The following is a 112,011-nucleotide window of genomic DNA, read 5'->3' on the forward strand; positions in this document are numbered from 1 at the left end:
TGGCGCGCCGCTGCTCCTCGGGCAGGCCCGCCAGGACGGCCCGTACGCCCGCGGCGAGCTTCTCCCAGACCCGGGGCACCCCGAAGAACTGCACGGGACGCAGTTCGCGCACCGCGGCCGCCACGGCGGTGGGGTCGGCGACCAGCCGGACGTGGGCGGCGCGCAGCAGGGGGAGGTAGATGCCGAGGATCCGCTCGGCGATGTGCGCGAAGGGCAGGTAGCAGAGGTGCTCGGCGTGCTCGGGCAGCTGGACGTTGCGGTCGAGGCGGACGGACTGGAGCAGGATGTTGCGGTGGGTCAGGCGGACGCCCTTGGGGTCGCCGGTGGTGCCGGAGGTGTAGACGACGGTGAGGGGGTCCTCGGGGCGCAGCTCCCGCCAGGCCTTCTCGAATGCGTCGGCCCGGTGCAGCCGGGCGCCGCTCGCGCAGAGGGAGGCGTAGGCGGTGTGCGGGCCGGCGTCGGCGGCCTCGGCGATGACGAGCCGTTCCAGCGGGATGGCGGGGTCGTCCAGCAGAGGCGCCCACCGGTCGCGTTCGCCGGCGCCTTCGACGACGGCCAGCCGGGCCCGGCTGTGGCGGGCGATGTGGGCTATCTGCTCGGGCGCGGAGGTTCCGTAGACGGTGACGGGGACGGCGCCGAGGTGGACCAGGGCGAGGTCGGTGAGCCAGTGTTCGGGGCGGTTGCCCATCATCAGCAGGACGTGTTCGCCGCGCTCGACGCCGAGGGCGGCGTACCCGGCGGCCAGGACGGCGGTCCTGCGGCGGACCTCGCCCCAGGTGAGGGTCGTCCAGCCGTCCCCCTCGCGCCAGGAGAGGGCGGGCAGGTCCGCGTGGTCCGCCGCGTTGCGGGCCAGCAGGGCGGGGAGGGTGAGGTCCGCGGGGTGTCCGGGCAGTCGCAGGTTCGTGGTCATGGGCAGCTCCTGGCCGTTTCACATCGTTGGTGCGACAGCAATACTGTTGAACCCAAACCGTGCAGCAGAGAGCGAGGCGCAGACGATGGCCGACCAGCCGACCGAGCCGATGCTCACCGTGGACGAACTGGCGTCCAGGGCCGGTGTCACCGTCCGCACCGTACGGTTCTACAGCACGCGCGGGCTTTTGCCCCCTCCCGTGATCGGACCGCGTCGGGTGGGGCATTACGGCCCGGAGCACCTGTCGCGGCTCGCGCTGATCGAGGAGCTCCAGCACCAGGGCATGACCCTGTCGGCGATCCAGCGCTATCTGGACGCCCTGCCCGACGACCTGAGCGCACACGACCTGGCGATCCACCGGGCGCTGGTGGCGACCTGGGCGCCGGACGCGGCGCAGGAGGTGTCGCGGGAGGAGCTGGAGAGGCGGGCGGGGCGGGTCCTGTCGGACGGGGACCTGCGCCGGCTGGCCGCGATGAACGTGGTGTCGGCCTGCCGGGAGGGTTTCCGGGTGGACGTGGGCCTGCTACGGCTGGGGGTCGCGCTGCTCGACGTGCCGATCGCCCACGAGACGCTCCTGGTGGCGCGGGGGATCCTGCTGGAACACGCGCGCACGGCGGCGCACCAGCTCACGGCGCTGTTCCGGGACGAGGTGTGGGGGCCGTTCACGCGGGGCGAGGACGACCCGGAGCGCGTGGAGTCGATGAAGGCGCTGTCGGCGCACATGCAGCCGATGGTGGTGCAGGCCCTGGTGACGGCCTTCCAGCGATCGCTGAAGGAGGAATTGCGGGCCGCTTTCGTCTCCGAGGGGTAGGTTCGCGTCCATGGCGATCATCCACCACACCACGCTGAGCCCGACCAAGCTCGAACTCCTCACCGGCTGGCTCCCCTTGAGGCCCTGGTACCGGGGCGCGGAGGGGTCCGCGCAGCTCGAGAAGGCGGGCGGCTTCCGGCTCGACGACCCCGAGGGCGAGGTGGGCGTCGAGTTCATGGTGGCCGCCGACACCTCCGGGGAGGAGCCGGTGGCCTACCTGGTGCCGCTCACCTACCGGGGCGCCCCGCTGGAGGGCGCGGAGGCGGGCCTGATCGGCACGCTCGAGCACGGCGTGCTGGGCACGCGCTGGGTCTACGACGGCGCCCACGACCCGGTCATGGTCGAGCAGTTGCTCGCGCTGCTGGCGGGCCGGACGTCCGCCCAGGCGCAGGGCGAGACCGACACCCCCGACCCGACGGTCGAGGTCCGTGCGGAGGGGGCCGGAGTCCGGCCGGGCCTGACCGGCCCTGGGAAGGTCGGCGACACCGGCGCGGGCACCGAGATCCTGGTGGGCCCGCCCGGTCAGGACGGAGCCCTGACCTTGACCCTGACCCGGGTGCTGCGCCCCGGGGCCGCCGCCGGGAAGGGCCTGCTCGGACAGGTCCTGGCCGGGTGGTCCACCCCCGGCGGCGCCGAGCAGCGCGGGGTGTTCGCGTCCCTGCGCGGCTGAGGCGCCGCGGCGGCCGATGACGGCCGGTCCCGGGCCCGCCCCCGCGGGCGGGCCCGGGACGGCGGGGCCAGGTCGCGTCGTCGACGTTCCTCCTGGCCGGTGGGGCCGGGCACGCACCTCGTACGCACCAGGCCCCCGCGAGCCCGGCCCCTCGGGCAGCCGGAGCTGTCTGACGACACTCCCTAGTCGGCGTACGTCTCGCCGCGCTCGGCCTTCTCGACCAGGGAGGCGGGCGGGGTGAAGCGCTCACCGTACTGCGCGGCCAGCTCGCGGGCGCGGGCGACGAAGCCGGGCAGGCCGCCCTCGTAGCCGTTGACGTACTGGATCACGCCGCCGGTCCAGGCCGGGAAGCCGATGCCCATGATGGACCCGATGTTGGCGTCGGCGATGGAGGTGAGCACGCCCTCGTCGAGGCAGCGGACGGTGTCCAGCGCCTCGGAGAAGAGCATCCGCTCCTTCATGTCCTCGAAGGGGATCTGCGCGTCGGGCTTGGCGAAGTGCTCGCGCAGGCCGGGCCAGATGCGGCCCCGCTTGCCGCTCTCGTCGTACTCGTAGAAGCCGGCGCCGCCGCTGCGCCCGGGGCGGCCGAACTCGTCGACCATCCGGTCGATGACCCGGTCGGCGGGGTGCTCGGTCCACTCCCGGCCCTCCGCCTCGAAGGCCTTGCGGGTCTCGTTGCGGATCTTGCGCGGGAGGGTGAGCGTGAGCTCGTCCATCAGCGAGAGCACCTTCGCCGGGTAGCCGGCCTGGGCGGCGGCCTGCTCGACGGAGGCGGGCTCGACGCCCTCGCCGACCATCGCCACGCCCTCGTTGATGAACTGGCCGATGACGCGGGAGGTGAAGAAGCCGCGCGAGTCGTTGACCACGATCGGGGTCTTGTTGATCTGGCGGACCAGGTCGAAGGCGCGGGCGATGGCCTCGTCGCCCGTGCGCTGCCCCTTGATGATCTCCACCAGCGGCATCTTGTCGACGGGCGAGAAGAAGTGCAGGCCGATGAAGTCGGCGGGACGCGCGACCCCTTCCGCGAGCCCGGTGATGGGGAGGGTGGAGGTGTTGGAGCAGAGCAGCGCGTCGGGCGCGATGACGTCCTGGATCTCCTGGAACACCTTGTGCTTGAGGGCGGTGTCCTCGAAGACCGCCTCGATGACGGCGTCGCAGCCGGCCAGGTCGGCGGCTTCGGCGGTCGGGGTGATGCGGGCGAGCAGCTCGGCGCGCTTGGCCTCGGTCGTGCGGCCCTTGGCGAGCGCCTTGTCCAGCAGCTTCTCGGAGTACGCCTTGCCCTTGGCCGCGGCCTCGGGGGTGACGTCCTTGAGGACGACCTCGATGCCGGCGCGGGCACAGGAGTACGCGATGCCCGCGCCCATCATCCCGGCGCCGAGGACGGCGACCTTGCGGACCCGGCGCGGCTCGACGCCCTGGGGGCGGCTGCGGCCGGCGTTGACGGCCTGGAGGTCGAAGAAGAACGCCTGGATCATGTTCTTGGCGGTCTGGCCGGTGACCAGCTCGGTGAAGTACCGGGCCTCGATGGTCAGCGCGGTCTCGAAGTCCACCTGGGAGCCCTCGACGGCGCAGGCCAGAATGTTGCGCGGCGCCGGGTACGGGGCCCCGTTCAGCTGCTTCTTGAGGTTCGCCGGGAACGCCGGGAGGTTGGCGGCGAACCGGGGATTGGACGGCGTACCGCCGGGGATCTTGTAGCCGGGGACGTCCCAGGGCTGCTTGGACTCGGGGTTGGCGTCGATGAAGGCGCGGGCCTTGGCCAGCATCTCCTCGGGGGTGGCGGCCAGTTCGTGGACCAGGCCGTTCTCCAGGGCGCGCTGCGGGGTGTACTGGGTGCCCTGGAGGAGGACCTTGAGCAGCGCGTCGGCGATGCCCATGAGGCGCACGGTGCGGGTGACGCCGCCGCCGGCCGGGAGCAGGCCGAGGGTGACCTCGGGCAGACCGATCTTGGAGCCGGGGGCGTCGAGGGCGACGCGGTGGTGGGAGGCGAGACAGATCTCGTAACCGCCGCCGAGGGCGGCGCCGTTGATGGCGGCGACGACGGGCTTGCCCAGGGTCTCGATGCGGCGCAGCGAGCGCTTGATCTCGGTGCCGGTCTCGAAGGCGAGCTGCGCGTGCTCGGGGCGCAGCCTGATCATGTCCTTGAGGTCGCCGCCGGCGAAGAAGGTCTTCTTGGCGGAGGTGTAGATGATGCCGCGGATGGAGTCCTTCTCGGCCTCGGCGCGGTCGGCGACGGCCGCGATGGAGTCCTTGAAGGCCTGGTTCATCGTGTTGGCGGACTGGTCGGGGTCGTCGAGGACCAGGGTGACGACGCCGGTCTCGTCCTGTTCCCAGCGGATCGTGGTGGACTCGCTCATGTTCGCTACTTCCGTGTCAGAGGTGGGATCAGGGATCAGGACGGATCAGACGCGTTCGACGATGGTGGCGACGCCCATGCCGCCGCCGACGCACAGGGTGACGAGGCCGTAGCGCTTGTCCTGGCGCTCGAGCTCGTCGACGACGGTGCCGAGGAGCATCGCGCCGGTGGCCCCGAGGGGGTGGCCGAGCGCGATGGCGCCGCCGTTGACGTTGACCTTGTCCAGGGAGACGCCCATGTCCTTGACGAAGCGCAGGACGACGCCGGCGAAGGCCTCGTTCATCTCGATCAGGTCGATGTCGTCGATGGTCAGGCCGGCCTTGGCGAGGGCCTTGCGGGTGGCCGGGGCGGGGCCGGTGAGCATGATGGTGGGCTCGGATCCGGAGACGGCGGCCGAGACGATCCGCGCGCGCGGGCGCAGGCCGTTGCGTTCGCCGGCCTCGCGGGTGCCGATGGCGACGAGGGAGGCGCCGTCGACGATGCCGGAGGAGTTGCCGGCGTGGTGGACGTGGTCGATCTTCTCGATCCAGTGGTACTTCTGGAGCGCGACGGCGTCGAAGCCTCCGAGGTCGCCAATGTCGGCGAAGGAGGGCTTGAGCCCGGCGAGGGTGTCGGCGGTGGTGCCCGGGCGGACGAACTCCTCGTGGTCCAGGACGACCAGGCCGTTGCGGTCGGTGACGGGGACCACGGACCGGGCGAAGCGGCCCTCCTTGACGGCGGTGGCGGCCCGCTCCTGGGAGAGGGCGGCGTACTCGTCCACGTCGCGCCGGGAGAATCCCTCGATCGTGGCGATCAGGTCGGCGCCGATGCCCTGCGGGACGAAACCGGTGTCCCAGTTGGTCATGGGGTCGGCGAACCAGGCGCCGCCGTCGGAGGCCATCGGGACGCGCGACATGGACTCCACGCCGCCCGCGAGGACCAGGTCCTCCCAGCCGGAGCGGACCTTGGCGGCGGCCAGGTTGACGGCTTCCAGGCCGGAGGCGCAGAAGCGGTTCTCCTGTACGCCGGCCACCGTGTCGGGCAGGCCCGCGGCGATGGCCGCGATGCGGGCGATGTCGGAGCCCTGGTCGCCGACCGGGCCGACGACGCCGAGCACGATGTCGTCGATGGTCGCGGGGTCCAGGCCCGGGTTGCGCTCGCGCAGGGCCTTGATGAGGCCGACGACCAGGTCGATCGGCTTGGTGCCGTGCAGGGCGCCGTTGGCCTTGCCGCGGCCGCGCGGGGTGCGGATCGCGTCGTATACGTAAGCTTCGGTGCTCACTGGTCAAGCCTTTCGCAGGTGTCCGGGGGCAGATCGGGAGGGTCGGGGAGGCCGGGGGCCGGGGAGGTCGGGAAGCCCGGGGCCGGGGAGTCGGGCGGGTCAGCCGAGGAGGGAGCGTCCGATGATCTCCTTCATGATCTCGGTCGTGCCGCCGTAGATGGTCTGGATGCGGCCGTCGGTGAAGGCCCGCGCGACCCGGTATTCGGTCATGTACCCGTAGCCGCCGTGCAGCTGGAGGCAGCGGTCGGCGACCCGCTTCTGGAGTTCGGTGGCCCACCACTTCGCCATCGAGGCGTGCACGTGGTCCAGTTCGCCGTTCGCGTGGTCGGTGATGCAGCGGTCGAGGAAGGTCCGGGTGACCGCGCACTCGGTGGCCATCTCGGCGATCTCGAAGCGGATGTGCTGGAGCTTGGCGAGCGGCCGGCCGAAGGCCTCGCGCTCCTTCACGTACCGGGTGGTGATCTCCAGCAGGTGTTCGGCGGCGGCGATGGCGGCCATCGCGATGCCCATCCGCTCCTGCGCGAGGTTGTTCATCAGGTGGACGAAGGCGCCGTTCAGCTCGCCGAGCAGGTTCTCCTTGGGGACGCGCACGTCGTTGAAGAAGAGCTCCGCGGTGTCCTGGGCCTTCTGGCCGATCTTGTCGAGGTTGCGGCCGCGCTCGAAGCCCTCGGCGCCCCGCTCGACCACCAGCAGGGACAGCCCGTGCGCCCCGCCCTCGGGGGTGGTCTTCGCGACGACGACCACCAGGTCGGCGAGGATGCCGTTGGAGATGAAGGTCTTGGAGCCGTTGAGCAGCCAGTGGTCGCCCCGGTCCTCGGCGCTGGTGCGGATGCCCTGGAGGTCGGAGCCAGCGCCCGGCTCGGTCATCGCGATGGCGGTGATCGTCTCGCCCGAGCAGAAGCCGGGCAGCCAGCGGCGCTTCTGCTCCTCGGTGCCCAGCGAGGTCAGGTAGGGCCCGATGATGTCGTTGTGGAGGCCGATCGCCAGCCCCGGGGCTCCGGCCCGGGTGAACTCCTCGGCGAGCACCGCCGCATAGCGGAAGTCGGGGTTGCCCCCGCCTCCGTACTCCTCGGGGACGGCCAGGCCCAGCAGGCCCTGCCGGCCGGCGGCCCGCCAGGCGTCGCGGCTGACGATGCCGTCCTTCTCCCACTGCTCGTAGTGCGGCAGCACCTCCTTGTGCAGGAAGGTGCGTACGGTCTCGCGGAACGCCTCGTGGTCGGCGTCGTAGATGCGGCGTTGCATCGGGGCCCCCTAAAGCCGGCTCTTGACGGTTTCGATCAGCCGGGCCGGCTCCGGGCCGGCCGGCTCCGGCGCGGCCGCCGCGTCGGCGGCCCGGCGCGGGTCGCCCGCGTGGTCGAGCGGCACGGACAGGTCCATCAGGCCTCCTTCGGGAGCAGCGCTGGTACGTCCCAGTCGGCGGCCACCGAGGCGGTGTCCGCGCCCGGCCGGGCGGGGCCGGAGGCGACGCCGGTCGGGGTCGCGGAGAAGCGCGGGGCGGGGGCGGGCTGGGTGATCCCGCCGTGCTCGGTGAAGGTGCCCCGGGAGGCGAGGTGGGGGTGGTGCGGGGCCTCGCGCAGCGAGAGGACGGGCGCCACGCAGGCGTCGGTGCCCTCGAAGACGGCCGTCCACTCCTCGCGCGTACGGGACTTGAAGCGGGCGGCGACGGCCTCGCGCAGCTCGCCCCAGCGGGCGAGGTCCTTGCGGGCGGGCGCCCGGTCCTCGATGCCGAGGAGTTCGACGAAGGTGTCGTAGAACTGCTGCTCGAGCGCGCCGACGGCCATGTAGCGGCCGTCGGAGGTCTCGTAGGTGCCGTAGAACGGGCAGCCGCCGTCGAGGAGGTTGGCCCCGCGCCGGTCCTGCCAGCCGCCGGCCGCGACCATGCCGTGGATCATGGCGGTGAGGTGGGCGGTGCCGTCGACGATCGCGGCGTCCACGACCTGGCCGGCGCCGTGCGGGGTGCGGGCGTGCTGGAGGGCGGCGAGGATGCCGATGACGAGGTAGAGGGAGCCGCCCGCGTAGTCGCCGACGAGGTTGGCGGGGACGGCCGGCGGCTCGCCGGGGTTGCCGATCATGCCGAGCGCGCCGGTGACGGCGATGTACGCGATGTCGTGCCCGGCGGTGTGGGCGAGCGGGCCCTCCTGGCCCCAGCCGGTCATCCGGCCGTAGACCAGCTCGGGATTGCGGGCGAGGCAGTGCTCGGGGCCGACGCCGAGCCGCTCGGCGACCCCCGGGCGGAAGCCCTCGATCAGTACGTCGGCCCGCTCGGCCAGGTCCAGCACGCGGGCGGGGCCCTCGGCGGACTTCAGGTCGAGCAGCACGGAGCGCTTGTTGCGGTTGGTGACGTCGTAGGCCGGGTCGATCGCCAGTCCGCCGCCGCCGGGCCGGTCCACGCGGACGACGTCGGCGCCGAGGTCGGCGAGGAGCATGGCGGCGAACGGGCCGGGGCCGATGCCCGCCAGTTCGACGACGCGTACTCCCGCGAGCGGCCCTGCTGTCACTGCCATCGAGCCCCCAGCGTCCTGGTGTACGGGTGTACGGGTGTGTGACACAACCGATGTAACACCAGTGATGCTAGGAAGGCGCTCCACGGAGCACAAGAGCAAGCGCTTAGCCGGTTTCCCCGGTGGCCCGTTCCCGTCAGGCCCCCTCCGCGGTCCGGGCGTCGAGGAGCGCGACGTGCCGCTTGAGCGCGACGGTCCGGTAGCTCTCCTCCACCCACTCGCACAGCACCTCCACCGGTGGCGCGCCCTTCTCCCCCAGCGGCACGGAGACCCAGCCCGCCTTGCCGAGGCCGTACCCGGTGGGCTCCACGCCGGGGGCGGCCATCGCGTGGCCGTGCAGGTCCTCGTCCTTGAGCTTGACGGAGAGACCCGGCGGCTGGGGGCCGTCGGCGCTGCCCAGGAAGAGGAAGATCTTCTTGTTGACCTTCACCACGCCGTCCTCCGGCCCCCACGGGTGCTCCTCCACGGCCTCCGGCAGCCCCAGCGTGAACTCCCGCACCGCCTCCCACTTGCGCACCGCAGCCTTCATCGACGCCTCCCACTTACCGCAGGTCACACCTGCTCGCACGGACAGCCGGTTCCAACGCTAACCTCAGCCACCGACACCAGCTGGGAGGAGCGGTTCATGACCGAGCACGTCCGCAGGGAGCCCATCCACGGCGAGGCCCCGCCCGGCGGGTCCGCCGACAGCGAGTCCGTCCCCGCCGAGTCCGGCCGCGGCGACTCCGCCGACGGCCGCCGTCCGGGGCGGGACCTCGACGTCGTGCTCTTCGGCGCCACCGGCTTCGTCGGGGCGCTGACCGCCGCGTACCTCGCCGAGCACGCGCCCGCCGGCTGCCGCTGGGCGCTGGCCGGACGCGACCGCGCCAAGCTGGAGCGGCTGCGCGAGCGCCTGGCCGAGCTGAATCCGGCCTGCGCGGACCTGCCGCTGCTGCGCGCCGACGCGGGCGACGCGCGGGCGCTGCGCGAACTGGCCGCCCGTACGCGGGTGCTGGCCACCACCGTGGGGCCCTACGTCCTGTACGGGGCGGAGCTGGTCGCCGCCTGCGCCGAGGCGGGCACCGACTACGTGGACCTCACCGGCGAGCCGGAGTTCGTCGACCGGATGTACGTCGAGCACGACGCGCGGGCCCGGGAGACCGGGGCCCGGCTGGTGCACGCGTGCGGCTTCGACACGATCCCGGCCGACCTCGGGGCGTACTTCACGGTCGGGCTGCTGCCCGCCGGTGTGCCGCTGCGGGTGGACGGCTTCGTGCGCTCCAGCGCGCTCGCCTCCGGCGGCACCCTGGCCTCGGCCCTGACCGCCCTGGGCCGCGGGCCGCAGACCCTGGCCGCCGCGCACGCCCGCCGGCTGCACGAGCCCCGCAGGCCCGGGCGCCGGGTACGCGGGCCGGTGGGCGCCCCGCGCTTCAGCCGGGAGACCGGCACCTGGGCGCTGCCGCTGCCGGTGCTGGACCCCCGGGTCGTGACCCGGTCGGCAGCGGCGCTGGAGCGGTACGGGCCGGACTTCCGCTACCGGCACTACGCCTCGGTGCGGCACCTGCCGGTGGCCGTGGGACTGACGGCGGCGGTGGGCGCGACGGCGGCACTGGCGCAGGTCCCGGTGGCCCGGCGGTGGCTGATGAGCCGCTGGGAGCCGGGCAGCGGCCCGGACGCGGAGCGGCGCGCCCGCAGCTGGTTCACGGTCCGCTTCGTCGGCGAGGGCGGCGGCCGCCGCGTGTTCACCGAGGTGTCGGGCGGCGACCCGGGGTACGGGGAGACCGCGAAGATGCTGGCGGAGTCCGCGCTGTGCCTGGCCCACGACGCCCTGCCGGACCGCGCCGGCCAGCTGACCACGGCGGTGGCGATGGGCGACGCCCTGCTGACCCGCCTCCAGAAGGCGGGCATCCGCATCCGCGTGGCGGCACAGGACTAGGCCGCCCGGGGGGGGCCGCCGCGTCCACGTTTCCCTGGGCGGCGGCGAGTGCGCCGCGGCACCCCCGCGCGCTACTCACCCCTCTGGTGCTCCGAACGGCCCCCGGTCGGAGGCTCACCGTAGGTGATCACGACCGGCGCGTTGGCTTCCGCCCGTGCGCGGTCCGACGCCGTCGCGATCTCCTCGTAGGTCCATTCCCGGTACAGGCGCTCCCCGTGGGCATCGGTGATGTCGATGACCAGGCCGGTCCACTCCTCGGCGGGCTGTTCGGGGACGAGTCCCAGCTGGTACGCAGCGTCCTGGAGGAGGGATTCGGTCACAGGTACGCCGGTGAGTCTCTCGGCCAGGGCGAGGACCGCCGCCTTCCTGTCGACGTCCGGCGCGCTCTCGTCGTGCTCGCCCTCGGGGGTCAGAGGGAAGCCGACCTCCCGCAGCAGGGGGACCAGGTCGTCGGGGGTGTTGCCGTCGCGCGACGAGGGGCCCTCGAACGTCGTGCGGAGTTGGCCGTCCTCGAACCAGTGGAAGAGGTGGATGGGCTTGCCGCCGTTGGTCGAGTGCGCCACAACCCGGCCGCCCTGCGACAGCAGTTCCGCGCACGCGCCCGCGATCCCCAGGCCGCCGTCGAAGCCCAGGACGAGGGTCCAGTCGCCGTTCTCACCCGGGACGCCGAAGGCGCCCGCGACGTAGGACTCGTCCCAGTAGTCGTAGCCCCCTTCGGCGCGGTGGGCGTCGTCCGCCTCCATCAGCCCGGCCGTTCCCTGCCCGGTACCCCGCGGCTGCGCCCCCATCGCGCGCAGCACCTCCCGCGGGGCACGCCCCCGTATCAGTGTCAGGGTGTATCCGTTTTCCAGCATGTGGCGGAAGAGCGGAGACGTGCGGATCCAGGCGTAGTCGTGTGCGGTCACCAAGGTCATACGGCGCAGTGTCCCTGATGCCTCTGACAACGCCCCGGCGCAAGCAGGCCGTTGCATCAATGGCCCGCCCTCACGTCGCGCCGCCGTAGCCACCCCCCGTCGCTGGTTCGGCCCGGCCGTTCCTCCCCGAGCTGCGTCAGCTCTTCCCGGCTCAGTGTCAGTTCCGCGGCCCGGGCGGAGTCGGTGATGGAGGCCGGGCGGCTGGCTCCCGGCACCGGGATCACCGAGGGGGAACGGCTGAGCAGCCAGGCCAGGGCGACCTGTTGCGGGCTGACGCCGTGCTCGGCCGCCACGCGATGGAAGGCGGTGCCGGTGGACGTCGGGCCGGAGGGGCCGTCGAGGGAACTGCGGGAGATGCCACCGAGAGGGCTCCAGGGCAGGAACGCCAGGCCCAGCCGTGCGCTCAGCCGCAGCTCGGGCTCGCTGTCCCGGACGGCGGGCGAGTACTGGTTCTGTACCGAGACGAGCCCGTCGCCGAGGATCTGGTGTGCCTGAAGGATCTGGGCGGTGGTCACGTTCGAGATTCCGGCGGCACGGATCGTGCCGGCGTCGAGCAGATCGCGCAGGGCACCGACGGACTCCGCCCAGGGCACGGCCGGGTCCGGCTTGTGCAGTTGGTAGAGGCCGATGGCGCCCCCGAGTCGCCTGGCGGAAGCTTCCGCGGCGCGCTTGAGGTGTTCCGGGGTGGCGATGACGGTCCAGCTCCCGTCTCCGACCCGCCCGCGACCGCCCTTGGTCGCGACCAGGACCTCGGAGGTGTCGCCGCCGTAGCGGGCCAGTGCGCGGGCGATCAGCAGCTCGTTGTGGCCCGCCTCGCCGGCGTGCCAGTGGTAGCTGTCGGCCGTGTCGATGAGCGTGACGCCGGCGTCGAGGGCGGCGTGGACGGTGGCGACGGCCCGCCTCTCGTCGGGGCGGTCCTCGATGGACAGCGGCATGGCGCCCAGGCCGATGGCGCTGACGGTGGTGCCGGCGATGGTGCGGTACTGCATGGCGGTTCGCACTCCTCAGGAGGCGGGGGCGGCGGGCGTGGTGAGGGTTTCGGCGATGGCTCCGGGGAGCCAGTCGGCCGTACGGGAGAAGGAGAAGCCCAGCTGCTTCGCTCGGGCGTTGCTCATGGCGTAGTGGCGGTCGAAGGAGAACGGGGAAGCGGTCCCGCCCGTGGCGACGGTGCGGTGGACGGGCTCACGGCCGGTCTGCGCGGCGACGGCCGCGGCCAGGTCGCGCACGTCGAGCAGGCCGTCGGAGCAGGCGTTGACCGGACCGGCGAAGTCGGTGGCGGTGGCTGCCCACAGCAGCAGGTCCGCCAGCTCCGCGTGGTGGACGAACACCGTCGGCAGCGGTGCGGCGTGCACGGCGATCTCGTCGCCCCGGGCGATGCGCTCGGTGTAGTGCGCGAGCCGGCCGGTGAACTCCCGCGCGCCGCCGCCCAGCACGTGCGCACTGCGCACGGAGGCGAACGCGAAGCCGCCGTCCCGGGTGAGGACGGCCTCCGCCTGGCGCTTGCCCTCGGCGTAGTGCGCCTCCAGGTACGCCTCGTCGTGCCAGGGCAGGTGCGGGGCCACCGGCCAGGCACGCGGGTCCACGTTCTCCTCCGTCACCAGGACGCCCTCCGGCACGGCCGGGAGCGCGGCGGTCGCCGGGTCGTAGACCTCGATCGTGGAGGTCATGACGTAGCGCCGGGTACGACCCGTGAAGGCGCGGGCGGCGATCGCGGCCTGCACGGGGGTGTAGCAGACCTGATCGACGACCGTGTCGAAGGCGCGCGAGCCGAGCGCGGCGACGAGAGCGGCCTCGTCGTCGCGGTCGACCACGAGGTGCTCGCCACCGGCGGGCGGGCGGGTGGAGCCGCGATTGAGCACAGTGACCCGATGGCCGGCCGCCAGCAGGCGCTCGACCAGGAGCTTTCCGAAGTAGCGGCTTCCGCCGATGACGCAGATCCTTTGCATGCCCCCACCCTGGACTCCTACGATCAACAGCAGAAGTAGCGGCTTGCTGGAATGGCGTTAAGGAATACTGTTGATCGATGTGCAGCGGCTCCGCGTCCTGCGGGCGGTGGCGGACCACGGGAGCTTCAGCAGGGCGGCCGCGGCCCTCCGTCTCACCCCCTCCGCGGTCTCCCAGCACGTAGCGGTGCTCGAACGCAGCCTCGGTGCGCAGGTCGTGACCCGCAGCACGCGCGGGGTCTCCCTGACCCCGGCCGGCCAGATCATGGTCGGGGCCGCCGAGTCCGTCGCGGCCGAGCTCGAACAGGCCAGGCAGCAGGTGGAGCGGCTGCATACGGGCCGTGTACAACTCACCGTCGCCACCTTCACCAGCGGCGGCAGGCACCTGCTGCCCGGCGCACTCCCCCGGTTCATGGCCGCCCATCCCCACACCCTGCTCCACGTGAGGGAGGGCGAGCCCGAGGACACCCTGCCCCTCCTCCGCCATGGCGCCGTCGACCTCGCCCTCGCCTACCACTTCGACGGCCCGCTGCCCGTCGGGCCGGGCCCGGGCTCCAGCCTGCGGTGGACCGCGCTCCTGGAAGATCCCCTGTACGCCGTCATGCCCGAGGAGCATCGCCTCGCCGACCGCGAGTCACTCGACCTCGCCGAGCTGGCAGCCGAACCCTGGGTACTCGGCTGCCTCAAGACCGAGGCGTACCTGCGCCGCTACGCCGCGCGTGCCGGCTTCGCGCCGGATGTGCGTGCCACCACCACCGACTACTTCTTCGCCCGCTCGCTCGTCGCCGCGGGAATGGGCGTCTCCCTGATCCCGTCCCTCGCGCTCGCGCCGGCAGTGCCGGGGCTGTGCGCCGTCCCGGTCGGTCCGCCGGCTCCGTCCCGGCACATCGGCGTCGCCACGATCGACCGCCGCCGCGACCGCCCGCACGTCACGTCGTTCATCGAGGCCCTCCTCGAACAGGCGGCCCCGACACCGTGAGCCACCCGCCGAGCCCCGCCAGGAGGCCCGTAACGGACTGCTACGACGCCGTCTCGGTGGCCTCGTGCAGGGCGCGGCGGCAGAGGGAGTCGGCGTGGCGGGTGGTTTCGGGGATGCGGAAGCGGGGGCTCAGGGCGAGGGCGTGGGCGCAGGCGTTGTCCAGGGAGACGCGGTGGCCGACGGAGACGTACACCGGCTTGATCCCGTCCTGGGTGCGCAACGCCCGTCCGACGACGGCGCCGTCGGGCGCGAGCAGCGGGGAGGCGTCGCCGCGCCGGGCGCCGGGCTCCTCGTAGGAGAAGGTGAAGGGGTTCTTCGCGACTCCCATGCTGGGAAGACCTGTCACCACCCCCAGGTGGCAGGCCAGGCCGAAGCCGCGCGGGTGGGCGAGGCCGTAGCCGTCGCAGACGACGAGGCCGGGGGTGACGGGGAGCGCCTCCAGGGCGGCGAGTACGGCCGGCAGCTCGCGGAAGGCGAGCAGGCCGGGAACATACGGGAAGCTGACCGGCCCGGCGGCCGTGGCCTCGGCCACGACCTCGAGGGTGGCGGCGTCCAGGACGACGGCGGCGGCCGCGACCAGGTCGCGTTCGTCGTCGTAGGCGACGTCCACCCCGGCGACCAGCCCCTGGCCGGGCTGCGGGCCGGCCTCACCGAGCACGACACGGTTGCGCAGTTCGTCCTGTATCGCCCGGGCCTCGGCCTCGTTGGCGGGGGTCTTCACAGTCGTCATGATGGTGCGAGAGTAGCCTGGCGATCATGTTCGTCATGGAGCTCACCTACACCGCGCCCATCGAAGCCGTCGAAGCGCAGATGGACGCGCACATCGCCTGGCTGGACGGTTACTACGCGTCCGGCGTCTTCCTAGCCTCGGGCCGCAAGGTCCCGCGCGACGGCGGGGTCATCCTGGCCCGCGGGGTTTCGCGCGCCGAGATCGAGAAGATAGCGGAGGGGGACCCCTTCCAGGTGGCGGGCGTCTGCGCCTACCGCATAACGGAGTTCGTCGCCACGAAGACCTCGGCCGGCCTGGCTCCGCTCCGCGAGACCCTCCCGTCCTGACCCCTCGGCCCCGCCCCGCGTCCGCTTCCGTGTCCCAGGCCCGGTACGGCCCGGGCTGCGGGGCGGCGTCCCCTGGAGGAACCGTGCAGCCCCGCCCCGCCGTACCCGCCGACGTCCCCGAGCTGATACGGCTGCGCGCCGTCGCCCTCGCCTCCCTCGGGATGGACCCCGGGAGCTCCGACCACCCCTGGCGGGCCACCGCCGACGGCTGGTTCCGCGAGCGCCTCACCGGACGGTCCGACGTGCACTGCCTGGTCGTCGGCGGCGCCCCCGGCGAACCCCTGGTGGCCACCGGCATGGCCTGGGTGACGTACCACCTGCCCAGCCCCCGCTGGACGGACGGCCGCCGCGGGTACCTCGACGGCATCGTCACCGACGAGGCCGCCCGCGGCCGGGGCCACGGCCGCCGGATCGTCGACGGGCTGGTCGCCTGGCTGAACGGGATCGGCATCCACTACGTCCAGCTGCACGCCAGCGCCGACGGCGAAGGCGTCTACCGGGCCGCCGGGTTCACCGCAGGCGCCTACCCGGGCATGGACCTGTTCACCCGGCCGGCCCCGGGCACTGCGCCCACCGCCTGATCAGCGCCGCTCCAGGCGCGCCACCCGCCCCTTCTCCCCCGCCGCCCAGCAGCCGCCGTCGGCCGCGCAGTCGACGGTGTCGAAGGACCCCGCGTCCAGCGGCCGCCAGGTGCGCCCCGCGTCCGTGGTGACGTCCGTTCCGGTCGGGCCCACCGCCAGGGCGGTGGGCCGCCCGTACGGGTACCAGGCCGCGCCCGAGCGGTAGGCGGGCGGCGGGGTCACCGCCTGGCTCCAGGTCCCGCCCGCGTCGGCGGAGCGGGCGGCGGCTCTGGGCGAGGCCTGGCCCGTACGGTAGTCACCGCCGGCCGCGAGGCCCGTCGTACGGTCGCGGAAGGCCAGGGCGAACACCCCGCGCGCCGGGTCGCCGGCGGGGACGGTGGAGTCGGCGGCCCGCCAGGTCAGGCCCCGGTCGGCGGAGTGCAGGACCCGCGCGACGGGACCGCCGCCCGTGGCCAGCCACACGTCCCGGGGCCCGGAGGCCGTCAGGCACTGGCCGCTGGCAGCGAAGCCGGCTTCGCCGGGCAGGGCCTGCGGCATCCCGGAGTCCGGCAGCACCCGCCAGCTGCGCCCGCCGTCGTCGGTGGCCAGGAGGCGGAACCTGCCGTCCACCGGGTCGCTCACGGTCAGCCCGTGGCGGGGGTCGAAGAAGGTCAGGCAGTCGTAGAAGGCCCGCGGGTCGGGGTTGCGGAAGGCCTCGGTCCAGGTCGCGCCGCCGTCCTCGGTGCGCAGGATCCGGGAGGCCTCGCCCTCCCCGATGGACAGGGCCACCGCCCGGCGGGCGTCGAAGGCCTCGATGTCGCGCAGTTCCAGCCCTTCGGCCACCGCCCCCGGCGGGGACACGTCCCGCCAGCTGCGGCCGCCGTCGCCGGTGCGCAGGACCCGGCCCTTGGAGCCCGCCAGCCAGGCCGTACTGCGGCTGACCGCCGCGAGGCCGCGGAAGCGGACCTCCGCGGCGCCTTCCCGACCGGTCTCCTTGACAGCCCAGCCGGCGCCGCGTAAGCCCGGGCCGACGGCCTCCGCGGCCGGGTCGGCGCCGACGGCGTCCGCCTGCGCGGGGGCCACGGCAACCGCGACCAGCACGGCTGCCGCGCACATGCCAACTCCCAGAATTCTCATGGCGCCGGAAGCTAACGCACCCCCCATGTCCCGTCCAGGGCGCCTCCCCCGCGACCGCCTCACCCGTTCGGCCCCATCCGGCACCGGCTTACGCCTGTGGAGCGAGCGAATACCGGACGTCTTGAGTTCGCCGCCGGCCGCACCGTGCGCCTTGGGCCCCTTGGCCCGCACCCACCGACCGCTCACTCTGTGCGATCCCACGGGTGAGATTGCGCCAATCGGTGACACAGCTCACGTCATCCGCCATGCACGGATTTGCCGATTCCGGCGTCTATCCGGTTGCCGGGCTCCACCCCAAGCCCGACAGCAGATCCGCCGCAAGGGAGCGAGCCTTGATCACTGTCATCGAGCAGGCCGTGCAGGCCCGACTGATCGCCACCGCACCGAAGGTCGAGACCGTCCCCGTCACCCTCTGCTACGACCGCTCGGATCCCTTCGCCGTCCGCATGGCCTTCCCCGCGCTGGCCACGCTGGAGGGCGTCGAGGTCTCGTGGACCTTCGCCCGCGAGCTGCTGATGTCCGGGATCCGCCACCCGGCCGGCTGCGGCGACGTGCGGGTGCGGCCCTACGACGGGGACCGCACCACGGTCGAGTTCCACGCGCCGGAAGGGGTGGCGATCGTACTGATGACCACGGCCGAGCTCCAGCGGTTCCTCGAACGCACCTCCGCGCTCGTACCGCCCGGGCTGGAACACCGCTACCTCGACATGGACCACAGCCTCGACGAGTTGATGCGCGGCTCCTGCTGATTAATTCGTTTGCGGGCGGCTCCGGGCCGCCCGTAGCTTCGTAGACGCCCCACTGCCGTCGAAACGGAGCAGGACGTTGCTCTTCTGAGGTCCGAGACACCGACCACCACCGCATCCACGCGATCCTCGTGACAGTCGGCTGTCTCCCCGCGTTGCACGCACCATTCACGCAACCTGGAGGCCTCCATGAGTCATGGCCCTGCTTTCGTCACCTGCTCCGACCTCTCCTTCGACTGGCCCGACGGCACCCCCGTCTTCGACGGGTTCCAGCTGGCCGTCGGGCCCGGCAGGACGGGCCTGATCGGACTCAACGGCTGTGGGAAATCCACCCTGTTGAAGCTCCTCGCGGGCGACCTGTCCCCCTCCTCGGGACAGGTCTCCGTCGCCGGAACCATCGGCTACCTCCCGCAGAACGCCACCCTCGACACCGCCCTGCGGGTGGACGAGGTACTCGGCATCAGCACCGCCCGCGCGGCCCTGCACGCCATCGAGGCGGGCGAGGCCACCGAGGCCAACTTCGCGGCCGTCGGCGACGACTGGGACGTGGAGGAGCGGGCCCTGGCCATGCTCGACCAGCTCGGCCTCGCCGGCATCGGCCTGGACCGCACCGTCGGCGAGCTGTCCGGCGGCGAGTGCGTCCTGCTGCGGCTGGCGGCCCTGCTGCTCGCCCGGCCGGACGTCCTGCTCCTCGACGAGCCCACCAACAACCTGGACCTGCGCGCCCGACGCCGCCTGTACGCGGCCGTCGAGGCCTGGTCCGGGGTGATGGTCCTGGTCAGCCACGACCGGGAGCTCCTCGAGCGGGTCGACCAGATCGCCGACCTGCGCGAGGGCGAAGTCCGCTGGTACGGCGGCAACTTCTCGGACTACGAGCGGCTGCTCGCGGCCGAGCAGGAGTCGGCCGAGCGGATGGTCCGGGTCGCCGAGGCCGACGTACAGCGACAGAAGCGCGAACTGGCCGACGCGCAGGTCAAACTGGCCCGGCGCAAGCGGTACGGCCAGAAGATGAACGACAACAAGCGCGAGCCGAAGATCGTCATGGGCGCCCGCAAACGCGCCGCCCAGGAATCGGCGGGCAAGCACCGCATCATGCACGCCGAGAAACTGGCGGACGCGCGGGAGCGGCTGGACCAGGCCGTCGAGGCGGTCCGCGACGACGCCGAGATCCGGATCGAGCTGCCCGCCACCCAGGTCCCGCCGGGCCGGCGGGTGCTCACCCTGAGCGATCTGCACCTGGCCCACGGGGCGCGGGCGGCGGGGGAATGGGAGGTGCGCGGTCCGGAGCGGATCGCCCTGGTCGGCGCGAACGGCTCGGGCAAGACGACCCTGCTGCGGACCATCGCCGGGCTCCTGCCGCCCGTGTCCGGAGAGGCGGTCACCCACGTCCCGGCCCGCTTCCTGCCGCAGCGGCTCGACGTGCTGGACGACGAGCGCTCGGTGGTGGAGAACGTGGCGCGCTTCGCGCCGCAGGCCTCGAACAACGTGGTCCGGGCGCGGCTCGCGCACTTCCTGTTCCGGGGCGCCCGGGCGGACCGGGCGGCCGGCACCCTTTCGGGTGGCGAACGGTTCCGGGCGACGCTCGCGGCGCTGCTGCTGGCCGAGCCGGCCCCGCAGCTGCTGATGCTGGACGAGCCGACGAACAACCTGGACCTCGCGAGCGTACGGCAGCTCGGCGAGGCCCTGGAGTCCTACCGGGGTGCGCTGCTGGTGGCCAGCCACGACGTGCCGTTCCTGGAGTCGGTCGGCATCACGCGGTGGCTGGTGCTCGACGGCGGGCTGCGGCCGACCACGGCCGAGGAGGTCCGGGGCTCCATGGAGTGGGGGCGGTAGCGTCCCGGCCCCGGCCCCGCCCGCTGGGCGGGGCCGGGGCGGGGTGAGCCTCAGGTCCGCCGTTCCCGGACGTCAAGACGGGAGCGGCGGACCACCTTCTGGCGTGATTCTGACCCCTCCGGGGGCGTCCGGCACGCCCTCAAACTGCATAGATAACCGGACGTAGCCGGACAAGACGATGGCTGGGGCTTGGCGCTCCTTGATGTCGCGCTTAACCTACGACTCCGTAGGCTACGGAACCGTAGGTAATTCGCTTTGTCCCCAGGAGTACCCGTGACGATCACCTCTCCCCACCTCGGCAGCTCGGAGGCGTGGACCGACGCCAAGCTGCTGTACGCGCTGGAAGAGGTGGTGGAGAAGGAACTCAACCGCCATCTGCAGGTCACCAAGGACTGGATGCCCCACGAGTACGTGCCGTGGAGCGACGGCCGGAACTTCCCCGCCTTCTTCGAGGACGGCGAAGCCTGGGACCCCCAGCAGTCCAAGGTCACCGACATCGGCAAGATCGCCCTGGTCGTGAACCTGCTGACCGAGGACAACCTGCCCAGCTACCACCACGAGATCGCGACCCTTTTCGGCCGCAACGGCGCCTGGGGCACCTGGGTGCACCGCTGGACCGCCGAGGAGGGCCGCCACGGCATCGTGATGCGCGACTACCTGCTGGCCTCGCGCGCCGTGGACCCGGACAAGCTGGAAGCGTTCCGGATGCAGCACATGTCGGAGGGCTTCGAGTCCGACAACAGCCACTCGATGCTGCACTCGGTGGCGTACGTCGCCTTCCAGGAGCTCGCGACCCGCATCTCGCACCGCAACACCGGCCACCAGTCCGGCGACCCGGTCTGCGACCGGATGCTGGCCCGCATCGCGCAGGACGAGAACCTGCACATGATCTTCTACCGCAACCTGCTGGGCGCGGCCTTCGAGATCGCCCCGGACCTGACGATGCAGGCCGTGCGGGACGTCGTCGTCAACTTCCGGATGCCCGGCCACGGCATGCCCGGCTTCGAGCGGATGGCCGCCCAGATGGCCATCGGCGGGGTCTACAACCTGCGGATCCACCACGACGACGTACTGAGCCCGGTGATCCGCTTCCTCAAGATCATGGACATCGATGGTCTGGGTCCGGAGGGGCAGAAGGCCCAGGAGGAGCTCGGGCTCTTCATGAACGGCCTCGACGCCGAGGCCCGCAAGTTCGACGAGCGCCTGGCCGCGCGTGCCGCGCGGCTGGCCGCCCGCAAGGGCTGAACGCCAGGCTGAACGCCACCACCGCCACGGCCCCCGGCCCCGCCGGGGGCCGTACGCGGCTGCGGGTGCTCAGCCGCGCCGGCGCAGGGCGAGCCGCTCCGACTCCGAGAGCCCGCCCCAGACGCCGAACCGCTCGTCGTTCGCCAGGGCGTACTGCAGGCACGCCGCCCTGCCCTCGCACGCCCCGCAGAGCCGCTTCGCGTCCGCGAGCGAGGAGCCGGGCTCCGGGAAGAAGAAGCTCGGCCCGGTCTGGGCGCACAGGGCCTGGTCGTACCAGGCGGGGGTGACGGTGGAGTTCATCGACATGCGCCGATCGTGAACCCGCCTGATGGACGTCCGATCAACACCTGATCAACACCATGCCACGGCCGTTGCCGTCTACGCGCCCGCGGCCACGGAACCGGGCTGGGCGAGCCAGTCGCCGAGAGCGGCGAAGTCCGTGTCCGTGAGCCCGGCACGCGGGTCCACCCGATGCAGCAGGACCGGGGCGGGGTGATGCGCTGCGGCCCAGCTGCTGTCGGCGGGGGTGATCTCGTCGTCGGCCCAGGCGAAGGGGCGCCCGGCCGCCCAGGCCAGGAGCGTGCGCGTCTTCCAGTGGAGGCCGTCCCGGCCCTCGTCGTCGGAGGGGTCCGGCCAGTCGACCACCGGCAGGGGCGGCAGGCCGAGCCGCGGCGCGAGCGCGTCGTTCGCCTCGGCCGACCAGGTGGTGGCCCACACCAGATCGCACGGCAGGGCCAGCAGCCGGGGGCCGAGGGCAGGGTCGAGCCTGGCCAGCAGGGGGTTGCCGGTCTCCTCCCAGGGGTCGGGGGCCGTGCGGTAGCCCGTTCCGCCGAAGGGGATCAGCGGGCCGTCGACGTCGAGGAAGAGGAGGGGGCGCGGGGCGTGAGCGGGCATGTCGCCAGCGTAGGGCGTGTCGTTCGGGGTGTGGCGGGGGTGCTCGGTGGGGAGCGGGGCGGGTTTCAGGCCTGGGGTTTCGCGCGGCTCGGCTGGACGCGCTTCGGTTCGCCCGGCATCTTCGGGTAGTCCGGGGGGTAGGGCAGGTCGCCCAGGTCGTGGTCGTGTTCGTCGCGGGCCGCGAGTTCCAGGACGGTGTCCAGGCTGAAGGCGTGCTCGTCCATGTCGGCGTGCAGGTCGCCCAGCTCCGCGAAGCGCGCCGGCATCGTCACGATGTCGAAGTCGCGCGGCTCCGCGTCGTCCACCTCGTCCCAGCGCAGCGGCGCCGAGACCGGGGCGTGCGGGCGGGGGCGGACGGAGTACGCCGAGGCGATCGTCCGGTCGCGTGCCGTCTGGTTGTAGTCCACGAAGATCCGCTCGCCCCGCTCCTCCTTCCACCAGGCCGTGGTGACCTTGCCCGGCATCCGCCGCTCCAGCTCCCGGCCCAGGGCGATCGCGCACCGGCGGACCTCGGTGAAGGTCCAGCGCGGTGCGATCGGGACGAAGACGTGCAGGCCGCGGCCGCCCGAGGTCTTGGGCCAGCCGCGCAGCCCCAGCTCGTCCAGGAGGGCCCGCAATTCGTGCGCGGCGGCCACCGCGTGGTGGTAGTCGGTGCCGGGCTGCGGGTCGAGGTCGATGCGCAGCTCGTCCGGCCGGTCGGTGTCCCCGCGCCGCACCGGCCAGGGGTGGAAGGTCAGGCAGCCCAGGTTGGCGGCCCACAGGACGGCGGCCGGCTCGGTCGGGCAGATCTCGTCGGCCGTACGGCCGCTGGGGAAGGCGATGTGCGCGGTCGGGATCCAGTCGGGCAGGTTCTTCGGGGCCCGTTTCTGGAAGAAGGACTCCCCCTCCACCCCCTCCGGGTACCGCTCCAGGGTGGTGGGGCGGTCGCGCAGGGCGCGCGTGATCCCGTCGGCGACGGCCAGGTAGTACTCGGCGACGTGCCGCTTGGTGAGGCCACGCTCCGGGAAGTACACCTTGTCCGGACTGGACAGCCGTACCGTCCGGCCGCCCGCCTCCAGCTCGATCGCATCACCCGCAGCACCCATGCGTGCCACGGTAGGCGCGCGCGGCCGGGCCCGCATACCGGGCGAACCCGGTCGTACCACCGCAGAATCGATGGCATGGATCTGCCGGTGATGCCGCCCGTGAAACCGATGCTCGCCAAGTCCGTGGGGGCGATCCCGCCGGGCATGCAGTACGAGGCCAAGTGGGATGGCTTCCGGGCGATCGTGCACCGCGACGGGGAGGAGGTGGAGGTCGGCAGCCGCACCGGCAAGAGCCTGAACAGGTACTTCCCCGAGCTGGTGGCCGCACTCAAGGAGAATCTGCCGCCGCGCTGCGTGGTGGACGGCGAGATCGTGATCGTCCACGGCGGCCGGCTCGACTTTGACCGGCTGACCGAGCGGATCCACCCCGCCGCCTCCCGCGTGAAGCTGCTCGCCGAGACCACCCCGGCGAGCTTCGTCGCCTTCGACCTGCTCGCGCTCGGCGACGACTCGCTCCTCGACAGCCCGCTCGTCGAGCGCCGCAACGCCCTGGTCCACGCCCTTTCCACCACCCGGCCCCCCGTCCACCTCGCGCCCGCCACCACCGATTCCGCGCTCGCGCGGGAGTGGTTCGAGCGGTTCGAGGGCGCCGGGCTCGACGGGGTCGTCGCGAAACCCCTCGATCTTCCCTACCGGCCCGACGCCCGCCTCATGTTCAAGATCAAGCACGAGCGTACGGCGGACGTCGTCATCGCGGGTTTCCGCTTCCACAAGAGCGGTCCGATCATCGGATCACTCTTGCTCGGCCTGTACGACGACCAGGGCGCGCTCCAACACGTCGGCGTCTGCGCGGCCTTCCCCATGAGGCGCCGCGCCGAGCTGGTCGAGGAGCTCGCCCCCTTGCGGATGCCGGACGCCGCCGGGCACCCGTGGGCCTCCTGGACGGAGGAGTCCGCGCACGAGAGCGCCCGGCTTCCCGGCGCCCAGAGCCGCTGGACGGGGAAGAAGGACCTGTCCTGGGTGCCGCTCCGGCCTGAGCGGGTCTGCGAGGTGCGGTACGACCACATGGAGGGCGACCGCTTCCGGCACACCGCGCAGTTCGCCCGCTGGCGCCCCGACCGCACCCCGGAGAGCTGTACGTACGCGCAGCTGGAGGAGGTCGTCGGCTACGAACTGGCCGAGGTGCTGGGCACCCCCGGCTGACGGCCGACGCCCGCGCCGGACCCCACGCCGGCCCCCGCCCCCGCGGAGGTGAGCCGCTCCCACTCCGCCCGGTCCGGACCCACCGCGTGGGGCGCCCACCCGGGCCGGGCCCCGAGCCAGCGTGCCACCCGCGCCCGGACCGCGGGGTCGGCGTAGGCCCGGTCGGGCGGTTGCACGAGGTGGCGGACCCTGGCCCGCGCCCGCATCACCTCCGGATCCTCCAGGGCGCACTCGAACAGCGCGGCCGCCTCGCGCACCCGGTCCGCCCCACCGGGCGGAGCCGCCCCCGCCGCCCCGTTCCCGGCCCCGAGCCCCGCCCCCGCCGCGAGGCGCTCCCCCACCACCGCGTCGGCGCACACCTGGAGGCCGAACCACGGCTTCAGCGTGCGCAGCGCCCAGCCGTGGTAGCCGGCGGCGAAGCCGAAGGAGCCGGGGTCCTGATGGGCCGTCCGGGCCACCCGGTCGGCGGCCCACAGGGCGAGCGCGGTCCCCTGCCCCAGGGTCGGGTTGGTGTGGGTGAGCGCGTCACCGACCGGGACCACCCCGGTCGCCACCGGGCCCCGCTCGTCGGCCAGGGGGCTCCACCGGTTGTCCAGGCCCGCCATGGCCAGGACCCCCGATAACGGTTCGGCGCCCAGGTCCAGCCAGGCCGCGCCGGGCGGGAAGGCCCGCGCCGCCGCCTCGAAGACGGCCGGATCGCGCAGGGCGGCGCGGGTCGGGTCCGCCGTGTGGGCGAAGACGGTCACGGCGAAGACCCGGTTGTCGGACGGGAAGACCGCGCAGCCCGCGAAGGCGCCGCCGGTCACCGTCCACGGCCGGCGCGGCCCCTCGTCCGTGCCGTCGGGCAGCCGGTACCAGCGGCAGAAGTACGCGAGGCCCGTGCGGTGCCGCTCCACGGCGGCGGGGCGGCAGCCGGCCGCGGCGGGCAGCCCGGTGGAGCCGCCGCGCCGCCCGCCCGCGTCCACCACCAGGTCACCCCGGTACGCGCCGCCCGGCGTGGTCACCCCGGTGACCCGCACCCACGGCTCCGACCGAGGTTGCCCGGCCGTGGTCAGCGCGGCGACCGGCTCCCCGTACCGCACCACCACGCCCGGCTGCGCCCGCAGGGCGGTGGACAGCGCGCTCTCCAACACGATGCGGCGGCACTGGAGCATGACCAGGTCCTCGTCGCCCGGCCGCGCGGCCGGCCGTACGTCGAACCAGTCCAGCTCGTTCCGCTCCCGGGCGCCGAGCCGGAGCATCTCGACGTGGACGTCGGGCAGTTCGGTGCGCAGCAGGTTGCGGGCGGCGCCGAGCAGGACGTGGGGCTGGGCCGCCTGCGGTACGGACGGGCGGTGCCAGCCGAAGAAGTCCTGGTCGAGGGCGGTGCCGGCGGTCCGGGTGTCGCGTTCGAAGAGGTCCGCGGTGTGTCCGCGGCGGGCCGCGAGGAGGGCGGTCGCGAGCCCCGCGATGCCTGCGCCGATGACCAGCAGATGTGCCAATGCGTCCCCCGAACCGGCGTACCGTACGACGATCAGACCGCACAGAGCCTGCACGAGCGGAGCCCGGCCGAAACTCGTACAGGCGTCCTAGGGGCCCGCCCGGCCCCGCCGGGCGAACCCGCCTGCCCTGCGAAGATGGGGCCCATGGCCACCGAACGCGACACCCCCCGAGCCGGCTCCGGAGCCACCTCCCCGGCCGGCTCCCGCCCCGCCCGGAACACCCCCCAGCCCAACGCGGTCGTCGGCGTCGGGCTGATCGTCCTCGGCCCCGACGGCCGCATCCTGCTCGGCGAGGCGCACGACGGCCGCTGGGAGCTGCCCGGCGGCAAGGTCGACCCCGGGGAGGGCTTCGAGCAGGCCGCCGCCCGGGAGCTGGCCGAGGAGACCTCCCTGCGGGCCGACCCCGCCGGCATCGAGGTGCTGGCCGTGCAGATCTCCGCGCTCGCCGGGCCCACCCGCCTGACGGCGGCCGCCGTCACCCGCTCCGCCGAGGGCAGCCCGGCCGTCACCGAGCCCGACAAGATCGCCCGCTGGCGCTGGTTCGCCCCCGAGGAGATCCCCGGCGCCCTGTACGCGCCCTCGGCGGCCGTCCTGCGCGCCTGGCGCCCGGACCTCCCGTCCCTGCCGCACGTGCCCTCGTACGACTACCCCACCCGCACCGACGCCTCGTAGGCGCGTCCTGCCGATCCGCACGACAGGGCCCGGACGAGCGACAACCCAGGGGGTGTCCGCACAGTCCCGCCTGCCCTTCGGGCGGCCGGCGCTACTGCACCGACGCCCCCTAGGACCCCCGCACCGCCAGCCGGGGGGCGAAGTTGCCCTCGCCCAGGTCCTCCGCCAGCAGCCGCTTGGCGATCGCGTCCGCCGCCGCCCGCAGCTCCTCGCTGCGCGGCCGGCCGCGGTCCTGCTCCAGCCGGTCGCCCAGCCAGTCGGCCCAGGCCCGCGCGATCACCCCGGCTTCCCGCTCCCCCGCCGGGGTGTGTGCGAAGAAACCGTTCTGCCGCGTCAGGAAGCCCTCCTCCACCATCCGGTCGAAGACCGGCAGCAGCACCTCCGGCGGCAGCGACAGCCGCGAGGCGATCAGCCCCAGCCGAGCGTGCCCCACGGTCCGGGTCATCAGGTCCACCTGCATCACCGCCCACGCACCCGCCATGTCCAGCCGCGTGTCGGAGGCGTGGACGATCGCCCGCGCCGTCTCGGGCCCCATGTTCCGTACGAGCTTGCCGACCGCCAGCTCCAGCAGCTTGGCCGAGTCCCCGGAGGCCGTGGCCGGGGAGGCGAAGCCGTCGCCGATGTCCCTCGACCCGGCCCGGGCGCTGTCGCGCAGCCGGACCTGTTTGAGGAAGAGGGCGACGACGAAGCCGACGGCCGCCACCGGCACCGTCCACAGGAACACCGTGTGGAGGGCGCCGGCGTACGCGCCGATGACCGGGCCCGCCCCGGCCGGTTCGAGGGCGTGCACCCCCTGCGGGCTCTGCGCGGCGGCGCCGACGCGGGCCGGGTCGGCGCCGGTCGCCCGGGCCGCCTCCGCGACCGCGGCCTCCAGCCGGGGCGCCAGGCTGTTGGCGTAGATCGTCCCGAAGACGGCGGCCCCGAAGGAACTGCCGAGCGTACGGAAGAAGGTGACCCCGGAGGTGGCCGTGCCGAGGTCGGCGTAGTCCACGGTGTTCTGCACCGCGATGGTGAGCACCTGCATGCACAGGCCGATGCCGGTGCCGAGGACGAACATGTACAGGGATTCCAGCCAGCCGCCGGTGCCCGGCCCCATCAGCGACAGCAGGTACAGCCCGGCGCCCATCACCGCGCAGCCCGCGATCGGGAAGACGCGGTAGCGCCCGGTCTTGCCGGTGGCGTTGCCGCTGTAGACGGACGCGATCAGCAGGCCGATGACCAGCGGCAGGGTCCGTACGCCGGAGAGGGTGGCCGAGTCGCCGTCGACGTACTGGAGGTAGGTGGGCAGGAAGGTCATCGCGCCGAGCATGGCGAAGCCGACGACGAAGCTGAGCACCGAGCACACCGTGAAGACGGGATTGCGGAAGAGCCGCATGGGCAGCATCGGTTCCGCCGCCCGGGTCTCCGCCAGGCAGAACAGCGCGAGGGCCAGGGCGCCGCCCGCGAAGAGCCCGATGATCAGCGGGGAGCCCCAGGCGTACTCGTTCCCGCCCCAGCTGGTGGCCAGGATCAGCGCGCTCGCCCCGGCCGCCACCAGGGCGATGCCCAGGTAGTCGATGGCGGGCCGGCCGGCGGCGCGTACGGCGGGGATCGTCCGGGCGGCCGCCACGACCACGAGGACGGCGATCGGGACGTTGACGTAGAAGGCCCAGCGCCAGCTGAGGTGGTCGGTGAACAGCCCGCCCAGCAGCGGCCCGATGACGGTGGCGACGCCGAAGACGGCGCCGATCGCGCCCTGGTACTTGCCGCGTTCGCGCAGCGGCACCACGTCGGCGATCAGCGCCATGGAGGTGACCATCAGGCCTCCGGCGCCGATGCCCTGGAGGCCCCGCCACAGGATGAGGAGGGTCATGGTGCCGGAGAGGCCGCACAGGAAGGAGCCGGTGATGAAGATGACGGCGGAGATCTGGAAGATGACCTTCCGGCCGAACAGGTCGCCGACCTTCCCGACCAAAACCGTCGCGACGGTTTCCGCGAGCAGGTACGCGGTCACCACCCAGGCCATGTGGGCCGCGCCGCCGAGGTCCGCCACGATGGTGGGCAGGGCGGTGCCCACGATCGTCTGGTCGAGCGCGGCCAGCAGCACGCCCAGCATGATCGTGCCGAAGACGACGCCCCGCCGCCGCCGGTCGAGCACGGGCGGGGGCGCGGCGACGGCGGGGGCGGTGGTCACACCCCGCACTCTCGCAGCACCCCCGCCGCACCGCATGCCGCGGGCCGCCGCAGGAGTGAAGCGGCTGGAACGGGCCGGTCAGCGCAGGTAGGACAGGCCCGGGTGCTCCGCCGCGTACCCCTCCAGCAGCCTGCGGGCCACCCCCACCGAGTCCACCAGCGGGTGCAGCGCGAAGGCCTTCACCGCGTCCGCGCGCGAGCCGCTCGCCGCGGCGGCCAGCACCGCCCGCTCGGCCGCCTTCACCGAGGTGACCAGCCCCACCGCGTGCAGCGGCAGCGGCGCCACGGACACCGGGTGGGCGCCGTTCGCGTCGACCAGGCAGGGGACCTCGACGACCGCCTCCGCGTCGAGCACGGACAGCGTCGAGCCGTTGCGGACGTTGAGGATCAGCGTGGCCCGCTCGTCCCGGGCGATGGCCCGCATCAGGGCGAGGGCCACCTTCTCGTAGCCGCCGGACTCCAGGTCGCTCTCCTCGCGCTCCCCCACGCCCGCCACCTCGCGGTTCTCGGACATGTACGTGGCCTCGCGCTCGGCCCGGGTCCGGTCCCAGGCGGCCAGCGCCGCTCCGGGGCCCTGCCCCGGCCGGCCGGCCTCGGCGTAGAAACCGCGCTGCTGGTCCCGCAGGAAGGCGCCGCGCGTCTGCTTCGCCTCCTGGTAGGCCCGTACCGTGTCGCGGTTGAAGTAGTAGTAGTGCAGGTACTCGTTCGGGACCGCGCCGAGCGAGCGCAGCCATTCGGCGCCGAAGAGCCGTCCCTCCTCGAAGGACTCCAGCGCCTCGGTGTCGGCCAGCAGCCGGGGCAGCTCGTCGCGGCCGCCGATCCGCAGGCCGCGCACCCAGCCCAGGTGGTTCAGGCCGACGTAGTCGATCCACGCCTCGCCGGGCCGGGCGCCGAGCAGCCGGGCGATCCGGCGGCCGAGGCCCACGGGCGAGTCGCAGATGCCGATGACCCGTTCGCCCAGCTCCTCGGCCATGGCCTCGGTGACCACGCCCGCCGGGTTGGTGAAGTTGATGACCCACGCCCCGGGGGCGGTACGGGCGATCCTGCGCGCGATCTCCCGGGCCACCGGCACGGTCCGCAGGCCGTACGCGATGCCGCCCGCGCCGACCGTCTCCTGGCCCAGCACCCCCTCGGCCAGGGCGATCCGCTCGTCGGCCGCGCGCCCCTCCAGGCCGCCGACGCGGATGGCCGAGAAGACGAAGTCGGCTCCGCGCAGGGCCTCGTCCAGGTCCCCGGTGGCGGTGACGGCCGGGGCGTCCGGGACGCCGGCAACCGCGGCCTGGTCCGCGAGGACCCGGGCCATGGCGGTGAGCCGGCCGGGGTCCTCGTCGTAGAGCGTCACCCGGGACACCCGGCCCTCGCCGCGGTCCCCGAGCAGTGCCCCGTAGACGAGCGGGACGCGGAATCCGCCCCCGCCGAGGATGGTCAACCTCATGCCTTGTTCCGCCCTTCCGCCGTCGTGGCCGCGGCCACGGCCCGGGGCCGCCCCGGGCACGGGCGAAGCCACGACCCCGGCGGCGCCGCAGCGATGCCACGATCGGTGGCATCCGCGCGGTGTCGCGGATCGTGGCATCGCACGGGCATCCCACGCGGGCCGGCGCGGCCGGACGCCGCGGGACCCGCCGTGGCATGCGCCGCGGCACACGCTTCAGGGCACCAGTCTCCCCCGCGGCGTCACTCGCCCAGCGGCGGCACGGCCCGCAGACGGGCCCCCGGCTGCTGCGGGAAGCCGGTGCCGCCGCGTACGGGACCGGCGGGCACGCCCTGCGGCGCCGAGAGCACCAGGGTGATCCGGGTCAGGCCCATGCCCTCCAGCATGCGGCTGGATTCCGCTACCATCCGGCACCGCACCAGGCCCCAGCCCGGGTCGGGGTGACGCACCGTCCGCACCGCGCCGTCCTGCTCGGCGGCCAGTTCCCCGTGCGTGGTCAGCCAGTGCGGGACCCCGTACCGGTAGGCCGCCTCCATGAACGGGTCGCGGGCCACCTCCTGACGGATGCTCCGCAGGCCCTCGTCGTCCGGGGCCGCGGCCAGGGCGGTCGCGAACTGGGCCAACAGCGGTACGCACCAGGCCGGTTCGTGGTCCTCCAGCACGGCCGCGGCGTCCGGGTGGAACAGCACGAAGCGCAGGAAGTTGTCGTCCGGCAGGGCCGTCGGGTGCGGGCGCACCGACTGGAACAGCCGGTCGAAGGCCGAGTTGGTGAGCGCCACGTCCCACCGGTGGTCCACCAGGAAGCTCGGGTAGGGCACGGCCTCCATCAGGGCCGCGTAGTCGACCAGGTAGTCGCGCTGGGCCGGGTCCTGGGGCAGCCGGTTCTCCTCGGCCGCGCGCCAGGTGGGCGGCGGGTCCCGGTCGACCATGACCCGGAACAGCCAGAAGCACTGCCGCTCGCTCATCTCCAAGGCCTCGGCCAGGGCGAGGAGTTTGCGGTCCGTCCACTCCTTGACGAGCCCGCGTTCCCAGTTCCCGTACGCGCGCACGCTGATGCGCAGCCGGGACGCGACGTCCTCTTGGCTCAGGCCCAGTTCTTCGCGGCGCTGGCGCAAAATCTCCTTGCGCCGCTCCGACCGCACTGCGCCGCGGGCGGATTCCTCGCCCGCCAGGCGCTCCTCACCGGCTCGGACGAGGCCATCAGACGGGCCCACCGCTGCGAGATGTGGCACCGAGAGCTCCCCCTCCTCAACGGTCTGGATCTTCATTTCCGTGTGGCGATCCTGCTACCGACTTCATTCGAGTGTCAACTATTGTGGCAATTCCAGCCGGGCGACAGCTCATTCCCGCCACAGCTGTGGCAAGTTCTGGCTCTCCCAAAACAAACCGGATAGATTCCCTGAGGCCGACCACGTGCCCACTGACCTCGCGCGATCTAGGAGAACCACTGGTGACAGACGGCTTCCCGGCTCCCGTCGCGGTGGCCAACGCGCCCCTGGCAGCGACCGTCACGCGGGTCGCCGAACTGGCGAACAAAATGGGCCGCGACCCGAAAGAGGTCTTCGACCTCCGCCGGCTCTCGGAGGCGTCCGGGGTCCCCACTGATGTGATCAGGACCCTGCTGGACGGCCGGCGGGCCGGCGAACCAGACCTCCAGGCCCGTTTCCTCCAGCGCCTTGACCTGCTGCGACGCACCCGGGTCAAACCCAACGGCCGCCGCTACACGCAGCAGGAGATCGCCGACGGCGCCGGGATGTCCCGGCAGCAGGCGGGCGCGCTGATCAACGGCGACCGGCGGCCCACGATGGAGCACTGCGACGCCATCCAGCGGTTCTTCGGGGTGCACGCGGGCTTCCTCACCGCCCATGACGCCGACGCCCTCACGGACGCCCTCCAGCGCACCGAGCAGCAGCTGCTCCAGGACTTCGCGGGCCGGGAGCGGCAGACCGTACCGGCCGAGGCCGCTTCGGCGGGCGATCCGCTGGCAAGACTCCTGCAGAACCACGGTGTGCGGGGCATCGCCTGGCGCGCCGCCCAACTGCCCAGCGACAAGCACCGGGACAAGGTGACCGAATGGCTGGACATGCTTCTCGAAAGTGTCAAACCGAACGAATCATGACCCAGTCGAAAGTCTGGATCTGATCCTTGAGTCCTGATCCGGATCCGCGCCGACGGGGAGAACGGTGAGCATAGGCAGAGCGCAGCGGCGGTTGTGCGCGGAGCTGGTGTCCGGCATCAAGCTGGCCGCCCCCGTGGAACCCGTGGACCTCTACGCCGCCCTCTGCGAGGGCATGAGCCGCCACCGCGGCCGTCCGGTGGAGTTCCGGATGGCCGCGTTCCCGCAAGGGACCGCCAGCGGCCTGTGGCTCGACATGGCGGACCGCGACCTGGTGGTCATCGAGGAGCGCACCGCGCCCGACCACCAGCTGGTGATCCTGGGCCACGAGCTGTGGCACATGAAGGCCGGCCACTGCAGCCACCACGTCGACGGGGCCGCGGTCGCCGCCCGGTTGCTGACCGACGGGGCCGACCTCGGCGAGACGGTCCGCCGGGTCGCCGCCCGCACCCGGGCCGACGTCCAGGAGGAGACGGAGGCCGAGAGCTTCGGCCTCCTGCTGGGCAGCCGGTGCCGCACCTGGCTGGCCGGGTCCTCCGGCCACCGCCCACCGGCCCAGCGGGACGAGCTGGCGGGGCGGATCGAGACCTCTCTCGGCTACCGGGGGCACAGGAACGACCGTTGAACGGACCGGACTACTACATCCCGGCGGCCGCGATGGCGGTGTCCCTCGTGTGCAAGCTGCCGGCGCTGCGCACCAACTGGCGCGATCCGCTCCTGCGGTCGGTCTGTGTCCTGCTCGTCCTCGCCGGCGCGGTGTTCACCTTCGCCGCCCCGCCCACCATCGCGGCCGTCAACCGGTGGACCGGCGTCCCCAACTTCTCCGCCCCGCTCGTCTACTGCCTGATGACCGCCTTCAGCGCCTCCTGCCTCGTCCTGGTGTTCAACTGGCGCGGCGGCCCGGCGCGGGAGATCCGGCGCACCTCCCAGCGCTGGATCGCGGGCTACTGCGTGGTCGTCGTGGCGATCGTCGTCCTGTTCGCGCTCGGCGAGGCTCCGGTCGAGCGGCTGCGCGACTTCGACACGTACTACGCGAACACCCCCTACATCCGGCTGATGATCGCCGCCTACCTGCTGGCGCACAACGCCGCCGTGCTGATGATGGTGTCGATGTGCTGGCGCTGGTCCCTGCGGGTCCGCGGCTGGCTCCGGGCGGGCCTGGTGATCATCGTCGCCGGGTACACCATCAGCCTGGCCTACGACGCGGCCAAGATGTCCGCGGTCGCCGCCCGCTGGCTGGGCCGCGACCTGGACGACCTCAGCACCTACCTCGCCCCGCCGCTGGCCTCCTTCGCCGCCCTCGTCAGCTCGGTGGGGTTCGTGCTGCCCCTGGTGTGCCAGCGCCTGTCGGACAGCTGGCGCACCTGGAGCACCTACCGGCGCCTCGGCACGCTGTGGCACGAGGTGCACGGCAGCGCGCCCGGCGGCACGCCCTGCGTGCGGATGTCCTGGTGGTCCCCGGCCGAGATCCGGGTGATCCAGCGGGAGTCCGACATCCACGACGGCTTCCTGCGGCTCGGCCCGTCCTTCGACCGGCGCCAGCGCGACAGCGCCTACGAACGGGCCCGGGCGGGCGGGGCGGACGAGGAGACGGCCCGCGCCGTCGCCGACGCCGCGATGGTGGCGGCCGCCGTACGGGCCGGCGCCGCCGGCCCGGAGGGCGCCGGGGGCGACGGGGAGCGGGTGCTGGTGCTGGCCGACGGGCCGCGCGACCTCGTGCGGATCTCCCACGCCCTGCGGCATTCGCCGCTCGTGGCCGCCGTACGGCGGCAGGCGGCGGCCCCGGCGGGAGGCTGACCCGGCCGGGACCGTCCGTCCGCCCCGGCCGGCGCCGCGGTCGCGGACGCCTGCGCGGGGATCAGCGGGAGGCCGTCACCGTCAGGGCCGGGAACAGGTCCTGGAAGGGCCCGGCGGAGTCGGCCCCTTCCCGCCCGAACGGGGCGTCGAAGCTCCACACCATGAACAGCAGGAACACGATCAGCGCGCTGAAGAGCCCGGCCAGCAGCAGCTCCCGTCCCGAACGCCGGATCTGGAGCGTGAAGATCAGCCCGATGGTGACGATGCCGCCGACCACCAGCCCGAACCACACCACGCCCGGCAGGGTGGACTCGTCGCTCTGCGTGCGCGAGTGCCGGGCGTCGTCGGCGGCCGCGATGTGGTCGAGCAGCGGCTGGTAGGCCTGCGCCTGGAGCTCGTTGGCGGGGCTCTGGTGGGTGACGTCGGTGCGCAGCCTGCCGAGCAGCTGCGCGCCCTCGGCCGAGGCGTCCTGGCCGGAGACCAGCCGCGGCCAGTCCACGCTGACGGTGTGGGAGACGTACGCGTCCACCTCGCCGCGGATCCGGTCGCGGACGGGCGCCGGGTAGACGTCGGCCCGCTGGGTGACCTCGTACAGCGACTGGGCCTCGCGGCGCACGCTGTCCTCGGCGGCGCCGCGCGCCTCCCAGACGCCCGCGATGGCCAGGCCCAGGACGATCGCGTAGACCACGCCGACCATCATCGTCATGTACTCGATGACGTCGGGGGTTTCGCTGGTGTCCTCGTCGGCCGCGACCCGGCGGTGCCGGACCACGGTCATGGCGAGGACGAGGGCGCAGACGAGCGCCATGGCAATGGCCAGGACCAGCCATTCGGACACGAGGGGTCTCCCGTTCGTGGGTGTGTGGATGCGTGGCTGAGCGGGCGGGCGGGTGCCCGGGGGCCGCGGGCGTCAGCCGCGGCTCTTGGAGCGGGGGCGCAGGGCGGCGGCGGCCAGCACGGCCGGGGTGGTCACGACCACCATCAGCATCATGGTGCTCAGTCCGTCCGGGCCGCGCCGCTCCAGGGCCGCGGAGTGGTACGGGCGCACGTGGAAGGTCCTCGCCCGCCGGGCGGCCGCTCCGGCCCCGGGCGGGGCGGAGGCCCCGGCCGGGGCCGGCTCCGGGGCCGCGGCGGTCGCCGGCGGAGCCGGCGGCGGCTGCGCCGGCCCGCCCGCCGCCGCCGGGGCTCGGGGCGGGGGCGGCGGACCCGGCAGCCCCGGTGCGTCACCGGGGTGGCGCACGGTGGGCCGGGCGGCGCCGGGCTCCGGCACCCGTACGGCCGGCGGAGCCGCCGAGGGCCTCCCCGGGCGCGCCACCGGCGGGGGCGGGAGGGCGGGCCGGCCGGCCGGCGGCTTCGGCGGCCCTCCCGGCACGCACACGTCGACCCGCGCCCCGTTCCCGTGGCCGTCGCCCGCGACCGCCACGTGGCCGTGCAGCGGGCAGAGCGCGGCCACCAGCCCCGCTCCGGCGAAGTACTGCCAAGCCGTCACCGCGGTCCTCCCGATTCGGCAGCCGTATGAGGGTTACGGCTGAAGAAACGATCAAGGCCCGGCTTCGGACACGCGCCGGACAGGGGCGATGTCCCTGTGCGAGCGCCCGCTCCGGCCCGCGCGGAGGACCGGCGCGCCCCCACCGTCCGTCATGGAGCGGCGGGAGGGAGCGGGAGCGCGGCTGGGAGCGGCCCCTACGCGGGCCTGTCGGTGCGCGCGGCGGGCCGGGGCGCCGGGGCGGGGGCGGCGCCGGAAGCGTCACGAGCGCCGGAGCCGTCGACGGCCCCGGCGCCCCGGGCGGCTTCGGAGGCGAGGATGCGCAGGGCCGCCTCGGAGGGGGAGCCGGCCTCCGCCGTGTAGGTGACGAGGGTCTGGTCGGGGTCGTCCGGCAGGCTGAGGCTCTCGTAGGCGAGGGTGAACTCCCCGGCCAGCGGGTGGCGCAGGTGGTAGCCGCCGTGGGTCTTGCCCGCCACTTCCTGCGCCCGCCACAACGGGCCGAACTCCGGGCTGTGCTCGGTCAGTTCGGCGATCAGCGCGGCGGCGCGGGCGTCGTGCGGGTGGCGGGCGAGGTCGAACCGCAGGAAGGCGACGAGGTCGCGGGCCTTGGTCTCCCAGTTGACGAACCGGCCGCGCGTCACCGGGTCCAGGAAGACCAGCCAGGCCTTGTTGCGCCGCTGCGGCGGCAGGGCGGCGAAGTCCGTGACGAGGGCCGCGAACAGCGGGTTCCAGGCGAGGATGTCGGTCCGCCGGCCCAGGACGAAGGCGGGGGTCCCGGGCATGGACTCCAGCAGCCTGCGCAGGCCCGGCCGCACCAGCTGCTCCGCTTCGGCCGCGGCCCCGGCCGCCGGGACGGAGCCCGCGCGCCCGGCGTTGCGTACCAGCCGGGTCAGGTGGGCCGTCTCGACGGCGTCGAGCCGCAGGGCGGCGGCCACGGCTCCCACGACGGACTCGGAGGCGTTCTCGGCGCGGCCCTGTTCGAAGCGGGTGTAGTAGTCCGCGCTGACGCCCGCGAGCTGGGCCAGTTCCTCACGGCGCAGGCCCGGCACCCGGCGGCGGCCGCCGAAGACGGGCAGGCCCGCGTCCTCGGGGCGGATCCGCGCACGGCGGGAGCGCAGGAAGTCACCGAGTTCGCCTTTGGGGCCCGTCTGCTGCATGATCCGCATCCTAAGGCCCGGCGCCCGGACGGCGGTCCCGGCGAACACGCAGGTCAACGGGCGGTCCCGGGGCCGGCCGACGGGCACGGGCCGGTACCCTCCGGCGTCCCCGTGCGCTCCGCCCGCCCGCGGGCGCCCGTCCGGCCGCACGCGCGCACCGGCCGGCCCGTCCCCCGGGGAGCGCCCGCCGCCGACGGCGTGACGACCCGTCGGAGGAACACCTCTAGGCTTGCCGCATGCCCCTCCCCCTCCCCTCCTCCCCCGCCCCGCCCGCGGCCGTGTGGCGGGCGCTGCGCCGGCCGGTGCGGTTCCTCGGGTCGTGGTGGCCCTGGCGGTGCTGGGCGTACCTCGCCGGCGGGTGCCCGCTCGGGTACGGGGTGCTGCTGGCGCTGGTGCTGCTCGTCGGGCTCGGGGTGGTGCTGGCGGTGGCCGGGATCGGGCTGCTGCTGCTGGCCGCGGCCCTGGCGGGCGCGGTGCCGCTCGGGGAGCTGGAGCGGCGCCGGCTGCGGTGGGTGGAGCCGGAGCCGGTGGCGGATCCGCACACCTCGCTCGCCGGGGCCGGCCCGGCCGCCTGGCTGCGCACGCGGCTGCGCGAGCGGGCCACCTGGCGGGAGTTCGGGTACGCGGCCCTGCTGGCCACGGTGTTCGCGGCGGCCGGCTGCGGCGTGCTCCTGCTGCTGGCGTTCTCCCTGCTGCTGGTGGCGTCCCCGGTCATCGTGTGGGCCCTCGCCCCGGAACCGGTGATGCTGATACCCGGCGAGGCGGTGGCCGGCCCCCTGGAGGCCCTCGGCGGTACCGCCGCCGGGCTGGCCGGGCTGGTGCTGACCGCGTACGCGGGTGCGCTGATCGCCGCGGCGCAGGTGGAGACCGCCCGGCTGCTGCTGGGGCCGCGCGAGGAGGACGACCGGGTGCTGGAGCTGACCCGCTCGCGGTTCCGGCTGGTGGAGGCCTTCGAAGCCGAACGGCGCCGTATCGAACGGGACCTGCACGACGGCGCCCAGCAGCAGCTGGTAGCCCTCAGCATGACCCTGGGCCTGGCCGAACTGCGGCTGCGCGAGCACCCGGAGGCGGCCGGCGCCGCCGCGCTCGTGAGCCGGGGCCGGGAGGAGGCCCGCCTCGCCCTGGCCCAACTGCGGGACCTGGTACGGGGCATCCATCCGCAGGTGCTGACCGACCACGGGCTGGCCGCGGCGGTGGCGGAGGTGGCGCTGCGCCATCCCGTACCGGTCACGGTGGACCTGGAGCTGCCCCGGCTGCCCGAACCGGTGGAGGTCACCGCCTACTTCACCGTCGCCGAGGCGCTGGCGAACGCCGCCAAGCACAGCGGCGCCTCGCGGGTCGGCGTCGCCGGTAGGGTCGAGGGCGACCGGCTCACCCTCACCATCACCGACGACGGCCGCGGCGGGGCCGATCCCGGCGCGGGGGCGGGCCTGGCGGGTCTCGCGGACAGGGTGGCGATGTTGCAGGGCAGGCTGACGGTGTCCAGTCCGGTGGGCGGGCCGACCGAGCTGAGGGTGGAGGTCCCGTGCTCCGGGTGATCCTGGCCGAGGACTCCGTGCTGCTGCGCGCCGGGCTCACGGAACTGCTGGCCCTCGGCGGCCACCGGGTCCTCGCCTCCGTCGCGGACGCCCCCGCCCTTCTGCGGGCCGTGGCGGCCGAGCGGCCCGACGTGGTCGTCACGGACGTGCGGATGCCGCCAGGGCTGCGGGACGAAGGGCTGCGGGCCGCGCTCGAACTGCGCTCCCGGGACCCGGAGCTGCCGGTCCTGGTGCTCTCGCAGTACGTGGCCACGGCGTACGCGACCCAGCTGTTCACCGGCGGCTCGGCGGCCGGGCTGGGCTACCTGCTCAAGGACCGGGTCGGGGAGGTGACGGAGTTCCTCGACGCGCTCCGGCGGGTCCACGAGGGCCAGACGGTCATCGATCCGGAGGTGGTCCGGGTGCTGCTCGCACCGCGGCCGGCGAACGAGCCGCTGGCCCGCCTCACCCCGCGCGAGCGGGAGGTGCTCGCGCTGATGTCGGAGGGGCTCAACAACCAGGCCCTGGCGGCGCGGCTGTTCATCACGGAGGCCTCCGTGGTCAAGCACGCGAGCAGCATCTTCGCGAAGCTGGACCTCGACCCGACGGTGGGCAACCGGCGGGTCCTGGCCGTCCTGGCCCACCTGCGCGGCGCCAGGGAGTCGGCAGAGTGACAAGGAGGTGACCTGCGGCCGCCGGGTACGGCCGGGCCATGGCGGTGTCGCTCGGGCAGTGGTCCGACGGCCGCGTCGGCGACTTCCGGAAGCCGGTCGACGGGATGCAGCCGCCGCAGAGGGGCGTCACCGACCGGGTGATCCGGTACGAGGGCGCCCGCTGACCCACCCCCGGGACCGCGCCACGACCCGGGAGGCGACCGGTCCGGCGGCCGGGGCGGCCGAACGCGCCCACACCGCCAGCAGCAGCGGCAGCGCCAGGTAGCCGAAGCGGCCCGCCGGCGCCAGCAGGAAGGCCAGGGTCAGCCCCAGCGCGAGCCGGTCGGCCGCGGCCGCCAGCGTGCGTGGCGGGCGCACCAGCAGCGAGGACGCCACCCCCAGCCCGCCCAACAGCAGCAGGCCGGTCGTCAGGTACCACCCCCACAGCCCGAGTTGCGCCAGCAGGTGCCCCGGCAGGGGGCTGCTCGCCGGGGTCGGCACCTGCCCCCGCCCCGTCGGGAAGGCGAACACCTGCTGCCACAGCTGCGCCGGCTGGAGCAGCAGCGCCGGCAGCACCAGGGCGGTCGTGCCCAGCAGCGTCACCAGCGCGCAGCGCAGGGCCGCCCGCCCGCCGGCGCGGGCCGCGAGGAGGGCCGCCGCCACCGCCACCGCGGGCACCGCCGTCCACTTGAGGGCGCACGCCGCGGCCAGGGCCGCCCCGGACGCCGCCGGACGGCCGGACGAGGCCGCCGCGAGGGCCAGGCAGCACAGCCCCGCCAGCGGCAGGTCCACCCCGCTCACCGCCAGCGGGAGCGCCACGACCGGCGAAGCCACCAGCAGCGGGAGCAGCGGGGAGGGGGCGGCCCCGAGGAGGCGGCGGCCGGCCCACGTCGCGCCGAAGAAGGAGGCCGCGCACCACATCCGGGCGTCGCCCAGCAGCCGTACCGTCCAGTGGTGCCCGTCGGCGGAGCCGCCGCCGAGCAGGGCGCGGGGGACGCGGAGGAGGGCCGTCGCGGGGAGGTAGGGGGTGTACTCCCCGACTCCGGCGGGCTGGTCGACGTACGGCCTTCCGGTCTCGAGCAGGAGCCGCCCGGACCGTTCGATCACGCCGACCTCGGACTGCCCCCGTCCCGTCAGAACGAGGTACAGCAGCGGTATGGCCACCGCCCCCAGCAGCGCGGCGGCGAGCGCCTCCCGGCGCCGGCCGAGGGCGGTGGCCGCCGCGGCGGCGAGGTAGCCCGCGGCCGCGCACCAGCCCCACAGCCGGTGCGCGGGCTGCGAGGACAGCAGCGGGAAGGACAGGGCCCAGGCGGCGGCGAGCAGCCAGCCGGCGGTCCACCGGGCGGTGTGGGAAGGGGTCATGGGCCCATTCCAGCCGCGCGGCCCCGGCCGGGTCTGCACGTCCAGGCGGAGCCTTCGTGGTGGGGTTTTCCCTACCGGGGCGGCGGACGCGGACGCGCCGAAGGGCGCGGCCTCGGGGAGGTCGCGCCCTTCGGGAAGCGGCCGGCAGCCGCGGGCGGGCGGCTACCGCGGCGGTCAGGCCTCCGGGGAGCCGCCGAAGCGCTCGCGGTAGGACTCCAGGTCCTCCTCGGTGATCCGCGCGAAGAGCACCGGCGGGACGGTGAAGGGCGTCCCGGCCGGGACCGCGTCCAGTGCCTTGGCCTGCTCCGGGGTCACCCAGGTCGCGGTGTCGCCGGCGAGGTCGAACGAGGAGCGCATGGCACGCGCGGAGGCCGGGATGAACGGCTCGGAGACCACCGAGTAGAGGTGGATGAGGTTCATCGCGGTGCGCAGCGTGAGCGCGGCGCCCTCCAGGTCGGTCTTGACCTCCAGCCAGGGGGCCTTCTCGTCCAGGTAGGAGTTGCCGGCCGACCACAGGGCGCGCAGCGCGGCCGCGGCCTTGCGGTACTGGAGGGTCTCCATGTGGCCCTCGTACTCGGCGAGCAGCTCGGCGATCTGCTCGCCCAGCTTGGCCTCGGCCTCGCCGGCGGGGCTGCCGGCGGGGACCTCGTCGCCGAACTTCTTGCGGGAGAAGGTCAGCACGCGGTTGACGAAGTTGCCGAGGGTGCCGCCGAGGTCCTTGTTGACGGTGGCGGCGAAGTGCTCCCACGTGAAGGACGAGTCGTCCGACTCGGGCGCGTTGGCGATCAGGAAGTAGCGCCAGAAGTCGGCCGGGAGGATCTCCAGCGCCTGGTCGGTGAAGACGCCGCGCTTCTGCGAAGTGGAGAACTTGCCGCCGTAGTACGTCAGCCAGTTGAAGGCCTTGACGTAGTCGACCATCTTCCACGGCTCGCGGGTGCCCAGCTCGGTGGCGGGGAACATCACCGTGTGGAACGGGACGTTGTCCTTGGCCATGAACTGGGTGTAGCGGACGTCCTCGGCCTCGTACCACCAGGTCCTGTGGTCGCGGTTCGCCGGGTCGGCGTCGGCCCACTCCTTGGTGGAGGCGATGTACTCGATCGGCGCGTCGAACCAGACGTAGAAGACCTTGCCCTCGGCGGCCAGCTCGGGCCAGGTGTCGGCCGGGACCGGGACGCCCCAGTCGAGGTCACGGGTGATCGCGCGGTCGTGCAGGCCCTCCGTCAGCCACTTGCGGGCGATGGAGGAGGCCAGCTGCGGCCACTCCTCCTCGTGCCGGGCGACCCAGGCCTCGACCTCGTGCTGGAGCTTGGACTGGAGGAGGAAGAGGTGCTTGGTCTCGCGGACCTCGAGCTCCGTGGAGCCCGAGATGGCCGAGCGGGGCTCGATCAGGTCCGTGGGGTCCAGGACGCGGGTGCAGTTCTCGCACTGGTCGCCGCGGGCCTTGTCGTAGCCGCAGTGCGGGCAGGTGCCCTCGACGTAGCGGTCCGGCAGGAAGCGGCCGTCGGCGGGCGAGTAGACCTGCCGGATCGCGCGCTCCTCGATGAAGCCGTTCTCCTGGAGCCGCCGCGCGAAGTGCTGGGTGATCTCGGCGTTCTGCGCCGAGGAGCTGCGGCCGAAGTAGTCGAAGGACAGCTCGAAGCCGTCGTAGACCGCCTTCTGGGCGTCGTGGGCCTGCGCGCAGAACTCGGAGACCGAGACGCCGGCCTCCTTGGCGGCGAGCTCGGCGGGGGTGCCGTGCTCGTCGGTGGCGCAGATGTACAGGACGTCGTGGCCGCGCTGGCGGAGGTACCGGGAGTACACATCCGCCGGAAGCATCGACCCGACCATGTTGCCCAGGTGCTTGATCCCGTTGATGTAGGGAAGCGCGCTGGTGATCAGGTGTCGAGCCATCCTCGGATGCTCCATTCGTTTCATTTGTTACGGATCTACGCGTGACAACGCGCGGTTCATCGTATCGAACCGCTCAAACGCCCCGCGTCGGCTTTTCCCGGGAGTCCCGGGGGGACGCAACGCAAAAGCGAGGACAGTGACCTCTGCGTCACGGCCCTCGCGCTCGGCCCATGCTACAGCCGGACGGCCGGGGCCCCGACCGGCGTCCGCACCCCGGACCGGGGCCCGGCATATGCGTTCGGGCTCGCGGCCCTCCCGTGTGATCGACATCAATCACGAACCGATCACCACCGGACGTAATCCCCTCATGTTGCTCCTCCTCCCCCTCAGGAGGCGTGCTCACTGCTCTCATGGACGCGCACAGGGGATGAGGTGGGGAACGGTGAACGATGGCGGACCGGAGGAGTCCGGCGGGGCCGTGGGACTGCCCAGCCGACGGCGGCAGCCGACGCCCATGAGTCGGTGGGACCCGACCGCGCGCCTGTCGTACTGGGCGTTCCACGCGAACCGGCGGCCCGCGTACATGCGTTTCGCGTACCTCCAGCTCGGCTCGGACGGGGCCGCCGAGGACGCGGTGGACGCCACCTTCGACTCGATCATGAACGAGTGGCTCCGCATGCTCCACATGGACCGCCTGGACGCGTACGCCTGGACCGTGCTCAAGCAGCGGATCGTCGACTGGCAGCAGCGCCGCGATCCGCGCCTGCGCAGCCCGGAGCCGATGGACACCACCGCCTTCGAGGCGGCCCTCAAAGAGGCGCACGCCGATCAGTACGAGGTGCTGACCGACACCATCCGCTTCTATTCGGCCGTTTCCCGCCTCGCCGAACGGCAGCGGGACACCGTGCTGCTGCGCTACGGGCTCCAGTGCTCCCCCGGCGAGGCCGCCGCCGTGATGGGCGTCGACGAGGCCACCGTCCGCTCGCAGCTCGGCCAGGCCCACCGGCGCCTCGCGCGGCTGCTCGACGCGTCCGCCGAATCATGAGGGCCGGCGAGGACCCCGGCTCCGGGGGCGGCCGCGCACCGTTCCCGCGCTCCCTGGCGGAGTTCCTGGCCAGGGCCGGCGTGCGCGACCGCTACCGGCACTACGACCTGGGCGCGGCCGAGGCCCGCCTGCTGCGCGTCCCGCGCGCTCCGGGCGTCCCCGCGGCCGGCTCGGCCCGCGGCCGGCGCCGGCCCTTCGGCTGGAGCGACCCCGCCCGGGACCGCCCGCTGGAGTCGGAGCGGGCCCGCCGGGACCTCAAGGCCGCCTGCCTGGCCGTGGTCGGGGACCCGCGCGCCCGGGCCGACCTCGAGCGGTTCGTGGAGGACCACCACAGCGACCTGCCGGGGGCGGTGGTCTTCGGCTGCCTCCTGCACCTGGCCGGGCTGCGCGAGGGGTCCCGCTTCTGGTGGCAGTTCGCCGCCGGTTCCGGCAGCCCCCGCACCGCGGTGGCCGGGTACTGCCTCTTCCTGGACCACTCCCGGCGCGGGGAGCACCACGACGCCCGCTTCTGGGCGCGGGAGCTGGGCCTGCGGGGCTTCCGGCCCGGCGGCCGCCGCGAGCTGCGCGAGGTCCGGCTGTGCGCCCAGGCGGCCGTCCTGCGGTACGTCGACCAGTGCGACGACCCCGATCTGGGCCCGGTACCGCTGCCCGGGCCGGGGCTGCCCGCGGTGCTGGCCGCCTTCCTGCCGCCGTCCGCGCCGCGGCCCGCGCGGCCGCGCCCGGGGACGGGCCCGCTGCGCCACCCCGCGCTGACGTCGGCCGCGCGGGGGACGGCCGCCCGGGCCGACACCGGCGGGGCCCTCGCCCAGGCGCGCCGGGCGCTGGCCGTCGTACGGGTCCTGGAGCGCCATCCGCTCGGGGTGCGGGCCGCCCAGCTCGCCCGGCAGTCGGGCCTGGCCGGGGCGGAGCTGCGCCCGCTGCTGTCGATGCTGCGCGAGGAGGAGTACGCGTACTGCCCCGCCGCGGGGGTGTACGCGCCCGGCCCGGCCCTGGACCGGCTCGCGGCACCGGGCGGCACCGGACTGGCCGGCCAGCTCCAGCGCACCCTGGCGCTGGCCCGCGACAGCGCGGGCGCCGCCGTGTACCTCAGCCGGTACGCGGACGGCGAGGTCCGGATCACCCAGATGGCGGACGGCCCGGGGGCCCCGCCGGTGCGGGAGTGGGTGGACTTCCGGGCGGCCGCGCACGCCAGCGCGGTCGGCAAGTGCCTGCTGACCCAGCTCGACCACGACGGCCGGGCCGACCACGTGGCCCGGCACCGCCCGACCAGGCTCACCGCGCGGACCATCACCGACAGCCGGGCCCTGTTCAGCGCCCTGGACGCGGTGGCACCGGGCGCCCCCGTCTTCGACCTGCGCGAGTACTCCCCCGGGGTCGTCTGCTCGGCGGTGCCCATCGCGGCGGGCGACGCCGCCGGGAGCCTCGCGCTCTCCCTGCCGGCCGCGCACGCCGACCGGCTGCACTCGGCGACCGAGGCCCTGCGCCGCAAGGCGGTCCCGGTGCTGCTGGCGCTGCTGCTGTCCGGGGCCATCCCGCCGGACGCCCCGCCGCAGGCGCCGGCCCCGGCGCCCGCCGCGACCCCGGAGACCCTGCGCCGGCTGGGCCGGCTCTTCCGCACCCCGCTGACCCGGTTCGCGGCGTCCGCCACCGGCCCGCACCTGGTCAGCGACTCCGCGTCGGGGGCGGCGTACCTGTTCGACGCCCATCCGGACGGCGACGGGCCGCGCCTCGCGCTCCCGCAGACCCTGGGCCCCCTCGCGCCGGGCAGCCTCCCGGCCCCGGACGGCCTGGTGGTGCTGGGCACCTGACGGCCCGCGGGGTCCCCGGGCCCGGCCGCCGCGGGTCAGCCGACCGGGACGAAGGAGTCCAGGGCCGCGTCGAAGTGGCCCCTGGCCTGGGTGAGGCGGCCGACGGGGGCCGACACCCAGACGTCGTACATCCGGCCGTTCTGGCCCCAGCACAGGTCGAAGGTGTGCCGGGGGCCTTCGGCGGCGGTGAAGCCGTTCCAGGTGAACTCCCAGAGGGCGGCGGGCAGCCCGTCGTGCGTCGTCGGGACGATCGAGCTGTCGCGGTAGCCCGGGTTGTTGGACGGGCCGTTCGCGTCGGACTGGCGCATCGCGGCGAGCGGGCCGCCCGGCGGCGCGGCCGTGACCTTGATGCCGATCCGGATCGCGCCGTCCGCGGAGACGTAGAAGACCCGCTGGTCGTCGGTGGTGCGCCGGTAGCCCTGGGGTACGGCGAGGCCGAAGCCGTCGGGGTCGGCGACGAACCGGTACCCGGCGGGTGCGGGCTTGCCGGACACCGGGTGCGCGGGAGCCACGGGAGCCGGGGCGGTCACCGTGGTGGTCGCCGTCGCCGTGGCGCCGCCGGAGGGCGGGGCCGCCGGGAACTGCGGGGCGGACGTGCTCGGGCCGGGGGAAGGCCCGGTGCTCCGGCCGCCCTGGGCGGACACCTGTCCCCCGCCCCCCGTCCGCTCCGGGAGCAGGGCGGTGGCGGCGACGGCGCCGACGACGGCCGCCACGGCCAGCGCGGCGACCAGCCCGGCGCGCAGGCGCGTGCGGGACCCGGGCCCCCGCGCCGTCCCGGCGGCGGCGGTGACGTGCTCGGTGGGCGAGTACCCGGCCGGGGCGGGGGCCGTCGGCGCGGGTCCCGCCGGCCGGGTCGGGCCGGGGGCCCGGTCGACGAGGGGCAGGCTCCCGGTGGTCACGTACGCGGACAGCAGCCGCTGGGCCTGCGCCACGCCCAGCCGGCGTCCGGGGTCGCGTTCCAGCAGGCCCCGGATGAGCGGGGTCAGCGGGCCGGCCTGCACCGGCGGGCGGATCTCGTCGTAGACGACGGCGTGCAGCACCCCGCCGAGCGAATCCCGGTGGAAGGGCGACTCGCCGGTCAGCGCGGCGCACAGCAGGGCGCCCAGGGACCACAGGTCGGAGGCGGGGCCGGCGGTGGCTCCCTGCATCCGCTCGGGGGAGGTGTACTCGGGCGAGCCGACGAACGCGCCGGTCTCGCTGATGGTGGTGGAGCCCGCGAGGCGGGCGATGCCGAAGTCGGTGAGCACCACCCGGCCGGTGCCCGCCTCCATGAGGACGTTGGCGGGCTTGACGTCCCGGTGGAGCACCCCGCGGTCGTGTGCCGCGCTCAGGGCGCCGAGCAGCGCCAGCCCGACGCGGGCGGTCTCGCCCGCGTCGAGGGGACCATCGGCGCCGAGGCGGTCGGCCAGCGAACCGCCCTCGACGAGTTCCATCACGATGTACGGGCGGCCGTCGTCCTCGACGACGTCGTGCACGACGACCACGTGCGGGTGCTTGATCTGCGCGACCGTGCGCGCCTCGCGCAGGGCTCCCGTGGCCTCCCTGCCCTCGCCGACGTGGAGTTCCTTGACGGCGACCGCGCGCCCCAGGAGTTCGTCGGCGGCCTGCCAGACGGTCCCCATGCCGCCCCTGCCCAGCCGCTTCCCCAGGCGGTACCGCCCGGCGATCACGACGTCGTTGCGCGGTTCGTCCTGCGACACGCTGCCCCCCTCGACCCGGTCACGCCCATGATGCCGCACCGGCGCAGCCGGCTCCCCGCTTCTGCGGCGACCTCACCCGGGCCCCGCCCCGGAACCGGCCCGGCTTCCCCCGGAACGCAAAAGAACCCCACCGGAGTGGGGTTCTTTCTCTGTGTCCGAGGGGGGACTTGAACCCCCACGCCCGATAAAGGGCACTAGCACCTCAAGCTAGCGCGTCTGCCATTCCGCCACCCGGACAGGTGGTCGGCCCCGGTTTCCCGCGGCGACATGGACAACCATAGCAAAGGTTCGACGGGCTTCCGACCACATATCCGGGCGGCCGCTGGTCCGCCACGCCGCGCTGACCTGCGGGCATGCCGGGAGGTGGGCGGCGGGCCGGGCCGGCTCGGGCCGCCCGGGACCGGCCCGGGGCGCGGCCGCGGGCAGCGGCCGCGCAGCGGTCACGGGCAGCTGATGACCTGGCCGGCGTACGAGAGGTTGCCGCCGAAGCCGAAGAGCAGGACCGGGGCGCCGGAGGGGATCTCGCCGCGCTCGACGAGCTTGGACAGGGCCATGGGGATGCTCGCGGCGGAGGTGTTGCCGGAGTCCACGACGTCGCGGGCGACGACGGCGTTGACGGCGCCGATCCTGGCGGCCAGCGGCTCGATGATCCGCAGGTTCGCCTGGTGCAGCACGACGCCGGCCAGTTCCTCGGGGGTCACGCCGGCCTTCTCGCAGACCTTGCGGGCGAGCGGCGGGAGCTGGCTGGTGGTCCAGCGATAGACGGACTGGCCCTCCTGCGCGAAGACGGGGGGCGTGCCCTCGATGCGCACCGCGTGGCCCATCTCCGGGACGGAGCCCCACAGGACGGGGCCGATGCCCGGCTCCGCGCAGGCCTCGACGACGGCCGCGCCCGCGCCGTCACCGGTGAGCACGCAGGTGGTGCGGTCCGTCCAGTCGGTGATCTCGGTCATCTTGTCGGCGCCGATGACCAGGGCCCGGGTGGCGGAGCCGGCCCGGATGGCGTGGTCGGCGGTGGCCAGGGCGTGGGTGAAGCCCGAGCAGACGACGTTGATGTCCATCACGGCGGGGGCCCCGCCCATGCCCAGCTTGGCGGCGACGCGGGCGGCCATGTTGGGGGAACGGTCGATGGCGGTGGAGGTGGCCACCAGGACGAGGTCGATGTCGTCGGGGCTCAGCCCGGCGTGCGCGAGGGCCTTGCCGGCGGCCTGGTAGGCGAGCTCGTCCACGGGCTCGTCGGGGCCCGCGACGTGCCGGGTGCGGATGCCGACGCGGGAGCGGATCCACTCGTCGTTCGTCTCGACCATGGCCGCGAGGTCCTCGTTGGTGAGCACTTTCGCGGGCTGGTAGTGCCCTAGCGCCACCACGCGTGAACCGGTCATGGGCGGGGTCCCCCTCTGTACAGCAGGCAGTCGGTTCACCCAGCTTTGCCTGCTACCGACGGGTACGGGTGCGCGTGACCCGACAGGATTCCTCCACTGGAATTTGGAGCATTCCGAGCAACTTCCTGCGGGGAAGGCGCTCGCCCGCGGATCCGGGAGAATGTCCTCGTCAGGTGGGTACGAGGACGGAACAGGCGGGCTGATCGCGATGGGACGGGTCACCGAGCGGCGCCGTGTCGTACGCATCCGGGGAGGGGCGGCCGGGGTCCGGCCGGACACCCTGGTCGCGGAGGAGCCGCTGGAGATACGGCTGAACGGCAAGCCGCTGGCCATCACGATGCGCACGCCGGGGGACGACTTCGCGTTGGCGGCGGGCTTCCTGGTCAGCGAGGGCGTGATCGCGCGCACGTCGGACGTCCAGGCCGTGACCTACTGCGAGGGCGCGGCCGAGGACGGCTCCAACACATACAACGTGGTCAACGTCCAGCTGGCGCCCTCGGTGCCGCTTCCGGACATCACGCTGGAGCGGAACGTCTACACCACCTCCTCCTGCGGGCTGTGCGGCAAGGCCAGCCTGGACGCGGTCCGTACGGCGACCCGTTTCCCGGGGCTCGCCGCCGATCCGGTACGGATCCCCGCGGAGCTCCTCGCCGAGCTGCCGGGCCGGCTGCGGGCGGCGCAGAAGGTCTTCGACCGCACGGGCGGCCTGCACGCGGCCGGGCTGTTCTCGGCGGAGGGCGAGCTGCTCGACGTACGGGAGGACGTGGGGCGGCACAACGCCGTGGACAAGATCGTCGGCCGGGCGCTCCAGGCGGGGCGGCTGCCGCTGGCCGGGGCGGTGCTGCTGGTGTCGGGGCGGGCGTCGTTCGAGCTGGCGCAGAAGGCGGTCATGGCAGGGATCCCGGTGCTGGCAGCGGTCTCGGCGCCGTCCTCGCTGGCGGTGGACCTGGCCCTGGAATCGGGGCTGACCCTGGTGGGCTTCCTGCGGGGCCCGGACATGAACGTGTACGCGGGCGAGGAGCGGATCCTCCTGCCCGCCGGGGGGTAGAGACCAGCCCGGACCGTCTCCGGGCGGATGCGGTCGGCCGGTGCGGCCGTCTCCGGGCGCCCGGACCTGTCGCCGGCCGCCCGTCAGGGCCCGTCGGCGCGCGGTCGCCCCTTCCCCCGCCCGGCCCACCGGACTCAGCGGCGCCGGCCCCGGCGGGGGGAGGCGGCCGGCTTCGGGTCCGGGGGGTCGATGCGGTGGAGGTCGAGGGTGGCGGGGAGCGGGGTGGCGCCCGGGCCGCCGGATTCGGCCCAGGCGATGATCTCGTCCGTCGCGGTGTCGTCCAGCGCCCAGCCGAACCAGACGGCCCGGGCGCCCCTGCGGCGGGCCTCGGTGGTGGGCTGGACGACGATCACGTTGGCCTGCGCGCAGGGCCCGAGGCAGTCGCTCGTACGGACCGCCAGGCGCCCCTCGGACGCGGCCGCGGCCTCCCGCAGCCGGGCCAGCTGCCCGGCGTGGTCGGAGCCGGGGTTCTTGCGGGGGTCCCCGCAGCAGCAGCCGCGGCAGACCACGAGGGTGCAGGGGCGCGGGGCGGTGGCGGCGAGCGGGCGTATCCAGGTCACCGCCGCACGTTACCGGCCCTGCGCGGCGGGGGGTTGGGCCGGGGGCGAGACCTCCGCCACACGCCCGGCGGCGAGTTGGTCCGGCAGGACCGCCTCGGGGTCCCGGGCACGGCGGCGGGCCAGGACCGCGCAGACCATCAGCTGCATCTGGTGGAAGAGCATCAGCGGCAGCACCGCCAGGGAGGCCTGGGCCCCGAACAGGACGCTGGCCATGGGCAGTCCGGCGGCGAGGCTCTTCTTCGACCCGGCGAACTGGATGGCGATGCGGTCCTCGCGGCCGAAGCCGAGCCGGGCGGACCCGTACCAGGTGGCGAGGAGCATGACGGCGAGGAGTACGGCCTCCACCGCCATCAGGGCGCCCAGGCGCGGGAGGCTGACCCGGTGCCAGACCCCGGCGGCCATGCCCGCGCTGAAGGCGGTGTAGACGACGAGCAGGATCGAGCCCCGGTCGACGTAGCCGAGCACCTTCTTGTTGCGGACCAGGAAACCGCCGACCCAGCGGCGCAGGCTCTGGCCGAGGAGGAAGGGCAGCAGCAGCTGGAGGACGATCTTCAGGAGGGAGTGGGGGGAGAAGCCGCCGGCGTCGCTGCCGAGGAGGGCGGCGGCGAGCAGGGGGGTGAGGAGGATGCCGGCGAGGGAGGAGAAGGAGCCGGCGCAGATCGCGGCGGGCACGTTGCCCCGGGCGATCGAGGTGAAGGCGATGGAGGACTGGATGGTCGAGGGGACCAGGCAGAGGAAGAGCAGGCCGCCGTAGAGGGGCTGGGTGAGCAGCCCGGGCACGAGGAGGCGGGCCGCCAGGCCCAGCAGCGGGAAGAGGACGAAGGTGCAGGCGAGCACGGTGAGGTGGAGCCGCCAGTGGCGCAGGCCGTCGAGGGCCTCGCGGGTGGAGAGCCGGGCCCCGTAGAGGAAGAAGAGCAGGGCCACGGCGGCGGTCGAGGCACCGCCGGCGACGGTGGCGCCGGCGCCCCGGGCGGGGAGCAGCGCGGCGATTCCCACGGTGGCGAGGAGGGCCAGTACGTACGGGTCCAGGGGCAGCCAGGCGGGGAGGCGGGGGCGTCGCATGGAGGTGCTCGCTTGCTGTCGTGCGGGGGAAGGGGCGTACGACTCATCGTCCCCGGTCGGCGGTCATCGGGAAACACGCTCACCGCACTGACTGTCATCACGGAACACAATAGGCTGGGGGCCATGTACGACCCGGTCCAGCTGCGCACGTTCCTCACGGTGGCCCAGACGCTCAGCTTCACGCAGGCGGCGGCCCGGCTCGGGGTGCGGCAGTCCACGGTCAGCCAGCACGTGCGGCGGCTGGAGGAGGCCACGGGCCGCCCGCTGTTCGTCCGGGACACGCACAGCGTCGGCCTGACGGAGGACGGCGAGGCGCTGCTGGGCTTCGCGCGGACCATCCTGGAGGCGCACGAGCGGGCCGCGGCCTTCTTCGCCGGGACCCGGCTGCGGGGGCGGCTGCGGTTCGGGGCCTCGGAGGACTTCGTGCTGACCCGGCTGCCGGAGATCCTGGAGGGGTTCCGGCACGAGCACCCCGAGGTGGACCTGGAGCTGTCGGTGGAGCTGTCGGGGACGCTGCACGAGCGGCTGGACGCGGGGCGCCTCGACCTGGTGCTGGCCAAGCGGCGCGGGCCGGGGGACGAGCGGGGGCGGCTGGTGTGGCGGGACCGGATGGTGTGGATCGGCGCGGAGGGGCTGCGGGTGGATCCGGAGCGTCCGGTGCCGCTGATCGTCTTCCCGCCGCCGGGGATCACCCGGGCGCGGGCCCTGGAGGTGCTGGAGCGGGACGGGCGGCCCTGGCGGATCGCCTGTACGAGCGGCAGCCTCAGCGGTCTGATCGCGGCGGCCCGTGCCGGGCTCGGGGTGATGGCGCACACCCGGGGGCTGATCCCGCCCGGGCTGGTCCGGGTGGGCGGGCTGCCGGAGCTGGGTCCGGTGGAGTTCGCGCTGCTCCAGGGGCGGCGTCCGGCGCCGGCCGCGGAGGCGCTGGCGGCGGCGGTCCTGGCGGGCGGCGACCGACTGAGCCGGCCCGCGTAGCCATCGGGGGCGGGCGGGGCGGAGACGGCCAGTACAGTCTCCGGCATGTACACGTCACAGCGCGCAGCCGAAGTGCGCCGGTGTCGGTGGGCCCCGGGCGCCGCGGTGTTCGCGCCTGCGGCGGGTCCGGTCCGGCAACGCCCTTCCCGACGGGCGGGTGACCGGCGCCGACCGGTCCCGGCGCGCTGCGCCGCAGGTGGCGGGGCTCGCGGGGGCGGGGGGATCTTGTGGAGGTTTTCGCGGGGGTGCCGGGCAGGGGTACGGGTGAGGTAGCGTCGCGGCGCACCGCACGCAGAGGAGCGGAACTTGCGTGAGTTCACCGTGCCACCCGTGGTCGCCGGCGCGCCGGCCGGAGGCCTGGCCGACACCGTCTTCCAGCGCGCCGGGCAGGACCCGGACCATGTGGCGCTCGGGCGCAGCACGGGGGGCGTCTGGCGGGACGTGACCGCCCGCGAGCTGGCCGGGGAGGTGCTCGCGCTCGCCAAGGGACTGCTGGCGCAGGGGGTCCGCTTCGGGGACCGGATCGCCGTGATGGCGCGCACCCGCTACGAGTGGACGCTGTTCGACTTCGCGCTGTGGGCGATCGGGGCGCAGCCCGTGCCCGTCTACCCGACGTCCTCGGCGGAGCAGGTGCACTGGATCCTGCACGACTCCGCCTGCACCGGCTGCGTGGTGGAGGACGAAGACCAGGCGATGACCGTCGGTTCGGTGATCGAGCGGCTGCCGGGGCTGCGGCTGCTGTGGCAGCTGGACGCGGGGGCCGTCCAGGAGCTGGTGGCGGCCGGGCGGGGGGTGGACGAGGACGTGGTGCACCGCCACCGCCGGGCCGTGACCCCCGACGCGGTGGCGACCGTCATCTACACCTCGGGGACCACGGGCCGGCCCAAGGGGTGCGTGCTCACCCACGCCCACTTCATGTACGAGGCCGACACCCTGGCGGCCCGGTGGGAGCCGGTCTTCCGGGCGGGGCCGGGCGGGCAGCCGTCGACGCTGCTGTTCCTGCCGCTGGCGCACGTGTTCGGGCGGATGGTGGAGGTGGCCGCCGTCCGGGCCGGGGTCAAGCTCGGGCACCAGCCGGCGGTCGCCGCCGCCGAGCTGCTGCCGGACCTCGCCGCCTTCAAGCCGACCTTCGTGCTGGGCGTCCCGTACGTCTTCGAGAAGATCTTCGCGGCGGCCCGCCGCACGGCGGAGGCGGAGGGGCGCAGGGGCCCCTTCGACCGGGCGGTGGAGACGGCCGTGCGGTACGCGGAGGCGCGCGAGCAGAAGGCGTTCGGGACCGGGCCGGGGCCCTCGGCGGCGCTGCGGATGGAGCACCAGGTCTTCGAGAGGCTGGTGTACGGGAAGGTGCGCGAAGCCCTGGGCGGTCGGGTGCGGTACGCGATGTCGGGCGGGTCGGCGATGTCGCGGCGGCTCGGGCTGTTCTTCGACGGGGCCGGGATCACCGTGTTCGAGGGGTACGGGCTGACGGAGTCCTGCGCGGCCGCCACCGCGAATCCGCCGGGGGCGGTCAAGTACGGGACGGTGGGGCCGCCGATCCCGGGCAGCACGGTCCACATCGCGGACGACGGGGAGGTGTGGCTGCACGGGGCCCACGTCTTCTCCGGGTACCTCGGGGATCCGGGGGGCACGGAGGAGGTGCTGCGCGGGGGCTGGCTGGCGACCGGGGACCTGGGCCGGCTGGACGCGGACGGGTACCTGACCATCACGGGGCGCAAGAAGGAGATCCTGGTGACCTCCAACGGCAAGAGCGTGGCCCCGACGGCGCTGGAGGAGCGGGTGCGTTCGCATCCGCTGGTGTCGCAGTGCGTACTGGTGGGCAACGACCGGCCGTTCATCGCCGCGCTGGTGACCTTGGACATGGAAGGGGTCGCGCACTGGCTGTCCATGCGCAAGCTGCCGCAGCGGACGGCCGATCAGGTGGTGGGCGATCCGGATCTGACGGCGGAGGTGCGGCGGGCGGTGGTGGCCGCGAACACCCTCGTCTCGCAGGCGGAGGGGATCCGCGCCTTCCGGGTGCTGGCCGAGCAGTTCACGGAGGAGCGCGGGCTGCTGACGCCCTCGCTGAAGCTGAAGCGGCGGGCCATCGAGAAGCTGTACGCGCGGGAGGTCGCGGACCTGTACCCGGCGTAGTGCGCCCGCCCCTGCCTGGCGCCGCGCGCGGAGCGGAGGGGTGGCGGGAATAGGGTGGGCGCGGGGCCGGTTGCCGGTCCCCGTACGCCGTGGTGCGGCGCTGCCGCACCGCCACCGACCCGAGGGAACGACCGACGTGAACCAGGTGCCCGCCGTCCGGCTCAACAACGGCACGTCCATGCCCCAGCTCGGCTACGGAGTCTGGCAGGTGCCGGACTCCGAGGCGCAGAAGGCCGTCGCGACCGCGCTGGAGGCCGGCTACCGCAGCGTCGACACGGCGGCGGCGTACGGGAACGAGCGGGGCACCGGCAAGGCGCTGGCCGCCTCGGGGATCCCCCGCGACGAACTGTTCGTCACCACCAAGCTGTGGAACAGCCCGAAGCACCGGTGGGGCCGGGACGAGGTGCTGCGCGCCTTCGACGACTCGCTCGGCAAGCTCCGCCTCGACCACCTCGACCTGTACCTGATCCACTGGCCGCGTCCGATGCGCGACGACTTCGTGACCATCTGGAAGACCTTCGAGGAGATCGCGGCGAGCGGCCGGGCCCGCGCGGTCGGCGTGTCGAACTTCCGCCCCGAGGACTTGGAGCGGCTGCGCGCGGAGAGCCCGCTGGTGCCGGCGGTGAACCAGATCGAGCTGCACCCGCTGTTCCCGCAGGCGGAGCTGCGCGCCCTGCACGCCTCCCTGGGCATCGCCACCGAGGCCTGGTCGCCGCTCGGCCAGGGCGGGGAGCTGCTCGGTCTCCCGGCGGTGGCGTCGGTCGCCGCCAGGCACGGCCGCAGCGCCGCGCAGGTGGTGCTGCGCTGGCACCTCCAGCTGGGCACCATCGTGATCCCGAAGTCGGTGACCCCGTCCCGCATCCGCGAGAACATCGACGTCTTCGGCTTCGAGCTGGACGCCGAAGACCTGGCGGCCCTCGGCGCACTGGGCGCGGGCGGGCAACGGCTCGGGCCGGACCCGGCCGTCTTCGACAACTGAGGGCCCGCATGGAAGCGAGGGACGGGACCTACCGGATCCGCAACGTCGACAGCGGGCTGGTGCTCCAGCTGGAGGGCGCCTCCCGGGTGCGGGTCGGCCCCGACGGGCCGCCCGCCCCGGCGGCCGCCCGGCGGTGGCGGATCTCCCCGGTGCACAGCGGCGGCGGGGTCTTCCACCTGGTGAGCGAGGACAACGGCCGGCGCCTGGACGTGGCGAACGCCTCGACGGAGAGCGGCGCGCGGGTGCAGGTGTGGCGTGCCAACGCCTTCGGCGCGCAGGAGTGGCTCGTGGAGGAGCACCTGGACGCTCCGGGGGTGGTGTCCCTGGTGGCGTGCATCAGCGGGCTGCTGCTGGAGGCCGACGGCGAGGGCCGGGCCCGGCAGGGCGAGGACACCGACTCGCCCTCCCAGTGGTGGCGGCTGGAACCCGCCTGAGCCGCCCTCGGCGTACCGGCCGCCGCAGGTCAGTTCGCCCCGTGCGCCGGGGCCAGGGCCTCGACGCGTTCGGCGAGGTCGAAGTCCTTCGCGGTGACGACACCTCCGGCGTCGTGGCTGTTCACGCGGAGGCGGACGGTGTCGTAGCCCAGGGTGAGCTCCGAGTGGTGGTTCAGCTCGTCCTGGACGGCGGCGATGTGGGCCACCAGGGCGCTCGCCGCCCGGTGGGTGCCCACCCGGTACGTGCGCTCGATCCGGTCGTCCTCGAAGGCCCAGCCGGGGAGTTCCCGGAGCCGGTCCTCGATCTCCTTCTGCGAAAGCGGGTCGCTCGGCATCCGCTGTCTCCCTTGCCCGTCGCCTCGTGATGTGCAGTCAGTTTTCCACGGCGCGCACCGTGGTGAACCTTTCCCGCCATAGTGCGCCCGAGTGCTTCCCGGCGATGGCCGCCCGCCCTATGCTCCTGCGCCGGAACGGGTGTTACCACCGGTAACAAGGAGGTGCGGCATGGCCGGCACGCGGGGTACGGGCAGTTCGAGGCGGACGTTCATCGCGGGTGCGGCGGCCGCTGCGGGCGCCCTCCCCGCCCTGGAGGCCGTCACGGCCCCGGCCGCGGCGGCGGCCGGAGCGCCGGCGCCGCAGGGGCGGGCGGTCGCCGTGCTCGGCGGCGGGGTGGCCGGGCTGACGGCCGCGCACGAGCTCGCCGAACGCGGCTACGCCGTCACGGTGTACGAGCGCCGGGCGCTCGGCGGCAAGGCGCGCAGCATGGACGTACCCGGCAGCGCCCGGGGCGGCCGCAGACCCCTGCCGGCCGAGCACGGGTTCCGCTTCATCCCGGGCATCTACCACAACCTGCCGGACACCATGCGGCGCATCCCCTTCCCCGACAACGCGCACGGCGTGTGGGACAACCTCGTGGCCCCGCCCGAGATGATGTTCGCCCGGGCGGCCGGCCGGGAGGACCTGCGGGCGCCCATCCCCTGGCCCGGCCACTCCCCCGCCGAGCTGACGCCCGAGGAGCTGCGCCGCGCCCTGACCGGCATCCTGGAGTCCCTGGTCCGCCTCCCGGCGCACGAGACGGCGTACTTCGTCAACCGGGTGCTGGTCTTCCTCACCAGCTGCGACGAGCGCCGCGACGAGGTGTGGGAGCACACCCCCTGGTGGGAGTTCACCCGCGCCGCGCGGATGTCGGCCGAGTACCAGCGCATCCTGGCCGTGGGCATCACCCGCAACATCGTCGCCACCAAGGCCGAGGAGGCCTCGACGCGCACCGTCGGCACCCTCGGCGAGGCCTTCGTCTGCAACGCCCTCGGCCGCGGCGCGGACGGCCCGCCGGACCGGATCCTGAACCTGCCGACGAACGAGGCGTGGATCGACCCCTGGGAGCGCCACCTGCGCTCCCTCGGCGTGGAGTTCCGGATCGGCTGGACGGTCCAGGAGGTGCGGTACGGCGACGGCCGCGTGAGCGGGGTCGCGGTCCTGGACCCGGACGGGATCCGGCGGACCGTCACCGCCGACCACTACGTCAGCGCCCTGCCCGTGGAGCACGCCCGCCGCACCTGGAGCCCGGCGCTGCGGGCCGCCGACCCCATGCTCGGGCGCTGCGACCGGCTGCGGACGGACTGGATGACCGGCATCCAGTTCTACCTGACCGAGCGTGCCCCCCTGGTGCACGGCCACCTCAACTGCATCGACTCGCCCTGGTCGTTGACGGCCATCCAGCAGGCCGGCCACTGGCCGGCCCGCGACTTCCCGGCCGACTACGGCGACGGCACGGTCGTGGACTGCCTGTCGGTGGACGTCTCGGAGTGGGACAAGCCCGGGATCCTGTACGGGAAGACGGCCAAGCAGTGCACCCGGGAGGAGGTGGCGCGCGAGGTGTGGGCGCAGCTGAAGGCCTCCCTCAACGACACCGGGAAGGTCCTGCTGGCCGACCGCACCCTGCACTCGTGGTTCCTGGACCCCGGCGTGGACGGCCTGGGCACCCCGGAGCCCACCAACCAGGACGAGCTCCTGATCCACCCGACCGGCACCTTCCACGACCGGCCGAGCGCGGCCACCCGTATCCCGAACTTCTTCCTCAGCGGGGACTACGTGGCCGTCGACATCGACCTGGCGACGATGGAGGGCGCCAACGCCTCGGCCCGTGCGGCGGTCAACGCCCTGCTGGAGCGCGACGGTTCGACGGCGGCGCGGTGCGCGGTCATCCCCCGCTACCGGCCGCCGGAGCTGGAGCCCGCCCGGCGGCACGACCTGTGGCGCCACCGCCTCGGTCTGCGGAACGTCTTCGACCTCGGCTGATCGGGGCGGGGCCGCTCGGCTACCGTCGGGGCCATGACCACCAGGACCTCCACGACGCCCACGGTCGGCTCCCTGCTGCGGACCTGGCGGGAGCGGCGCGGGATCAGCCAGCTGGAGCTGGCGGGGCGCGCCGACTCCTCGTCCCGCCACATCAGCTTCATCGAGACCGGGCGGTCCCGGCCGAGCGAGGAGATGGTGCTGCGGCTCGCCGACCGGCTCGACGTGCCGGTGCGGGAGCGCAACGCGCTGCTGCTGGCGGCGGGTTACGCCCCGCACTACGCGCACACCCCGCTCGACGACCCGGCCATGGAGACGCTCCGCGAGGGCATCCAACGGCTGCTGACCGGCTACGAGCCCTACCCGGCGCTGGTCGTCGACGCCGTGTACGACGTCGTCGCCGCCAACCGGGGCATCGCGATGCTGCTGGACGGGCTGCCGGAGCACCTGCTGGCCCCGCCGCTGAACGCGATGCGGATCACCCTGCACCCCGAGGGCCTGGCCCCGAGGATCCGCAACCTCGCGGAGTGGCGCGGGCACCTGCTGGCGCAGATGGAGCGGCAGATCGCGCTGGCCCGCTCCGCGCCGCTGCGGGCGCTGTACGAGGAGGTGTCCGCCTATCCGGTGCCGGAGCGCCCCGGCGACGGCGAACCGGCGGAGCCGGTCCCGTACATCGCGCTCCCGCTGGTGATCGAGCACGAGGGCCAGGTGCTCTCCTTCGTGTCCTCGATCGCCACCTTCAACACGCCGATGGACGTGACCGTCGCGGAGCTGGCCGTCGAGACCCTGCTGCCGGCCGACCCGGCGACGGTGAAGTACCTGCGCTCACTGGGCCCCTGAGCCGGCCGCGCGCAGCGCCAGCTGCTGGGAGAGCGCGAAGGAGGCGACGGTGAGGGCCTGCGCCGGGATCCACACCGCGCCCGCCGCGGTCGGCTGGAACCAGGCGGCGAGCGAGACCAGGCTGAGGGCGGCCCAGACGTAGTTGGCCTCGACGACGAACCTCACCGGGAAGACCGGCGGACGCCGGCGTGAGGCAAGGAGGCCGACGCCGGCTCCGAAGGCCGTCAGGAACAGGCCGAGTGCGAGGAGGGTGGTCTGGCCGATGCCGAGCAGCCGGCCGAGCGGGGCGGAGAAGGCCGCGTACGCGAGGCCGTTGCCGGTGGTGACCACCGCGTCGAGGGCGAGGAAGCGGCGCAGCGCGGTCTGCGGGTCGGTGGTGCGGGCGATGCTGACGAGCAGGGTCGCGGACATGGCGGATCAGCCTCCAGGAGGGTCGTACGGGCTGGTGGGGCGGGTTCCGGAGCCGAGTGCGCGGCCCCGGAACCCGATGCCCCCACTGTGCCGCCCGGCCGGCGGCGCGGTCGATTACCTCCGGGGTCATGGCGGTGTCCGGGCCGGTCCGGGGCAGGCTTCGGTGGCGGGGAGTGCGGGGATGCGGTGGTTGGGGGCGGGGCCGGCGGCTAGGCTTCACCGCACCGAGCCACCGGCCCGAACGCCTTGTCGGCATACGGACATCGTCACGGTGCGAGCCGCCGCCGCCCGGCCCGACCCCGCCGCCGGGCCGTGACCACCGCCGAGGGGGAAGCGCCATGAGGACCACACGGACCATGCGGAAGCTCGGCGCCGAGCTGCTGGCGGACGCCCGGCTCACGCCCCCGGCCGGGGCCGCCGAGATCATCGGGGGCCTGTGCGCGGCCTTCGGGCGCCGCCGCGGCGGCCGGCGGGTGGACTTCCGCTTCGCCCCGTTCCCGCCGGAGACCGCCAGCGGGCTGTGGCTCCAGCTGGAAGACCGCGACCTGGTCGTCGTCGAGGCCCGTACCCGGCCCGAGCACCAGCTGGTCATCGCCGGCCACGAGCTGTGGCACGTCGCGGAGGGCTCCTGCGGCGGCCACGGCCCCGGCCCCGGCATGGCCGTGGCCGCACGGCTGACGGGGCCCCGCGGCGGCCTCGCCGACCTGCTGCGCCGGGACGGCGAACTGGAAGCGGTGGTCCGGTGGGCGGCCGCCCGGGCCGACCGCGAAGACCCGGCCGAGATCCGGGCCGAGACCTTCGGCCTGCACCTCGGCAAGATCCTCAAGGCCTTCCTGCCCCCACCCCGGCAGGAGTCCGTCCCGGAGGAGATCGAGCGGATCAAGTCCTCGCTCGGCTGGAGCCGTTGAGCGCGTCCCACCCGACGCCCGGCCGCCCCGCGACCCCTCCGCCCTTCCGACGCCTTCACCGCCGCCCGCACCCGACCGCGCCGCCGCCGCGCCGCCGCCCGGGTCCGCGCGGCCCGACAGAGAGCACCGCACGATGACCCAGCCCACCCCGCAGCGCCATGCCGTCGTCATCGGCGGCAGCATGGCAGGCCTGCTCGCGGCCGCCGTCCTCGCCGAGCACGCGACGGTCACGATCATCGACGCCGACGACCTGCCCGAAGGCCCCGAGCCCCGGCGCGGCCTGCCCCAGGCCCGCCACGTACACGTCATGTGGTCGGCCGGGGCGCGCGCCGTCGAGGAGATCCTGCCCGGCATCACCGGCGCGTGGACGGCGGCCGGCGCGCTGCGCCGCAGCCTGCCCACCGACCTGGTGTCGATGACCGCCCGGGGCTGGCTCCCCCGGGGCGGCGAGACGCAGTTCAACATCTCGTGCAGCCGCGACCTGCTCGACTCGGTGGTCCGCCGCCGGGTGACCGCGCTCCCCGGGGTCACGGTCCTCCAGCGGAGCCGGGTGCGCGCCCTGGAGGGCACCGCCGCCCGGATCACCGGCGTCCGCGCCGACACCCCGCAGGAGGAGGGCCGGCTGCTGCCGGCCGACCTCGTCGTCGACGCCGGCGGGCGCGGGTCCCGGGCCCGCGCCTGGCTGGAGGCGCTCGGCGTGCGCGGGCTGCGCCAGGCCGAGGTCGACTCCGGGCTGGTCTACGCCACCCGCATCTTCAAGGCTCCCGAAGGCGCCCACGAGATGGGGTTCCCCATCGTCAACGTCCAGTCCGACCCGCGGATGCCCGTACCGGGCCGCACCGCCACGATCGTCCCGATCGAGAACGGCCTGTGGCAGGCCACCCTGTCCGGCACCCGCGGCGGCCGGCCCACCGACGACCCCGAGGCCTTCGTCCCCTTCGCCAAGAGCGTCCGGGACCCGGTGGTCGGCCTGCTGCTGGAGGGCCGCGAGCCGGTCACCGACGTCGCCGTCACCCAGGGCACCGCGAACCGCCGGGTCCGCTTCGAGAAGGCGGACCTGCCCGACGGCTTCTTCGCCGTCGGCGACTCCGTCGCCACCTTCAACCCGCTCTACGGCCAGGGCATGACCGTCGCCGCCCAGGGGCTGCTCGCCGTACGCGCCCTGCTGCGCGCCGGAGGCCTGGCCCGGCCCGGCTTCGGCAACGCCGCGCAGCGCGCCCTCGCCCCGCAGGTGGCCGCCGCCTGGGAGCTGGCCACCTCGCAGGACATCCGCTACCCGGGCGCCACCGGCATGCGGCCGAAACCGGGCGCGGGGCTGCTCGACGCCTACGTCGGCCGGCTCGTCGCGGGGGCCGGCACCGAGGAGCGGCTCACGACCGCCTTCTTCGAGGTGGTCACGATGTCGAGCCCGCCCGCCGCCTGGTTCCGGCCGGAGGTGGCCTGGCGGGTGCTGCGCGCCTCCGGCAGGGGCGCGCTGAAGGCGGCGCCGCTGACGGCGGCCGAGCGGACCGTGGCGGGCCTCGACGGGGCCGGCGCGGCCGGCCGCTCCCGGTGAAGCAGGGCCTGCCGCTCTACCTGGCGGGATCCGTGATGGTGCTGGCCCTGCTGATCAAGGCCCCGGCGCTGCGCCGGGGCTGGGACCAGCCGCTGATGCGGGCCGTGTGCGCGCTGCTGGTGGTGGGCTGCCTGCTCACCTTCCTGGCGGCCCCGCCGTCCCTCGCGGCGGTCAACGAGCTCACCGGCGTCGTCAACTTCGCCGCCCCGCTGGTGTACGGCGTGCTGACCGCCTTCTCGGGCGCCTCGATCGTGCTGATCCTGCACTGGGCGGGCGGTCCGGCGGCGCAGCTGCGGCGGGCGACCTGGGTGACGGTGGGGGTGTTCGGCGCGGTCACCGTGCTGATCGTGGCGCTGTTCGTGATCGGCGACGCGCCGGTGGAGCGGCTGCGGGACCTGGACACGTACTACGCGAACACGCCGTGGCTGCGCGAGATGATCGTCTGCTACCTGCTGGCGCACACCGCGGGCAGCGCCGCGATGAGCCTGCTGTGCCTGAAGTGGATGCTGCGGGTCGATCCCGCGCTGCGGCCGCTGCGCACCGGGCTGGCGCTCCTCATGCTCGGCGGGGTGATGGACCTCGGCTACCTCGTCGCGAAGTGGCTGGCGGTCGGAGCGCGCTGGGCGGGCCACGACTGGGACGGCCTGTCCACCTACGTCGCCCCGCCGCTGGCCTCGGCAGCGGCGCTGCTGGTGGGCACCGGGTTCATCGTCCCGATGGTCGGCGGCTCGGCGGCCTGGCGGGACTTCAGCCAGTACCGGCGGCTGCGCCCGCTGTGGAAGGCGCTGCGCGGCTTCGCCCACCGCAGCGTGGCGACGGTCCCGCTGACCTGGTGGTCGCCGGTGGGGATCCGGCTGATCCACCGCGAGTCGGTGATCGACGACGGGCTGCTGGCGCTGGCGGGCTGGTTCGACCCGGCCGTCCGGTCGGCGGCGTACGGGGCCGCGCGCCGCCAGGGCCTGAGCGAGCGGGGCGCCGCCGTCGTGGCGGACGCGGCCATGCTCGCGGACGCCTGCCGGGTACGGGCCGCGGCGGAGGGGGCGGGCGCCCCCGCCGCGTTCCCCGCGGACCCCTCCCCGTGCCGTCCCGACGGGCATCCGCTGGCCGCGCTCGCCCGGGAGTTCCGCAGCTCCCCGATCGTGGCGGCGGCCCGCCGGGGGGTCCTGGCGGGCCGCCCCCGGGGAGCGTGCGTGCCGGGCCCCGCCGGCCGGGAGGGCCTGTGACGGCACGGCCTGGCGGCGGTCGCCCGCTCAGAGCTCCGCGAGGTCCAGTCCGGCCTGGGCCGCGGCGGCCTGCACGGTCTGCTCCAGCAGCACCGCGATGGTCATCGGGCCGACGCCGCCGGGCACCGGGGTGATCAGGGAGGCGCGGGCGGCGGCCGACTCGAAGTGGACGTCGCCGACGTTGCCCTCGTTGTAGCCGGCGTCCAGGACGACCGCGCCGGGCTTGATGTCCTCGCCGCGGATGAACTCGGCCTTGCCGACGGCGGCGACCAGCACGTCCGCCTGGCGCACGATCGAGGGCAGGTCCTGGGTGCGGGAGTGGCAGTAGGTGACGGTGGCGTTCTGCTCCAGCAGCAGCATCCCGGCGGGCTTGCCCAGGATCGCGCTGCGGCCGACCACGACGGCGTGCTTGCCGGTGAGGTCCACCTCGTACTCGGCGAGCAGGCGCATGATGCCGCCGGGGGTGCAGGAGACGAAGCCGGGCAGGCCGAAGCCCATGGCGGCGAAGGAGTGCATGGTCACACCGTCGACGTCCTTGCCCGGGGCGATGGCCTCGAAGGCGGCGCGCTCGTCGATGTGGTGCGGGACGGGGTGCTGGAGCAGGATGCCGCTGATCTCCGGGTCCTCCGAGAGGGCGGTGATGGCGGCGACGAGCTCCTCGGTGGTGGTCGCGGCCGGCAGCTCCACGTGGCGGGAGGTGATCCCGGCCTTGGCGCAGCGGTTCTGCTTCATCCGTACGTAGGTGACGGACGCGGGGTCCTCGCCGACGAGGACGGTGGCGAGGCAGGGCGCGGTGCCGGTGCGCTCGGTGATCTTCGCCGCGAGGGCGGCGGTCCGCTCCGAGACGCGGCGGGCGAGGGCGGTGCCGTCCATCAGCTGGGCGGTGGCGGTGGGGGCAGTCGTCACGGGGTCTCCTGAACGTCGCTGCGGATCGCGGTTCGCCCAGGCGCGCGGCAGACGACGTACGGACCGTACGGACGTACGCCGGGCCGCTCCCCGGTGGTGATCCACCCGAACGCCAGTCACGGCCCGGGGTCCACTGTAGTCGACATAACCGGTGGTCGACCGGGGCCCGGCCTGGGACGATCGGGACATGACACGCACTTTCGACCATCTCGTCGCGGAGGCGGAGTCCGTCTCCGTGGACGGCTGGGACTTCTCCTGGCTCGACGGCCGGGCCACCGAGCAGCGGCCCTCCTGGGGCTACCAGCGCCTGCTGGGCGAGCGCCTCGCCCGCGTCGGTTCCGTCCTGGACGTCCAGACCGGCGGGGGCGAGGTGCTCGCCGGGGCCGGCCCGCTGCCCGCCCTGACGGCCGCCACGGAGTCCTGGCCGCCGAACGTCCGGCGGGCGACCCGGCTGCTGCACCCGCTGGGCGCGGTCGTGGTCACGGACTCCGACGAGCCGCCGCTGCCCTTCGGCGACGAGGCCTTCGAGCTGGTGGCCAGCCGGCACCCGGTGACCATCTGGTGGGACGAGATCGCCCGGGTGCTGTCACCGGGCGGCACCTACCTGTCACAGCAGGTGGGTCCGGCCAGCGTCTTCGAGCTCGTCGAGTACTTCCTCGGCCCGCAGCCGCAGGAGGTCCGGCGCGCCCGGCACCCCGACGACGCGGTCGCCGACGCCGCCCGGGCCGGCCTGGAGGTCGTCGACCTGCGCTCCGAACGGCTGCGGACCGAGTTCCACGACATCAGAGCCGTGGTCTACTTCCTCCGGAAGGTGATCTGGATGGTGCCCGGCTTCACGGTCGGGCAGTACCGGGACCGGCTGCGGGAGCTCCACGAACGGATCGAACGCGAAGGTCCGTTCGTCGCGCACACCGCCCGCTTCCTCATCGAGGCCCGCAAGAAGGCCTGCTGAAGGGGCGGACGGATCCCAGCCGGATCGGTTGCGCGGCCACAGCGTGGCGCAGGTCACTCAATTCAGCGCGTAACGAATCGACTCGGGCATGCGATGAACCGACAGGTGTCCTCGCGCGGCCCCGGAATACAGACCCCCCTCGGTCTGTTTCCCGAGTCCGCGCGATGATGTCCCGCCCACTCCTTATCTGTTCGCAACGAGAGGCTCCTTGTGTCGCTCAGCCCGTCCCGTACGTTCCCTCCGGAGATCGCCGAATCCGAGGCCCTGGTCGCGCTCGTCGAGCGCGGCCGCGAGCAGGGTCACATCAACGGTGACGATGTCCGCCAGGCCTTCGAGGCCGGCCGCATCCCGGTGGACCAGTGGAAGCGGGTCCTGCGCAGCCTGAACCAGGTCCTGGACGAGGAGGGCGTCGCCCTCCACGTCAGCGCCGCCCCCGCCACCAAGGCTGCTGCCAAGAAGCCCCGCAAGGCAGCTGCCGCCCCGGCCCGCACCGTGACGAAGAAGGCGGTCGCCCCGCCGCGCCCCATCGGCGCGCGCAAGGCCTCGGCCACCGCCCCGGCGGCCGCCGCCGCGGCGATATCCGCTCCGTCGGCCGCCGCCGGGCAGGAGGTGACGGCCGAGGCCGCCGCCGAGCCCAAGAAGCGCGCGGTCAAGAAGACCGCCGCCAAGAAGGCCACAGCGGCCAAGAAGACCGCCACCTCGAAGAAGGCCGGCGCCAAGGACGCCGACGACGCCGAGACCCCGGTCGTCGAGGGCGAGGACTGGGCCGTCGAGGACCTCGCCGAGGAGGCCGAGGAGGAGGCGCCCAAGGCCGGCGGCGCCCAGGGCTTCGTGCTGTCCGACGACGACGAGGACGACGCCCCGGCCCAGACGGTCATGGTGGCCGGCGCCACCGCCGACCCCGTCAAGGACTACCTGAAGCTGATCGGCAAGGTGCCGCTCCTCAACGCCGAGCAGGAGGTCGAGCTCGCCAAGCGCATCGAGGCGGGCCTGTTCTCCGAGTACAAGCTCGAGGAGGAGGAGGACCACAAGCCCGCCTTCAAGCGCGAGCTGGAGATCCTCGTCGAGGACGGCCGCCGTGCCAAGAACCACCTGCTGGAGGCCAACCTCCGCCTCGTGGTCTCCCTGGCCAAGCGCTACACCGGCCGCGGCATGCTCTTCCTGGACCTGATCCAGGAGGGCAACGTCGGCCTGATCCGCGCGGTGGAGAAGTTCGACTACACCAAGGGCTTCAAGTTCTCCACGTACGCGACCTGGTGGATCCGGCAGGCGATCACGCGTGCCATGGCCGACCAGTCGCGCACCATCCGCATCCCCGTGCACATGGTCGAGATCATCAACAAGCTCGCCCGCGTGCAGCGCCAGATGCTCCAGGACCTGGGCCGCGAGCCCACCCCGGAGGAGCTGGGCAAGGAACTCGACATGACCCCGGAGAAGGTCATCGAGGTCCAGAAGTACGGCCGCGAGCCGATCTCCCTGCACACCCCGCTGGGTGAGGAGGGCGACAGCGAGTTCGGTGACCTCATCGAGGACTCCGAGGCGGTCGTCCCGGCCGACGCCGTGTCCTTCACCTTCCTCCAGGAGCAGCTGCAGTCGATCCTGGGCACGCTCTCCGAGCGTGAGGCGGGCGTGGTCTCCATGCGCTACGGCCTCAACGACGGCCAGCCGAAGACCCTGGACGAGATCGGCCGCGTGTACGGGGTCACCCGTGAGCGCATCCGCCAGATCGAGTCCAAGACCATGTCGAAGCTGCGCCACCCGTCGCGTTCGCAGGTGCTGCGCGACTACCTGGACTGATCCCGCCCGGTACCGCGAGACCCGCGGGCCCGCGCCGTACGGTGCGGGCCCGCGGGTCTCGCGGTATCCCGGGGCCCTCAGTGTTCGAGCAGGTGCTTGAGCTTCTCCTCGCTGCGGGGCATCTCCTTGCGGACCAGGGACTTGACCACGAGGGGCACGAGGCCCCTGCCCAGGCCGTGGCCCTCGAAGTCGACGGAGAGCGTGACGCGCGAGCGGGTCCCGTCGTCCAGGGGCTCGATCCGGCCCCGTACGTCCGGGCGGACCGGCCCGTCGACGCCGTGCAGGTGCCAGCTCCGCGGCGGGTCGACCTCGGTGTACTCCACGGTGGCCGGGACCCTGCGCCTGCCGATCCGGCGGGTGACGAGGACCCGCGAGCCGGCATGGACCGGCAGGTCGCCCAGGGGCAGGGCGGACAGGGCGCTGTCCTGCCACTCCGGCAGGTGCCGGGGGTCCGTCACGTAGGCGAAGACGTCCTCGGGCCTGCGGTCGATGTCGATGCTCTTGCTGATCGCGGACATGGCGACCCCCAGCGCCCCCCTGGCCGGCCTTTCCCTCCAAACTACTCCGCGGGCGGTACGGCCGCGCGGCGCTTGCGGGCGGCCATCACGGCGTACACCGGGACGCCCGCGAAGAGGAACAGCACGCCCTGGTAGACGGCCGCGTAGCCCGATCCGGCGACCAGCCACATCGAGAACGCGAAGGCCAGCCCGGCGATGACGGCGTCGCGCACCAGCCGCCCGCGCCGCACCCGCTCCGGCCGGCCCGAGGCCAGGAAGTACAGCTGCGCGGCCGTGGACAGCAGGTAGGGCACGGTCGCGGTGAAGGTGGTGACCAGGACCAGGACCTCGAAGACTCCCGCCGAGCCCGCGCCGGGGCCGGGAGCCGCGGCGTTGTAGACGGTCAGGCAGGAGGCCAGGACGGCCGTGACGAGGACGCCGACCACCGGGACCCCGCGTTCCTTCCTCTCGAAGGCCTTGGGGAAGAGCCCGTCCTTGGCGGCCGCGTACGGGATCTGCGCGCTGAGCAGGGTCCAGCCGTTGAGGGCGCCGGCCATGGAGACCACGGCCGCGCCGGCGACGAGGGTGCCGCCCCAGGTGCCGCCGAAGACGGCGTTGACGGCGTCCGTGAAGGGTGCCTGGGAGGAGACCAGCTTCTCGTGGGCGACCAGGCCGAAGACGGACAGGGTGCCGAGCAGGTACACGGTGGCGGCGCCGACGGTGCCGAGTACGGTGGCCCGGCCGACGTTGCGGGCGGGGTCGCGGACCTCGCCCGCGCTGACGGCCGCGGACTCGACGCCGAGGTAGCTGAAGAGCAGGATCGCGGCGGACGCGGAGACCGCGCCGACCGGGCTCTGGCCGGTGGCCTGGAACGGGCCGAGGTTCGCGGGGTCGAAGAAGAACAGGCCGCCCACGGCGACGAGCAGCAGGGGGACCAGCTTCAGGACGGTCGCGACCAGCTGGACCGCGCCCACGTACCGGGTGCCGGCCAGGTTGGCGAGGGCGGGCAGCCACTGCACGGCCAGGGCGGCCAGGCACATGGACCACCGGTGCTCGCCGACGGCCGGGAAGAGCACCGCGAGGTAGCCCACCGAGGCCACGGCGAGGGCGGCGTTCGAGACCCAGGCGGTGATCCAGTAGCTGTACGCGGCGAGGAAGCCGGCGAAGTCGCCGAAGGCGGCGCGCACGTACACGTAGGGCCCGCCGGTCTGCGGGTGGCGTTCGGCGAGCCGGCCGAAGACGAGGGCGAGGGCGATCGCGCCGAGGGTCAGGACGGCGAAGGCGAGGAGGCTGATGGTGCCGAAGGGGGCCACGGAGGCGGGGAGCAGGAAGATCCCGCCGCCGATGATGTTCCCCATGACCAGGCAGACGGCGACCGGAAGGCTGAAGCGGCGGGCGTGCCGGTCCCCCTGGCGGGGGGCCTGCGGGGCTGCGGTGGCCTCGGCGGGCGGGGCTGCGGTGCTGGTCATCGGTGGTGCGCCTCGGAATGTCTCACATGGTGGGCAGGTCGACCCATGGTTGACCACCGCGGAGAGCGCGCCAAATCACCGTGTTTCGTCCGGCGCCGGGACCTCTGCGGAAGGAAGGATTCCATCCGTTTCGGCCCTGGGCCGGTGATCCTCCCGCAGGGTGTGGGCGGGGCGGGCGCCACCGGCCGCCGGGGGCTGCCCGGCGGGTTCCGCCGCACGCTGCCCGGCCAGCGGGACCTGCGGGCCGTCCGCCTCGCGCAGCCAGCGGCGCAGCACCGCGTGCACGGCTTCGGCGCCCACCGGCTCCGGTCCCGGCTCCGACAGCTCTGTCGGCCACATCAGGAAGGGGCGGGTCTGCTCCCCGCCCAGGCCGCCGTGCGAGCCGATCTGCTCCTCGAAGGCGTGCACCGCGCCGGTCGCCGGGTCGTACGCCGAGTTGACCATGACGTCGGCCACGTGCGGGAAGGAGTCCGCCCGGCGGACCGCCCGCGCCGCGCCCGGCCCGAAGGCGGCCAGCAGCTCCTCCGCCTCCCCCGGCACGTCCAGCCGCGCGACCGCCCCGCCGGGGCCCAGCACCTCCCCGTCGACCAGCAGGAAGCCCACCCCCGGGTGGTTGGCCAGGGTGGGCAGCAGGGCGGGGTGCGCCCGCTCGATCCGCTCCCGGGACGCCCGCCCCGGGAGGTCAGGGAAGGAGATCAGCCCGAGGTTGCCCGAGGCCAGCACCACCGGGTCGGGGCCCGGCCCCGGGCGGGCCTCCTCCCCCTCCTCCTCCACGGGCCGGTGCAGGGCGGCCAGTACCGCCGCGCGGGCCTCGGCGCCGCTGCGGGTGCGGCCGGCCCGACGGGAGACGGGCAGCCCGCAGCCCGCCCGGACCAGGTCCTCCAGGCCGAGGCCGTACCGGCCGAGGAAGGTCTCCCCGGGACTCTGGCCGTGGTCCGACAGCAGCACGAAGCGGTACTCCCGGGGGGCGTGCTCGGCGACCCGGGCGATCAGCGCGAGGCTCCGGTCGAGCCGGGCCAGCACCCGGTCGGTGTCCCGGCCGTGCGGGCCCGAGTGGTGCGCGACCTCGTCGTAGGCGACCAGGTCGGCGTAGACGGCGGCGCGGCCCGCGAGCACGTCCCCGATCACCGCGGCGACCACCACGTCCCGCTCGACCACCGTCGCGAAGGCCCTGATCAGCGGGTACAGACCGCCGCGCCCCACCCGGGGGTGCTCCGCCCGCAGCCGCGAGCGCAGCGACTGGCCGATCTCCCGGCACACCTCGGCGACGAAGGACAGCGCGGTGCGCACCGCGTTGGCCGGGTCGGAGAAGTACGCGAAGTACCCCGCCCGGGAGCGGTTGGCGCGGCCCCGCCGGGCCGAGACGGACAGCACCAGCGCCAGCTGGTCGGCGCCCCCGCTGAACAGGTTGCCCCGGCTGGCGCCGTCCAGGGTGAGCAGGCCGCCGTCCCGGGTCCGCTCGACGGCCCGGCGCTGGAGTTCGGCGGCGCTGGTGGGCCGGTTGCAGACCATCACCTCGCCGGTGTCCTTCTCGTACCAGCGGAAGGCCGGGACGTCGAAGTTGGAGCCGTGCAGGATGGCGAGCTGGCTGGCGCCCGTCTGGCTGGACCAGTCCGTGTGCCAGGGCGTCATGCGGTGGCTGCGTTCCAGCCAGGCGGCCGCCGTCGGCATCAGCCCGTCGGCCGCCGCCCGGCGCAGCACCTCGTACCCGACGCCGTCGAGCTGGAGGAAGACCAGCCCGGGGCTGCCGCCCGGGGGCGCCCCGAAGCGGCGGCGGCGCCGGTCGGCGAGCCGGTACAGCCGGCGCCGGTACGCCTCGTCGTCGCGCACCGCGAGCGCGGTGGAGGTGGCCGAGGCCACCGCGGACATCACGGCGGCGACGACCACCGCCGTCTCGGGTGCGGCCGCAGCGCCCCGCCCGTCGGGGATCAGGCTCAGGGCCATCAGCAGCAGCGAGCCGTTGAGGAAGAAGACGAGCAGCCCGAGGACCAGCGCGGGCACCAGCAGCAGGGCCCGGACCAGGACCGGCCACACCAGCGCGCTCAGCAGGCCGAAGGCGCCGGCGCCCCAGGCCGCGGTCAGCCCGGTGCGGGTGACGCTGTCACCGTCGGCGGACTGCAGGCGGAAGTCGGGCAGGATCCCGGCCAGCACGAGCATGGTCAGCGTGGACACCGCCCAGACGAGCACGACCCGTACCAGGGCCCCGCCCGCGGCCCGCCAGCCCCACCGCCGTCGCCACACGCCGCACCCGCCTCGCTCCCCGGTCCGCGCTTCCGGCCCGCGGTCCCCTCCGCCAGCGTCGCACAGGGCGGCGGAAGCGGCCGGTCGGCACGGGTGGCGCACGGGAGTACGGGGCGCGGCGGCCGGGTGCCGGTCAGGTGCCGTCGTAGCCGGCGGTCGGCATGGACAGCCTGCGGTGCACCTCGGCCTTCATGGCGGAGGTGTACGCCGGTTCGTCGAGCCCGGCGGTCTCCAGCCGTACGCCGCGCCGCTCGCACTCGGCGGTGAACTCCTCGACGGAGCGCAGCGCCCGGGCCAGGACGCGATGGTTCGGCGCGACGAACAGGTCGACCTGCCCGGCGTCCACGTCGCGCCACAGCCCGCAGTGGTCGGCCCGCAGCCCGTAGAAGAGCAGGTGCCGGGTGACCACGTAGCCCTGCCCGGCGGCCCAGCGCGCGCACATGGCGTGCTGGCTGCGGGTGTCCACGGCGAAGGGGTCGGCGTCGAGTTCCTCGAGCGGGGCCAGGCTGGCGATCGCGGCCACGCGCAGCGCATCCATGGCGCCCGACCCTACTCCGATCCGGGCCCGGGGAGGAGGGGGCCGTCGGGTTCCGGTCCGACCCGGACGCGGGGTTACGCCCCGGCGGGCGGGGGGAAGGGGTGCGGGATGGAGGTCGAGATCACCTGGTGGGGCCATGCCACGTGCACGGTGCGGGACTCGGGGGTGCGGGTGCTGACCGATCCGCTGTTCGCCCGGCGGCTGGCGCATCTGCGGCGGCGGCGCGGGGCGGTGCCCCCGCCGGAGGCGGCGGAGGCGGAGGTCGTGCTGGTCTCGCACCTGCACGCGGACCACCTGCACCTGCCGTCGCTGGCCGTGCTGGCGCCGGGCACCCGGCTGGTGGTGCCGCGCGGCGCGCGCCGGGCGGTGCCGGCGCTGGCGCGGCTCGCGCGGGCGCGGGGGCTGGCCGTGACGGAGGTGGTCCCCGGCGAGGAGGTGCGCGTCCGGGAGGGCGTACGGGTCCGGGCGGTGAGCGCGCGACACGACGGGCGGCGGCTGCCGTTCGGGCCGCAGCGGGCACCGGCGCTGGGGTACGTGGTCGAGGGCGCGGCGCGGACGTACTTCGCCGGGGACACCGGGCTGTTCGACGCGATGGCCGAGGAGGTCGGTCCGGTGGACGTGGCGCTGCTGCCGGTCGGGGGCTGGGGGCCGTACCTGGGGCCGGGGCACCTGGACGCGGAGCGTGCGGCTCGGGCCCTGGCGGAGCTGGCGCCGGCGGCGGCGGTGCCGGTGCACTACGGGACGTACTGGCCGATCGGCATGGACGCGGTGCGGCCGCACGAGTTCCACGCGCCGGGCGGGGAGTTCGCCCGGCGGGCGGGGCTGCTCGCGCCGAAGGTGGCGGTACGGGTCCCCGCGCACGGGGAGCGGGTGCGGCTGCCGTGACGCCGTGGCGGGAGGCGGTGGAGGTGGTGGTGGGCCGGGTGCCGCCGGAGACCACCCAGCAGGCGGTCGGCTACCCGGCGTTGTTCGTGCTGGTGGCGCTGGGGGCGCTGGTGCCGGTGATCCCGACGGGGGCGCTGGTGAGTTCGGCGGCGGTGGTGGCCTTCCACCACCGGTCCTTGCCGTTCGGGGTGGTGCTGGTGATCGGGGTGGCCGCGCTGGCCGCGTTCGCCGGTGACGTCGCGCTGTACTGGCTGGGCTCGCGCGGGGTGCGTTCGCGGGGCGGCTCGCGCTGGCTGGAGTCCCTGCGGGGGCGGGCCGCGCCGGAGCGGCTGGAGCGGGCGCGGGTGCGGCTGGAGGAGCACGGGGTGCTGGTGCTGGTGCTCTCCCGGCTGGTCCCGGCGGGCCGGATCCCGGTGATGCTGGCCTGCCTGCTGGGCGGGCTGCCGCTGCGCCGGTTCGCCCGGGGGGACGGCCCGGCCTGCCTGGTCTGGGCGGCGACGTACGGGCTGATCGGGATCCTGGGCGGCTCGCTCTTCTCGGAGCCGTGGAAGGGCGTGGTGCTGGCGGTGGGCCTGGCGCTGCTGATCAGCGCGGCCCCCGGGGTGTGGCGCCGGGTGCGGCCGGGCAGGGTCCGGCCGTGAACTCCGCTTCCTGGGAAACCGTCCGCGCCCTCGCCGCCCACTTCGACGCGTCCGCCGCCGAGCGCGGGGTGCGCCCTCCGCAGAGCCATGTCATCCAAGTGCTGAAGATCGGCGAGGAGTTCGGCGAGGCCGCCCAGGCGGTGATCGGCGCCTCGGGCAGCAACCCGCGCAAGGGCCGGTCGCACAGCTGGGACGACGTGCACGACGAGGTGTGCGACGTCATCATCACCGGCATGGTGACGCTCGCCCGGATGCGGCCGGACGCGGCGGACTACTTCGCGCGGCAACTGGCGCTGAAGTCCGCCCGCTTCCTGCCGGAGCAGGGCCCCTGAACCTGCCCCGTCGCGGCAACTGCTGTTGCCGTTTCCGGGACGGTGCGGTGGAATGCCCGCATGGATGCCCGCCTGGACGATGCCGACGACGCCCGCGTGGACGTCTGCCCGGACGAACCGGCGCCGCACCGCGCCGTGCTTGACGAGGTCGGCCCCCGGCTCCGGCGGCTGCGGGACCGGCGCGGCCTCACCCTGGCCGCGCTCTCCGAGGAGACCGGGATCTCCAAGAGCACCCTGTCCCGGCTCGAGTCGGGGCGGCGGCGGCCGAGCCTGGAACTGCTGCTGCCGCTCGCCCGCGCCTACCGGGTGGCCCTGGACGACCTGGTCGGAGCGCCGCCGGTGGGTGATCCGCGCGTGCGGATGACGCCCCGCGCGATGCCGCACGGCGGGACGTCGGTGGCGCTGACGCAGGGCCTCGGCCCGCTCCAGGCGTACAAGATGGTCATCCCGGACCGGGGCGCCGAGCCGGACCTGCGCACGCACGAGGGCTACGAGTGGCTGTACGTGCTGACCGGCCGGCTGCGGCTCGTACTGGCCGAGCACGACCTGGTGCTGGGCCCCGGCGAGGCCGCCGAGTGGGACACCCGGACCCCGCACTGGTTCGGCAGCGCCGACGGACGGCCCGTGGAGATCCTCAGCCTCTTCGGGAAGCAGGGCGAGCGCATGCACGTGGTCGCCAGACCGAGGGCCCGCCGGCCCGGCGACACGGTCTAGGGCTCCTCGGGGCCGAGGGTGCGGGAGGCGCCGATGGGCAGGTCCCAGAGGTCCTCGCGGGGCAGGCCGGCGCGCGCCCAGGCGGCGCGGGCGCGGTGCAGGGGCTCCATGACCGGCTCCGCGGACAGGACGAAGGTGGCCCAGTGCATCGGGGCCATCCTGCGCGCCCCGAGGTCCAGGCAGGCCTGCACCGCCTCCTCCGGGTCGGCGTGCACGTCGCGCAGCCACCAGCGCGGGGCGTAGGCGCCGATCGGCAGGAGCGCGAGGTCGATGCCGGGGTGGCGGCGGCCGATCTCGCCGAACCAGTGGCCGTAGCCGGTGTCCCCCGCGAAGTAGACCTTCCGGTCCTGGGCCGTGTCGGTGAGCACCCAGCCGCCCCACAGGGTGCGGCAGGTGTCCAGCAGGGAGCGCTTGGACCAGTGGTGCGCCGGCACGAACTCGAAGCGCACGCCGTCCAGTTCGGCGTATTCCCACCAGTCGAGCTCGGTCACCCGGGTGAAGCCCCGGCGGCGGCACCAGCGGGCGAGCCCGGCGGGGACGAAGAGGGCGGTGTCGCGCGGGAGCCGCTTGAGGGTGGGGGCGTCGAGGTGGTCGTAGTGGTTGTGGCTGAGCACCACCGCGTCCACGGGCGGCAGTTCCTCCCACCGCACCCCGACGGGGGTCACCCGGGCCGGCGTGCCGAGGATCCGCCGCGACCAGACGGGGTCCGTGAGCACCGTCAGGCCGCCGGTGCGCAGCACCCAGCTGGCGTGTCCGGCCCAGGTGACGGACACGGCGCCGGGGAGCGCGGGCGGCAGCGGCGCGGGCTCGTACGGCAGGTCGGGGATGCCGCTCAGCCCTTCCGGGCCGGGCCGGAAGGCGCCCTCGCGGGCCAGCCGGGCGAAGGCGCGGACACCGGGCAGCGGGGTGGTCAGCCGGTCCGCGAACGTCCGCGGCCACAGCCGGTGTTCGCCGAGCGGGCGGGCGGCGGCGGGGGCGGCGGGGGGAGGGCCGGACGGGGAGCCGGCGGGTGTGCCGGGGGCCTGCGGGGGCCGGGCCGGGTGGTCCGGCAGCGCGAAGGCGGCGTCCCCGGGGCCGGTGGCCGGCGGGGCGGTCGTCACGGGGGCGTCCGGCTGGTCCCTCATCGAGAAGTCTCCGTTCGGCGGCGGCCGGCTGGACCGGGCCGCGGGGGTCAGTCGGCCAGCGCGGCGAGCACCGACCCGAGCCGGTCGAGCGCGCCCCGGACCTGTGGCAGCGTCAGCGGGTCCCGGGCGCCCAGCGCGGCGAGCCGCTCCTGCGGGGTGGCCCCCAGCAGCGGGCCGGTCGACAACCGCACGCGCAGCGCGCCCAGTTCGTCGGCGAACCGCTGCCCGCCGGGTGTCTGCGTGCCCAGGCGGGCACCGAGCCAGTCCTCCAGTTCCATCGCGTCCGCGACCCCGTGCCGCGCCAGGCCCGCGCGCAGCGGCGTGAGGTCCGCGTACAGGTGCCGGCCGGCCTGCGGGGGCCGGGCCAGGGCGCCCGCGGCCAGCAGCTCCCGGTGGGCGGCGGCCGCGACCGCGCCGTGCAGGGCGGCGGCCGCGTAGGCGCGTCCGGCGACGGCGTCGGATTCGTCGAGGGCGTGCGCGGCGGCCACCGCCAGGGGGCCGGCGACGAGCGCGCCGGTGGCGGTGAGGACGTCGAGGGTACGGGCGCGCAGCCAGGTGCCGCCGGGGGTGCCGGGGAAGCGGACCACGGCGGCGGGCCAGCCGCCGGGCAGCAGCGCCCCGGAGAGGTCGACGAGGACGGCGGCCCGGTCGGGGAGCATCTCGGCGGGGCTCAGCACCAGCGTGTCGTGCGGCTGGTGGACGGTGTCGCGCCAGCTCTCGTCGCTGACCACGAACAGCCCGGCGGCCTCCGCGGCCTCGCAGGCCTCGCGCAGCATCTCCGGCGGCGGCACCGTCGCCGTCGGGTCGTCGGCCACCGAGAGCAGCAGCACGCGCGGGTCCCCGCCTTCGGCGCGGACCCTCCGTACGGTCTCCAGCAGCGCGTACGGATCGGGTACGCCGCCGCACTCCGCCGGGGTGGGCACGTGGTAGGCCCGCCGTCCCAGCAGCCGGACCTGCGGTGTCCACCAGGCGGGACACGGCCGGGGCAGCAGCACGTCGCCGCCGTACGCGCCGAGCAGCGCCAGCAGCAGGGCGGGCGCGCCGGGCCCGGCGGCCACGTTCTCCGGGGAGGTGGGGAGCCCGCGCCGGGCCCAGTACCGGCAGGCGGCCTCGCGGACCGCCTCCCCGCCGCCGGGGGGCTCGGGGGCGGCGCGGTCCGCCGCGGCGGCTAGTACGGAGGCCAGCTCCCGCACGACCGGCAGGCCGGGCTCGGGAGCGGGGGGACCGTACCGGACCGGGCCGCGCCCCTCCGGCGCCGGGCGGTGCCACGCTCCGGCCGGCCCTTGCGTCATGCCCTCGGCCATCCCCGACACGTGCCCGCCTTCCGCCGTCGCCACCGATCGACCTGCCCTTTATACGATTATTTACACCGGTACGCCCGTTAACCCCTCAGCGTTAACCCCTCAGCCCTTCCGGCCGAGCAGGGCCAGCAGCCGCGTCTGCGCGTCCGCGCCGGCCGGCACCTCCAGCGGCTCCGCGTACATGCCGCTCGCGGCGAGGCTGTCGGCGTACGGCATGACCTCCTTGAGGGAGAACTCGACGAGGTCGTCGGGGAGCCGGTCCTCGGCTCCGATGCCCCGCGAGAGGTCCCAGGCGTGCACGACGCAGTCCGCCGTCAGCTCCGAGCAGTACGCCGACCCGCGCGTCGGCCCGTAGGAGAGCGCCACCGTCCGCTCCAGCGCGCCGGGCGCGGCGAAGGCGGCGTGCCCGGCGGCCGCGGCGCGGTCCCAGGCGTCCGCCGGGTCCTCGCCGAGCAGGTCGCCGGAGAGCTCGTCGCCGACCTCCGCCACCGTGCGCCCCTCGGTGAGCAGCGGCGGGACCCAGAGCTGCTCGCCGGTGACGTGGTTGACCAGGTCCCGCACGGTCCACTCGGTGCAGGGGGTGGGCTCGTCCCACTGGGCGGACCCGACGGCCCGCACCCGCTCGCCGAAGAGCCGCAGCGCCGCGGCGTGCCATTCCAGCAGCGTCTGCGGCATGGCTCCCACCGTCCTTCACCTCGGGTGCGCCGCCCCTGGGGCCCACTGTCCTCGCCCCTGCTCTGCCCTGCCACCGACCCACTCAATCCCCTTGCGCCCCAAGCAGCTTGTCCACATGCCAAAACGCATATCTCAAAGTACGAGCAGATCCCCTACGGTGATCATCACGCCTTCGACGATTCCGACGACGAGGAGTCCGCCATGAACCGCACCCCCGACGCCCGCGAGACGGCCGTCTACACCCACGGCCACCACGAGTCCGTGCTGCGCTCGCACCGCTGGCGCACCGCCGCCAACTCGGCCGCCTATCTGATCGGCGAACTGCGTCCCGGCATGCACGTGCTGGACGTGGGCTGCGGCCCGGGCACCATCACGGCGGACCTGGCGGAGCTGGTCGCCCCGGGCGGCCGCGTCACGGCGGTTGACGCGGCGTCGGACGTCCTGGCGCAGGCGAGCGCGTACGCGGCGGAGCGCGGGCTGTCCGGTGCCGTCGACTTCGCCGAGGCGGACGTCCACGCGCTGGAGTTCCCCGACGACTCCTTCGACGTGGTCCACGCCCACCAGGTGCTGCAGCACGTCGGCGACCCGGTGCGGGCGCTGCGGGAGATGCGCCGGGTGTGCCGGCCCGGCGGGATCGTGGCGGTACGCGACGCCGACTACGCGGCGATGACCTGGTATCCGCGGACGCCGGGCCTGGAGGAATGGCAGAGCCTGTACCGGCGGGTGGCCCGCGCCAACGGCGGTGAGCCCGACGCCGGGCGCAGGCTGCTGTCGTGGGCGCGGGAGGCGGGGTTCACGCAGGTGGAGGCCTCGGCGACGGCGTGGTGCTACGCGACGGCGGAGGAGGTCGCCTGGTGGTCGTCCCTGTGGGCGGACCGTACCACCGCCTCCTCCTACGCCTCCGTCGCGACGGGCGGCGGCCACGCCACCCCGGAGGGACTGGCGGACATCGCAGCCGCCTGGCACGCCTGGGGCGCCGCCCCCGACGCGTGGTTCTCGGTCCTGAACGGCGAACTGCTGTGCCGCGTGTAGGTCGCGCCGCCGCAGTCCTCCCGGCCGGTGGGGCCGCTACGACGACACTCCCCGGGCGCGCGCCCGTCACGGCTGCGGGGGGCGCATGCGGAAGTCGTACTCCGGGGGCAGCGGGCGGTCCGTGAGGGCGGCCCAGACCTCGGACAGGGTCTCCTCGCCCTCCCGCAGGTCGGCGATCTCGAAGCCGTCCTCGAAGACGCGCCGGGCCGCGCCGACGTGCCCCTCCGCCGCCAGCAGCCGGGCGGCCAGCAGCCGGAAGCGGCCCTGCTCGCGCAGCGAGGGCCGCAGCCGGTCCCACACGGCCCGCGCAGCCGCGAGGCGCCCGGCCGCGAGCAGGGCGGTCATGGCCTCCCGCCCCAGTGCGGACTCGGCGGCCGTCCAGGCTTCGCCGCCCCGGCTCTCGTCCGCCAGGCCCTCGAAGGCCGCCGCGTAGCGGTCGGCGGCCCGCTCCCGGTTCCCGGCGAGGGCGTCGGCCGCCGCCAGGCAGCGCAGCAGCGGCCAGCGCGACGGCGCCTGCGCCAGCCCGCGCTCCCAGCTGCGTACGGCCTGGGCCACGTCACCGGCGTGCCACTGGGCCACGCCCAGGTGGTACTCGGTCAGCGGGTCCGCCGGGGCGGTCTCCAGCATGTCCCGCCAGTGCGCGGCGACCAGGCTGGGGCCGGGCGGGGCGGCCGTGTCCGGGGCGGGGAACACGCCGGTGCGCCACAGCGCCAGCCAGGGCTCCTGCGCCTCCTCCAGGGTGGACTCCGGGAACGGGGTGCCCGGCAGGGCCAGGCCCCCGCACAGCACCTCCAGCGCGCCCCAGCCCGAGCCGTCCGCCAGCCGCTCCGCCGGTTCGGTGTCGGCGTGCCCGCGCCACGCCTTGTACGCCGCGTCCAGGGTCCCGGCCGGCAGCACGGCGTCCAGCGCCGCCGAGGCGGCCCCGCGCGCCGCCGCCCAGTCGGCGCCGTGCACCGCCGAGGGTGCCGCCGACAGCGGCCCGTACGCCTCCAGCCAGCTGAACTCCGCCCCGGCGTCCAGCCGTACGTGCTCCAGCTGGGTCCGGGCCAGCCCGGCCTGGATCTCCGCGTAGCCGCCGGTGCCCGGCTCGGTCAGCCACTCCTGCCAGCGCCGGCCGCCCGGGCCCGCACCCCACACGAACAGCTTGCGGCCGCGCAGCCGCCCCGTGGAGGCCTGCACCAGGCCGTGCCCGTCGGCGTCGAGGGCGGCGATCCAGGGGCGGTCCGCGTCCTCCTCGCGGACCTCGTAGAAGAAGTCGGCGGGGTAGGTGCTGCCCAGCGGGTACGTGCGGTCCGCGTCCTGCCAGTGCGGTACGGGGATGCGGCGCAGCGAGCGTTCGTACCCGAAGTGCCAGGCCTCGTCGGCGGGGGCGAGGACGCGGGTGCCGGCGTCCTCGGGGACGGCGGTGTTGGACCACCAGTAGACCGGGGCGGGCCGCTCGTGCGGGTTGCGGACGCGGACGCCGGCGTACAGGAAGTCCGAGTCCGCGGGCAGCCAGAGGTCCACCTGGAAGGGCAGGTCGCGCAGCCGCTCCCACTCCCACAGCCGCACCATCACGCCCCCGTCGGGCGCCGGCACGAGCGCCGCGTGCAGCGGGGCGCAGGACAGGGCGGTGTGCCCGGTGGCGCCGATGTTCCACTCGATGCCGCCGGAGAACCAGGCCCCGTTGAGCGCGAAGTCCGCGGGCTGGAACACCGGGTTGCGGTAGAGGAGTTCGCGCCCGCTGGGCAGGTGCACGAGGGAGTGGACGCGGCCGCCGAGCCCCGGCAGCACGGTCGCGCGCAGCCGGCCGTTCTCGATGACGACCGCCTCGAACTCCCGCTCGGTGCGCCGCCGTCCGTATCCGTCGCGGATCCGGACCGGCAGCAGGGAGCGCAGCGGTTCGTAGCCGATCTGGCGGGCCATGTCGCGCGGCAGTCCCCCGCGCGAGCGCTCGTCCAGCTCGTGCACCCCGTCGGGGGCGCGCAGGGCTGGCAGCGGGTTGTCAGGGCCCAAGGGGGCGGCGGGAAGGGCGAGCCGGGCACGTCGGACGGTGGTGGCCATGGGGAAATGGAACACGCCGGCGGCCCGGGTGCACAGGGGTTCCGCACATCACCACCGGTCAGGATTACGCAAAGGCGCCTCCCTTCACGCGCCGGGGGCCGTCCGGGCCCAGCGCTCGTGGTCCCTCCAGGCGCCGTCGACGTACAGGAACTCCGGAGAGAGGCCCTCCAGGCGGAAGCCGCGGCCCCGGACCAGGGCGATCGAGGCGGCGTTGGCCGGCTGGATGTTCGCCTCCAGGCGGTGCAGGCCGAGCCCCGCCCCCGGCTCGGCGAAGGCGTGCGCCAGGAGCAGGTCGAAGCCCTCACCGAACAGGCCGCGCCCCGCCGCGTGCGCGAAGACCCCGTAGCCCAGCGCCCCGCACTGGAAGGCGCCGCGGACGATGTTGTTGACGTTGACGAAGCCGGCGATGGCCCCCGTGGCGAGCTCGCAGACGAGGAAGCCGGCCCGCCCTTCCTCCTCCGTCAGCCGGGCCGCGTACGGCTCGTACTCCTCCACGGTGGTGGGCGGGAACAGCCACGGCCGGTGCAGCGCGCGGCTCTCGCGTGCGCGGGCGGTGAACTCCGGTCCGTCCGCGGACCGGAAGGGGCGCAGGCCGACCCGTCGGCCCGCTCTGACGTACCGCGGCGGGGTGGAATATGGCATCGCCCCAGCTTAGGCACTGTGGCAACATCCCGGTGTGATCATCACCCCGAGTACCCCCGGGCTGCTGCGCGCGGCCGCCCGCAACAACGCGGAGTGGTGCGCCGCCGTCTCCCGCAGCGGCCGCTTCCGCGGCGCCCTCTGGTGCAGCCCGCGGCGGACCCCGCCGCTGTATCCCGACGCCGTCACCCTGGCGCCGCAGGCCTCGGCCGCCGAGGTGCTCGCCGGGGTCGACACCTCCTCCCCCGGCTGCTCGGTGAAGGACAGCTTCGCCGCGCTCGAACTGGCCCCGGCCGGCTTCGAGGTCCTGTTCGAGGCGCAGTGGATCCACCGCCCGGCGGACGCCGCCGCCCCCGCCGGGTCCGAGGACGGCCGCCTGGAGTGGGGTGAGGCCGAGAGCCCCGCGGAGCTGGCGGCCTGGGAGGCGGCCTGGGACGGCGAGGAGAGCACCGGCCTGTTCCACCCGGGACTGCTGCGGGAGGGCGTCGTCTTCCTGGCGGGCCGTGACGCGGGCCGGATCACGGCCGGGGCGGTCGTGAGCACCGGCGGCGGCGCGGTGGGCGTGTCGAACGTGTTCGCCCACGACGACGCGGACGCCGGCGCCGCCTGGTCGGCGGCCCTCGGAGCGGCCGCCGCGTACTGGCCGGACCTCCCGGTCGTGGGATACGAGCACGGGCCGGGCCTCGATACGGCCGTACGGGCGGGGTTCACCCCGATCGGCCCGCTGCGGGTCTGGCTGCACACCGCATAGCTCAGGGGCCGACGTATTCGTACACGCCCCCGTGGGGGTGTCGCAGCACCGCGCGCCGGCCGTTGGGGGTGGGCTGCGCCGGCATCACCACGGTGGCACCGGCCGCAGTCGCTTCCTCGACGGCAGCAGCCAGATCCCCGACCGCCAGAGTGGCACTCACCCCGGCGACCCTCTGCACTGCCTCGTCCGGACCGCAGAACAGGAGGAAGGGCCCGACACTCGCCAGATGCACACCGGCGAACGCGAAGCGGTCGGCCGTCCGGCCCGTCAGCCGCTCGTAGAAGGCGACGGCCGCGTCCAGGTCGTCAACGCGCTGTCGAGCGATCACCGAGTCGATCTTCATGGGCATGCGGAGCACCTCGTCAGGGTCGGGTCGGGTCGGGTCGGGTCGGGTCGGGTCGGGTCGGGTCGGGTCGGGTCGGGTCGGGTCGGGTCCATGTTCGACGTCGTCAGGCTCATCGCCAACTCCGTTTCGGCCCCGGCGTGGCCGGCGGAGGACCGCGCCGGCCACGCCGGGTCCACGAACGGTCAGCCGTCGCCACGGCCCGCCCGGCCGCGCTCGCGAAGCGAGATGCGGTTGCCGTCCGGGTCCACCGCCTCGATGCGGACCCCGAAGGGGTAGTCCTCGGGCTCGGGTCCGTCGAAGGTCACACCGCGGTCGCGGAACACCTGGAAATCCGCCCGCAGGTCGTCCGACTCAAGGAAGACCGGACCGGGCGTGGTGCCCGGCTGGACCTCGCTCTGCTGCCCCGTAGCCGCGGCGCGCAGCCAGAGGATGATCTCGAGCGGGCTGCCGGGGACGCCCACGGTGAGGAAGCGTCCGTCAGGGCCCGGGTAATCGATGCGCTTCTCCAGGCCGAGCTGCTCCGTGTAGAAGCGCAGCGCGCGGTCCTGATCGGTGACATGGAGCGTTGCGTACATGACGTTGGTCAGCATCGTGTCGTCCTTCCGTCTGTCGGTCTGCGTTGCTGCAGAAAAGGGTCAGGGCCTGCGCATTCGGCGCCGGAGCGTCAACCGTCGGGTTACCTGCGCCCGTCCTGGCCCGTCATCACCCATGACGGAGCGGAACCGAGGAAGGTAACAACATGTCCGACAACGGCAGCGCGGCCGCGGTCGCCGAGGCCTTCGAGTCCCAGCGCGACCGACTGCGCGCAGTCGCCCACCGCATGCTCGGATCCCATGCCGACGCCGAGGACGTGGTCCAGGAGGCGTGGCTGCGGCTCTCCCGCCAGGATCCGGCGGCCATCGACAACCTCGCCGGCTGGCTGACCACGGTGGTCGGCCGGATCAGCCTCGACGTCCTGCGCGCGCGCCAGGCCCGTCCCGAGGCGTCCTATGACGATCGTCTGCAGGAGATCGTGGTGACGCTCGACGACAGTCCGGCGCCGGAGGAGGACGTGGTGCTCGCCGACTCGGTCGGGCTCGCGCTCCTCGTCGTACTGGAATCGCTCCGGCCGGGCGAGCGGCTGGCGTTCGTGCTGCACGACCTGTTCGCCGTGCCGTTCGACGAGATCGGCAGGATCCTCGGCAAGTCCACCGCGGCCGCCAAGATGCTGGCCAGCCGTGCCCGCAGGAAGGTGCAGGCGACCGAGCGGCCGACAAGCGTCGAACGGGGGAAGCGGGAAGTGGTCCGGGCCTTCCTGGCGGCGGCCCGTGACGGCGACTTCGAGGGGCTGCTGCGGGTGCTCGACCCCGAGGTGAGACTCACCGTCGACACGCCCGCCGGCAGGGTCGTCGTCCTCGGCGCCACCAAGGTCGCCGCCGGCGCGCGGACGGCCGCCGGCGCGGCCACGCGGGGGCGAGCGGCGCTCGTGGGCGGCCTGCCCGGCGTCGTTTCCTGGAGCGGGGACGGCTCCCCGCTCTCGGTCCTCGCGTTCACCGTCGTCGACGGCCGGATCTCCGACATCACGGCCGTGACCGACCCGGCCAAGCTGGCGCTGATGGACCTGCCGGACCCGGCGTGAGCCAACCGGTACGCAGCTCCAGGCGCGGGACGTCGCTCCGGTCGAGGCCGAACACCTGGACGTACAGCGACAGTTCCGCCTCCAGCGCCCGCACCATCGTCTCCGCCCGCCGGAAGCCGTGGCCCTCGCCCTCGAAGGTGACGTACGCGTGCGGAACCGCCGGCTCGCGGCCGCGCAGGGCGGCGAGCAGCCGTTCCGCCTGCGCGGGCGGACAGACGGGGTCGTCCAGGCCCTGGAGCAGCACGAAGGGGGCATCGATCCGGTCGGCGCGGGCCACCGGGGAGCGTTCGCGGCAGCGCAGCGCCAGGACGGCCGGCGGTCCGGCCAGCCCGTCGGTGTAGTGCGACTCCAGGTCGTGGGTCTCGGCGGCGAAGCCGCGCAGGTCGAGCACCGGGTAGATGACCGCGGCGCAGGCGTACAGGTCGGTGGCGGCCAGGGAGGCGGCCGCCGTCCAGCCGCCCGCGCTGCCGCCGCGGATCGCGAGCCGGGCCGGGTCGGCGGTGCCTTCGGCGGCCAGCGCCCGGGCCACGGCCGCGCAGTCCTCGACGTCCACCACGCCCCACTGCTCGCGCAGCCGCTCGCGGTAGGCGCGGCCGTAGCCGGTGGAGCCCCCGTAGTTCACCTCGACGATGCCGATGCCGCGGGAGGTGAAGTACGCGATGTGCAGGTCCAGTACGGGCGGCACGTGGTCGGTGGGGCCGCCGTGCGCCCGGACCACGTACGGGGGCAGTTCGTCGGCGGGCGCCCGCAGGGCGGGGTGGTGCGGCGGGTAGACGTGGGCGTGGATCTCGCGGCCGCCGGGCCCCGGGAAGGTGCGGCTCTGCGGCTCCGGGTAGTACGCCGGGTCCACCGGGTCGGCGGCGCGGGCGCCGACCACCCGGGCGCGGCCCGTCGCGGTGTCCAGCTCGACGACCTCGTAGGCGCTGCGCGGGCTGGCGGCGACCCCGTAGACGCGGGTGCCGCTGACGGCCAGGGCCGGCTGCCAGTCCGTCCAGGGCCCTGCCGCGTCCACCAGGTCGCCGGTGTCGGGGTCGAGGACGCCGAGCACCGAGGAGCCCTGCCCGTGCAGCACGGCCACCGGGCCGTCCGGCAGCGGGGCCAGCCAGCGCAGCCCCGGCTTCCACAGCGGGCCGCCGAACTCCTCCTCGCGCGGGCACAGGTTGACCGCCTCCCCGCCGGCCGGGTCGACCCGGTACGGGTTCCACCAGCCGCTGCGGTCGCTCACCGCGAGCAGGGTCCCGTCGGCCGCCCACGCCGCCTGGGCCACCGCCTCGTCCGGCCCGCCGAGCACGGTGCGGGGCTCGCCGAGCCCGCCGTCCGCGGTCACCTCGGCCACCTCCAGCTCGGTGCCGTCCCACGGCATCCGGGGGTGGTCCCACACCAACCAGGCCGCGCTGCGCCCGTCGGGGGAGGGTTTCGGCCCGGTGCGGAAGCGGTGCCGGTCGCCGGTCAGCTCCCGCACAGCGGCCCGGTCCGCGGCGGCGGAGCCGTCCAGCGGGACGGCGGCCGCCATCCGCCGCACGTCGGTGGGTGCGGGGCCGGTGAACTCCTCCAGTACGCACCAGACGTCGCCGTCGCGCAGCACCGGGTCGGCCCAGCGCAGGCCGCCGCCGACCGGGGAGAGCGGGGTGAGCGGGCGGGGCGGGGGGCTGCCGGGCGCGTCGGGTTCGTACGCGTACAGCCGCTGGTCGGCGTGGTGGACGAAGACCACCACCGGGCCCCGGCCGGGCCGTTCGGCGCCCGCCCAGGGCAGGCCCCCGTACTCGGTGAGGCGGCTGCGCACGTTCCACGGGGCGGGCAGCACCGAGCGGGCGGCGCGGCCGTCGGCGGGCCGGCGCACCAGGGTGCGGCGGCCGCCTTCCCCGGGCCGGGGCTCGGTCCACCAGACCTCGGCGCCGACGGTGCCCAGGTACTCGGGCCGGCCGTCGTGGGCGGCGGCGATCTCCGCGCCGATCGGGGAGGGCCAGCTGCCGTAGGGGCCGCCGCCGGCGGCCGCCGCCGTCACCGGGCTCCCATCACAGGGCCCGCAGTGCGCGGTCGAGGACGCGGACCCCGAAGTGCAGGGCGTCGACCGGGACCCGCTCGTCCACGCCGTGGAAGAGGGCCCAGTAGTCGAAGCCCGGCGGCAGCTTGAGCGGGGAGAAGCCGTAGCCGGTGATGCCCAGCCGGGAGAACTGCTTGGCGTCGGTGCCGCCCGCCATGCAGAAGGGGACCACGTGGCCGTCGGGGTCGAAGTGTTCGACGGACTCGCGCAGGATCCCGTACGTCCGCCCGTCCAGGGGGGCCTGGAGGGCGACCTCCCGGTGTTCGAACTCCCAGTGCACGTCGGGGCCGGTGAGCGCGTCGAGGGTGGCGGTGAACTCGGCCTCGTCGCCGGGCACCGTCCGTCCGTCCACGTAGGCGGTGGCGTGGCCGGGGATGACGTTGAGCTTGTAACCGGCGCTGAGCATGGTCGGGTTGGAGCTGTTGCGGATCGTCGCCTCGACGAGGGCCGCGGCCGGGCCGAGCTTGCCGAGGAGTTCGTCGAGGTCGGTGCCCGGGGCGCGCGGGTCGACGGTGAGGCCCTGGAGGGCGGCGAGTTCGGTGATGCAGGCGGTGACGGTGTCGGTGAGGCGGACCGGCCACTCGTACGCGCCGATGCGGGCGACGGCGGCGGCGAGCCGGCTGACGGCGTTGGCCCGGTTGGGTTTGGAGCCGTGTCCGGCGGTGCCGTGCGCGGTCAGCTTGAGCCAGGCGGTGCCGCGTTCGCCGGTCGCGATGGGGTAGAGGGCCTGGCCGGGCCGGGGGTGCACGGTGAAGGCCCCGGACTCGCTCAGGCCCTCCGTACAGCCCTCGAAGAGGTGCGGGTGCTCGTCGGCGAGGAAGCCGGACCCGTCGACCGCGCTGTCCTCCTCGTCGGCGGTGTAGGCGATGACGATGTCCCGGCGCGGCCTCACGCCGGAGCGCGCCCAGGCGCGTACGACGGCCAGCACCATCGCGTCCGTGTTCTTCATGTCGACGGCGCCGCGGCCCCAGACCACGCCGTCCCGGACCTCTCCGGAGAAGGGGTGCACGCTCCAGTCGGCGGCCTCGGCGGGGACGACGTCCAGGTGGCCGTGGACGAGGAGGGCGGGCGCGGAGGGGTCGGCGCCCTCGATCCGGGCCACCACGTTGGTGCGGCCCGGGGTGCGCTCCAGCAGGACGGGCTCCAGCCCGGCTCCCGCGAGGCGCTCGGCAACGTACTCGGCGGCGGGCCGCTCACGGCAGTCGCCGCCGCCGCGGTTGCTGGTGTCGATCCTGATCAGGCCGGAGGTGAACTCCACGACCTCGTCGAAGGCCGGCGCGTCGAGGGCCTCGGGACCGGGGCCGCCGGTGCGCGGTGCCGCTGCTTCGTGGGCGGCCCCGCGGGGGGCGCCTTCCACCCGGTGCATGTCAGCCATACTGCTCCTCCACGGCCGCCGAGACGACCGTCGTGACCGCTTTGAAGGTCCGGATCCCCTCGTACATGGTCCCGCTGGTGTACGCGATCCTGCGCTCCCCCGAGCGCTCGACGCCCGGGACGACCGTCGCGGCCATCGCGAGGTGTTCGGCGTCGAACTCGACGTCCACCGTGAAGGGGCCGCCGCGCACCGGCTCGTGCCGCACCGCGAGCTTGACCGCCTCGGCGGCGGCGGCGCGGATGTCGGCGGCGGTACGGGCGGGGGTGCGGCAGACGGCCGCGTAGCGCGAGACGTGGTCCTTGACCGCGACGGTACGGGCGTCGGGTGCGTACCCGGCGGCGTCGGCGCAGGTCAGGTCGTCTCCGGTGACCAGGATGACGGGGACGCCGTACTCGGCGGCGACGTGGGCGTTGAGGACTCCCTCGCTGGCGCGCAGGCCGTTCAGCCAGACGCCGGTGATGGAGTTGGCGAGGTAGGTGTGGGCGAGGACCCCTTCGGCGCCGGCGCCCGTGTGGTAGCCGACGAAGGCGACGCCGTCGACGTCGCCGTGCTGGACGCCCTCGACCATGGAGAGGGACTTGTGGCGCCCGGTGATCATCTCGGCGCGGGCGTCGAGCTCCTCCAGGAGCAGGTTGCGCATGGTCCAGTGGGCCTCGTTGATGAGGACCTGATCGGCGCCACCGTCGTGGAAGCCGAGTACGGCGGCGTTCACGTCGGAGGTGAACAGGGACCGACAGCGCTCCCATTGGGGGGTTCCGGGCAGCACGTCTGCGGGCCAGGTGACGCCCGTGGCGCCTTCCATGTCGGCGGAGACGAGGATCTTCATCGGGCCCCCGGTGGGTCGGGTCGCGGAGCCCCACCCTAGCCCCCCGGTGCGCCCGCGGGCCGGGGCCACGCCCGGGCGGGCCGGGCGGCCGGGCGCGGGCGGCTCACGGCGGCCGCGCGCGGGCGGCTCACGGCGGCCGCGCGCGGGCGGCTCACGGCGGCCGGGAATCCACCCGAACCGGTGAGCCGCCCCCGGGCGTTGCCGCGCCGGCGCTCAACGGCCCCCGTCAGGCCGCGACTTCCCGGGCCAGGTTGTCGAGCACGGTGTCGTAGATGCGGCCGAGGCCCTTGGGGGCGAAGGTGCGCTCGAAGAAGCCGCCGATGCCGCCCGCGCCGTTCCACACGGTGCTGACGACGGCCCGGGAGCGGCCTTCGCCGGCCGGGGTGACGGTCCAGGTGGTGACCATGGAGGAGTTGCGGTCCTTCTCCACGAGCTGGCCGTCCGTGGGCTCGGTGACCTCCAGCAGGCAGTCCCGTACGCGCTTGCTGGTGGCCTGGAGCTTCCAGTGGACCAGGGTGCCCTCGCCGTCGCCGCCCTCGCGCACCTCGTACTCGCTGAAGTGCTCGGGGAGCAGCTTGCTCCGGGTGCCGGTGTAGTCCGCCAGCGCGTCGAACACGGTGTCCGCGTCGGCCTCGATGATGCGCTCCGTGGTGGCCTCGACCTGCGCCATACCTGTTCCTCCAGCAGTTGGGATCGTGCGTCGCGGCAAGCCAACCACCTCCGGGGCGGCCGCCCAAATCCGGGGCCGGCCGCCGTACGGGCCCCGGCCGGGAAGGGCGTCGCGTGGAGGCGCCGACGGCTCCGGCGGCGGTGCCCGGCCGGGGGCCGCCGTCCGGGCGACGGCGCGGTCCGGGGGTCGCCGTGACACCCCGGGTACTCCATCTGCGGCCCGGGGCGCGCGCCGGGTGCACCGGCCCGCCCGCCCGGTGTCAGCCGCGGCCGGCCGGGCGGTACGCACGGACGTGCGCGGGCGGAGCTCGGGCGCCCGCCGGTGACCGGCGCCGCACCGCCGGCCAAGTCCAGTCGCCCGCGCCCCGGTTCGGCCCGGGACGCGCGCCGCCGCCGCCCGGCGCGGTCCCCCGCCGCACCGGTGCGGCGGCCCGGGCGGGGGCCGCCGGACCGGATCGGCCGACGCCGGTGCGGGGCCGTTCCGCGGGCTCCCGTGACCCGGACGCCGCCCGAGGGGTCATCACATCGGGCCAATGGGCAGCCCAATCCCGCTTTCCCGTCCCGGTTTCCGGGACGATTCCGCCCAGAACCCTCGGCTGGGAGGCCCCATGCTCCACCCCTCGAAGCTGCGCCCCGCGAAGAAGCGCGCCGCCGTCCTGCTGGCGATGTCCACCATCGCCGCCGCCCTCGCGACCCCCGTCACCGCCGCGCCGGCCGGTCCCGCCGGGGCGCCCGCCCCGGCCGCCGCCGCCGCGCTGACCTGGACCGGCTGCGCGACCCCCCGCTACCCCACCCTGCAGTGCGCCTCCCTCAAGGTCCCGCTGGACCACGAGAAGCCCGCCGGGCGGCAGATCTCCCTGGCCCTGACCCGCGTCCCGCACACCGCCGCCACCTCCCAGGGGCCGCTGCTGGTCAACCCCGGCGGCCCGGGCGGCAGCGGCCGCGCGCTGGCGGGGTTCATCGCCTCCGCCCTGCCCAAGGACGTGGCCGCCCAGTACGACGTGATCGGCTTCGACCCCCGGGGCGTGGGCAAGAGCGAGCCCGCCCTGGACTGCGGGGCCGGCCACTTCAAGCCGGTGCGGCCGGACTCCGTACCGCGGGACGCGGCGACGGAGCGGGCCAACCTGGTGCGGGTGCGCAACTTCGCCGTGTCCTGCCGGGACAAGCACGCGGACGTGCTCCCCTACGTCGGCACCGTCTCGGCGGCCCGCGACCTGGAGGTGCTGCGCACCGCCCTGGGCGCGGAGCGGCTCAGCTACTTCGGCTACTCCTACGGCACCTACCTGGGCGCGGTGTACGCCAAGCTCCACCCGGAGCGGGTGCACCGGCTGGTGCTGGACTCGGTGGTCGACCCGGGCGGCGTCTGGTACGTGGACAACCTCGCGCAGGACCAGGCCTTCGACGCCCGCCACAAGGCGTTCCTGGCGTGGGTGGCCGCGTACGACGCCACCTACCACCTGGGCACCGACCCGGCACGGGTCGAGGCGCGCTGGTACGAGATGCGGAGCGCGCTGCGCAAGACCCCGGCGGGCGGGAAGGTGGGTCCGTCCGAGCTGGAGGACACCTACATGCCGGGCGCCTACTACAACGGCTACTGGCCGGCCCTGGCGGAGGCCTTCGCGGCGTACGCGGGGAAGAAGGACGGCAAGCCCCTGGTGGCGGCGTACGAGCGGCTGGGCGCGGTGGATCCCGCGGCGAGCAACAGCTACAGCGTGTACACGGCGGTGCAGTGCCGGGACTCGGCGTGGCCGCGGGACTGGACCCGCTGGCGGGCGGACATGTGGCGCACGCACGCCAAGGCGCCCTTCATGACCTGGAACAACGCCTGGTACAACGCCCCGTGCGCGTTCTGGCCCGCGCTGCCGCTCCAGGCTCCGGACGTGGCGAACACCAAGCTGCCCAAGGCGCTGCTGTTCCAGGCGACGGAGGACGCCGCGACCCCGTTCGAGGGCGCGGTGAGCATGCGGGACAAGCTGGCGGGCTCGGCCCTGGTGGTGGAGGAGGGCGGCGGCAACCACGGCATCGCCCTGAGCGGGAACAAGTGCCTGGACGAGAAGCTCTCGGCGTACCTGAGGACGGGCCAGGCGGCGGACGCGAGCTGCCCGGCACCGGCGGCGCCGAAGCCGACCACGGCGACCCGCGCGGTGCCGCCCTCGGCGGGCGGCGCCGCCCTGCACGGCCTGCTGGGCTTCCGGGGCTGACGCCGGTCGGGCAAGATCGTTGCCCATGAGCGCAGCCGAGCACAGCAGCAGCCACCTCACCCGCATCGCCGCGCCCGAGGGCGTCAGCCCGGGCGGCGGGTACAGCCACGTCGTCTGGGGCACCGGGCGGTTCGTGGCCGTCTCCGGGCAGTGCGCCTTGGACGAGAAGGGCGAGGTGGTCGGCGAGGGGGACCCCGCCGCCCAGGCCCGGCAGGTGTTCGAGAACCTGCGCCGGTGCCTGGCGGCGGCCGGGGCGGGCTTCGAGGACGTGGTGAAGCTGACCTACTACGTCACGGACGTGGCGCACCTGCCGGCCGTACGGGCGGCCCGGGACGAGGCCATCGCCGCGGACCGGCTGCCGGCCTCGACGGCGGTCCAGGTCGCGGCCCTGTTCCGGCCGGAGCTCCTGCTGGAGGTCGAGGCCTTCGCCATCGTCCCGTCCGCGACCTGACTACGCGTCGGGGTGGCGGGCCACCAGGCGGGACAGGGCGTCCGTCGCCGCCAGGGCGAGCCGGGGGTGGGCCTGGGCGCGGACCAGGACGTCGCGGGCCCGGGCGTCGGCGAGGCTGCCCAGGCCCTCGACGCAGGCCAGGGCCACCCGCCAGTACGGGTCGTGCGGGGCCAGCAGCCGGGACAAGGTCTTGATCAGGGCCGGGGCCGACTCCGGCGCCCGCAGCGCGGTGAGCAGCCGGACCGGGTGCAGGGCGTAGGCCGTGCGCAGGCCGTTCGTCGCCAGGGCCGCCGCCGCGCGGGCAGTGCGCGGGTCCCCGAGCACGCCGAGCGCCTGCGCGGCGGCCGCGCAGCGGGCCGGGTCGCGGTGGTTGAGCAGCAGGACCAGGGGCTCGAAGGCCCGCCGGTCCCCCGCCATCCCGAGCCGGTACGCGGCCAGTTCCCGGGCCCACAGGGGCAGGCCGGCCGTGGTCAGGGAGGCGGCCAGCGCGTCGGGCTCCGCCGCGAGCAGTTCCGCGTACGCGGCCGACCCGTCCGCTTCCGCCCGCAGGCGCTCCAGCACGTCGTTCACGCCGCCACCCTAGGGCTCCGCGGGCCCCGGCAGGCGGCGTTCCGCCCACCTCGTTGATCGATGATCGATGATCGGTACATTTGGGCGGTACAGGTCACATCTCCGCACTCTGGCGGTCGAGTTACTGCCGGGTTACTGTCACTCCACACGTACGGAGCCGGCCTGGTGACGCAGCCGCCCCGTACCAGTCGGTTCGTTCGCTCGTCCGCTCGTCCGTACGGCTGGACCCCGGGACAGGGTTCCGCCGTTCCCGCCCGCCGCGCCCCCGATCCCTCTCCGGGCGCGTCCGCGGGCGTGCTCCGCACGGCTCTTCCGTACGGCATCCGCGCGCGCTGTGCGCCGCGCGCTCCCTCAGTCGTCACCCTCTTCCACTGGAGTCCCGCGATGGACCTTCCGTCCACGTCCAGTCAGTCCTCCCTCCGCACCGTCGCCGTCGTCGGCCTGGGCACCATGGGCACCGGCATCGCCGAGGTCCTCGCCCGCGCCGGCCGCGAGGTCATCGGCATCGACGTCAGCGAGGCGGCCGCCCGCCGCGCCGCCGGGGCCCTCGCGGCCGCCACGGCCCGTTCCGTGGCCAAGGGCAAGCTCTCCGAGCAGGAGCGCGAGGCCGCCCTCGCCCGCTTCCGCACCTTCACCGACCTCGCCGCCGCCGCCGACGCCGACCTCGTCATCGAGGTGGTCCCGGAGGACTACGACCTCAAGCACCGGGTCTTCAGCGAGCTCGACGCGGTCGTGCGCCCCGACACCGTCCTGGCCACCGGCACCAACGCCCTCTCCGTGACCCGGCTCGCCGCCGAGTCCCTGCGCCCCGAGCGCGTCCTCGGCCTGCACTTCTTCAACCCGGCCCCGGCCATGAAGCTCGTGGAGATCGTCTCCAGCGTGCTGACCGCGCCGACCGCCGTCGAGGCGGTCACCGGGCTGGCGCGGGAACTCGGCAAGCAGCCCGTCGCGGTCGGCGACCGGCCGGGGTTCGTCGCCGACGGCCTGCTCTTCGGCTACCTGAACCAGGCCGCCGCGATGTACGAGGCCAAGTACGCCTCCCGCGAGGACATCGACGCCGCGATGAAGCTCGGCTGCGGGCTGCCGATGGGCCCGCTCGCGCTGCTCGACCTGGTCGGCGTGGACACCGCGCGCACCGTGCTGGAGGCCATGTACGCCTCCTCCGGCGACCGGCTGCACGCCCCGGCCCCGATCCTGGGCCAGCTCGTCGAGGCGGGCCTGACCGGGCAGAAGGCCGGCCGCGGCTTCTACACGTACGAGGCCCCGGGCAGCCCGGTGGTGGTCCGCGACCTGCAGACCCCGCTGGACGGCTCCCTGCTCGGCGCCGGCCGCCCGGTCTCCTCGGTCGGCGTGGCCGGCTCCGGGACCATGGCGAGCGGTATCGCCCAGGTCTTCGCGCAGGCCGGCTACGACGTGGTCCTGGCCGCGCGCAGCGAGGAGAAGGCCGTGGCCGCGAAGGCCGCGATCGGGAAGTCCCTGGACCGTGCGGTGTCCAGGGGCCGCCTGACCGAGGAGGCCGCCGCGCAGACCCTGGGGCGCATCACCCCGGCCGGGTCGCTGGACGCCTTCGCCGACGTGGACCTGGCGGTCGAGGCGGTCGCCGAGGACCTGGCGGTCAAGCAGCAGCTCTTCGCGGGCCTCGACAAGGTCTGCAAGCCGGGCGCGGTGCTGGCCACCACCACCTCCTCGCTGCCGGTGATCGCCGTCGCGCGGGCCACCTCGCGTCCGCAGGACGTGATCGGCATGCACTTCTTCAACCCGGCGCCGGCCATGAAGCTGGTCGAGGTGGTCCGGACCGTCCTGACGGCCGACGACGTGCACGCCACGGTCCGCGAGGTCTGCACCAAGGTGCGCAAGCACCCGGTGGACTGCGGGGACCGGGCCGGCTTCATCGTGAACGCGCTGCTGTTCCCGTACCTGAACAACGCGATCAAGATGGTCGAGCAGCACTACGCGGGGATCGACGACATCGACGCCGCGATGAAGCTGGGCGGCGGCTACCCGATGGGGCCCTTCGAGCTCCTCGACGTGGTCGGCCTGGACGTGTCGCTGGCCATCGAGAAGGTCCTCCACCAGGAGTTCCGTGACCCGGGCCTCGCGCCGTCCCCGCTGCTGGAGCACCTGGTGGCGGCGGGCTGCCTGGGCCGGAAGACCGGCCGCGGATTCCGTGAGTACGCCCGCCGGTAAGCCGACGGGCCCTGAGCAGGATGCGTGGGGAGGGCTGCTCGGGTCCGCCGGACCCTCACGGCGGACACACCCTCCCGAGCCCAGTGCGGGCCCTCCCCCGCATCCACCCCCCTCCCACCCCCCTCCGGCGCGCGCGCCTGCGCGAATGAAGTACTTTCGCTCTATGTCCCAGCCCGCCAAGACCTCGCCCCGCGCCGCCTCGGCCGCCGACTCCCCGGAGAGCGCGGCCGGCACCCGGGCGGCCGCCCAGCGGCTCAAGATGCGCCGTGAGCTGGCGGCTGCGGCCATGGAGCTGTTCGCGACCAAGGGGTACGAGGCCACGACGGTCGACGAGATCGCCGCGACCGCGGGGGTGGCGCGCCGGACCTTCTTCCGGCACTTCCGCTCCAAGGAAGAGGCGATCTTCCCGGACCACGACGACACCCTGACCCGCGCCGAGGCCGTCCTGGACGTGGCGCCGGCGCACGAGCACCCGCTCGACACGGTGTGCCGGGGGATCAAGGAAGTCATGAAGATGTACGCCGCCTCGCCGGCGGTGTCGGTGGAGCGCTACCGGCTGACCCGCGAGGTGCCCGCGCTGCGGGAGCGGGAGATCGCCTCGGTGGCCCGCTACGAGCGGCTCTTCACCCGCTACCTGCTGGCCCACTTCGACGAGACCGAGCACCACGACGGCAACGACGACCCGCTGCTGGCCGAGGTGGCCGCCTCCGCGGTGGTGACCGCGCACAACCACGTGCTGCGGCGCTGGCTGCGGGCCGGGGGCCAGGGGGACGTGGAGGCGCAGCTGGACCACGCCTTCTCCATCGTCCGCAAGACCTTCGGCTCCGGGATCGGGGCGGGGCGCACGCTGGGCTCCGCCGCGGCGGCCCCGAAGGCGGAGGTGCGGACGGAGGGCGAGGTGCTCGTCGCGGTGGCCCGTACCGACGCTCCGCTCGACGAGGTCATGCGCACCATCGAAGAGGCACTCAGAAACAAGCAGTAGTCACGCTCGTCACAGCGGCCGCTCCCGTTCCGGGGGCGGCCGCTGTCGTTTGTCCGAGTTGCCCTTACTCGCCGGTAACTCTGATCGATCATCGCTCATCTGCGCAGGTCAATCCGCAAGTGAGAGAAATTTTTGGCACCCAGTGCCTTGCCGAGTGACACGGGGTGCCATACGTTGAATCCCGTCCGGATGTCCCCGCGGCCCACGCCCACTCGGCACGGAACGCGCCCCGGATGCCTGCGTCACCAGGCCCCGCTCGCCCCACCACGGGCGCGCCAGCTCCACAGCTCCGCCGAACCGACGGCACCCGCAGTACCCACCCCATGTAACCGCGCACCCGCGCATCCCTCAGCGCACCCCTCATCAGCGCTTGCCGGAGGCAATACCGTGAAGGACATCCTGGACGCGATTCAGTCGCAGTCCGCCACCGCCGCAGACTTCGCCGCCCTGCCACTCCCCGACTCGTACCGCGCGGTCACCGTGCACAAGGACGAGACGGAGATGTTCTCGGGGCTCACCACCCGCGAGAAGGACCCGCGCAAGTCCCTGCACCTGGACCAGGTCCCGGTGCCGGAGCTCGGCCCGGGCGAGGCCCTGGTGGCCGTCATGGCCTCCTCCGTCAACTACAACTCGGTGTGGACCTCGATCTTCGAGCCCGTCTCCACCTTCAGCTTCCTGGAGCGCTACGGGCGCCTGTCGGAGCTCACCAAGCGCCACGACCTCCCGTACCACATCATCGGCTCCGACCTCGCGGGCGTCGTGCTGCGCACCGGCCCCGGCGTCAACTCCTGGAAGCCGGGCGACGAGGTCGTCGCGCACTGCCTGTCGGTCGAGCTGGAGTCCTCCGACGGCCACAACGACACGATGCTCGACCCCGAGCAGCGCATCTGGGGCTTCGAGACCAACTTCGGCGGCCTCGCCGAGATCGCCCTGGTCAAGTCCAACCAGCTCATGCCGAAGCCGGACCACCTCAGCTGGGAGGAGGCCGCCTCCCCCGGCCTGGTCAACTCCACCGCCTACCGCCAGCTGGTCTCGCGCAACGGCGCCGGCATGAAGCAGGGCGACAACGTCCTGATCTGGGGCGCCAGCGGCGGCCTCGGCTCGTACGCCACCCAGTTCGCCCTGGCCGGCGGCGCCAACCCGATCTGTGTCGTCTCCTCCCCGGAGAAGGCGGAGATCTGCCGCAAGATGGGCGCCGACGCCGTCATCGACCGCAACGCCGAGGGCTACAAGTTCTGGAAGGACGAGCGCACCCAGGACCCGAAGGAGTGGAAGCGCTTCGGCTCGAAGATCCGCGAGCTGACCGGCGGCGAGGACATCGACATCGTCTTCGAGCACCCGGGCCGCGAGACCTTCGGCGCGAGCGTCTACGTCACCCGCAAGGGCGGCACGATCACCACCTGCGCCTCGACCTCGGGCTACATGCACGAGTACGACAACCGCTACCTGTGGATGTCGCTCAAGAGGATCATCGGCTCGCACTTCGCGAACTACCGCGAGGCGTGGGAGGCCAACCGCCTCATCGCGAAGGGCAAGATCCACCCCACCCTCTCGAAGGTCTACTCCCTCGAGGAGACCGGCCAGGCCGCGTACGACGTCCACCGCAACCTCCACCAGGGCAAGGTCGGCGTCCTCGCGCTCGCCCCCGAGGAGGGCCTGGGTGTGCGCGACCACGAGCTGCGCGCCAAGCACCTCGACGCGATCAACCGTTTCCGCAACGTCTGAGTCCGCTCAAAGGCCATAAGGATCGCCTGAGATGACAGAGCGCCAGAAGGACCGTCCGTGGCTCATGCGGACGTACGCCGGCCACTCCACGGCCGAGGCGTCCAACGAGCTGTACCGCCGCAACCTCGCCAAGGGCCAGACCGGCCTGTCGGTGGCGTTCGACCTCCCGACGCAGACCGGCTACGACCCCGACCACGTCCTCGCCCGCGGCGAGGTGGGCCGGGTCGGGGTCCCGGTCTCCCATCTGGGCGACATGCGGCGGCTGTTCCAGGACATACCCCTGGAGCAGATGAACACCTCGATGACGATCAACGCCACGGCCATGTGGCTGCTGGCGCTCTACCAGGTGGCCGCCGAGGAGCAGGGCGCGGACATCGCCAAGCTCCAGGGCACCACCCAGAACGACATCGTCAAGGAGTACCTCTCGCGCGGGACGCACGTCTTCCCGCCCGGGCCCTCGCTCCGCCTGACGACGGACATGATCGCGTACACGGTCAACCACATCCCGAAGTGGAACCCGATCAACATCTGCAGCTACCACCTGCAGGAGGCGGGCGCCACTCCGGTCCAGGAGATCTCGTACGCGATGTCCACCGCGATCGCCGTCCTGGACTCGGTGCGCGACTCGGGCCAGGTGCCCGAGGAGCGCTTCGGCGAGGTGGTCGCCCGGATCTCCTTCTTCGTGAACGCGGGCGTCCGCTTCATCGAGGAGATGTGCAAGATGCGCGCCTTCGGCCGCATCTGGGAGAAGGTCACCAAGGAGCGCTACGGCATCGAGGACGCCAAGCAGCGCCGCTTCCGCTACGGCGTCCAGGTGAACTCGCTCGGCCTGACCGAGGCCCAGCCCGAGAACAACGTCCAGCGGATCGTGCTGGAGATGCTGGCGGTCACCCTCTCCAAGGACGCCCGGGCCCGCGCCGTGCAGCTGCCCGCCTGGAACGAGGCGCTGGGCCTGCCCCGGCCCTGGGACCAGCAGTGGTCGCTGCGCATCCAGCAGGTCCTGGCCCACGAGAGCGACCTGCTGGAGTACGAGGACATCTTCGCCGGGTCCCACGTCATCGAGGCCAAAGTCGACTCCCTGGTCGCCGACTGCCTGGCCGAGATCGACCGGATCCAGGAGATGGGCGGTGCGATGGCCGCCGTCGAGTCCGGGTACCTGAAGTCCCAGCTGGTCTCCTCGCACGCCGAGCGGCGCGCCCGGATCGAGGCCGGCGAGGACAAGATCGTCGGAGTGAACTGCTTCCAGCAGACCGAGGAGAACCCGCTCACCGCCGACCTCGACGGCGCCATCATGACCGTCGACCCCGCGGTGGAGGCGTTCACGGTCGAGCGCATCGTCCGCTGGCGGGCCGAGCGGCAGGAGTCCTCGGACCGGCAGGGGGGCGGCGACCCGTTCGTCTTCCCGACCGCCCGGCAGGCGCTGGACCGGCTGAAGGAGGCCGCCGCCGGCACCGAGAACCTGATGGAGGCCACCCTGGAGTGCGCCCGCGCGGGTGTCACCACCGGCGAGTGGGCGAGCGCCCTGCGCGAGGTGTTCGGCGAGTTCCGCGCCCCGACCGGGGTCTCCTCGGCCCCGGTCGCGGTCACCGCCGAGGAGGGCACGCCGCTGGCCCTGGTCCGCGAGAAGGTCGCGCGGACGGCGGACGAGCTGGGCTCCGGCCGGCTGCGCCTGCTGGTCGGCAAGCCCGGCCTGGACGGGCACTCCAACGGCGCCGAGCAGATCGCCGTGCGGGCCCGCGACGCCGGCTTCGAGGTGGTCTACCAGGGCATCCGGCTGACGCCCGAGGAGATTTCCTCGGCGGCCCTGGCCGAGGACGTGCACTGCGTGGGACTGTCCATCCTGTCCGGTTCGCACTGCGCCCTCGTCCCGGACGTCCTGGAACGCCTACGCACGGCGGGGGCGGGCGACATCCCCGTCATCGTCGGAGGCATCATTCCGAACGCCGACGCCGTCACGCTGAAGGCCGCCGGGGTGGCCGCCGTGTTCACCCCCAAGGACTTCGGCATCACGGAGATCATCGGCCGTATCGTCGACGAGATCCGCAAGGCCAACAAGCTCCACCCTCTCACCATCGCTGAAAGCACGGAGGTCCCCGCATGACCACGCCCTCTTCCCCGGTCAACCGGCTCCGGCCGCGCCGCTCCTGCCTCGCGGTGCCGGGCTCGAACCCGCGGTTCCTGGAGAAGGCCCAGGGCCTGCCGGCCGACCAGGTCTTCCTGGACCTGGAGGACGCCTGCGCCCCGCTCGCCAAGGAGGGCGCCCGCCACACCATCGTGGACGCGCTGAACAACGGCGACTGGACCGGCAAGACCCGCGTGGTCCGCGTCAACGACTGGACCACCCACTGGACCTACCGCGACGTCATCACCGTCGTCGAGGGCGCCGGCCAGAACCTCGACTGCATCATGCTCCCGAAGGTCCAGGACGCGCAGCAGGTCGTCGCGCTGGACCTGCTGCTGACCCAGATCGAGAAGACCATGGGCTTCGAGGTCGGAAAGATCGGCATCGAGGCGCAGATCGAGAACGCCAAGGGCCTGGTCAACGTCGACGAGATCGCCGCCGCCTCGCCGCGCCTGGAGACCATCATCTTCGGCCCGGCCGACTTCATGGCCTCGATCAACATGAAGTCCCTGGTCGTGGGCATGCAGCCGCCCGGCTACCCGGCGGACGCGTACCACTACATCCTGATGCGGATCCTGATGGCGGCCCGCACGCACAACCTCCAGGCGATCGACGGCCCCTTCCTCCAGATCCGCGACGTGGACGCCTACCGCGAGGTCGCCGGCCGCGCCGCGGCCCTCGGCTTCGACGGCAAGTGGGTGCTGCACCCCGGCCAGGTCGACGCGGCCAACGAGGTCTTCTCCCCCTCCCAGGAGGACTACGACCACGCCGAGCTGATCCTCGACGCCTACGACTGGTGCACCTCCGAGGCCGGCGGCAAGAAGGGCTCGGCCATGCTCGGCGACGAGATGATCGACGAGGCCAGCCGCAAGATGGCCCTGGTCATCGCCGGCAAGGGCCGCGCCGCCGGCATGCAGCGCACCACCAAGTTCGAGATCCCGGAGGCGTAGGGCCATGCAGTTCGGACGCACGTACGAAGAGTTCGAGGTCGGGGCGGTCTACAAGCACTGGCCCGGGAAGACGGTCACCGAGTACGACGACCACCTCTTCTGTCTGCTGACCATGAACCACCACCCGCTCCACATGGACAGCAACTACGCCGAGAACACGACCGACTTCGGCAAGAACGTGGTCGTGGGCAACTACGTCTACTCGCTGCTGCTCGGCATGTCGGTGCCGGACGTCTCCGGCAAGGCCATCGCCAACCTGGAGATCGAGTCCCTGCGCCACGTGGCGCCGACCTTCCACGGCGACACGATCTACGGCGAGACCACGGTCCTCGACAAGACCCCGTCGAAGTCCAAGGACGACCGCGGCATCGTCTACGTGGAGACCAAGGGCTACAAGCAGGACGGCACCCTCGTCTGCGTCTTCCGGCGCAAGGTGATGGTCCCGACCGAGACGTACATCAAGGCGCGCGGCGGCGAGCAGCCCGGCCGCCCGCAGCTGAAGGAACAGGGGAAGTAGCCATGGCACGACTCGCCCAGACCGCCGGGCTCACGGACGTCCAGCGGGAGATCCTCAAGACCGTCCGGGAGTTCGTCGACAAGGAGATCATCCCGGTCGCGACCGAGCTCGAACACCGTGACGAGTACCCGCAGCAGATCGTCGACGGCCTCAAGGAGCTCGGCCTCTTCGGCCTGATGATCCCCGAGGAGTACGGCGGCCTGGGTGAGTCGCTGCTCACCTACGCGCTGTGCGTCGAGGAGATAGCCCGCGGCTGGATGTCCGTCTCGGGCATCATCAACACGCACTTCATCGTGGCGTACATGCTCAAGCAGCACGGGACGCAGGAGCAGAAGGACCACTTCCTGCCCCGCATGGCGCTGGGCGAGGTGCGCGGCGCGTTCTCGATGTCCGAGCCGGGCCTGGGCTCCGATGTGTCGGCCATCACGTCGAAGGCGGTGAAGGACGGCGACGAGTACGTCCTGAACGGCCAGAAGATGTGGCTGACGAACGGCGGCTCCTCGACCCTGGTGGCCGTTCTGGTCCGCAGTGACGAAGGACACCCCGAGGGCACCGCGCCCCACAAGTCGATGACCACCTTCCTCGTCGAGAAGGAGCCGGGCTTCGGCGAGGTCCGTCCGGGCCTGACCATCCCGGGCAAGATCGACAAGATGGGCTACAAGGGTGTCGACACCACCGAGCTCATCATGGACGGACTGCGCATTCCGGCCAATCGGGTCCTCGGAGGCCAGACGGGCCGAGGGTTTTACCAAATGATGGACGGCGTCGAGGTGGGCCGCGTCAACGTGGCGGCGCGTGGTTGCGGCGTCGCGCAGCGTGCGTTCGAACTCGGTGTCTCGTATGCCCAGCAACGTCACACTTTCGGCAAGGCGATCGCCGAGCACCAGGCCATCCAGTTCAAGCTGGCCGAGATGGCTACCAAGGTCGAAGCCGCCCATGCCATGATGGTGAACGCAGCACGCAAAAAGGACTCCGGGGAACGAAACGACCTCGAAGCCGGGATGGCGAAGTACCTCGCCTCCGAATACTGCAAGGAGGTCGTCGAGGATGCCTTCCGCATCCACGGCGGCTACGGGTTCTCGAAGGAGTACGAGATCGAGCGCCTCTACCGGGAAGCGCCGATGCTTCTGATCGGTGAAGGTACGGCCGAGATCCAGAAAATGATCATCGGGCGACGCCTGCTCGAGGAGTACCGACTCCAGGGCTGAATGTCCCTTTTGCGGTGGATCATCCGATGATCCACCGCAAAAGAGTGACCAGCAGTGACTGGCCGACGGCCATCGACTCGGCTTCTGGCTTGCCCAGTTGTTGCGCGCAACCGATAGCATTCCAGTAAAGCCGCCGTCCCGTCCCCCCGTTTGCGGCGCGGCAATCACCCGCTACGAAGGTCATCCATGCCCCACAGCCAAACCTCTGCACACCGCGACAGCCTTTCCGGCGTACGCCTCGCGCGCGGAGCATCGCCGTGGCTTCTGCCGACCGTCGCCACCGCGGCGCTCAGCCTCACCCGGGCCCGCAAGTCCGGACGCTGGGCCGCGGCGGCCGTGCCCGTCACCGCTCTCGCGGCGGGCATGCTGTGGTTCTTCCGCGACCCCGAGCGCGAGATCGCCCAGGGCCGCGTCATCTCGCCGGCCGACGGCGTGGTGCAGAGCATCATGCCCTGGAAGGACGGGCGCACCCGCGTCGCGATCTTCATGAGCCCGCTGAACGTCCACGTCAACCGCGCGCCCCTCGCGGGCACGGTGACGTCCGTGGAGCACATCCCCGGCGGGTTCGTCCCGGCGTTCAACAAGGAGAGCGAGAACAACGAGCGCGTTGTCTGGCACTTCGACACCGAGCTCGGCGACATCGAGATGGTGCAGATCGCCGGCGCCGTCGCGCGCCGCATCGTCCCGTACCTGCCGGCCGGCACCAAGGTGGAGCAGGGCGAACGCATCGGTCTGATCCGCTTCGGCTCGCGCGTCGACATCTACCTCCCGGAGGGCGTCGAGGTCGCGGTCGCGGTCGGTCAGGCCACCACCGCGGGGGTGACCCGAATTGACCGTGACTGACCCCGAGACTCCTGCCACCGGCTGGGTGCCCGAGTCCGCCGAGGTGGAGTCCGCCGAGGACGACATGCCGCTCTCGCTGCGGCTGTCGATAGCGGACACCCTCACCCTCGGCAACGCGACCTGCGGATTCATGGCGGTGTACTTCACCACCACCGGGATCCTCATCCCGCACCTCACCGGCAGCGGCGAGTCGGGCATGGCCCGGCACAGCGCGGCGACCGCGGTGATACTGATGCTGCTCGCGGCGGTCTTCGACCTCTTCGACGGCATCGTCGCCCGCAAGCTGCGCAGCTCGCCGATGGGCGCGGAGCTGGACAACCTCTCCGACCTGATCAGCTTCGGGCTGGCGCCGGCGTACTTCGTGCTGGTCTACGGCATGGTCGCCGACGACGCGCACCAGAAGATGTCGGCGCTCGCGGCGATCGTGGTGCTGTTGGCGGTGGTGCTGCGGCTGGCGAGATTCAGCTGCGTGACCATGAAGGACGGCATGTTCCAGGGCATGCCGAGCCCCTTCGGCGCGCTGACGGTCGTCTCCGTCGTGCTGCTGGAGCTGCCGTTCGTCCCGACGCTGCTGGCGATCATCGGGGTGGCGTGGCTGATGGTGAGCCGGGTCGAGTACCCCAAGCCGAGGGGTGCCCTCGCGGCGGCGATGCTCAGCTGGATCGTCGGCGCGATGGGCCTGCTGGCGGCCTGGGCGTTCGACGCGCCGGGCGGCCAGCTGCTGCTCCAGACGGGCTGCGCGCTGCAGATCGCCCTGGCGGCGACCATCCCGCTGTTCGCGACGACCCGTCGCGCGAACACGTTCCGCCACAACCGGCGGGAGGCGCGGGCGGCGCAGCTGCCGTAACGCTGCCGCTCGGCCGTACTGCGCAAGGCCCCGGGTGCCATTGGCCCCCGGGGCCTTGCGGCTTTCCCCGCACCGCACGCCCGGCTGCGCCGGCCTCCGGCGTCCGGCCGGGGCGCGTGGCCCGGGCCGGTGGGGCGTGTGCGGGTGGCTGGCCGCTGCGCGGGGCTCGCCCCTCCCCGCCCTTCCACCGTTCCCAGGGGCTCCGCCCCTGCCCCCGAGACCGGGCGCTGCGCGCCCGGTGCGCTCAAACGCCGCGCAGGCTGGAATTGCCGCGCAACGGCAACATCCCAGCCCCGCCGGCGTTTGAGGCGCGGGGGGCTGGGGGCGGAGACCCCAGGAGGGGGCCGGGCGCAGCCCGGGGAACGGGCGAAGGGCGGGGAGGGGCGAGCCCCGCGCAGCGGGCCTGCGGGTGCGGCCGGGTCAGCCACCCCCGCAGCCCCCGGCAGGGCTAGGCTTGATGTCGGAAAACCGCCAGCCCCGGCTCGGCCTGGACGGGAAGCTGGAGCCATGCACACCGACACCGACCGCTGCGTCAGGGCCGTGCGGTCGAAGGACGCCCGGTTCGACGGGTGGTTCTTCACCGCGGTCCGTACGACCGGCATCTACTGCCGGCCCAGCTGCCCGGCCGTGCCGCCCAAGGTCGAGAACATGAGCTTCCTGCCCAGCGCCGCCGCCTGCCAGCAGGCCGGCTACCGGGCCTGCAAGCGGTGCCGGCCCGACACCTCCCCCGGCTCCCCCGAGTGGAACGCCCGCGCCGACGCCGTGGCACGGGCGATGCGGCTGATCCAGGACGGGGTCGTCGACCGGGAGGGGGTCCCGGGGCTGGCGCTGCGCCTCGGGTACTCGACCCGGCAGGTGGAGCGGCAGCTGGGCGCCGAGCTCGGCGCCGGGCCGCTCGCGCTGGCCCGGGCCCAGCGTGCCCAGACCGCCCGGCTGCTCATCGAGACCTCCGAGCTGCCGATGGGCGACGTCGCCTTCGCCGCCGGCTTCTCCTCCATCCGGACCTTCAACGAGACCGTCCGCGAGGTCTTCGCCCTCACCCCCGGCGAGATGCGGCTGCGCGCCGCGCGCGCCGGGCGGCGCGAGCCGCGGATCCCCGGCACGATCAGCCTGCGGCTGCCGTACCGGGCGCCGCTCGACCCGAGCAACCTCTTCGGGCACCTCGCCGCGACCGCGGTCCCCGGGGTCGAGGAGTGGCGTGACGGGGCCTACCGGCGGACGCTGAGGCTCCCGTACGGCTCCGGGGTGGTCGCCCTCACGCCCGGGCCCGGCCACATCGGCTGCCGGCTGGCGCTGACCGACCTGCGGGACCTGACCATCGCCATCAGCCGCTGCCGCTGGATGCTCGACCTCGACGCCGACCCCGAGGCCGTCGACGGCCAGCTGCGCTCCGATCCGCTGCTGGCCCCGCTCGTGGAGGGCGCTCCCGGGCGCCGGGTGCCGCGTACCGTCGACGCGGCGGAGTTCGCCGTACGGGCGGTGCTCGGGCAGCAGGTGTCCACCGCGGCCGCCCGGACGCACGCGGCCCGGCTGGTGGCCGCCCACGGGGAGCCCGTCGAGGACCCCCACGGCGGGCTGACCCACCTGTTCCCCTCCCCGCAGGCGCTGGCCGGCGTCGACCCGGGGACGCTGGCGATGCCGCGCAGCCGCCGCACCACCCTCACCACCCTCGTCACGGCGCTGGCCGACGGCTCGCTGCCGCTCGGCATCGACAGCGACTGGGAGGCGGCCCGCGCCGCGCTGTCCGCGCTGCCCGGGTTCGGGCCGTGGACCACCGAGGTCATCGCGATGCGGGCGCTGGGCGACCCGGACGCCTTCCTCCCGTCCGACCTGGGGGTCCGCAAGGCGGCGCAGAGGCTGGGGCTGCTGCCCCACACGCCCGCCGCCCTGACCGCCCGGGCGGGCGGCTGGCGGCCCTGGCGCGCGTACGCGGTCCAGTACCTGTGGGCCACCGAGGACCACCCGATCAACCACCTGCCCCAGCAAGGAGCACAGTCGTGACCAGCATGACCACCGTGACCGCCGTGACCGGCACGACCGGCAAGCAGCACACCGTCGTCGAGAGCCCCTACGGGCCGCTGACCCTGGTCGCCACCGACGGGGTGCTGAGCGGGCTGTACATGACGGGCCAGCGCCACCGGCCGGCGGAGGAGTCCTTCGGCGAGCGGGTGGCGGACACCGAGGAGCCCTTCCCGGAGGTGCGGCGGCAGCTGGCCGCGTACTTCGCCGGCGAGCTGACCCGGTTCACCGTCCCGGTCCGGCTGGCGGGCACCGCGTTCCAGCGCAGCGTCTGGGAGCAGCTCGTACGGATCCCGTACGGGCAGACGTGGTCGTACGGGCGGCTCGCCGCGGAGCTGGGCAAGCCGAACGCCTCGCGCGCGGTCGGCCTGGCCAACGGGAAGAACCCGGTCGGCATCATCGTGCCCTGCCACCGGGTGATCGGCGCCTCGGGCTCGATGACCGGCTACGGCGGCGGCATCGAGCGCAAGGTGCGGCTGCTGGAGTTCGAGGGCCGGGCGGCCGGCCGGCTCAGATGACGGCGAGCGGGACGAGCAGCGCGAAGCCGGCGCCGGCTTCGACGGCGTAGGCGTAGAGGGAGGGGTGCTGGACGGGAGCGGCGAGCAGCACCACGCTGTTCTGGGTGGCGGCCGCCTTGATCCAGTCGTCGTCGGCGCCGAGCCGGCCCTGGTACCAGCCCTCGCAGGCGCCGGGGCCGGTGACGGCGAGGACGTCGTCCTCGCGGCGGTAGAAGGCCTGCCAGCCCTCGGCGGGGGCGGACCAGCCCTCGAAGTCCTCGAAGGGGGACCAGCCGCCCTCGCGTATCGCGGTGTCGAACAGCCAGATCGGCATCCCCTCTTCGGAGACCTCGCCGCCCGACTGCTCGTCGGTGGTGAAGTGGACCATGGGGAGGGCGTCGGGCCCGTCGGCCGTGCTCGGCCAGGCGTACATCGTGATCATCTGCTGATTCTGTCCTGGTCGGTGGGGTCCACGTGTGCGGGGTCAGGCGGGGGTGGGGCGCCGGCCGTTCTCCAGTTCCACGGCCGCCTCGCCCGACTCCAGCGCACGGTACGCCTCCTGCGTGCGCAGGCCGAGCGATCCGTGGAGGTGGGCGGTGAGTTCGGCGGGCTCGACCAGCTTCCAGGACAGCAGCTCGTCCTCCTGGAGGGTGATGGAGGCGAGCTGTCCGGCGTCGAGCACGCCGCCGTCGTAGAGGTAGGCGACCAGCGGCGGGCGGCCGGGGCCCAGGCTCCAGTCGACGGCGAGGAGCCGGCCGAGCGGGACGTCGATGCCGATCTCCTCGGCGCTCTCGCGCCGGGCGGCCGTGCGGGGTGACTCGCCGCGGTCCGATTCGACGGTGCCGCCCGGCAGGGCCCAGCCCTCGCGGTAGTTGGGCTCGACGAGCAGGACGCGGCCCTGGTCGTCACGGTAGAGGGCGGCCGCGCCGACCAGCACCCGGGGCAGGCTCGCGATGTAGGTGGCGTAGTCATCCGTGGTGGTCACGCGGCCACCCTACCCAGCGGCCCGGGCGGCCGTCCCGGGCGGGCCCGCGCGGTCACACCCGGGGGTGGCCGGCGTCCTCGCGGTGCCTCCGCCCGCGCGGTCACGCCCGGGTGTCGCCGCCGTCCTCGCGGTCCCTGCCCCGGGATCCGGCGACGCGGCGCAGCCGGGGGTGGCGGCCCTGGCCCTGCTCGGTGATGGCGTCGCCGACCATGGCCTTCACGGCGTCGCGCAGCCCGTGGAAGGCGGGGTGGCGGGCCGGCCCCGCGCCGGGGTCCGCGCGCAGTTCCCGCAGCAGCGCCCAGCACAGCAGCAGCATGACGATCACGAAGGGCAGCGCGACCAGGATGGTGGCGGTCTGCAGGGACTTCAGGCCGCCCGCGACGAGCAGGACGGCGGCGACCGCGGCCATCAGGACGCCCCAGGTGACGACGAGCCAGGTGGGCGGGTGCAGCGAGCCCCGGCTGGTGAGGGAGCCCATGACCAGGGAGGCCGAGTCGGCGCTGGTGACGAAGTACGTCATGACCAGGGCCATGGCCACCCAGGAGGTGAGGGTGCCGAGCGGGAGCGCGTCGAGCAGGGCGAAGAGGGAGGCCTCCGCGCCCTCCTTGACCGTGGCGGCGAGGTCGGCGGCGCCGGTGGAGTCGAGGCGGATGGCGGTTCCGCCCATGACGCAGAACCAGATGACAGTGGCTCCGCTGGGGACGAGCAGCACGCCGACGAGGAACTCGCGGATGGTGCGGCCGCGGGAGATGCGGGCGATGAAGGTGCCGACGAAGGGGGCCCAGGAGAGCCACCAGGCCCAGTAGAAGATCGTCCACGCGCCGAGCCAGGCGCTGTCGGTGAAGGCGCCGGTGCGGGAGGCCATGGGCAGCAGTTCGTGCAGGTAGCTGCCGACGCCGGCCGGGATCACGTCGAGGACGTAGACGGTCGGGCCGAGGACGAAGACGAAGAGCATCAGGGCGGCGGCGAGCACGAGGTTGATGGTGCTGAGCCATTTCACGCCCTTGTGCAGGCCGGAGAAGGCGGACAGCACGAAGGCGGCCGAGAGGGAGGCGATGATGACCAGTTCGACACCGGTCGAGTCGGCGATGCCCGTGGTGATGCTGAGGCCCTTGGAGACCTGGAGGGCGCCGAGGCCGAGGCTGGTCGCGGTGCCGAAGACGGTGGCGAAGACGGCGAGCAGGTCGACGGCCCTGCCGGGCCACCCGTTCGCCCGGTCCTCCCCCATGAGCGGGACGAAGGCGGAGCTGAGGCGGTTGCCGCGGCCCTTGCGGAAGGTCGCGTAGGCGAGGGCGAGGCCCGCGATGCCGTAGATGGCCCAGGGGGTGAGGGTCCAGTGGAAGAAGGAGTAGTCCAGGGCGGCGCGGGCGGCGGCCCCGGTGCCGGGGGCGGCACCGCTGGCGGGCGGCGGGTTCAGGTAGTGGGTGAGCGGCTCGCCCACCCCGTAGAACATCAGGCCGATGCCCATGCCCGCGCTGAACATCATCGCGATCCAGGCGAGGGTGGTGAACTCGGGTTCGCTGTCGTCGGCGCCGAGCCGGATCCGGCCGAAGCGGCTGATCGCGAGGGCGACGCACAGGACGAGGAAGACGTCGGCGGCGATCACGAACAGCCACGCGAAGTTGTCCAGCACCCAGGCCAGGGCGGCACCGGAGGCGGTGTCGAAGGAGTCCCCGCCCAGGGCCGCCCAGGCGACGACGGCGAGCACGGCGAGGACACCGAGGGTGACGACGGCGCGGTCGGGAGTGTCGTCCGCGGGACCGCCGGGCTCCGCTCCGGGGGCATCCGGACGTACGTGTTCCAGTGATTCCGCGCTCATGCGGCCACACTATGCAGGCATATTTCCCTTTTATCCGCATGGCGCGCCGCATGTGGCCCAGGCCACTCGTGGGCATAGGAGGATCCTCCGGATAAGCTCGGGGTGGCGCGACTGCACTGTTCGATAGCAAGGGATTAGCAAGGTGACGGACGGAGCAGTAACTGAGACCGCGCGCGTGCTCATCGCCGCGGACAAATTCAAGGGCTCGCTCACGGCCGTTCAGGTCGCGGAGCGGGTGACGGCAGGCCTTCGCAAGGCCGTGCCCGGCGTGGAGATCGAGACCCTCCCCGTCGCGGACGGCGGCGACGGTACGGTCGCGGCCGCCGTGGCGGCCGGGTTCGAGCGCCGGGAGGTACGGGTCACCGGGCCCCTCGGCGACCAGGTCACGGCCGCTTTCGCGCTGCGCGACGGCACGGCCGTGGTCGAGATGGCGGAGGCCTCCGGCCTCCAGCTGCTGCCCGCGGGCACCTTCGCGCCGCTGACGGCGACGACGTACGGCTCGGGCGAGCTGCTGAAGGCCGCGCTGGACGCGGGCGCGCGCTCGATCGTCTTCGGTGTCGGCGGCAGTGCCACCACCGACGGCGGCGCGGGCATGCTGGCCGCGCTGGGCGCGGTGTTCCTGGACGCGGACGGTGAACCGGTGGGCCCGGGCGGTGGCGCCCTGGCGTCCCTGGCGTCGGCCGACCTGTCCGGCATCGACCCCCGCTTCGCGGAGGTGGACTTCGTCCTGGCCAGCGACGTGGACAACCCGCTGACCGGCCCGAAGGGCTGCGCGGCGGTCTACGGCCCGCAGAAGGGCGCCTCGCCCGAGGACGTGAAGGCGCTCGACTCCGCCCTGGCGCACTTCGCGGTGGTGCTGGAGAAGTCGATCGGCGCGAAGGCCGCCGAGTGCGCGGTGCTGCCCGGTGCGGGCGGCGCGGGCGGCATCGGCTACGGGGCGCTGCTGCTCGGCGCGACGTTCCGGCCCGGCATCGAGCTGATGCTGGAGGTGCTGGGCTTCGCCCCCGCGCTGGAGCGGGCCACGCTGGTCATCACCGGTGAGGGCTCCCTGGACGAGCAGACCCTGCACGGCAAGGCCCCGGCCGGCGTGGCCGCGGCGGCGCGCGCCGCGGGCAAGCCGGTGGTGGCGGTCTGCGGCCGGCTGCTGCTGGGCCAGGAGGCCCTGGAGGCGGCGGGCATCCGCAAGGCGTACCCGCTGACGGACCTGGAGCCGGACCCGGCGAAGTCCATCCCGAACGCCGGCCCCCTGCTGGAGCGGGTCGCGGAGAACATCGCCGCCGACGTGCTCTGAGTCCGCACGGACCCCGTACGGCCGAGGCCCGGCACCCCCGCGACGGGGGGTGCCGGGCCTCGGCCGTGCCGGTCGTGGACCCCACCGGTCCCGGGACCACCGCGGCGGCCGGGACGCGGCTCGCGCGGCCTACGCGGCGGCCCGGGAGGCGCAGGCGTCGAGCAGCTGCGCCGTGCTCACCACGCGGGCGAAGCCGCCGCCCTGGAGGTTGACGGCCGTGGCGGCGGCCAGCTCGCGGGCCGTCAGGGACAGGCCGTCCGGACCGGCCAGGTCGAAGGTGTGGGTGGCGTCCAGCGGGAGCAGCACCTCGTAGCCGAGGTTCCCCGCCATGCGGGCCGTGGTCTCGACGCACATGTTGGTCTGGATCCCGGCGACGACCAGCTGGCGGATGCCGCTCGCGGTGAGCCAGTCCCCGAGGTCCGGGGTGCCGTAGAAGGCCGAGTTGACGGTCTTGGTGACCAGCAGGGCCTCCTGGCCGCGCCGCTCCTCGACGAAGTCCTTGAAAGCGTGTCCGGGGTGGTCGGGAGCCAGGACGGAGCCGGGCCGCGAGGCGTGCCGGACGAGCACCACCGGGCGTCCGGTCCGCTGCCAGGCGTCCATGAGGGCGGCGATGTTCCCCTCGGCGGCCGGGTTGTCGCGGGGCCCCCAGAAGGACGCGTCGTCGAAGCCCTTCTGGACGTCGATGACGAGCAGGGCGCTGTCGGCTGCGAGGGCGATCGTGTTCTCGGTCATGGCTCCATCGTGTCGCCGGGCCCCGCGGCGTCCCAGGGGCTGCGGGGCCGGGGATCGATGGGATCCTGCCAGGCTGGCAGGACCGGCGGCCCGGGGTCTGGCAGAGTGGCCGCATGCAGCGCGTCGCGATCGTCGCCCAGCCCGGGATCCGCAGCTTCGACCTCGCCGTGATCACCGAGGTCTGGGGCCCGGACCGCAGCCGCAGCGGGGTTCCCCCGTTCGAGCTGCGCCGCTGCGCCCTGGACAGCGGGCCGATCGCCCTGCCCGGCGGGCTGACCCTGATGCCCGACCGGGGCCTGGACTGGCTGGAGCAGGCCGACCTGGTCGTCGTACCGGCGCTGGCGGAGCCCGCCGACCCCACGCCCGAGCCGGTCCTCGCCGCCCTGCGCGCGGCGCACGCCCGGGGGACGCCGGTGGCCGCGCTGTGCGCCGGTGCCTTCGTACTCGCCGAGGCCGGGCTCCTCGACGGCCGCCGGGCGGTGACGCACTGGTGGCTGGCGCCGCAGCTCGCGGCCCGCCACCCGGCGGTGCTGGTCGAGGAGGCCCCGCTCTTCGTGGAGGACGACGGGCTGTGGACCTCCGCCGGGGTGGCCTCCGGGATCGACCTGTGCCTGCACCTGGTCCGCGAGGCCCACGGCGCGGAGGCCGCGGCGGCCATCGCCCGCTCGATGGTGACGGGCCCCTTCCGGACCGGGGACCACGCCCAGTACCTGGACCGGCCCACCCCGGCGGCCGACCGCGGCGCCGAGGCGCTGGCCGCCGTCCGCCAGCAGGCCCTGCGCCGGCTGCACGAGCCGCTGGACGTAGCCACCCTGGCCCGGTGGGCGGGGATGTCCCCGCGTTCCTTCGCCCGGCACTTCAGCGCGGCCATCGGCACCACACCGCACAAATGGCTGCTGAGCCGCCGTCTGGACGAGGCCCGCAAACTGCTGGAGCGCACCGACCATCCGGTGCCCGAAGTGGCCCGGCGCGCCGGGTTCGCCAGCGAGGTCACCTTCCGCCAGCACTTCGGCGCCTCCTTCGGACTGAGCCCCCGCGCGTACCGGGCGGCCGCGGCCAGCGCCCCCGCGGGCGGCGACAGTGTTAGAAAGGGCTCATGACCGGACGTTCGGGTCGGGACAGGCGGGCACGGCCGGTGAGCCTGCGCGCGCGCCTCTCGCTGGCCCGCAACAGTCTCGCCGGCCAGGTGTTCTCCCTCACCGCCGTCATCGTGGCCCTGCTGATCACCGCGGCCGCGCTCGCCCTGGTGTTCCAGGCCCGCTACGACAGCGAGCGGGGCGCCCGCGGGCGGTCCCTGGCCGCCGCCGAGGCCTTCGCCCACGCCCCGGGCCTGCCCGCGGCCCTGAAGTCGCCCGATCCCACGGCCGAGCTCCAGCCGCTGGCCGACGCCGCGCGCCGCGCCTCGCGGCTGGACTTCATCGCCGTCATGACCACCGACGGGATCCGGTACACGGACGCCCGGCCCGACCTGATCGGGCAGCGCGCCACCGGGGACATCGCCCGGGCGGCGGCCGGGCAGTCCTTCACGGAGGTGTTCAAGGGCGACCCCAGCGACGCGGTCCGCGCCGTGGTGCCCGTACGCGACGCGCAGGGCACCGTCGTGGGGCTGGTCGCCACCGGCATCGAGGTGGAGAACGTGGGCCACGTGGTCGAGGGCCAGCTGCCGCTGCTGCTCGGCGCCGCCGCGGGCGCCCTGCTGCTGGGCACCGGCGGCGCCGCCCTCGTCAGCCGGCGGCTGCGGCGCCAGACCCGGGGCCTGGGCGCCGAGGAGATGGCCCGGATGAACGAGCACCACGAGGCGGTGCTGCACGCCGTGCGCGAGGGCGTGCTGATCGTCGGCGCCGACCACCGGCTGCTGCTCGCCAACGACGAGGCCCGGCGGCTGCTGAACCTGCCGCCCGACGCCGAACAGCAGCACGTCGGCGACCTCGGCCTGGACCCGCGCACCACCGAACTGCTGCTGTCGGGCCGGGTCGCGACGGACGAGGTCCACCTGGCGGGCGACCGGCTCCTGGCGGTCAACGTACGGCCCACCGAGCCGTACGCCGGGCGGCCGTCGGGCAGTGTCACGACCCTGCGCGACACCACCGAGCTGGCGGCGCTGTCCGGGCGCGCCGAGGTGGCCCGGGAGCGGCTCCAGATGCTCTACGAGGCGGGAGTGCGGATCGGCACCACCCTGGACGTCGTGCGCACGGCCGAGGAGCTGTCGGAGGTGGCCGTGCCGCGCTTCGCGGACTTCGTCACCGTCGAGCTGCTGGAGCCGGTGCTGCGCGGGGAGGAACCCTCGCCGGCCGCCGGGCTGCACACGCAGATGCGGCGGGCGGCGATGTGCGGGACCCGCTCCGACCAGCCGCTCCAGCCGGTCGGCGACCTCATCCGCTTCGAGGTGCCGACGGCCCCGATGGCGGCGGCCCTCGCCGCCGGCCACGCGGTGCTGGCCGCCGACCTGCACGCGGCGATGGGCTGGCGGGCGCAGGACGAGGCCGGGACGAAGCAGGCCCTGGACTACGGGTTCCACTCGCTGATCTCCGTACCGCTCCAGGCCCGGGGCGTGGTCCTCGGCATGGCCAACTTCTGGCGGGCGGCCGACACCCCGGAGGCCTTCGACGAGGAGGACCTGTCCTTCGCCGAGGAGCTGGGGACGCGCGCGGCGGTCTCCGTCGA

At 74.1% G+C, this 112,011-nt stretch carries 103 protein-coding genes, 1 tRNA gene, 1 pseudogene and 1 riboswitch (2 of these 106 only partly in view); of the genes and pseudogenes, 53 read left to right on the top strand and 52 right to left on the bottom strand.

The genetic code is table 11. The features are described from left to right. On the bottom strand, positions 1–910 hold the beginning of the coding sequence (locus ACZ501_RS25195; RefSeq protein WP_468798253.1) for an AMP-dependent synthetase/ligase. 917 nt of this gene lie to the left of the window's left edge; only the first 910 of its 1,827 coding nucleotides appear in the window; its start codon is at positions 908–910; its stop codon lies beyond the left edge, outside the window. Positions 911–995: 85 nt separating this feature from the next. Here ACZ501_RS25195 and ACZ501_RS25200 point away from each other — a divergent pair, with 85 nt between their 5' ends. Together ACZ501_RS25200 and ACZ501_RS25205 are read left to right on the top strand one after the other, a co-directional pair. Next, complete coding sequence (locus ACZ501_RS25200; protein WP_361603844.1) at positions 996–1,721, top strand: MerR family transcriptional regulator; 726 nt, start codon at positions 996–998, stop codon at positions 1,719–1,721. Between the two features lie 10 nt (positions 1,722–1,731). Then, on the top strand, positions 1,732–2,391 hold the full coding sequence (locus ACZ501_RS25205) for a maltokinase N-terminal cap-like domain-containing protein (protein WP_468798256.1): 660 nt from the start codon (positions 1,732–1,734) through the stop codon (positions 2,389–2,391). Positions 2,392–2,573: 182 nt separating this feature from the next. Here ACZ501_RS25205 and ACZ501_RS25210 read toward each other — a convergent pair whose 3' ends face one another. The 6 genes from ACZ501_RS25210 to ACZ501_RS25235 form a co-directional block, all read right to left on the bottom strand. After that, positions 2,574–4,745 carry a 3-hydroxyacyl-CoA dehydrogenase NAD-binding domain-containing protein gene (locus tag ACZ501_RS25210; RefSeq protein WP_468798259.1) on the bottom strand — a complete coding sequence of 724 codons (2,172 nt, stop codon included), beginning with the start codon at positions 4,743–4,745 and terminating at the stop codon, positions 2,574–2,576. Positions 4,746–4,790: 45 nt separating this feature from the next. Continuing rightward, positions 4,791–6,005 carry an acetyl-CoA C-acetyltransferase gene (locus tag ACZ501_RS25215; RefSeq protein ID WP_362462582.1) on the bottom strand — a complete coding sequence of 405 codons (1,215 nt, stop codon included), beginning with the start codon at positions 6,003–6,005 and terminating at the stop codon, positions 4,791–4,793. Between the two features lie 99 nt (positions 6,006–6,104). After that, on the bottom strand, positions 6,105–7,247 hold the full coding sequence (locus tag ACZ501_RS25220) for an acyl-CoA dehydrogenase family protein (RefSeq protein WP_361603832.1): 1,143 nt from the start codon (positions 7,245–7,247) through the stop codon (positions 6,105–6,107). 9 nt (positions 7,248–7,256) lie between these two features. Next, entirely contained in the window at positions 7,257–7,382 is a 126-nt protein-coding gene (locus tag ACZ501_RS25225; protein ID WP_361603829.1) for a hypothetical protein, read from the bottom strand. Beyond that, positions 7,382–8,509 carry a CaiB/BaiF CoA transferase family protein gene (locus tag ACZ501_RS25230; RefSeq protein ID WP_361603826.1) on the bottom strand — a complete coding sequence of 376 codons (1,128 nt, stop codon included), beginning with the start codon at positions 8,507–8,509 and terminating at the stop codon, positions 7,382–7,384. The genes ACZ501_RS25225 and ACZ501_RS25230 overlap by 1 nt, the downstream gene beginning before the upstream one ends. A 133-nt stretch (positions 8,510–8,642) precedes the next feature. Beyond that, positions 8,643–9,035 carry an MmcQ/YjbR family DNA-binding protein gene (locus tag ACZ501_RS25235; protein ID WP_468798262.1) on the bottom strand — a complete coding sequence of 131 codons (393 nt, stop codon included), beginning with the start codon at positions 9,033–9,035 and terminating at the stop codon, positions 8,643–8,645. Between the two features lie 96 nt (positions 9,036–9,131). On the opposite strand from ACZ501_RS25235, the gene ACZ501_RS25240 reads away from it, so the two are divergent. After that, positions 9,132–10,421 carry a saccharopine dehydrogenase family protein gene (locus ACZ501_RS25240; protein WP_468798265.1) on the top strand — a complete coding sequence of 430 codons (1,290 nt, stop codon included), beginning with the start codon at positions 9,132–9,134 and terminating at the stop codon, positions 10,419–10,421. A gap of 71 nt (positions 10,422–10,492) precedes the next feature. Here the strand turns inward: ACZ501_RS25240 and ACZ501_RS25245 are convergent, their stop codons facing one another. Genes ACZ501_RS25245 through ACZ501_RS25255 form a run of 3 tightly spaced genes read right to left on the bottom strand, consistent with a single transcriptional unit; the run spans position 10,493 to position 13,281 of the window. Further along, entirely contained in the window at positions 10,493–11,335 is an 843-nt protein-coding gene (locus ACZ501_RS25245) for a DUF6461 domain-containing protein (protein ID WP_468798268.1), read from the bottom strand. Between the two features lie 56 nt (positions 11,336–11,391). Further along, on the bottom strand, positions 11,392–12,324 hold the full coding sequence (locus ACZ501_RS25250; RefSeq protein ID WP_468798271.1) for an aldo/keto reductase: 933 nt from the start codon (positions 12,322–12,324) through the stop codon (positions 11,392–11,394). 15 nt (positions 12,325–12,339) lie between these two features. Next, the gene (locus ACZ501_RS25255) at positions 12,340–13,281 is read right to left on the bottom strand and encodes an NAD-dependent epimerase/dehydratase family protein (protein WP_468798274.1); all 942 of its coding nucleotides are present in this window, start codon (positions 13,279–13,281) and stop codon (positions 12,340–12,342) included. A gap of 70 nt (positions 13,282–13,351) precedes the next feature. Here ACZ501_RS25255 and ACZ501_RS25260 point away from each other — a divergent pair, with 70 nt between their 5' ends. Further along, positions 13,352–14,257, top strand: coding sequence for a LysR family transcriptional regulator (locus ACZ501_RS25260; protein ID WP_468798277.1), 906 nt, complete (start codon positions 13,352–13,354; stop codon positions 14,255–14,257). 40 nt (positions 14,258–14,297) lie between these two features. On the opposite strand, the gene ACZ501_RS25265 is transcribed toward ACZ501_RS25260, so the two are convergent. Further along, the gene (locus tag ACZ501_RS25265) at positions 14,298–14,987 is read right to left on the bottom strand and encodes an endonuclease V (protein WP_468798280.1); all 690 of its coding nucleotides are present in this window, start codon (positions 14,985–14,987) and stop codon (positions 14,298–14,300) included. 26 nt (positions 14,988–15,013) lie between these two features. Between ACZ501_RS25265 and ACZ501_RS25270 the strand changes: the two genes are divergently transcribed. Together ACZ501_RS25270 and ACZ501_RS25275 are read left to right on the top strand one after the other, a co-directional pair. Then, complete coding sequence (locus tag ACZ501_RS25270) at positions 15,014–15,313, top strand: YciI family protein (RefSeq protein WP_468798283.1); 300 nt, start codon at positions 15,014–15,016, stop codon at positions 15,311–15,313. Positions 15,314–15,396: 83 nt separating this feature from the next. Next, a complete protein-coding gene (locus ACZ501_RS25275; protein ID WP_362462551.1) occupies positions 15,397–15,894 on the top strand; it encodes a GNAT family N-acetyltransferase in 498 nt (165 codons plus the stop codon). Here ACZ501_RS25275 and ACZ501_RS25280 read toward each other — a convergent pair whose 3' ends face one another. Then, on the bottom strand, positions 15,895–16,989 hold the full coding sequence (locus tag ACZ501_RS25280) for a WD40/YVTN/BNR-like repeat-containing protein (protein ID WP_468798286.1): 1,095 nt from the start codon (positions 16,987–16,989) through the stop codon (positions 15,895–15,897). A gap of 353 nt (positions 16,990–17,342) precedes the next feature. Between ACZ501_RS25280 and ssgD the strand changes: the two genes are divergently transcribed. From ssgD to ACZ501_RS25295, 3 genes are all read left to right on the top strand, one after another. Next, on the top strand, positions 17,343–17,759 hold the full coding sequence (ssgD, locus tag ACZ501_RS25285) for a spore wall synthesis regulator SsgD (protein WP_361609103.1): 417 nt from the start codon (positions 17,343–17,345) through the stop codon (positions 17,757–17,759). 186 nt (positions 17,760–17,945) lie between these two features. Further along, complete coding sequence (locus ACZ501_RS25290; protein WP_361609105.1) at positions 17,946–19,589, top strand: ABC-F family ATP-binding cassette domain-containing protein; 1,644 nt, start codon at positions 17,946–17,948, stop codon at positions 19,587–19,589. A gap of 273 nt (positions 19,590–19,862) precedes the next feature. Further along, positions 19,863–20,834: an acyl-ACP desaturase gene (locus ACZ501_RS25295; protein ID WP_361609107.1), complete on the top strand. Its 972-nt coding sequence runs from the start codon at positions 19,863–19,865 to the stop codon at positions 20,832–20,834. Positions 20,835–20,903: 69 nt separating this feature from the next. Here ACZ501_RS25295 and ACZ501_RS25300 read toward each other — a convergent pair whose 3' ends face one another. The 3 genes from ACZ501_RS25300 to ligD form a co-directional block, all read right to left on the bottom strand. Further along, complete coding sequence (locus ACZ501_RS25300; protein WP_361609109.1) at positions 20,904–21,140, bottom strand: WhiB family transcriptional regulator; 237 nt, start codon at positions 21,138–21,140, stop codon at positions 20,904–20,906. A 72-nt stretch (positions 21,141–21,212) separates the two neighbouring features. Beyond that, on the bottom strand, positions 21,213–21,728 hold the full coding sequence (locus ACZ501_RS25305) for an HAD domain-containing protein (RefSeq protein ID WP_468798289.1): 516 nt from the start codon (positions 21,726–21,728) through the stop codon (positions 21,213–21,215). 65 nt (positions 21,729–21,793) lie between these two features. Next, the gene (gene ligD, locus ACZ501_RS25310; RefSeq protein WP_361609113.1) at positions 21,794–22,813 is read right to left on the bottom strand and encodes a non-homologous end-joining DNA ligase; all 1,020 of its coding nucleotides are present in this window, start codon (positions 22,811–22,813) and stop codon (positions 21,794–21,796) included. A gap of 75 nt (positions 22,814–22,888) precedes the next feature. On the opposite strand from ligD, the gene ACZ501_RS25315 reads away from it, so the two are divergent. Next, on the top strand, positions 22,889–23,956 hold the full coding sequence (locus tag ACZ501_RS25315; RefSeq protein WP_468798292.1) for an ATP-dependent DNA ligase: 1,068 nt from the start codon (positions 22,889–22,891) through the stop codon (positions 23,954–23,956). Here ACZ501_RS25315 and ACZ501_RS25320 read toward each other — a convergent pair. After that, positions 23,920–25,491: an NAD(P)/FAD-dependent oxidoreductase gene (locus ACZ501_RS25320; protein ID WP_468798295.1), complete on the bottom strand. Its 1,572-nt coding sequence runs from the start codon at positions 25,489–25,491 to the stop codon at positions 23,920–23,922. The two genes, ACZ501_RS25315 and ACZ501_RS25320, sit on opposite strands and share 37 nt — an antisense overlap. Before the next feature lie 90 nt (positions 25,492–25,581). Between ACZ501_RS25320 and ACZ501_RS25325 the strand changes: the two genes are divergently transcribed. Continuing rightward, a complete protein-coding gene (locus ACZ501_RS25325) occupies positions 25,582–26,109 on the top strand; it encodes a nucleotide triphosphate diphosphatase NUDT15 (RefSeq protein WP_362462533.1) in 528 nt (175 codons plus the stop codon). Positions 26,110–26,218: 109 nt separating this feature from the next. On the opposite strand, the gene ACZ501_RS25330 is transcribed toward ACZ501_RS25325, so the two are convergent. From ACZ501_RS25330 to ACZ501_RS25340, 3 genes are all read right to left on the bottom strand, one after another. Then, positions 26,219–28,318 (bottom strand): MDR family MFS transporter, encoded by a 2,100-nt coding sequence (locus ACZ501_RS25330; RefSeq protein ID WP_468798298.1) that lies wholly within the window; start codon positions 28,316–28,318, stop codon positions 26,219–26,221. Positions 28,319–28,360: 42 nt separating this feature from the next. Next, positions 28,361–29,716 (bottom strand): 6-phospho-beta-glucosidase, encoded by a 1,356-nt coding sequence (locus ACZ501_RS25335; protein ID WP_468798301.1) that lies wholly within the window; start codon positions 29,714–29,716, stop codon positions 28,361–28,363. Positions 29,717–29,955: 239 nt separating this feature from the next. Then, complete coding sequence (locus tag ACZ501_RS25340) at positions 29,956–30,945, bottom strand: MmyB family transcriptional regulator (protein WP_361610195.1); 990 nt, start codon at positions 30,943–30,945, stop codon at positions 29,956–29,958. A 218-nt stretch (positions 30,946–31,163) separates the two neighbouring features. Here ACZ501_RS25340 and ACZ501_RS25345 point away from each other — a divergent pair, with 218 nt between their 5' ends. From ACZ501_RS25345 to ACZ501_RS25355, 3 genes are all read left to right on the top strand, one after another. Then, positions 31,164–31,832 (top strand): helix-turn-helix domain-containing protein, encoded by a 669-nt coding sequence (locus tag ACZ501_RS25345; RefSeq protein ID WP_361610197.1) that lies wholly within the window; start codon positions 31,164–31,166, stop codon positions 31,830–31,832. A gap of 64 nt (positions 31,833–31,896) precedes the next feature. Next, complete coding sequence (locus tag ACZ501_RS25350) at positions 31,897–32,454, top strand: toxin-antitoxin system, toxin component (protein WP_361610198.1); 558 nt, start codon at positions 31,897–31,899, stop codon at positions 32,452–32,454. Then, on the top strand, positions 32,451–33,626 hold the full coding sequence (locus ACZ501_RS25355; RefSeq protein ID WP_361610199.1) for an MAB_1171c family putative transporter: 1,176 nt from the start codon (positions 32,451–32,453) through the stop codon (positions 33,624–33,626). The genes ACZ501_RS25350 and ACZ501_RS25355 overlap by 4 nt, the downstream gene beginning before the upstream one ends. A gap of 61 nt (positions 33,627–33,687) precedes the next feature. Here the strand turns inward: ACZ501_RS25355 and ACZ501_RS25360 are convergent, their stop codons facing one another. The 3 genes from ACZ501_RS25360 to ACZ501_RS25370 form a co-directional block, all read right to left on the bottom strand. Continuing rightward, on the bottom strand, positions 33,688–34,464 hold the full coding sequence (locus ACZ501_RS25360; RefSeq protein ID WP_468798304.1) for a bestrophin-like domain: 777 nt from the start codon (positions 34,462–34,464) through the stop codon (positions 33,688–33,690). Positions 34,465–34,536: 72 nt separating this feature from the next. Next, positions 34,537–35,115, bottom strand: a complete 579-nt coding sequence (locus tag ACZ501_RS25365) for a hypothetical protein (protein ID WP_468798307.1) — start codon at positions 35,113–35,115, stop codon at positions 34,537–34,539. Positions 35,116–35,309: 194 nt separating this feature from the next. Continuing rightward, complete coding sequence (locus ACZ501_RS25370) at positions 35,310–36,269, bottom strand: helix-turn-helix transcriptional regulator (RefSeq protein ID WP_468798310.1); 960 nt, start codon at positions 36,267–36,269, stop codon at positions 35,310–35,312. 236 nt (positions 36,270–36,505) lie between these two features. Here ACZ501_RS25370 and ACZ501_RS25375 point away from each other — a divergent pair, with 236 nt between their 5' ends. Both ACZ501_RS25375 and ACZ501_RS25380 read left to right on the top strand, forming a co-directional pair. Next, complete coding sequence (locus ACZ501_RS25375; RefSeq protein WP_468798313.1) at positions 36,506–37,807, top strand: sensor histidine kinase; 1,302 nt, start codon at positions 36,506–36,508, stop codon at positions 37,805–37,807. Then, positions 37,795–38,460 (top strand): response regulator transcription factor, encoded by a 666-nt coding sequence (locus ACZ501_RS25380; RefSeq protein ID WP_361609632.1) that lies wholly within the window; start codon positions 37,795–37,797, stop codon positions 38,458–38,460. The genes ACZ501_RS25375 and ACZ501_RS25380 overlap by 13 nt, the downstream gene beginning before the upstream one ends. A gap of 126 nt (positions 38,461–38,586) precedes the next feature. Here the strand turns inward: ACZ501_RS25380 and ACZ501_RS25385 are convergent, their stop codons facing one another. Next, positions 38,587–39,801, bottom strand: a complete 1,215-nt coding sequence (locus tag ACZ501_RS25385) for a glycosyltransferase 87 family protein (RefSeq protein ID WP_468798316.1) — start codon at positions 39,799–39,801, stop codon at positions 38,587–38,589. 174 nt (positions 39,802–39,975) lie between these two features. Then, positions 39,976–41,691, bottom strand: coding sequence for a methionine--tRNA ligase (gene metG / locus ACZ501_RS25390; protein ID WP_468798319.1), 1,716 nt, complete (start codon positions 41,689–41,691; stop codon positions 39,976–39,978). A gap of 382 nt (positions 41,692–42,073) precedes the next feature. Here metG and ACZ501_RS25395 point away from each other — a divergent pair, with 382 nt between their 5' ends. Next, complete coding sequence (locus ACZ501_RS25395) at positions 42,074–42,676, top strand: RNA polymerase sigma factor (protein WP_361609624.1); 603 nt, start codon at positions 42,074–42,076, stop codon at positions 42,674–42,676. An 821-nt stretch (positions 42,677–43,497) separates the two neighbouring features. Next, a pseudogene (locus ACZ501_RS25400) lies at positions 43,498–44,196 on the top strand (IclR family transcriptional regulator domain-containing protein); the annotation flags it as partial. Positions 44,197–44,519: 323 nt separating this feature from the next. Here ACZ501_RS25400 and ACZ501_RS25405 read toward each other — a convergent pair. The 3 genes from ACZ501_RS25405 to ACZ501_RS25415 form a co-directional block, all read right to left on the bottom strand. Beyond that, entirely contained in the window at positions 44,520–46,106 is a 1,587-nt protein-coding gene (locus tag ACZ501_RS25405; RefSeq protein ID WP_468798685.1) for a serine/threonine-protein kinase, read from the bottom strand. Between the two features lie 230 nt (positions 46,107–46,336). Further along, a tRNA-Leu gene (locus tag ACZ501_RS25410) sits at positions 46,337–46,421 on the bottom strand. 203 nt (positions 46,422–46,624) lie between these two features. Further along, a complete protein-coding gene (locus ACZ501_RS25415; protein WP_362464596.1) occupies positions 46,625–47,566 on the bottom strand; it encodes a beta-ketoacyl-ACP synthase III in 942 nt (313 codons plus the stop codon). Positions 47,567–47,774: 208 nt separating this feature from the next. On the opposite strand from ACZ501_RS25415, the gene fdhD reads away from it, so the two are divergent. Then, positions 47,775–48,614: a formate dehydrogenase accessory sulfurtransferase FdhD gene (fdhD, locus tag ACZ501_RS25420; protein WP_362464633.1), complete on the top strand. Its 840-nt coding sequence runs from the start codon at positions 47,775–47,777 to the stop codon at positions 48,612–48,614. A 134-nt stretch (positions 48,615–48,748) separates the two neighbouring features. On the opposite strand, the gene ACZ501_RS25425 is transcribed toward fdhD, so the two are convergent. Both ACZ501_RS25425 and ACZ501_RS25430 read right to left on the bottom strand, forming a co-directional pair. Beyond that, positions 48,749–49,174: a (2Fe-2S) ferredoxin domain-containing protein gene (locus ACZ501_RS25425; protein ID WP_361609871.1), complete on the bottom strand. Its 426-nt coding sequence runs from the start codon at positions 49,172–49,174 to the stop codon at positions 48,749–48,751. Positions 49,175–49,183: 9 nt separating this feature from the next. Beyond that, positions 49,184–50,236: a bile acid:sodium symporter family protein gene (locus tag ACZ501_RS25430; protein WP_468798322.1), complete on the bottom strand. Its 1,053-nt coding sequence runs from the start codon at positions 50,234–50,236 to the stop codon at positions 49,184–49,186. A 123-nt stretch (positions 50,237–50,359) separates the two neighbouring features. On the opposite strand from ACZ501_RS25430, the gene ACZ501_RS25435 reads away from it, so the two are divergent. From ACZ501_RS25435 to ACZ501_RS25450, 4 genes are all read left to right on the top strand, one after another. Continuing rightward, positions 50,360–51,211, top strand: a complete 852-nt coding sequence (locus ACZ501_RS25435; protein ID WP_361609869.1) for a LysR substrate-binding domain-containing protein — start codon at positions 50,360–50,362, stop codon at positions 51,209–51,211. Positions 51,212–51,517: 306 nt separating this feature from the next. Further along, on the top strand, positions 51,518–53,341 hold the full coding sequence (locus ACZ501_RS25440; protein ID WP_468798325.1) for an AMP-dependent synthetase/ligase: 1,824 nt from the start codon (positions 51,518–51,520) through the stop codon (positions 53,339–53,341). Positions 53,342–53,477: 136 nt separating this feature from the next. After that, the gene (locus ACZ501_RS25445; RefSeq protein WP_361609867.1) at positions 53,478–54,320 is read left to right on the top strand and encodes an aldo/keto reductase; all 843 of its coding nucleotides are present in this window, start codon (positions 53,478–53,480) and stop codon (positions 54,318–54,320) included. Positions 54,321–54,328: 8 nt separating this feature from the next. Further along, positions 54,329–54,754, top strand: coding sequence for an RICIN domain-containing protein (locus ACZ501_RS25450; protein WP_361609866.1), 426 nt, complete (start codon positions 54,329–54,331; stop codon positions 54,752–54,754). A gap of 29 nt (positions 54,755–54,783) precedes the next feature. Here ACZ501_RS25450 and ACZ501_RS25455 read toward each other — a convergent pair whose 3' ends face one another. Continuing rightward, positions 54,784–55,089: a 4a-hydroxytetrahydrobiopterin dehydratase gene (locus ACZ501_RS25455; protein WP_362464614.1), complete on the bottom strand. Its 306-nt coding sequence runs from the start codon at positions 55,087–55,089 to the stop codon at positions 54,784–54,786. Positions 55,090–55,258: 169 nt separating this feature from the next. Between ACZ501_RS25455 and ACZ501_RS25460 the strand changes: the two genes are divergently transcribed. Both ACZ501_RS25460 and ACZ501_RS25465 read left to right on the top strand, forming a co-directional pair. Then, a complete protein-coding gene (locus ACZ501_RS25460) occupies positions 55,259–57,052 on the top strand; it encodes a hydroxysqualene dehydroxylase (RefSeq protein WP_468798328.1) in 1,794 nt (597 codons plus the stop codon). Positions 57,053–57,085: 33 nt separating this feature from the next. Beyond that, positions 57,086–57,889 carry a helix-turn-helix domain-containing protein gene (locus tag ACZ501_RS25465; protein ID WP_362464620.1) on the top strand — a complete coding sequence of 268 codons (804 nt, stop codon included), beginning with the start codon at positions 57,086–57,088 and terminating at the stop codon, positions 57,887–57,889. On the opposite strand, the gene ACZ501_RS25470 is transcribed toward ACZ501_RS25465, so the two are convergent. Next, a complete protein-coding gene (locus tag ACZ501_RS25470) occupies positions 57,875–58,300 on the bottom strand; it encodes a hypothetical protein (RefSeq protein WP_362464623.1) in 426 nt (141 codons plus the stop codon). The genes ACZ501_RS25465 and ACZ501_RS25470 overlap by 15 nt on opposite strands. 338 nt (positions 58,301–58,638) lie before the next feature. Here ACZ501_RS25470 and ACZ501_RS25475 point away from each other — a divergent pair, with 338 nt between their 5' ends. The 3 genes from ACZ501_RS25475 to ACZ501_RS25485 all read left to right on the top strand — a co-directional run bounded on the left by ACZ501_RS25475 (position 58,639) and on the right by ACZ501_RS25485 (position 61,986). Next, on the top strand, positions 58,639–59,208 hold the full coding sequence (locus ACZ501_RS25475; protein WP_362464626.1) for a toxin-antitoxin system, toxin component: 570 nt from the start codon (positions 58,639–58,641) through the stop codon (positions 59,206–59,208). A 133-nt stretch (positions 59,209–59,341) separates the two neighbouring features. Beyond that, on the top strand, positions 59,342–60,763 hold the full coding sequence (locus tag ACZ501_RS25480; protein WP_362464629.1) for an NAD(P)/FAD-dependent oxidoreductase: 1,422 nt from the start codon (positions 59,342–59,344) through the stop codon (positions 60,761–60,763). Next, the gene (locus ACZ501_RS25485; RefSeq protein ID WP_468798331.1) at positions 60,760–61,986 is read left to right on the top strand and encodes an MAB_1171c family putative transporter; all 1,227 of its coding nucleotides are present in this window, start codon (positions 60,760–60,762) and stop codon (positions 61,984–61,986) included. The genes ACZ501_RS25480 and ACZ501_RS25485 overlap by 4 nt, the downstream gene beginning before the upstream one ends. 27 nt (positions 61,987–62,013) lie before the next feature. Here the strand turns inward: ACZ501_RS25485 and ACZ501_RS25490 are convergent, their stop codons facing one another. Further along, entirely contained in the window at positions 62,014–62,859 is an 846-nt protein-coding gene (locus tag ACZ501_RS25490; RefSeq protein ID WP_468798688.1) for a bifunctional 5,10-methylenetetrahydrofolate dehydrogenase/5,10-methenyltetrahydrofolate cyclohydrolase, read from the bottom strand. A gap of 60 nt (positions 62,860–62,919) precedes the next feature. Beyond that, positions 62,920–63,022, bottom strand: a riboswitch (ZMP/ZTP riboswitch). Positions 63,023–63,079: 57 nt separating this feature from the next. On the opposite strand from ACZ501_RS25490, the gene ACZ501_RS25495 reads away from it, so the two are divergent. Further along, positions 63,080–63,844, top strand: a complete 765-nt coding sequence (locus tag ACZ501_RS25495; RefSeq protein WP_468798334.1) for a methyltransferase domain-containing protein — start codon at positions 63,080–63,082, stop codon at positions 63,842–63,844. Between the two features lie 210 nt (positions 63,845–64,054). Then, a complete protein-coding gene (locus tag ACZ501_RS25500; RefSeq protein ID WP_361611175.1) occupies positions 64,055–65,641 on the top strand; it encodes an RNA polymerase sigma factor in 1,587 nt (528 codons plus the stop codon). Between the two features lie 77 nt (positions 65,642–65,718). Here the strand turns inward: ACZ501_RS25500 and ACZ501_RS25505 are convergent, their stop codons facing one another. From ACZ501_RS25505 to ACZ501_RS25520, 4 genes are all read right to left on the bottom strand, one after another. Beyond that, positions 65,719–66,159, bottom strand: coding sequence for an SRPBCC family protein (locus ACZ501_RS25505; protein WP_361609825.1), 441 nt, complete (start codon positions 66,157–66,159; stop codon positions 65,719–65,721). 41 nt (positions 66,160–66,200) lie between these two features. Beyond that, positions 66,201–67,607 (bottom strand): amino acid permease, encoded by a 1,407-nt coding sequence (locus tag ACZ501_RS25510; protein WP_468798337.1) that lies wholly within the window; start codon positions 67,605–67,607, stop codon positions 66,201–66,203. Between the two features lie 75 nt (positions 67,608–67,682). Beyond that, positions 67,683–69,764 carry an alkaline phosphatase family protein gene (locus ACZ501_RS25515; RefSeq protein WP_468798691.1) on the bottom strand — a complete coding sequence of 694 codons (2,082 nt, stop codon included), beginning with the start codon at positions 69,762–69,764 and terminating at the stop codon, positions 67,683–67,685. Positions 69,765–69,981: 217 nt separating this feature from the next. Further along, the gene (locus ACZ501_RS25520; protein WP_361609819.1) at positions 69,982–70,386 is read right to left on the bottom strand and encodes a hypothetical protein; all 405 of its coding nucleotides are present in this window, start codon (positions 70,384–70,386) and stop codon (positions 69,982–69,984) included. 108 nt (positions 70,387–70,494) lie between these two features. Here ACZ501_RS25520 and ACZ501_RS25525 point away from each other — a divergent pair, with 108 nt between their 5' ends. Genes ACZ501_RS25525 through ACZ501_RS25540 form a run of 4 tightly spaced genes read left to right on the top strand, consistent with a single transcriptional unit; the run spans position 70,495 to position 72,958 of the window. Then, on the top strand, positions 70,495–71,271 hold the full coding sequence (locus tag ACZ501_RS25525) for an MBL fold metallo-hydrolase (protein WP_468798340.1): 777 nt from the start codon (positions 70,495–70,497) through the stop codon (positions 71,269–71,271). Continuing rightward, positions 71,268–71,912 carry a DedA family protein gene (locus ACZ501_RS25530; protein WP_468798343.1) on the top strand — a complete coding sequence of 215 codons (645 nt, stop codon included), beginning with the start codon at positions 71,268–71,270 and terminating at the stop codon, positions 71,910–71,912. The genes ACZ501_RS25525 and ACZ501_RS25530 overlap by 4 nt, the downstream gene beginning before the upstream one ends. Further along, complete coding sequence (locus ACZ501_RS25535; protein ID WP_468798346.1) at positions 71,909–72,244, top strand: MazG-like family protein; 336 nt, start codon at positions 71,909–71,911, stop codon at positions 72,242–72,244. The genes ACZ501_RS25530 and ACZ501_RS25535 overlap by 4 nt, the downstream gene beginning before the upstream one ends. Before the next feature lie 60 nt (positions 72,245–72,304). Further along, a complete protein-coding gene (locus tag ACZ501_RS25540; RefSeq protein WP_468798349.1) occupies positions 72,305–72,958 on the top strand; it encodes a helix-turn-helix domain-containing protein in 654 nt (217 codons plus the stop codon). Here ACZ501_RS25540 and ACZ501_RS25545 read toward each other — a convergent pair. From ACZ501_RS25545 to ACZ501_RS25555, 3 genes are all read right to left on the bottom strand, one after another. Then, complete coding sequence (locus ACZ501_RS25545; RefSeq protein ID WP_468798352.1) at positions 72,955–74,082, bottom strand: MBL fold metallo-hydrolase; 1,128 nt, start codon at positions 74,080–74,082, stop codon at positions 72,955–72,957. The genes ACZ501_RS25540 and ACZ501_RS25545 overlap by 4 nt on opposite strands. A 47-nt stretch (positions 74,083–74,129) precedes the next feature. Beyond that, entirely contained in the window at positions 74,130–75,374 is a 1,245-nt protein-coding gene (locus tag ACZ501_RS25550) for an aminotransferase class I/II-fold pyridoxal phosphate-dependent enzyme (RefSeq protein WP_468798355.1), read from the bottom strand. A 111-nt stretch (positions 75,375–75,485) separates the two neighbouring features. After that, on the bottom strand, positions 75,486–76,058 hold the full coding sequence (locus ACZ501_RS25555) for a TIGR03086 family metal-binding protein (RefSeq protein WP_468798358.1): 573 nt from the start codon (positions 76,056–76,058) through the stop codon (positions 75,486–75,488). Between the two features lie 201 nt (positions 76,059–76,259). Between ACZ501_RS25555 and ACZ501_RS25560 the strand changes: the two genes are divergently transcribed. After that, complete coding sequence (locus ACZ501_RS25560; protein ID WP_468798360.1) at positions 76,260–77,090, top strand: methyltransferase domain-containing protein; 831 nt, start codon at positions 76,260–76,262, stop codon at positions 77,088–77,090. Between the two features lie 66 nt (positions 77,091–77,156). Here ACZ501_RS25560 and ACZ501_RS25565 read toward each other — a convergent pair whose 3' ends face one another. Continuing rightward, complete coding sequence (locus ACZ501_RS25565) at positions 77,157–79,133, bottom strand: DUF5107 domain-containing protein (RefSeq protein WP_468798363.1); 1,977 nt, start codon at positions 79,131–79,133, stop codon at positions 77,157–77,159. Between the two features lie 84 nt (positions 79,134–79,217). Continuing rightward, positions 79,218–79,775, bottom strand: a complete 558-nt coding sequence (locus tag ACZ501_RS25570; RefSeq protein WP_468798366.1) for a GNAT family N-acetyltransferase — start codon at positions 79,773–79,775, stop codon at positions 79,218–79,220. A 34-nt stretch (positions 79,776–79,809) separates the two neighbouring features. Between ACZ501_RS25570 and ACZ501_RS25575 the strand changes: the two genes are divergently transcribed. Then, positions 79,810–80,523, top strand: coding sequence for a hypothetical protein (locus ACZ501_RS25575; RefSeq protein ID WP_468798369.1), 714 nt, complete (start codon positions 79,810–79,812; stop codon positions 80,521–80,523). A gap of 1 nt (position 80,524) precedes the next feature. Here ACZ501_RS25575 and ACZ501_RS25580 read toward each other — a convergent pair whose 3' ends face one another. After that, the gene (locus ACZ501_RS25580; RefSeq protein ID WP_361608586.1) at positions 80,525–80,872 is read right to left on the bottom strand and encodes a VOC family protein; all 348 of its coding nucleotides are present in this window, start codon (positions 80,870–80,872) and stop codon (positions 80,525–80,527) included. Positions 80,873–81,051: 179 nt separating this feature from the next. Further along, positions 81,052–81,459 (bottom strand): VOC family protein, encoded by a 408-nt coding sequence (locus ACZ501_RS25585; RefSeq protein ID WP_468798372.1) that lies wholly within the window; start codon positions 81,457–81,459, stop codon positions 81,052–81,054. Positions 81,460–81,608: 149 nt separating this feature from the next. On the opposite strand from ACZ501_RS25585, the gene ACZ501_RS25590 reads away from it, so the two are divergent. Next, positions 81,609–82,487, top strand: a complete 879-nt coding sequence (locus ACZ501_RS25590) for a sigma-70 family RNA polymerase sigma factor (RefSeq protein WP_468798375.1) — start codon at positions 81,609–81,611, stop codon at positions 82,485–82,487. On the opposite strand, the gene ACZ501_RS25595 is transcribed toward ACZ501_RS25590, so the two are convergent. From ACZ501_RS25595 to ACZ501_RS25610, 4 genes are all read right to left on the bottom strand, one after another. Continuing rightward, positions 82,429–84,492 carry a prolyl oligopeptidase family serine peptidase gene (locus tag ACZ501_RS25595; RefSeq protein ID WP_468798378.1) on the bottom strand — a complete coding sequence of 688 codons (2,064 nt, stop codon included), beginning with the start codon at positions 84,490–84,492 and terminating at the stop codon, positions 82,429–82,431. The two genes, ACZ501_RS25590 and ACZ501_RS25595, sit on opposite strands and share 59 nt — an antisense overlap. 10 nt (positions 84,493–84,502) lie before the next feature. Next, positions 84,503–85,897, bottom strand: coding sequence for a M20/M25/M40 family metallo-hydrolase (locus tag ACZ501_RS25600; protein WP_468798694.1), 1,395 nt, complete (start codon positions 85,895–85,897; stop codon positions 84,503–84,505). Between the two features lies 1 nt (position 85,898). Next, the gene (locus ACZ501_RS25605) at positions 85,899–86,732 is read right to left on the bottom strand and encodes a M55 family metallopeptidase (RefSeq protein WP_361608578.1); all 834 of its coding nucleotides are present in this window, start codon (positions 86,730–86,732) and stop codon (positions 85,899–85,901) included. 226 nt (positions 86,733–86,958) lie between these two features. Further along, entirely contained in the window at positions 86,959–87,402 is a 444-nt protein-coding gene (locus ACZ501_RS25610) for an SRPBCC family protein (RefSeq protein ID WP_361608576.1), read from the bottom strand. Positions 87,403–88,009: 607 nt separating this feature from the next. Here ACZ501_RS25610 and ACZ501_RS25615 point away from each other — a divergent pair. Together ACZ501_RS25615 and ACZ501_RS25620 are read left to right on the top strand one after the other, a co-directional pair. Next, positions 88,010–89,602 (top strand): alpha/beta hydrolase, encoded by a 1,593-nt coding sequence (locus ACZ501_RS25615; protein WP_468798381.1) that lies wholly within the window; start codon positions 88,010–88,012, stop codon positions 89,600–89,602. 25 nt (positions 89,603–89,627) lie between these two features. Next, entirely contained in the window at positions 89,628–90,053 is a 426-nt protein-coding gene (locus tag ACZ501_RS25620; protein WP_361607587.1) for a RidA family protein, read from the top strand. Here ACZ501_RS25620 and ACZ501_RS25625 read toward each other — a convergent pair whose 3' ends face one another. Beyond that, positions 90,054–90,623: a HEAT repeat domain-containing protein gene (locus ACZ501_RS25625; RefSeq protein ID WP_361607590.1), complete on the bottom strand. Its 570-nt coding sequence runs from the start codon at positions 90,621–90,623 to the stop codon at positions 90,054–90,056. It abuts the gene before it with no gap. Between the two features lie 384 nt (positions 90,624–91,007). Between ACZ501_RS25625 and ACZ501_RS25630 the strand changes: the two genes are divergently transcribed. From ACZ501_RS25630 to ACZ501_RS25680, 11 genes are all read left to right on the top strand, one after another. After that, positions 91,008–92,810, top strand: a complete 1,803-nt coding sequence (locus ACZ501_RS25630; RefSeq protein WP_361607593.1) for a 3-hydroxyacyl-CoA dehydrogenase family protein — start codon at positions 91,008–91,010, stop codon at positions 92,808–92,810. A 163-nt stretch (positions 92,811–92,973) separates the two neighbouring features. Continuing rightward, positions 92,974–93,792, top strand: a complete 819-nt coding sequence (locus ACZ501_RS25635; RefSeq protein WP_361607596.1) for a TetR family transcriptional regulator — start codon at positions 92,974–92,976, stop codon at positions 93,790–93,792. A 387-nt stretch (positions 93,793–94,179) separates the two neighbouring features. Then, positions 94,180–95,517 carry a crotonyl-CoA carboxylase/reductase gene (gene ccrA / locus ACZ501_RS25640; RefSeq protein ID WP_361607599.1) on the top strand — a complete coding sequence of 446 codons (1,338 nt, stop codon included), beginning with the start codon at positions 94,180–94,182 and terminating at the stop codon, positions 95,515–95,517. Positions 95,518–95,548: 31 nt separating this feature from the next. Further along, positions 95,549–97,618, top strand: a complete 2,070-nt coding sequence (locus ACZ501_RS25645; RefSeq protein ID WP_361607602.1) for a protein meaA — start codon at positions 95,549–95,551, stop codon at positions 97,616–97,618. Then, entirely contained in the window at positions 97,615–98,589 is a 975-nt protein-coding gene (locus tag ACZ501_RS25650) for an HpcH/HpaI aldolase/citrate lyase family protein (protein WP_468798384.1), read from the top strand. Before ACZ501_RS25645 ends, ACZ501_RS25650 begins: the two co-directional genes overlap by 4 nt. 4 nt (positions 98,590–98,593) lie before the next feature. Beyond that, the gene (locus ACZ501_RS25655) at positions 98,594–99,106 is read left to right on the top strand and encodes a MaoC family dehydratase (protein WP_007267475.1); all 513 of its coding nucleotides are present in this window, start codon (positions 98,594–98,596) and stop codon (positions 99,104–99,106) included. Positions 99,107–99,108: 2 nt separating this feature from the next. Next, positions 99,109–100,314 (top strand): acyl-CoA dehydrogenase family protein, encoded by a 1,206-nt coding sequence (locus ACZ501_RS25660; protein ID WP_030868030.1) that lies wholly within the window; start codon positions 99,109–99,111, stop codon positions 100,312–100,314. A 186-nt stretch (positions 100,315–100,500) separates the two neighbouring features. After that, positions 100,501–101,157 (top strand): phosphatidylserine decarboxylase, encoded by a 657-nt coding sequence (locus ACZ501_RS25665; protein WP_468798387.1) that lies wholly within the window; start codon positions 100,501–100,503, stop codon positions 101,155–101,157. 64 nt (positions 101,158–101,221) lie between these two features. Then, entirely contained in the window at positions 101,222–102,004 is a 783-nt protein-coding gene (pssA, locus tag ACZ501_RS25670; protein WP_468798697.1) for a CDP-diacylglycerol--serine O-phosphatidyltransferase, read from the top strand. 507 nt (positions 102,005–102,511) lie between these two features. Next, positions 102,512–104,005, top strand: a complete 1,494-nt coding sequence (locus ACZ501_RS25675; RefSeq protein ID WP_468798389.1) for an AlkA N-terminal domain-containing protein — start codon at positions 102,512–102,514, stop codon at positions 104,003–104,005. A 5-nt stretch (positions 104,006–104,010) separates the two neighbouring features. Further along, positions 104,011–104,541: a methylated-DNA--[protein]-cysteine S-methyltransferase gene (locus tag ACZ501_RS25680; protein WP_468798700.1), complete on the top strand. Its 531-nt coding sequence runs from the start codon at positions 104,011–104,013 to the stop codon at positions 104,539–104,541. Here ACZ501_RS25680 and ACZ501_RS25685 read toward each other — a convergent pair. The 3 genes from ACZ501_RS25685 to ACZ501_RS25695 all read right to left on the bottom strand — a co-directional run bounded on the left by ACZ501_RS25685 (position 104,534) and on the right by ACZ501_RS25695 (position 107,324). Continuing rightward, positions 104,534–104,962, bottom strand: coding sequence for a hypothetical protein (locus tag ACZ501_RS25685; protein WP_361602438.1), 429 nt, complete (start codon positions 104,960–104,962; stop codon positions 104,534–104,536). The genes ACZ501_RS25680 and ACZ501_RS25685 overlap by 8 nt on opposite strands. 42 nt (positions 104,963–105,004) lie before the next feature. Next, on the bottom strand, positions 105,005–105,505 hold the full coding sequence (locus ACZ501_RS25690; protein WP_468798392.1) for an NUDIX domain-containing protein: 501 nt from the start codon (positions 105,503–105,505) through the stop codon (positions 105,005–105,007). Between the two features lie 100 nt (positions 105,506–105,605). Further along, on the bottom strand, positions 105,606–107,324 hold the full coding sequence (locus ACZ501_RS25695) for a BCCT family transporter (RefSeq protein ID WP_468798395.1): 1,719 nt from the start codon (positions 107,322–107,324) through the stop codon (positions 105,606–105,608). A gap of 142 nt (positions 107,325–107,466) precedes the next feature. Here ACZ501_RS25695 and ACZ501_RS25700 point away from each other — a divergent pair, with 142 nt between their 5' ends. Further along, entirely contained in the window at positions 107,467–108,615 is a 1,149-nt protein-coding gene (locus tag ACZ501_RS25700; protein WP_361602447.1) for a glycerate kinase, read from the top strand. A gap of 129 nt (positions 108,616–108,744) precedes the next feature. On the opposite strand, the gene ACZ501_RS25705 is transcribed toward ACZ501_RS25700, so the two are convergent. Further along, positions 108,745–109,347 carry a cysteine hydrolase family protein gene (locus tag ACZ501_RS25705; RefSeq protein ID WP_361602450.1) on the bottom strand — a complete coding sequence of 201 codons (603 nt, stop codon included), beginning with the start codon at positions 109,345–109,347 and terminating at the stop codon, positions 108,745–108,747. Positions 109,348–109,460: 113 nt separating this feature from the next. Between ACZ501_RS25705 and ACZ501_RS25710 the strand changes: the two genes are divergently transcribed. Beyond that, a complete protein-coding gene (locus ACZ501_RS25710) occupies positions 109,461–110,447 on the top strand; it encodes a GlxA family transcriptional regulator (RefSeq protein ID WP_468798398.1) in 987 nt (328 codons plus the stop codon). After that, positions 110,444–112,011: the 5' portion of a SpoIIE family protein phosphatase gene (locus tag ACZ501_RS25715; protein WP_468798401.1), read on the top strand. Its footprint extends 1,234 nt past the window's final position; the window shows 1,568 of its 2,802 coding nt (coding positions 1–1,568); it begins with the start codon at positions 110,444–110,446; its stop codon lies off the right edge, out of view. Before ACZ501_RS25710 ends, ACZ501_RS25715 begins: the two co-directional genes overlap by 4 nt.

This window comes from Streptomyces sp. NPDC034085 (assembly GCF_055575555.1).

Coding starts and splice junctions, on each gene's coding strand:
- ACZ501_RS25200 (WP_361603844.1), top strand. CDS start 996: ATGGCCGACCAGCCGACCGAGCCGATGCTCACCGTGGACGAACTGGCG.
- ACZ501_RS25205 (WP_468798256.1), top strand. CDS start 1,732: ATGGCGATCATCCACCACACCACGCTGAGCCCGACCAAGCTCGAACTC.
- ACZ501_RS25210 (WP_468798259.1), bottom strand. CDS start 4,745: ATGAGCGAGTCCACCACGATCCGCTGGGAACAGGACGAGACCGGCGTC.
- ACZ501_RS25220 (WP_361603832.1), bottom strand. CDS start 7,247: ATGCAACGCCGCATCTACGACGCCGACCACGAGGCGTTCCGCGAGACC.
- ACZ501_RS25225 (WP_361603829.1), bottom strand. CDS start 7,382: ATGGACCTGTCCGTGCCGCTCGACCACGCGGGCGACCCGCGCCGGGCC.
- ACZ501_RS25230 (WP_361603826.1), bottom strand. CDS start 8,509: ATGGCAGTGACAGCAGGGCCGCTCGCGGGAGTACGCGTCGTCGAACTG.
- ACZ501_RS25235 (WP_468798262.1), bottom strand. CDS start 9,035: ATGAAGGCTGCGGTGCGCAAGTGGGAGGCGGTGCGGGAGTTCACGCTG.
- ACZ501_RS25240 (WP_468798265.1), top strand. CDS start 9,132: ATGACCGAGCACGTCCGCAGGGAGCCCATCCACGGCGAGGCCCCGCCC.
- ACZ501_RS25245 (WP_468798268.1), bottom strand. CDS start 11,335: ATGACCTTGGTGACCGCACACGACTACGCCTGGATCCGCACGTCTCCG.
- ACZ501_RS25250 (WP_468798271.1), bottom strand. CDS start 12,324: ATGCAGTACCGCACCATCGCCGGCACCACCGTCAGCGCCATCGGCCTG.
- ACZ501_RS25255 (WP_468798274.1), bottom strand. CDS start 13,281: ATGCAAAGGATCTGCGTCATCGGCGGAAGCCGCTACTTCGGAAAGCTC.
- ACZ501_RS25265 (WP_468798280.1), bottom strand. CDS start 14,987: ATGACGACTGTGAAGACCCCCGCCAACGAGGCCGAGGCCCGGGCGATA.
- ACZ501_RS25270 (WP_468798283.1), top strand. CDS start 15,014: ATGTTCGTCATGGAGCTCACCTACACCGCGCCCATCGAAGCCGTCGAA.
- ACZ501_RS25280 (WP_468798286.1), bottom strand. CDS start 16,989: ATGTGCGCGGCAGCCGTGCTGGTCGCGGTTGCCGTGGCCCCCGCGCAG.
- ACZ501_RS25290 (WP_361609105.1), top strand. CDS start 17,946: ATGAGTCATGGCCCTGCTTTCGTCACCTGCTCCGACCTCTCCTTCGAC.
- ACZ501_RS25300 (WP_361609109.1), bottom strand. CDS start 21,140: ATGTCGATGAACTCCACCGTCACCCCCGCCTGGTACGACCAGGCCCTG.
- ACZ501_RS25305 (WP_468798289.1), bottom strand. CDS start 21,728: ATGCCCGCTCACGCCCCGCGCCCCCTCCTCTTCCTCGACGTCGACGGC.
- ligD (WP_361609113.1), bottom strand. CDS start 22,813: ATGGGTGCTGCGGGTGATGCGATCGAGCTGGAGGCGGGCGGCCGGACG.
- ACZ501_RS25315 (WP_468798292.1), top strand. CDS start 22,889: ATGGATCTGCCGGTGATGCCGCCCGTGAAACCGATGCTCGCCAAGTCC.
- ACZ501_RS25325 (WP_362462533.1), top strand. CDS start 25,582: ATGGCCACCGAACGCGACACCCCCCGAGCCGGCTCCGGAGCCACCTCC.
- ACZ501_RS25330 (WP_468798298.1), bottom strand. CDS start 28,318: ATGCGGTGCGGCGGGGGTGCTGCGAGAGTGCGGGGTGTGACCACCGCC.
- ACZ501_RS25335 (WP_468798301.1), bottom strand. CDS start 29,716: ATGAGGTTGACCATCCTCGGCGGGGGCGGATTCCGCGTCCCGCTCGTC.
- ACZ501_RS25370 (WP_468798310.1), bottom strand. CDS start 36,269: ATGCAGCAGACGGGCCCCAAAGGCGAACTCGGTGACTTCCTGCGCTCC.
- ACZ501_RS25375 (WP_468798313.1), top strand. CDS start 36,506: ATGCCCCTCCCCCTCCCCTCCTCCCCCGCCCCGCCCGCGGCCGTGTGG.
- ACZ501_RS25385 (WP_468798316.1), bottom strand. CDS start 39,801: ATGACCCCTTCCCACACCGCCCGGTGGACCGCCGGCTGGCTGCTCGCC.
- metG (WP_468798319.1), bottom strand. CDS start 41,691: ATGGCTCGACACCTGATCACCAGCGCGCTTCCCTACATCAACGGGATC.
- ACZ501_RS25405 (WP_468798685.1), bottom strand. CDS start 46,106: ATGGGGACCGTCTGGCAGGCCGCCGACGAACTCCTGGGGCGCGCGGTC.
- ACZ501_RS25415 (WP_362464596.1), bottom strand. CDS start 47,566: ATGACCGGTTCACGCGTGGTGGCGCTAGGGCACTACCAGCCCGCGAAA.
- fdhD (WP_362464633.1), top strand. CDS start 47,775: ATGGGACGGGTCACCGAGCGGCGCCGTGTCGTACGCATCCGGGGAGGG.
- ACZ501_RS25430 (WP_468798322.1), bottom strand. CDS start 50,236: ATGCGACGCCCCCGCCTCCCCGCCTGGCTGCCCCTGGACCCGTACGTA.
- ACZ501_RS25435 (WP_361609869.1), top strand. CDS start 50,360: ATGTACGACCCGGTCCAGCTGCGCACGTTCCTCACGGTGGCCCAGACG.
- ACZ501_RS25450 (WP_361609866.1), top strand. CDS start 54,329: ATGGAAGCGAGGGACGGGACCTACCGGATCCGCAACGTCGACAGCGGG.
- ACZ501_RS25455 (WP_362464614.1), bottom strand. CDS start 55,089: ATGCCGAGCGACCCGCTTTCGCAGAAGGAGATCGAGGACCGGCTCCGG.
- ACZ501_RS25460 (WP_468798328.1), top strand. CDS start 55,259: ATGGCCGGCACGCGGGGTACGGGCAGTTCGAGGCGGACGTTCATCGCG.
- ACZ501_RS25465 (WP_362464620.1), top strand. CDS start 57,086: ATGACCACCAGGACCTCCACGACGCCCACGGTCGGCTCCCTGCTGCGG.
- ACZ501_RS25470 (WP_362464623.1), bottom strand. CDS start 58,300: ATGTCCGCGACCCTGCTCGTCAGCATCGCCCGCACCACCGACCCGCAG.
- ACZ501_RS25475 (WP_362464626.1), top strand. CDS start 58,639: ATGAGGACCACACGGACCATGCGGAAGCTCGGCGCCGAGCTGCTGGCG.
- ACZ501_RS25480 (WP_362464629.1), top strand. CDS start 59,342: ATGACCCAGCCCACCCCGCAGCGCCATGCCGTCGTCATCGGCGGCAGC.
- ACZ501_RS25490 (WP_468798688.1), bottom strand. CDS start 62,859: ATGGACGGCACCGCCCTCGCCCGCCGCGTCTCGGAGCGGACCGCCGCC.
- ACZ501_RS25495 (WP_468798334.1), top strand. CDS start 63,080: ATGACACGCACTTTCGACCATCTCGTCGCGGAGGCGGAGTCCGTCTCC.
- ACZ501_RS25505 (WP_361609825.1), bottom strand. CDS start 66,159: ATGTCCGCGATCAGCAAGAGCATCGACATCGACCGCAGGCCCGAGGAC.
- ACZ501_RS25510 (WP_468798337.1), bottom strand. CDS start 67,607: ATGACCAGCACCGCAGCCCCGCCCGCCGAGGCCACCGCAGCCCCGCAG.
- ACZ501_RS25515 (WP_468798691.1), bottom strand. CDS start 69,764: ATGCTCGTGCTGGCCGGGATCCTGCCCGACTTCCGCCTGCAGTCCGCC.
- ACZ501_RS25520 (WP_361609819.1), bottom strand. CDS start 70,386: ATGGATGCGCTGCGCGTGGCCGCGATCGCCAGCCTGGCCCCGCTCGAG.
- ACZ501_RS25525 (WP_468798340.1), top strand. CDS start 70,495: ATGGAGGTCGAGATCACCTGGTGGGGCCATGCCACGTGCACGGTGCGG.
- ACZ501_RS25540 (WP_468798349.1), top strand. CDS start 72,305: ATGGATGCCCGCCTGGACGATGCCGACGACGCCCGCGTGGACGTCTGC.
- ACZ501_RS25545 (WP_468798352.1), bottom strand. CDS start 74,082: ATGAGGGACCAGCCGGACGCCCCCGTGACGACCGCCCCGCCGGCCACC.
- ACZ501_RS25550 (WP_468798355.1), bottom strand. CDS start 75,374: ATGACGCAAGGGCCGGCCGGAGCGTGGCACCGCCCGGCGCCGGAGGGG.
- ACZ501_RS25555 (WP_468798358.1), bottom strand. CDS start 76,058: ATGCCGCAGACGCTGCTGGAATGGCACGCCGCGGCGCTGCGGCTCTTC.
- ACZ501_RS25560 (WP_468798360.1), top strand. CDS start 76,260: ATGAACCGCACCCCCGACGCCCGCGAGACGGCCGTCTACACCCACGGC.
- ACZ501_RS25565 (WP_468798363.1), bottom strand. CDS start 79,133: ATGGCCACCACCGTCCGACGTGCCCGGCTCGCCCTTCCCGCCGCCCCC.
- ACZ501_RS25570 (WP_468798366.1), bottom strand. CDS start 79,775: ATGCCATATTCCACCCCGCCGCGGTACGTCAGAGCGGGCCGACGGGTC.
- ACZ501_RS25580 (WP_361608586.1), bottom strand. CDS start 80,872: ATGCCCATGAAGATCGACTCGGTGATCGCTCGACAGCGCGTTGACGAC.
- ACZ501_RS25585 (WP_468798372.1), bottom strand. CDS start 81,459: ATGCTGACCAACGTCATGTACGCAACGCTCCATGTCACCGATCAGGAC.
- ACZ501_RS25590 (WP_468798375.1), top strand. CDS start 81,609: ATGTCCGACAACGGCAGCGCGGCCGCGGTCGCCGAGGCCTTCGAGTCC.
- ACZ501_RS25600 (WP_468798694.1), bottom strand. CDS start 85,897: ATGCACCGGGTGGAAGGCGCCCCCCGCGGGGCCGCCCACGAAGCAGCG.
- ACZ501_RS25605 (WP_361608578.1), bottom strand. CDS start 86,732: ATGAAGATCCTCGTCTCCGCCGACATGGAAGGCGCCACGGGCGTCACC.
- ACZ501_RS25610 (WP_361608576.1), bottom strand. CDS start 87,402: ATGGCGCAGGTCGAGGCCACCACGGAGCGCATCATCGAGGCCGACGCG.
- ACZ501_RS25615 (WP_468798381.1), top strand. CDS start 88,010: ATGCTCCACCCCTCGAAGCTGCGCCCCGCGAAGAAGCGCGCCGCCGTC.
- ACZ501_RS25620 (WP_361607587.1), top strand. CDS start 89,628: ATGAGCGCAGCCGAGCACAGCAGCAGCCACCTCACCCGCATCGCCGCG.
- ACZ501_RS25630 (WP_361607593.1), top strand. CDS start 91,008: ATGGACCTTCCGTCCACGTCCAGTCAGTCCTCCCTCCGCACCGTCGCC.
- ACZ501_RS25635 (WP_361607596.1), top strand. CDS start 92,974: ATGTCCCAGCCCGCCAAGACCTCGCCCCGCGCCGCCTCGGCCGCCGAC.
- ACZ501_RS25645 (WP_361607602.1), top strand. CDS start 95,549: ATGACAGAGCGCCAGAAGGACCGTCCGTGGCTCATGCGGACGTACGCC.
- ACZ501_RS25650 (WP_468798384.1), top strand. CDS start 97,615: ATGACCACGCCCTCTTCCCCGGTCAACCGGCTCCGGCCGCGCCGCTCC.
- ACZ501_RS25655 (WP_007267475.1), top strand. CDS start 98,594: ATGCAGTTCGGACGCACGTACGAAGAGTTCGAGGTCGGGGCGGTCTAC.
- ACZ501_RS25660 (WP_030868030.1), top strand. CDS start 99,109: ATGGCACGACTCGCCCAGACCGCCGGGCTCACGGACGTCCAGCGGGAG.
- ACZ501_RS25665 (WP_468798387.1), top strand. CDS start 100,501: ATGCCCCACAGCCAAACCTCTGCACACCGCGACAGCCTTTCCGGCGTA.
- pssA (WP_468798697.1), top strand. CDS start 101,222: ATGCCGCTCTCGCTGCGGCTGTCGATAGCGGACACCCTCACCCTCGGC.
- ACZ501_RS25675 (WP_468798389.1), top strand. CDS start 102,512: ATGCACACCGACACCGACCGCTGCGTCAGGGCCGTGCGGTCGAAGGAC.
- ACZ501_RS25680 (WP_468798700.1), top strand. CDS start 104,011: ATGACCACCGTGACCGCCGTGACCGGCACGACCGGCAAGCAGCACACC.
- ACZ501_RS25685 (WP_361602438.1), bottom strand. CDS start 104,962: ATGATCACGATGTACGCCTGGCCGAGCACGGCCGACGGGCCCGACGCC.
- ACZ501_RS25695 (WP_468798395.1), bottom strand. CDS start 107,324: ATGAGCGCGGAATCACTGGAACACGTACGTCCGGATGCCCCCGGAGCG.
- ACZ501_RS25705 (WP_361602450.1), bottom strand. CDS start 109,347: ATGACCGAGAACACGATCGCCCTCGCAGCCGACAGCGCCCTGCTCGTC.
- ACZ501_RS25710 (WP_468798398.1), top strand. CDS start 109,461: ATGCAGCGCGTCGCGATCGTCGCCCAGCCCGGGATCCGCAGCTTCGAC.